Below are 111,516 nucleotides of genomic sequence, written 5' to 3'. Positions count from 1 at the left end.
GCAGCAGCAACAGGGCGCGGCCGCCGTTGGTCGGGTCGTTCGGCAGCGCGATGCGGGCGCCGTCCTTCAGCTCGGCCAGCGACTTGATCTTCTTGCTGTAGATGCCGATCGGGAAGATCACGGTCTTGGCGATGCTGACCAGCTTGTAGCCGCGGTCGGCGTTGGCGTTGTCCAGGTACGGCTGGTGCTGGTAGCTGTTCAGATCCAGGTCGCCCGAGGCCAGCGCGACGTTCGGCTGCACGTAGTCGGTGAACTCGATCACCTGGATGTTCAGGCCCTGCTTGGCGGCTTCCTGCTTGACCACGTCGAAGATCTGGGCGTGCGGGCCGGCCGTGACGCCGACCTTCAGCGGCTTGTCCTGGGCCAGCGCGGGCTGGGCGAATACGGCGGCGCCGAGGGCGAACGCGGCCAGCGACTTCAAAACCTTGATGCTCATGTTGCGAATATCCCGAATGTCGGAAGGAGGAGAAGAATGTTCGGTGTGCTCAACGGTGCGAGATGCGGCGCACGTAGCGGTCGCCCAGGCTCTGGATCAGCTGCACCAGCACGATCAGCACGATGACCACGGCGGCCATCACGTCGGACTGGAAGCGTTGGTAGCCGTAGCGGATCGCCAGGTCGCCCAGGCCGCCGCCGCCGATGGCGCCGGCCATGGCCGAATAACCGATCAGGCTGACCACGGTGACGATGGTGGCGGCGATCAGGCCGGGCAGCGCCTCGGGCAACAGCACCTTCATGATGATCTGCATCGGCGAGGCGCCCATGGCGCGCGCGGCGGTGATCAGGCCCGGATCGACTTCGCGCATGGCGTTTTCGGCGATGCGCGCCATGAACGGGATCGCGGCCACCGACAGCGGCACGATGGCGGCGGTGGTGCCGATCGAGGTCTGCGCCACCAGGCGCGTGAACGGGATGATGGCGACCATCAGGATCACGAACGGCACCGAGCGGGTGGCGTTGATGACGGCGCCCAGCGCGTGGTTGACGGCCTGGTTCTCCAGCATGTTGCCGCGCGCGGTGACGGTCAGGATCACGCCCAGCGGAATGCCGACCAGCACCGCGATGGCGCTGGCCACGCCCACCATCAGCAGGGTGTCAAGCAGCGACGTAATAAGCAGGTCGATCAGTTGCGGACTCATGGGCAATTTCTTCAACGGTGATGTCACGGGCGGTCAACGCGGCGATGGCGTCCCTGACCGCGGCGGGCGTGCCTTGGGCCAGCACGAACATCGTGCCGACGGCCACGCCCTGGATGTCTTCGACGCGCGCCTGCACCAGGCCCACGTCCAGCGAATACTGCGTCGACAGGTCGGACAGGAACGAGCCCGACGCGTCGGTGCCGGTCAGCGACAGGCGCAGCAGGCGCACGGCCTGGCCCGGCTTGGCGGCGGCCAGCGTCTCGATGCGCTGCTTGACGGCGGCCAGCGTGGCGTCGGTCAGGTCCGACGCGGTCGCGGCCGACACCATGGCGCGGGTCACTTCGTGGCGCGGCTGCGCGAACACTTCGCGCGTGCTGCCCATCTCGACCACTTCGCCCTGCGACAGCACGGCCACGCGGTCGCAGACCTCGCGCACCACTTCCATCTGGTGCGTGATCATGACCACGGTGACACCGGTCTTGCGATTGATGTCGCGCAGCAGCGCCAGGATGTTGTGCGTGGTCTCGGGGTCGAGCGCGGAGGTGGCTTCGTCGCTGAGCAGCACGTCCGGATTGTTGGCCAGGGCGCGCGCGATGCCGACACGCTGCTTCTGGCCGCCGCTGATCTGGCTGGGATAACGGTCGCGCAGGTGCTCCAGGCCCACCAGCGCCAAGAGGCGCTCGACGCGGGCCGGGATCTCGCTCTTGGCGACGCCGGCGATTTCCAGCGGCAACGCCACGTTGCCATACACCGTGCGGCGCGACAGCAGGTTGAAGCCCTGGAACACCATGCCGATGCGGCGGCGCTGGGCGCGCAACTGCGCCTCGCTCAGCCCGGTCAGGGCCTGGCCGCCGATGGCGATGGAACCTTCGTTCGGGCGCTCCAGCAGGTTGATGCACTGGACCAGCGTGCTTTTACCGGCCCCGCTGGGGCCGATGATGCCGAAGACCTCGCCCTGCTGGATATGCAGGTTGATGCCACGCAGCGCCTGGAACTGGCCGTGCGGCGTGGCGTAGGTCTTGGATAGGTTCTCGATCTGAATCATGGCAAGCGATTTTGTATCTTTTCTCTTCTAAAGAGAACGACCGTTTTTTCCATTTTTAATAACTGACAGTAATATAAAAGATGTCCGCGCAAAGACGTAAAGGGCAGTCGGGAAGGAAAGCCTTCCTGACTGCCCTTTTTTTATCGGCGGCCGGCGCGCCGGCCTCGCCTGGCTTCAGCGAGCGCGCGAGATGCGGACTTCCGCGCCGCGGCGCTTGACCTCCAGCCCCTCGGACGGCGAAATGCGCAGGCCTTCCAGCCCCTTGATGTAGCTGGAGCCCTGCATCTGCATGACGCGGATCTTGTTGCGCATGACCACCGGGTTGTGCACCGGCATGCCGAACATCCAGACTTCGTCCAGGATGCGGGCCGAATTGAATTCGCCGGTATGCTGCGCAGCCGGGCCGAGACAGAGCATGTGCCCTTCGCGCCCGAACACCGGGTATTGTCCCGGCTCGCAGTCGATGGTCCAGGTGGTGCCGCCTTCGTAGCGATGGCCGGTGTTCAGGTCCCACCACGCTTCGCCCTTGGGCAGATACACCCGCACCTGCTTGCCCGGCGCGGTGATCGGCGCCACCAGCAAGGCCGGCCCCAGCAGGTATTGCAGGTCCCATTCGTGGGCATGCGGATCATTCGGGAACGACAGCGCCATGGAACGCTGCACCGGCAGGCCGGTGCGCGCGGCATCCTCGATGGCGCCCAGCACGTAGGGCACCAGGCGGTAACGCCACTGCATCCAGGTCTTGACGTGGGCCAGGGTCTCGTCACCGAAGTCCCACGGCAGCAGGCCGGCCACGCCCTGGAACGAGAAATTCGCCGAGAACACGCCGGCGGTCAGCCAGCGCAGGTACAACTCGGGCGTCATGTCGGCGGTGCCGCGCCCGCCCGTGCCGATGCCGTGCACCTGGACCGGCAGGCCCGAGGCGCCGATCGACAGCGCGGTACGCAGGGTGTGGCGCAGGCCTTCCCAGGTGTTGTCGACCTGCGGCCCCACCTGCCACGGCAGGCGCTGCGCGGCCGGGAACAGGTCGGTGCTGGGCACCACGCCTTCGGGCGGCACCTTCAGGCCGGCGACGGCGTCGAACAGCGCGCGGCGCACCAGCAGCGGATACATGCTGCGCAGCGCCGGGCCGGTCTCGCCATTGCGGGCGGATACGCCGTCGGGGATGGCGATCTGGGCGTCGCAGGCCGGCGCGTCCAGGCCGTCCTCGACCAGTTGGCGATGGCGCTCGACCCACAGGTTGTAGATGTCGCGATAGGTCAGGTCCAGCAGGCCATAGGGCTGGCCCGAGGTGGCGGCATTGCCGTCGAACACCTGTGCCGAACCGTCTTCGCGCGTCAGCAGCCAGCCACGGTCCTCGAGTTCCTCGAACAGCGGACTGGTCTTGATGACACCCGGGAAACCCGAGGCCGCCACGTGCACGTTGTGCTTGTGGAACAGCGCCAGCATCTGCTTGGCGTCGGGGAAGCGCTGGGCGTCCCATTCGAACACGGTCTTGTCGGCCTGGAAGCCCCAGGCCGCCGGCTGCGCCAGCGTCACGGCGTCGACCGGGATCTGGTTCTCGCGCATGCGGCCCAGCAGCGCCACGGTCTGCGTCGGCATTTCGCCGCTGGCCTGCTGCAGCCAGGCGCCCATGGCCCACAGCACCGGCTGGCCGGCGCGGCCGGTCAGCGCGGTGTACTGGTTCAGGATTTCGGCGGGTTCGCCGGCGAACAGGAACACGTCCAGCACCACGTCGTCGACACTGACGACATAGGCAGAATCGGCCGGCGCCACGCCGACCGAGTGTTCGACCCGGCGCATCGTGTTGACGTACAGGCCCCAGCCGCGCGGACTCCATGCCAGCGGCAGGGCGCGATGCTCGGGGTCGTCGGACACGACGGATTCTTCGCGGCGATTCAGGTCGCCCGGGGTTTCGCCCAGGCCGTAGACGCGTTCGTCCGGCAGCAGGGTGAAACCGGCGGTCCAGGCTGCGGCGTCGGCCTGGTCCAGCGCGTTGTGCCCGAATGCGGGCGTATGCGCGGAAACCTCGGACTCGAACACCCGCTCTTCGTTGCGGTAGAGCGCGAAGCGGACGGGATTGGATTGGATTTCCAGGGCCACGTCGCCCTGGGTGATGCGCCAACCGTCGCCGCCGTCGCGCGGGGCGATGGCGGCCTCGCCCACCGCCTCCTGGCGCGCGAGCAACATCTCGGCCACGGCGCGCGCGCGCGCGCCGGGTTTGTCATCGGTAAGGTGGTTCGCCTCGCCGCAGCGCAGGCGGAACACACCAGGCGCATGCGCCTCGACTACCAGGTGCAACCCATCGCCCGCGTCGAAATCGATGCGACTGGGGCGGGACGTCAGCAGCTCGATGTTGTCGAGCTGGGTAGTATGGGCAAAGTCGAACTTGGGCGGCACAGAGCATCCCCCGGCTTAAGCCAAAAACCATCAAAAGACGCTATTTTGACGGATTTGAGCTTTGAAATAAACTCGGTCCCTCTTTTGGACGGCGATATCATCCAAAAAAGGGGTCACAAAGCCCCGGCGGGCCGGCATCCAGAGCGTTGCCGACGCGCCGCCGAAACGCCTGGTTTGTCCGCAACGCGAACCCATTTGGCGCCAAATCCTGGCATTTGCCACAATTCTACGCTAGCGGACGCAGCGCCCCGCGCCAGCCCGAAGTTTTTTTCAGCGGGGCGCGATCAGGCCAGCCAGATCCGTTTCAAGAGGTGACGGCTCGCCGCAGAGGCGGGCCGCGATCAGGTCGCCCATCAGCGCCGACCACGACAGGCCGCGCGAGGCATAGCCGACGGCCAGCCACAGGCCTGGCGCATGCGGCAATTCGCCCACCGCCGGCAGGCGCCCCGGCAACACCGCGCGCCACCCCGCCCAGCCCGGCAGGCTGCCCGGCGCCAGGGCATGGAAGGCGGCAAAACCTTCGCCGAGCAGGCCGGCCGCCTTATCCAAGGTAACGCGCTGGCCCTCGGCACCGATGCGCACCTCGCTGGCGCCATGCACGTAGGTGCTGCCCGCCACGCAGCCGCGACCGGTGTCCGGCAGCAGATAGCCTTCGCCTCCCACCACGCAACGCGGGCCGCCGCCCAGCGCGGCCGCCGGCACCAGCGTGACTTCACCCGCCAGCGCATGCATCTGCGCCACCCGCGGCAAGGGCGCCAGCAGATTGCTGGCGGCCAGCACCTGTTGCGCGCCAAAAGCGTTGGCGAGGATCACATGATCGGCCCGCGCCAGCGTCGCCCCCGCCGCATCCAGCGCGCGCCAGCCGTCGGCGCCGCGCTCCACCCGGGCCACACTGCCCGGCACCGCCCGCACGCCCGGCGTTGCCAGCAAGGCCGGAATCAATTCGCTGGGCTGCACCAACATGCCCTGCCCAAAAAACACGCCGCCGCGCGCCAACGGCAGGCCCGCCAGCGCGCTGGCTTCGTCGCGGCTCACCGCGCGCGCCCAGTCGGCGGGGAAGGCCAGGGTTGCCAAGGTGTCCGCCAATGCCGCCGCGCGGCCCGCATCACGCTCGAGCTGGACCGTGCCGCAGACCCGCGGCGCCGCGCCACCCGGCAGGCCGGCCCAACGCGCCAGGGCGCGGCCGCTGCCGGCGCGCGACAATCGCGCGCGGGCATTGTCGTCACGCGCCAGCACCGGCGTCAGCGCCGCCGCCACATGGCCGGCATGGGCCGGCACGCCCCGCGCCAGGCCGGCGTCCAGCACGGTCACGCCCCAGCCGCGCAGGGCCAGCGCTTGCGCGATGCCCGCGCCGGCCAATCCGCCGCCCACCACCAGCGCATGCCGGGCGTTTTCGCCGACCGCGGCCGGCGCGGCGTCCGCGCCCGCAGTCGCCGTGCCCGCCGTCATGTGCCATTTGCCGCCGTAGCCCGGCGCGCGCCGCACCGCGAAACCCGCCTCCTGCAAGGCCCGCCGCAGCTCTCCAGTGCAGGCCCAGGTGGCGACCGTGGCGTCCGGCGCAGCCAGCCGCGCCAGGTCTTTGAGCAAGGGCGCTTCCCACATGCGCGGGTTGCGCTCGGGCGCAAAGCCGTCCAGGAAATACGCGTCCACGCGCGCCGACAGGCGCGGTGCCAGCGCCTGCGCGTCGCCGAACCCGAGCGTCAGCGTCACCGCGCCCCCCTCGAACTCGAGCCGGTGCAGCCCGGGCAGCAAGGGCGGCCATTGCGCCGCCAACTGCGCCGCCAGCGGCGCCAGGGCCTCGGGCGCATGCCGCGCCAGCAGCGCCGCCAGGTCTTCACGACCGAAAGGATGCGCCTCCAGCGATACGACGTGCAGGCGACGCGCGCGTTGCGGGTCGTCGCGCCACGCGCGCCACAGCGCCAGGAAGTTCAGGCCCAGGCCAAAGCCGGTTTCGCACACCGTGAACGCATCGCGCCCGCGCCATCGCTCCGGCAGGCCGTTACCGCGCAGGAATACATGCTCGGCCTGCCCCAGGGCGCCGGAAGGCGAATGGTAGACATCGCCATACGCGGGACTGTAGAGCCGGCCCTGCTCGTCGAATCCGGCAACGGCGGGGGTCAGGGGCACATAGGACGAAGACATGGGACGGCGGCTCAAGTAAAAATCGGGAATATCGGCAAGGCGGGATTATCGGACGTGGCCGCGTGCGTTGGATGCGCACCACGCGCGGCGCGGCTTTTGCCCCGCCGCAACGGTCCTGACGCATACCTGGGCTTACACTGGTTTCATGGAAACCTACGACACGCCCCGCTCGCTGACCTCGCCCATCGACCTGTGCGCGGCACTGGACGCCGCGGTCACAGCGGCCCATGCCGGCGCGGCCATCCTGCAATCCTACGCGCATCACCGCGCCGACCTCGTGATCGATCGCAAGGCGCGCAACGATCTCGTCTCGCAAGCCGATCGCGAGGCCGAGGCGGCCATCATCGACGAACTGCGGGCCCGCACGCCCCGGTTCGGCATCGTCGCCGAGGAAACCGGCGGCCAGGCGCAGGGCGCCGCCACCTGGTACATCGACCCGCTCGACGGCACCACCAACTTCCTGCACGACATTCCCCACTACGCGGTCTCGATTGCCCTGATCGCGCACGCCGGCACCGCCATCTCGGCCAATGAACGCCTGGCGCAGGACATGCCGGTGGCCGGCGTGGTCTACGATCCCAGCCGCGAGGAACTCTTCACCGCGGTATATGGCCTGGGCGCCTGGCTCAATGGCCGCCGCATCAGCTGCTCGCGCACCCGCACGATCGAAGACTCGGTGCTCGCCACGGGCTTCCCTTTCCGCGATTTCTCCTTCGCCAGCCAGTACATGCCCATGCTGCACGACGCCATCAACCGCGCCCGCGGCGTGCGGCGCATGGGCGCGGCGGCGCTCGACCTGGCCTGGACCGCCTGCGGCCGCTACGACGGCTATTGGGAAATGGGCCTGGCGCCGTGGGACGTGGCCGCCGGCACCCTGATCGTGCGCGAGGCGGGCGGCGCCTGCAGCGATATGCACCAGCGGGATTCCTGGCCCATTGGCGGCCGCGTCGTGGCCGGCAACCCCGACATCGAACGCGCCCTGCACGCGATGATCGCCCCGCACCTGGACCAGCCGGACTGACGCCCGGCAGCCCACAGGGTCAAGCCGCCTGGCCCTGTCCGGCAGCGGCTTCGGCATCCGGACGCAACTCGCGCCGCAGGATCTTGCCGACATTGCTCTTGGGCAGCTCGTCGCGGAACTCCACGAAGCGCGGCCGCTTGTAGCCGGTCAGCTTGTCCTTGCACCACTGCTGCACCTGGGCCTCGGTCAGCGCGGGATCCTTCTTCACCACGAACACCTTGACCGCCTCGCCCGAGTGCTCGTCCGGCACGCCGATGGCCGCGCATTCGAGCACGCCCGGCATCTGCGACACCGCCGCCTCCACCTCGTTCGGATAGACCTTGAAGCCGGACACGGTGATCATGTCCTTCTTGCGGTCGACGATGCGCGTGTAGCCCTTGTCGTCCATGATGCCGATATCGCCGGTGCGGAAATAGCCGTCCGCCGTCATGACATGACGGGTCTCTTCGGGCTTCTGCCAGTAGCCGGCCATGACCTGCGGCCCGCGGATGCAGACTTCGCCGCGCTCGCCCAGCGGCACCTCGTTGCCCGCATCGTCCAGGATGGCGACATAGGTGGACGGCAGCGGCAGGCCGATGGAACCGGAATACGCCGTGGCATCGCAGGGATTGACCGTGGCCACCGGCGAGGTTTCCGACAGGCCATAGCCTTCGATCAGGGGCCGCCCGGTGATCTTCAGCCAGCGTTCGGCCACCGCCTGCTGCACCGCCATGCCGCCCCCCAGCGCCAGCCGCAATCCCGAAAAATCCAGCCTGGCGAAATCCTCGTTGTGCACCAGCGCGTTGAACAGCGTATTGACGCCGGGGAACACGTTGATGGGCGTCTTGCGCCAGGCGTTGATCAGCGACGGCTGGTCGCGCGGATTGATGATGAGCACGTTGCGCATGCCCGCGTACATGCCATACAGGCCGCAGACCGTCATGGCGAACACGTGGTAAAGCGGCAGCGCGCTCAGCACGGTGATCTGCCGATCCGCCATGTCGCGCAGCGCCGGCGCCGCCACCGCCTCCATCTGCTTCACGTTGGCGGTCAGGTTGCGATGCGTCAGCATGGCGCCCTTGGGCACCCCGGTGGTGCCGCCGGTATATTGCAACACCGCCAGGTCGTCCATCGAGATGGTCGGCGCGGTGAACGGCAGGCCGGCTCCCTTGGCCAGCACCTTCGGCAGCGTCAGCGCGCCATCGATCCGCCAGGGCGGCACCATCTTCTTGATGTAGCGCGCCGCCAGGTTCACCAGCGGCGCCTTCAGCCCGCCCAGCAGATCGCCCGGTCCGGTCACCACGATGTGCCTGAGCTGGCCGCGGTCGGCCACGCTCTGCAGCGTGTGGGCGAAATTCTCGAGAATGACGATGACCGCCGCGCCGCTGTCGAGCAACTGCCGCTGCAATTCGTCGGCCGTGTACAGCGGGTTGACGTTGACCACCGCATGACCGGTGCGCAAGGTGCCCAGCAGGGCCACCAGGTAGGCCGGCACGTTGGGCATCATCAGCGCGACCCGCGACCCCTTCGGCAGCCCCAGGCCCTGCAACCAGCCTGCGAATCCGCGGGCATGCGCATCCAGCTGCGCATAGGTGATGTCGCTGCCCATGGCGGTGCAGGCGACGCGTCCCGCGTACTGCTTGCAGGCCCGGTCCAGCAGGTCGGTCAGCGATGCATAGCCGTCGATGGAGATGTCGGCGGGAACCCCTTGCGGGTAATGGGCAAGCCACGGGCGAGTCATGGTGTTTGTCTCCATTAAATTGGTTTTTGAATGATGATAACCTTGTTGCGTTCCCAAATTCCGCCTGGTTCTTCCCATGAAACTGCTCGATCCCATCGTTGCCTGGCGCGACGATATCTCCCAGATCCGGCGCGACATCCACGCGCATCCCGAATTGGCGTTCGAGGAATTCCGCACCGCCGACGTGGTGGCGGCCAAGCTCGAGGAATGGGGCATTGAAATCCATCGCGGCCTCGGCGGCACCGGCGTGGTCGGCATCATCCGCGGCGACCGTCCCGGCGAGCGCGCCGTCGGCCTGCGCGCCGACATGGACGCCCTGCCCATGCAGGAAGCCAACACCTTCGCCCACGCCAGCAAGCACGCCGGCAAGATGCACGCCTGCGGCCACGACGGCCACACCGCCATGCTGCTGGCCGCCGCCCGCTACCTGTCGCAGCACCGCGACTTCGCCGGCACGGTCTACGTCATCTTCCAACCCGCCGAGGAAGGCGGCGGCGGCGCCAAGCGCATGATCGACGACGGCCTGTTCACGCGTTTCCCCATGGAAGCGGTGTTCGGCATGCACAACTGGCCCGGCATGGCGCCCGGCCAGTTCGGCGTGACCGCCGGTCCCATCATGGCTTCCAGCAACGAGTTCTCCATCGTCATCAAGGGCAAGGGCACCCACGCCGGCATGCCCAACCTGGGCATCGACCCGGTCATGGCGGCGGTGCAGCTGGCGCAATCGCTGCAGACCATCATCACGCGCAATCGCAACCCGCTCGACGCGGCGGTGCTGAGCATCACGCAGATCCACGCCGGCAGCGCCGACAACGTGGTGCCCAACCACGCCGAACTGCGCGGCACGGTGCGCACCTTCACGCTGGAGGTGCTGGACCTGATCGAACGCCGTATGGAAGAGATCGCGCGCCACACCTGCGCGGCGATGGATTGCGAAGTGGAATTCACCTTCCAGCGCAACTACCCGCCCACCATCAACCATCCGGAAGAAGCGGCTTTCTGTGCCGAAGTCATGCGCGACATCGTCGGCGACGACAAGGTCAACGACCACGTGCAGCCGACCATGGGCGCCGAGGACTTCGCCTTCATGCTGCAGGAATTGCCGGGCTGCTACGTCTGGATCGGCAACGGCGTTGGCGATCACCGCGCCGCCGGCCATGGCCTGGGCCCGTGCATGCTGCACAACGGCAGCTATGACTTCAACGACGAACTGCTGCCGCTGGGCGGCACCTACTGGGTACAGCTGGCGCTCAAGCGCCTGGCCAAGGCCTGACGCGGCGCCGGGAAAGGCGCCTGCCTCACGAAGAAGGCAACGGCTTCCCCGCGCTAGATGACTCCCTGCCCCGCCCGCACTGCCTGGCACATCGCCAGGAAGCGCTGGGCGGCGCGCGCGGCCGCGTCGGCATGCGGCACCAGGATGCTCAAGGTGCGCGTCAAGGGTCGCGGCAACAGCCGCAGCGCCGCCAGCGCGCCATCCTCGTGCCGCATCGACATGGCCGACACGAACCCCACGCCGAGGCCGGCGCGCACGGCCTGCTTCACGCCTTCCACCCCGGCCAGCTCCAAGCCGACCGAGGGCGCCAGGCCGGCATCGGTGAAGGCGCGCTCGACCAGCCGCCGCACGCCCGAACCGGGTTCGCGCATCACCAGCGGCGAAGCCGCCAGATCCCGCAGCGTGACCGCGCCCTTGCCCGCCAGGGCATGGTCGGCGCGCACGATGGCCACCACCTCGTCCTGCCGCCAGGCATGCACGGCGGTGTCGGCCGGCAGGCCCGCGGGCACGTCGCCTTCGATGAAGGCCAGGTCCAGCGCCGGCAGGCGTTCGACGATTTCCCGGGTATTGCCATCGGACAGGTGCAGGCTGACGGCCGGAAAGGCATGGCGGAAATCGGCCACCAGGCCTGGCAGCAGGTAGCTGGCCGGCGTGGTACTGGCCCCCAACCGCAGCACGCCCGTTTCCAGGCCGCGCCACGATTCGCGCACGGCCTGCGCCTGGCGGTACACCTGGCGCAGTTGGCGCGCCTGCTCGGCCAGGCGCTCGCCCGCCTCGGTCAAGGCGATGCCGTGGCCGCTGCGGCGATACAGCGGCTCGCCGAACCATTCCTGCAAGGCCCGCAACTGGCCCGAAACCGCCGGCTGCGACAGATGGAGCTGCTGGGCGGCGCGGCTGATATTGCCGGCGTCGGCCACGGTGGCGAAGGTCAGCAATTGATCGGGAGTCATGAGTTCGCCGCGAGCCGGCGGCCATAGCGGCACTGATATCAGAATTCCTGATATTTCATATCAAAAATGAAAATTTTCCAAATAACAGCGCCGAAATTAATATTTCGCCTAGTTATTTAGATATGCAGAAAGGCCCGCCATGAGCACCGCCACCACGACCGCCCCGTCATCCGCCGCCGCGCCTGCCGCAACTGCCGGCGCGCCGGCCGCCACCGCCACGCCCTGGCGCGACAAGCTCAACGGCGTCCTGTTCGTCGGTCTCATGTCGGCCGCGGTCATGCAGCTGGCGGACTTCCCCGCCATCCGCCAACTGGGCTTTTCGCCGCTGGTGGTCGGCATCGTATGCGGCATGCTCTACGGCAACTTCCTGCGCGGCACCATGCCGGCCGACTGGGGCGTGGGCGTCAACTTCACCGCACGCCGCCTGCTGCGCATCGCGGTGGCCTTCTATGGCCTGAACATCAGCATCCAGCAGATTGCCGCCGTCGGCCTGCCCGGCCTGGCGGTGTCGGTGGCGGTGGTGGTGGGCACGCTGCTGCTGGGCACCTGGGTCGGCCAGCGCATGCTGGGGCTGGACCGCGACACCGCCATGCTGACCGCCGCCGGCAGCGCCATCTGCGGCGCGGCGGCCGTGCTGGCCTTCGAGCCGACCCTGCGCGCGCAGCCGCACAAGAGCGCCGTGGCGGTGGCCACCGTGGTGCTGTTCGGCACGCTTTCGATGTTCCTGTATCCGGTGCTGTACCACGCCGGCTGGCTGCCTTTCGACACCCAGGCGCTGGGCATCTACATCGGCGGCACCATCCACGAAGTGGCGCAGGTGGTCGGCGCGGCCAGCAACATCGACCCCGCCACCACGGAAGTGGCCACCATCGTCAAGATGACCCGCGTCGCCCTGCTGGTGCCGGTGCTGCTGATCCTCGGCCTGTACCTGCGCAGCGCCGCCAGCCACGCCGGCGGCAACGCCAAGGGCGCCAAGCTGCCGATCCCCTGGTTCGCGGTCGGCTTCCTGGTCCTGGCCATCGTCAACTCGCTCAACATCATCCCGGCCGACGTCGTCGCCGCCATCCGCCGCCTGGACGTCTTCGCCCTGACCATGGCCATGACGGCGCTGGGCATCGAGACCCGCTTCGCCAACATCCGCAAGGCCGGTCCGCGCGTGATGGCGCTGGGCCTGATCCTGTACGCCTGGCTGCTGGTCGGCGGCTACGGCATCGTCAAGCTTGCGTCCTGATCCGCGCCGGCTTCGATAAAGCGCCTCGGCGGGGCGCCGGCCCGCGCCGGCGCCCCGTTTTTCCTGCATAATCGGCTGGTTGCCTTGCATTGGAGCCGGCCGCATGACCTCCAGCACCAAAACTCCCTTCACGACCTTGCCCGCCAATCGCGACGCCGTATTGCGCGTCATGCCGATGCCGGCGGATGCCAACATCCACGGGGACGTTTTCGGCGGCTGGATCATGTCCCAGGTCGACATCGCCGGGTCCATTCCCGCCGCCCGCCGCGCGGCCGGCCGCGTGGCCACCGTCGCCGTCAACGCCTTCCAGTTCAAGCAACCCGTGTTCGTGGGCGACCTGCTCAGTTTCTACGCGTCCATCGTAAAGACCGGCAAGACCTCCATCACCGTGTCGGTCGAGGTCTACGCGGAACGCCAGCGCCTGGACGCCGAAGTCGTCAAGGTCACCGAGGCCACGCTGACCTACGTCGCCACCGACGAAGCGCGGCGCAGCCGCCCTCTTCCCATTCTTTGAGTCGTAACGCATGACGCAGTCCGCCGCCGCGCAGAAACCACCCGCGACGCCCCGCCGCCTCGACCCGGAAGACGCGCAGCACGCCCTGGCCGAAGTCCAGGAACGCCTGCGCCGCCAGCAACTGGTCGCCGACCTGGTGCATCGCCAGGAAGAAGGCGACGCCAAGGCCAACCTGGTCGAAGACCTGGTGCACCGCCAGCACGAGGCGGAACTCAAGACCCTGCTGGACGGCCTGCATCCCGCGGATATCGCGTTCATCCTGGAATCGCTGCCCAAGGACGAACGCCAGTCCATCTGGAAGCTGGTCAGCCCCGAGCACGACGCCGACGTGCTGCTCGAGGTCGAGGACTGGGTCCGCGAATCGCTGATCGAAGCGATGGACCGCCAGGACCTGGTGGCCGCCACCGGCAACATGGATGCCGACGAGCTGGCCGACCTGGCGCCCGACCTGCCGCCGGACGTGGTGGCCGAGGTGCAGAAGGGCCTGACCGAGGAAGAACGGGCCCAGTTGCTGGAAGCCATGGGCTATCCGGAAGACAGCGTCGGCGCCATCATGGACTTCGAAATGGTCCGGGTGCGCGAGGATGTCACGCTCGAAGTGGTGCTGCGCTACCTGCGCCGCCTGCACGAACTGCCCGACCACACCGACCAGATCTTCGTGGTCGACCGCCAGGACAAGCTGCAGGGCATCCTGCCGCTGTCGCGCCTGCTGGTCAGCGAACCCGAGACCGAAGTGCGCGCGGTCATGAACTCGGACTTCCTGACACTCAATCCGCTCGATTCCGACGCCGACGCCGCCGGCGCATTCGAGCGCTACGATCTGGTTTCGGCCCCCGTGATGGACGACCAGGGCCGCCTGATCGGCCGCGTCACCATCGCCGACGTGGTCGACGTGATGCGCGAAGACTCCCAGGAACAGGCGCTGTCGCGCGCCGGCCTGCAGGAAGAGGACATCTTCGCGCCGGTCAGCACGGCGCTGCGCAACCGCGCGCCCTGGCTGCTGTTCAACCTCTGTACCGCCGCCACGGCCTCGTTCGTGGCCTCGCAATTCGAGGGCACGGTCAGCCAGATCGTGATCCTGGCTTTCCTGATGTCCATCGTCGCCGGCATCGGCGGCAATTCGGGCAACCAGACCATGACGCTGATCATCCGCGCCCTGGCCATGGGCCGCATCACCGGCCGCAACCTGTGGCAGTTGGTCAAGCGCGAACTGTTCGTGACCCTGATGGTGGGCCTGTGCGGCAGCCTGGTGGCGGCCTTGTTCGCCTGGGCGATCTCGCACTCGATCTCGATCGCGCTGGTGATGATGGCCGCCATGGTCTGCAACATGCTGGTGGGCGCCTCGGTCGGCGTGCTGGTGCCGATGGTGCGGGCCCGCTTCGGCAAGGATCCCGCCATGGGTTCGTCGGTGCTGTTGACCTTCGCCACGGACTCGCTGGGCTTTTTCATCTTCCTGGGACTGGCCACCATTTTCCTGCTGTAGCGCGTCCACAACGGACCTGCACGTGATTGTTTCACGGCATGTCCCAGGCCCGCATTTGACAGCTGCGTGACAGTAAAGATGACAGGCGCTCCGTTACAGTAACGGGGTTGTCATCATCTTTCGTGTTTCCGCAATGACCGCCAGACTCCGGGCAGTGCTTTTTTGCCTGCTGCTCTCGACCTTCAGCGCCGCCGCGCATGCCTGCGAAAACCTGCCCTCGTGGGCCCAATCCGCCTGCAACCGCCTGGACCAGATCTGGACGGAAGGCGGCAATGACCTCTATTTCAGCGGCTACGCCTGGCACAACCGCGCCATGTACAGCCGCGACAAGATCAACAGCTTCAACGAACTGGCGTGGGGCGGCGGCTACGGACGCAGCATCTACGACGAAGACGGCGACTGGCAGGGCCTGTACGCCATGGCGTTCCTGGATTCGCACAGCAAGGTCGAACCGATCGCCGGCTACGGCTTCCTGAAGATCGGACGGGTCAGCGAGAATTTCCGGCTCGGCGCCGGCTACACCGTGTTCCTGACGGCACGCCACGACATCATGAGCTACGTGCCGTTCCCCGGCGTGCTGCCACTGGTCTCGGCCGGCTACAAGGACACCATGCTGTACGCCACCTACATCCCCGGCTCGCGTGGCGCCGGCAACGTGCTGTTCATGTTCGGCCGCTGGTCCTTCTGACGGCCAGGCACCGCCGCGCCGGCGGCGGCCCGCGCGTTCAGCAGGGCTGCATGCCCAGGCGGCGCACCAGCTCGCCCAGGCGCCAATCGTCGATGCCGTGGGCGCGCAGCGCCTTCTCGGTCTCCACCACGTAGTCCAGGCACGGACCCGAATGTCCCACCGCATTGCGCACCGACGCCAGCAGGCGGTCATCGGTGAGGTCGGCGGCGTATTCCTGGCAGGCGCGATTGAGCAGGAACACCAGCCCGCGCACTGGCGCCTGGTCGGTATGGCAGGTCAGCCAGCGCGGCGTGTAGGCGCCGGTCACCATCTCGCGGCGCCACAGCGCCGCGAACACCGTGGGGACATCGCAGGCCGCGATCTGGAAGGCCACGCCGCGGCAGCAGCCGCCGCGGTCCAGCCCGAACACCAGGCCGGGATTGTCGGGCGAGCCGCGATGGTCGTGCGACCACAGGCAGAGCGAACGATGGTAGCCACGCACGGTGGCCAGGCGGCGTTCGCGCCACGCGAAGCCGGGATGCCAGATCAGGGAACCATAGGCGAACACCCACAGGTCGTCGGTGCCATTCCATCCAACCAAAAGATCTTCCACCGACGCGGGTAGCGTCTTCGCCAGTCCGGCGCAGCCGGCGGGTACTGCCAACGACATAGGGTCCTCTGATATCCCGGGTTCATTCCCATGGCGGGAACGATGGATATGCTACGCCGCCTGCCGCGCAAAAGAATTGCGAGATGGGGCGCCTGCAACACGCGGAAAGAAATTTGTATTCGCGGCGGCCGCGCGCCGGAGAAAAAAATTGCGTCCGGGCGCTAGGCCGCCGCCACGGGCCCGCGCGGCGCCGCGGCGCGGGGACACGCCGCCCGCGGGCCGGCAGCCGGTCAGAGCGCGTCCAGCGGCAGCTCGGTGGTGCTCTTGATCACTTCCATGGAAAAGCTGGCGCTCACGTCCAGCAGGTCCACGGCGGCGATCAGGCGGCGGTAGAAGCGGTCATAGGCCGCCATGTCCTCGACCACCACCTTGAGCAGGTAATCGATATCCCCGGCCATGCGATGGAATTCGACCACGTTGGGCAGCGCCATGACCGCGTTGATCAGGCTCTGGGTCCACTTCTCGTTGTGCTGGCTGGTCTTGATGGACACGAACACGGTCAGGTTCAGGCCCAGCGCGCGGGGATCCAGCAGGATCGCATTGCGCGCAATGACCCCGTCGTCCTTGAGTTTCTGGATGCGGCGCCAGCACGGCGTGACGGACAGGTTGACCTGCTCGGCGATTTCGGCGACCGAACAGGTGGCATCCTTCTGCAACAACGCCAGGATCTTGATGTCGGTCTGGTCCATGGAGGCTCCTCAAGCGGTATCGGCGCATCTTGCCTTGGCGCCTGCGCGCCGTCCACCCGAGGAACACCCTAGGCGGCCCTTGGCGCGGCGTCAGTACGTGCCCGGGTAGCCGCCGCCATCGAGCAGGATGTTCTGCGCTGTCATGTAGCCGGCCTGCGCCGAACAGACGTAGGCGCACAGCGCGCCCAGCTCCTCGGGCTGGCCATAGCGGCCGGCCGGGCTGGCGCGGCCGCGCTCGTCCCACAGCTGCTCGAAGGTCTTGCCGCCCTCTTCCAGCATGCCGCGGATATGGCGAGCCTGCGCATCGGTGGCGAAGGCGCCGGGCAACAAGTTGTTGATGGTGACGTTGTGCCTGACGGTCTGCCGCGCCAGGCCGCTGACAAAGCCGATCAGCCCCGCCCGCGCGCCATTGGACAGCCCCAGTTCGGCATGCGGCGCCTTGACGCTGCGCGACACGATGTTGACGATGCGGCCGAAGCGCCGCTCGATCATGCCGTCGACCACGCGGCGGATCATGTCGATCGGGCCCAGCATCATCGCGTCCAGCGCCGCGATCCAGTCGTCGTGCGACCAATCGCGGAAATCGCCCGGCATGGGACCGTCGGCGTTGTTCACCAGGATGTCCGGACGCGGGCAGGCGGCCAACGCGGCATCGCGCCCTTCGGGACGGGTCAGGTCGGCCGAGACCCAGCCCACGCCGATGCCCGCCACGCGCGAGATCTCGGCCGCCGCCTGCTCCAGCGTCTGCGGATTGCGGGCGGCGATCGTCACCGCCACGCCCTCGCGCGCCAATTGCAGGGCGCAGGCGCGGCCCATGCCGCGGCTGCCGCCGAATACCAGTGCCGTCTTGCCGCTGATCCCGAGATCCATGCCAACCCCCTCCAGAGTGGTACCAAGAAGCGAACCAGTATAGGAGCCGGGGCGGCGCGCGGGGGTGGAATTTTTTTCTAAACATCGGTTCGACACGGGCCAATTTGGCAAAGGCATTCCAACCCGAATCCCTAAGATGAAGGCTTGTCCTTCAGGCGTGCCACCATGCCCAACCTTCCACTCGCCACCGCCGACCTGCGTACGCTGTGTGAATCGGTGCAGGCCGCCCAGATGAGCGCGGCGCGCGCCTTCCTGCGCGAGCTTGCCGCCAACGTCGCCAATGCGGGCGACATGCTGCGCGCGCTGCCACCAGACCTGCGCGACGGCCGGCCCGAGCACTACACCCGCCACATCGCCTATGCCGATCCGCACGGCGCCTTCACCGTCGCCTACCTGATCTGGCGCCCGGGGCAATTCAGCCCGGTGCACGGCCACAAGACCTGGTGCACCTACCAGGTGCTGCAAGGCGAGCTGGTCGAAACCCATTACCGCTGGGATCCGGCGGCGGGCGCGGCCCGGCCCTGCGGCCAGGTCAGCCGCCGCCCGGGCGACATCGTCACCGCAACCCAGGGCCTGCATCAGATCCACCGCCTCGGCAACGCCGGCCCGGGCGTCGCCGTGTCGCTGCACATCTACGGAGTCGACCAGGCCGACCTCTGCACCGGCGTCAACCATCTGGTGCCCACGCCGGCGCCCCACTGAACGCGCGCCACGGCGCCCGTCCCGCGGCATCGAGCCCATGAAAAAAGCGGGGCCAACCCTGGCCCCGCTTCGCATTCCCTGCCTGGCCTTCAGCCCATCCACTGGCTGACCGGCGCCGCCGCATCCTGCAACGGCTGCGCCACCACGTCGATCAACGCCGGGCCGTCATGCTCCATGGCCGCCTTGATCGCCGCGTCCAGCTTGGCCGGGTCCTCGACCCGCCAGGCCTTCACGCCATAGGCCTCGGCGATGCGGGCGTGGTCGGTGCGGTCGAAGTCCACGCTGTAATAGCGCTTGTCGTAGCCGGCCTTCTGGCTGGCCTTGATCCAGCCATAGACCGAGTTCGAAAACACCACCATCAGCAGCGGCGCCTTGTGGCGCACGATGGTCTCGAGCTCGCCGACCGTGAAGCCGAAGCTGCCGTCGCCCATCACCGACACGCACTTGGCATTCGGCCGCCCGACCCAGGCGCCCAGCGCCGCCGACATCGAGAACCCCAATGCGCCATGGGCGCGGTTGGTGATGAAATGGCGGCCGGGCCGCGACACATCGTAGTAGGCCGAGAAGTACGGGCATGGCGTGCCGGGGTCGGCGCACACCACCGCGTCGTCGGGCAGCAGGCGATTGAGCGATTGCACCACGCGTTCCGGACGGATCGGCGCGTCCAGGCTGCTCGCCAGCGGCTCCAGCTGCGCGCGCCGCGCGGCCTTGGCGCGGCCCGCCAGCACCGCGCCATCGGCCGCGTCGGATGGCCGGTGCGCGAGGCGCTCGCGCACCTCGGCGCCCAGCGCCTGCAAGGCCAGCCTGGCATCGCCCACCATGCCGACCTCGGTCAGGTAGTTGGCGCCGATCACCATCGGGTCGATATCGATGTGCAGGATCGGCACGTCGCGGTTCGGGAAGCGCCAGTGCTCGGTCGAGGTCGAACCCGCGCGGCAACCGACGAACAGCACAACGTCGGCGGCGGCCACCACGTCGCGCGTGGCCATCACGCCTCCGTTCGACCCCACCACGCCCGCGTTCAGCGGATGCGTGTCGGCCAGGCTGCCCTGGCCGCTGACGGTCACGCACACCGCCGCCTTCAGGCTCTCGGCCAGTTCCTGCAGCGCGCCGCTGGCGCCGGCGATCACCACGCCGCCGCCGCAGATGATGACCGGCGAACGCGCGCCCACCAGGCGCTGCGCCGCGCGCGCCACGTCCGCCGGATCCGGCGCGTAGCGCAGCGACGGGAATTGCGCGTGTTCCGGTTGGGCCCAGACGTCGGCGGCATCGACCTGCTGCTTCATCACGTCATAGGGAAAGCACAGGTGCGCCGAGCCGGGCTTGCCGGTGGTCATGGCGCGGAACGCGGCGCGCACCATGCCGGGAATCTGATCGGCGCGATCGATGGTGCGGTTCCATTTGGTCAGCGGTCGGTACAACGCCTCCTGGTCCAGCTCGGTCAGCGGGTACTTGCCGCGCGAGCCCACCGCCACATCGGACGTAATGCCCAGCACCGGAATGGACGACTCGTTGGCCTCCACCAGCCCCGGCAGCAGATAGGTCGCGCCGCCGCCGCTCGGCCCTTCGCACACGCCGACCTTGCCGGTCACGCGAGCGTAGGCGTCGGCCATGTAGCCGGCGCTGCGTTCGTCGCGGGTCAGAATGTGCTGCATGCCGTGATCGAGCCGGTAGAGCGCGTCGTAGAACGGCAGGCTGGTATCGCCGCACAGGCCGAAAATATGTTTGACGCCGTTGTGTTGCAGCATCCGCACCATTGCTTCGGCGCCAGTCAATGTATCCATGTCTTCTCCACGCGATGCGCGGACCGGGCGGCGCGCCATCGCGCCCCGCCCCGGCCGCTCAGTTATCCAGATTGATGTTGCTGCTCTTGATGAACTTGCTCCAGCGGTCGTACTCCGCCTTCACGTAGGCATCCAGCGCCGGGCCGTTCGACGCCACGATCTCGAAGCCCGCCTCTTCCAGCTTCTTCTTGACGTCCGCATCGGCCAACACCGTGTTGAATGCCTGCGTCAGCTTCTTGATGGTCGCCTCGGGCGTGCCCTTGGGCGCGAACATGCCGCTCCACGAATAGGCCACGAACCCTGGGAAGCCAGACTCGGCCACCGTCGGCACGTTGGGCAGGTCCGGCAGGCGCTTTTCGCCGGCCACCGCCAGCGGCTTGATCTTGCCGGCCTGGATCTGGCCGCGCAGCGCGGCAAAGCTCAGCCAGGTCATGTTGGCCTGGCCGCCCACCACGGCCTGGATGGCCGGCCCGCCGCCGCCATACGGCACGTGCAGCAGCTCCACCTTGGACAGGCGCTTGAGTTCTTCGGGCGCCAGGTGGTTCAGCGACCCCACGCCGGTGGAGGCATAGTTGAACTTGTTGGGCGGCTGCTTGGCCGCGGCCGCCAGGAATTCCTTCAGGTTGTCGCCCGGCACGCCCGGATTGGCGCCGAGCACCAGCGGAAAGCGCACGGTCTGGGTGATGGCGACGAAGTCCTTGAAGGTGTCGTACGGCAGCTTGGGTTTCACCGCCGGATTGATGCCGTGATTGTCGAAGCTGACCAGCAGCGTGCTGCCGTCAGGCTCGGCCCGCGCCACGAAGGCGGTGGCGATCTGGCTGGCCGCGCCCGGGCGGTTTTCCACCACCACGGCGCGGCCGCCCAGCTCCTTGGACAGCCGCGGCTGCAGGATGCGCGCCAGGATGTCGGTGCTGCCGCCCGGCGGATACGGCACCACCAGGATCAGCGGCTTTTCTTCCGCCCGGGCAGGCGCGGCGGCCAGGCCGCCCCCCAGCGCGGCGAGCGCGCAGACGGCCGCCAAGGCGCGCCGCATGGTTGTGTAGGTCATGTGTTTTCCCCTGCTGTTGTGGTGTTGGCCGGCGCTGCGATAGCGGGTTCGGCCTGGTCCCGCATGTAAATCGTGGAAAAGCCGGTGCGGATGACATCGGTGATCTGGTCCAGCCGCCGGCCGATGTGGCTGCGCATCATGTCCGGCAAGGCGTCGACGTCGCGCCGCTCCAGCGCCTGGACGATGCGCATGTGTTCGGCCTGGGTATGGCTGCGGCGCCCCTGCTGCATGTCGATCCAGCGCACGAAATGGATGCGGGCATTGACGCTTTCCAGCGCCCGCACGAATTCGTCGTTGCGCGAGTAGCGCGCCAGGGTCAGGTGAAACGCCTCGTCCAGTTCCAGCAGGCGGGTCGCATCGCTGTCTTCGGGCACGTCGCGGGACCGTTCGACAAAGGCGCGCAAGGCTGCCAGTTCCTCGTCGGTGGCGCGCTCGCAGGCAGCGCGCACGATGCCGGCTTCGAGCACCGCGCGGTATTCATAGAGACTGTGAATCTGCTTGGCATCCAGCAGGCGGGCGATGAACCCCCGGTTAACCGAGCGGGTCAGGAACCCCTCCACCATCAACTGGTTGAGCACCTCGCGCAGGGGCGTGCGGCTCACGTTGAGCCGCCGGGCCAGTTCGACCTCGTTGATGCGTTCGCCCGGCTTGAACTCGAAACTCACCGCCATCGCCTTGACGGCGTTGTACAGCTCGGCCTGGCCGGCCATGGTGCGGGCTGCGGGTCGGGATGAGGTCATGAGCGTGCGGGCCGCCAGGGCGCTCCGGGGTGGGGATAAAGTGCATACTAAAGTGCATACACTTCGCCTCACAACCCGGGTTTGCCCGCAACGCGCACGGCCACGATCCGTCCCCCAGGAAGGGTGAGCGGGAAGATTTCAGGAAGGGGAAGGCGCCCGCCCGGCGATCGCGGGCGGGACAGGATCAGACGCCGGTATCGAGCGTGTAATGGGCGCCGTCGCGATTTTCCAGCGTCAGCGTGGACAACACCGGCGTCGCCGCCATGGCGTCTTCCCGCACGTGGATGCGCAGGTTGGCCAGCGGCACGTCCCAGCCGCCCGCGACGGCCTCGGCCGTCACGCCTGCCACCAGGGCCAGCCGCTCGGCCACCTGGCGCGGCTGCGCGGCGCGGGCGTCGATGCGAAGCAGACTACGGGCGCCGTTGGGATGCGCCATCAGTTCGGGCGACCAGACGCACTCGGGCGTCAGGTGGCGGCAGAAATACATGCGGATGCCGGGCAGGGGCTGCTCGGCGAAACGCACGGTATGGAAACGGGCCTCGACTTCCTGGCCGTCCAGCATCGCCGGACGGGACAGTTCCTGCATCGGATTGACGGCGAAACCGGCCGCGAGCAGGCGCTCGCGGGTGGCCTCGGCGTCGTAGGTGCGGAACACCAGCGCTTCGAGCCCGAAGGGCGAATCGGCGATTTCCTTGCGCGCCGGCGGCGCGCCGGGCGGCCAGCCCAGCAGTTCGACGTAGGTGCCTTCGAGCACGATCAGGCGGTTGCACGAACCCAGGTTGTGCACCGCCTTTTCGCTCAGGTGAAAGCCCTGGCGCTCGAAGTGCGGCGCCAGCGCATCCAGCCGGTCGCGCACCATGACCACGGCGTGGTCGAACTCGGTCTGGCCGACGGCATGCAGCATGGCGTTATCCGCTCAGACCAGCTTGCCGTGGCACTGTTTGTACTTCTTGCCGCTGCCGCACGGGCACGGATCGTTGCGGCCCACCTTGGGCAGCGCGTTGCGCACCGGCTGGGCGCCCGTGTCGTCGGCCGACTGGGCCAGCGCCTCGTCGTAGTCGGAGTGGTGGTACTGCACGTTCTGCACGTGCGACTGGGCCGCTTCGGCCTCGGCCTGCTCGACCTGCTCGGACGACTGCACGCGCACCGTCATCAGCACGCGCACCACGTCGTCGCGGATGCGGTCCAGCATGCCCGAAAACAGTTCGAAGGCCTCGCGCTTGTATTCCTGCTTGGGGTTCTTCTGCGCATAGCCGCGCAGATGGATGCCCTGGCGCAGGTAGTCCAGCGCCGACAGGTGCTCGCGCCAGTGCGTGTCGATCGCCTGCAGCATGATCGAACGCTCGAACTGCGACCACGATTCGGTGCCGACCTGGTCGACCTTGGCCTGGTAGACGTCGCGGGCCGCGGCGACCACGCGTTCGCGCAGGTCTTCGTCGGTCAGGGAAGCTTCCTTCTCGAGCATCTCGGTCAACGGCAGATGGATCTGCCAGTCGGCCTCCAGCGCCTTCTGCAGCGCCGGGATGTCCCACTGCTCTTCCACCGATTCCGGCGGCACGTAGGTATTGAACAGGTCGACCACGGCGGCATCGCGCAGGTTCTCGACCATTGCGCCGACGCTGGCCGCTTCCAGCACTTCATTGCGCTGCGAGTACAGCACCTTGCGCTGGTCGTTGGCGACGTCGTCGTATTCCAGCAGCTGCTTGCGGATGTCGAAGTTGCGGCCCTCGACCTTGCGCTGCGCGGTCTCGATGGAGCGCGTCACCATGCCGGCCTCGATCGGCTCGCCCTCGGGCAGCTTGAGGCGTTCCATGATGGCGCGCACGCGGTCGCCCGCGAAGATGCGCATCAGCGAATCTTCCAGCGACAGGTAGAAGCGCGACGAACCCGGGTCGCCCTGGCGGCCGGCGCGGCCGCGCAGCTGGTTGTCGATACGACGCGATTCGTGGCGTTCGGTGCCGATGATGCGCAGGCCGCCGGCGGCCTTGACCTGCTCGTTCTGCGGCTTCCAGTCGGCGCGCACCTTTTCGATGCGGGCGGTCTTTTCGGCTTCGGACAGCGATTCGTCGGCGCGGATCAGGTCGACCTGCTTGTCGACGCTGCCGCCCAGCACGATGTCGGTGCCGCGGCCCGCCATGTTGGTGGCGATGGTGATGTGGCCCGGCTTGCCGGCTTCGGCGACGATCTCGGCTTCACGCGCGTGCTGCTTGGCGTTCAGCACTTCGTGGGGCAGCTTGGCCTTTTTCAGCAGGCCCGACAGCAGCTCGGAGTTCTCGATGCTGGTGGTGCCCACCAGCACCGGCTGGCCGCGCTCGTGGCAGTCGCGGATGTCTTCGAGAATGGCGTTGTACTTTTCCGTGTCCGTCTTGAAGACCTGGTCGTTCTGGTCCTTGCGGATCATGGGCTTGTTGGTCGGGATGATGACCGTCTCGAGCCCGTAGATTTCCTGGAATTCGTACGCTTCCGTGTCGGCCGTGCCGGTCATGCCGGACAGCTTCTCGTACATGCGGAAGTAGTTCTGGAAGGTGATCGAGGCCAGCGTCTGGTTCTCGTGCTGGATCTTCACCCCTTCCTTGGCCTCGACCGCCTGGTGCAGGCCGTCGGACCAGCGGCGGCCCACCATCAGGCGGCCCGTGAATTCGTCGACGATGATGACTTCGCCGTCCTGCACCACGTACTGCTGGTCGCGGAAGAACAGCGTGTTGGCGCGCAGCGCCACCATCAGGTGGTGCATCAGCGCGATGTGGCGCGGGTCGTACAGCGATTCGCCTTCGGGCAGGATGCCCAGGCGCGCCAGGATGCCTTCGGCGTTGACGTGGCCGGCTTCCGACAGGTAGACCTGCTGGCTCTTTTCGTCGACCCAGTAGTCGCCCTCGGGTTCCGGCTCCTGCGGCTTGGGCTCGCTGGCCATGCGGGTCAGCAGCGGCGGCACCGCGTTCATGCGGATGTAGAGTTCGGTGTGGTCTTCGGCCTGGCCGGAGATGATCAGCGGCGTGCGCGCCTCGTCGATCAGGATCGAGTCCACTTCGTCGACGATCGCATAGAACAGCGCGCGCTGGCGCCGGTCCTCAACACGGTATTCCATGTTGTCGCGCAGGTAGTCGAAACCGAATTCGTTATTGGTGCCGTAAGTGATGTCGGCGGCGTAGGCGGCCTTCTTTTCCTCGTTCGGCTGCTGCGGCACCACCACGCCCGTGGTCAGGCCCAGGAACTGGTACAGGCGCCCCATCCACTCGGCGTCGCGGCGGGCCAGGTAGTCGTTCACCGTGACCACGTGCACGCCCTTGCCCGCGATCGCGTTCAGGTAGACCGGCAGCGTCGCCATCAGCGTCTTGCCTTCACCGGTGCGCATTTCGGCGATCTTGCCGCTGTGCAGGGCAATGCCGCCCAGCAGCTGCGCATCGAAGTGGCGCATGCCGAACACCCGCTTGCCCGCCTCGCGCACGACGGCGAAGGCTTCGGGCAGCAGGTCGTCGAGCGACGTGCCCTGGGCATGACGGGAGCGGAACTCCTCGGTCTTGGCCGCCAGCTCCGCATCGGAGAGCGCGGAGATCTTGGGCTCCAGCCCATTGATCTGGGTTACCAGCTTGCGATACTGCTTAAGCAGCCGGTCGTTGCGGCTGCCTATGAGTTTTTTGAGCAGAGAAACCATGCGTATGTCGGCCGCACGAGCCCCGCCGCGCCCGCGATGGGCAGAGGGCGGCGTCGCCCGTGACTTGATGTTATTGGTTGAGCGGGGGTCCGCTGGGAAACGAACCAGTTTAACGCACCTGGCGCGTAATAGCCTGGCACTATGGCCAGGCAGGCACTGTAGCCCGGATCGGGATTCAGCGCGCGGCCGTGCCGGCGCCGGCCTGGGCCACCGTCGGCGGCGCGTTCTGCTGCGGCCCCAGGAACAGGCGCGGATCCAGTGGCTGCCCCGCCAGCCGGACCTCGAAATGCAGGTGCGGCCCGGTGGAACGGCCCGAGGATCCGACGCGCGCCACTTGCTGGCCGCGCTCGACCAACTGGCCCTGCTTGACCATCAGCGACGAGGCGTGGGCGTAACGCGTAATCAGACCATCGCCATGGTCGATTTCGACCATATTGCCGTAGCCGGGATGGAATTTGGCTTCCAGCACCACCCCTCCCGAGGCGGCCAGGATGGGCGTGCCCGGCGGCGCGGCGAAATCCAGCCCTTCATGCATGGCGGAACGTCCGGTCACCGGATTGCGGCGCCAACCGTAGGAAGAACTCAGGTAGGGATAGTCGGTGATCGGCATCGCCGTCGGCATGCGGGCCTGATCGGCCGAGCGCCGGGTCAGCGCCGCATCCAGCAGCTTGAGGTTGTCGGTCTGCAGGGCCAGCCGTTCCTGGATCTCGTCCAGCTGGCGTCCCAGCTCCTCGGCCGAAGCCGCGGAAGGCGGCGTGCCCTCGGTGAAAAGATCATCCATGACCTGGGTGGCTTCGGGCGCATGGGGCGCCTCGGCTGGCGCGGAGGCCAGTTGCTTGGCCACTTCAGGATCGGTGTAGGCCACCCCGGCGACCTGGGCCACCCGCTGGCCCAGCCCGTCGATGCTGGCCAGCTTGGCCTGCAGCGCGCCCACCTTGGCGGCCAGCAGGTTCATGTTGCCGCGCAGGAAATCGGCGTCGCGCCCCGGCTGTTCGGACAAAGGCCATCCCACCGTATGTACGGCGGGCAGGATGGGAGTAATGTAGCGCTGTAGCGCGGCGCCGAAGATGGCGGCCGTCACCAGGGCGCCCCCCAGAAACAACGCCAAGCGCGCGCCTCCCAGGGTGAAATGCCCGTCCTGCCCGTCGCGGGCGTGCATAATCACGATTTTCAAGGTTTGCTTCCTAATTCTCAGAGCCGGGATGAATAGACCCACTTCATACCGTCAACGTTCCAGTTCCAGCCGGCGAGGGGAAAATACCGCCCTGGGATGGCTGGGTCATGACATGCGGGGCGCCGGGGTACTGGCGACCGCCCGCAAGCACTTGCAAATCCAATATGCGGTGGCGGCGATCCTGCCCGCCCCGTTGGGCTCCGTCTGCCAGGTAGGCAAGCTGGAAAACCAGCGCCTTCAACTGGTGGTGCCCAGTGCCGCGCACGCGGCGAAGATGCGTCAATTGGCCCCGCGCATCGCGCAGGCCTTGGCCGACCAAGGCTGGAACCTTAACGAAATTGCCGTGAAGGTACAAGCCGGCCTGCCCAAGCCCGGCGCCCGCAAGCCGCTGCCTCCCAAAGAGGCGCAACCGCTGGGAGACGCGGCGCTGGGCGCCTTTGAAACCCTGCATGACAACCTGCGTCCCGGCCCGCTGGCCGACGCGGTCGCCAGGCTATTGAAGCACCACAAGAGTAGCTGAGATAGCCGGGCTTGTCCGGATGCCAGTCTTTCGGATGGCCGCAATGGCCGGATGGCGCGACAGGATGAGCCCACGGCCTGCACCCGCAGGGTGTGGGCGCGACGGTCGGATGGCAACCATCGGCGCCATCCAAATGAAAATGGCCGGTAGTCCGCCGGGGACGACCCCCGGCGCACCGACCATCAGCGGCAAGCCGGCCTCAGGCCAGCTGCCATTCGTGCCGGAACGCCTGGGGCGCCTCGGCCTGCGATTCGTAGCTCACCAGTTCCCAGGCATCGCGCTGCGCCAGCAGCGCGCGCGCCAGCTGGTTGTTCAGGCCGTGGCCCGACTTGCAGGCCACGTAGCGCGCCACCAGGGGCTTGCCCAGCAGATACAGGTCGCCGATGGCGTCCAGGATCTTGTGCTTGACGAATTCGTCGTCGTAGCGCAGCCCATCGCTGTTCAGCACCCGGTACTCGTCCATCACGATGGCGTTGTCCAGGCTGCCGCCGCGGGCCAGGCCCATGGAGCGCAGCGCCTCGACTTCGTTGACGAAGCCGAAGGTGCGGGCGCGCGCGATCTCGCGCACGTACGAATGGGTGGCGAAGTCGATTTCGGCGAAATTGGCGGTTGAGTCGATGGCGGGGTGGCGGAAGTCGATCGAGAACGCCAGCGCGTACCCTTCATGGGGTTCGAGCCGGGCCCACTTCTCGTTGCGGCCTTCGCCCTCGCGCACTTCCACCGTTTTCAACACACGGATGAACTGCTTCGGCGCGTTCTGCTCGACGATACCCGCCGAGCGCAACAGGTACACGAAGGTTGCCGCACTGCCGTCCATGATGGGGACTTCTTCGGCAGTGAGGTCGATATGCAGGTTGTCGATGCCCAGGCCGGCCAGCGCCGACATGAGATGTTCCACCGTGGACACGCGCACGTTGCCCTGCTGCAGCACCGAGGCCATGCGCGTATCGCCCACGCCAGTGGCCTGCGCGGGCAGGTCGACGACTTCGGGCAGATCGACGCGGTGGAACACGATGCCCGTATTGGGCGCCGCCGGACGCAGAGTGAGCTCGACCCGCCGTCCGGAGTGGACGCCGACGCCTGTCGTGCGGACGAGATTCTGAATGCTGCGCTGTCGGAACATGAGACTAAGGTATTTTGAGCCAGGAAGCCGGCAAGATGACAAGAGATTGCCGGCGTAACTGACGTATTGTAACTCTGTCCGGTTCTCAACGCCATCAAAGCGTCAGGACCGACCGATAAAACCGTCCCCGATTCACATCATACAAACGAAAAACGGACCGCTCCGCCTCCGGCCTGCCCGCGGGGACAGGCAGGCCGGAGATGAGGGAGTGCATAGGAGCCTGAAACCAGGCTCCAGGTTCAATCCGCCTGCTTGCGCAGGAATGCCGGGATGTCGAAATGATCCATGCCCGAGCTTTCCAGCGCGCGCACCTGGGCCGACGCCTGGCTGCGCGGGTTGCGCATGACAGACGGCATGTCCAGATTGCGGTAGTCGCCCTGACCGGCGGCCGGCATCGTGCCCATGGGCAGGTTGTCGGTGCCGGTGCGCAGCGCCTCGGCGGTGTTCTGCACCAGTTGCGGACGCGCCTGCGCACGGCCCAGGCCGGTCGCAACCACGGTCACGCGCAGGTTTTCACCCATCGATTCGTCGTAGGCGGTGCCGAAGATCACGGTGGCGTCGTCCGAAGCGTAGCTGCGGATCGTTTCCATGATTTCGCGCGTTTCGCGCATCTTCAGCGAGCGGCTGGCGGTGATGTTGACCAGCACGCCGCGCGCGCCGTTCAGGTCCACGCCTTCCAGCAGCGGGCAGGCGATGGCGTGCTCGGCGGCGACGCGGGCGCGGTCAGCGCCCGAAGCCGATGCCGTGCCCATCATGGCCTGGCCCTGCTCACCCATGATCGTCTTGACGTCTTCGAAGTCGACGTTGACGTTGCCTTCGACGTTGATGATTTCGGCGATACCCGCGCAGGCGTTGTGCAGGATGTCGTCGGCCGAACGGAAGCAGTCTTCCTGCGTCGCGTCCTCGTCCATCAGTTCATACAGGTTCTCGTTGAGCACCACGATGAGCGAATGCACGTGCTTGGCCAGTTCGGCGATGCCGTCCTCGGCCATCTTCAGGCGCTTGTTGCCTTCGAACGTGAAGGGCTTGGTGACCACGCCCACCGTCAGAATGCCCAGCTCCTTGGCGACTTCGGCCACGACCGGGCCTGCGCCCGTGCCGGTGCCGCCGCCCATGCCCGCGGTGATGAAGACCATGTGCGCGCCGTTCAGGGCGGCACGGATCTCTTCACGCGCGGTTTCGGCCGACGCGCGGCCTTGCTCGGGCTTGGCGCCCGCGCCCAGGCCGGTGCGGCCCAGGCGGATCTGCACCGGGGCGTTGGTCGCCGCCAGTGCCTGCGCATCGGTGTTGGCGCAGATGAAGTCCACGCCGTGCACGCCGCTGCGAATCATGTGCGCGACGGCATTGCCGCCCGCACCGCCCACACCAACGACCTTGATTACGGTCCCTTTGGTGTTGTTCTCAAGCATCTCAAAGTTCATCATGATGACTCCCTCACAAGTCCGATTTTGCAAATCACAAAAATTCCCCAACAACCTATATTTTGTGAATCGCCTCAAAGCCGAAGCCGACTGCTTTGGTCCGCAACGGGTTTGAGACGCCTCCCCTTTCTGGCCCGGCCCGCCCTACCGCCGCGGATCGTGCCAAGGAGCAGGCCCCAACCTGCCCCCCTCTTCAATTCATGAACCATTCCTTCATGCGCGCCAGCAGGCTCTTGAAATTGCCGGTCTGCGCGGCCACCTTGCGGCCGCGCACGCGCTGCATGCGCGCTTCCTGCAGCAAGCCCATCACCGTCGAGAAGCGCGGATTGCGCATCACGTCGGCCAGGCTGCCTTCGTATTCGGGCACCGCCACGCGCACCGGCTTAAGGAACACGTCCTCGGCCAGTTCGATCATGCCGGGCAATTGCGCCGAGCCGCCGGTCAGCACCACGCCGGAAGCCAGCAGGTCCTCGTAGCCGGAGTCGCGCACCACCTGCTGCACCAGCGTGAACAGTTCTTCCACGCGCGGCTCGATCACGGCGCCCAGCGCCTGGCGCTTGACCTGGCGCGGGCCGCGGTCGCCCAGGCCCGGCACTTCCACGGACTCGTCCGGGCTCGCCAGCACCTGCTTGGCCACGCCGTAGCGCAGCTTGATTTCCTCGGCATCGGGCGTCGGCGTGCGCAGCATGGCCGCGATGTCGTTGGTGATCTGGTCGCCGGCGATCGGCAGCACGGCGGTGTGGCGGATCGCGCCGCCGGTGAAGATCGCCACGTCGGTGGTACCGCCGCCGATATCCACCAGGACGACGCCCAGTTCCTTTTCGTCGGCGGTCAGCACGGCCAGGCTGGAGGCCAGCGGCTGCAGGATCAGGTCCTGCACTTCCAGGCCGCAGCGGCGCACGCACTTGACGATGTTCTGCGCGGCGCTGACGGCGCCGGTCACGATGTGCACGCGCACTTCCAGGCGCAGGCCGCTCATGCCGATCGGCTCGCGGATGTCTTCCTGGCCGTCGACGATGAACTCCTGCGTCAGCACGTGCAGCACCTGCTGGTCGGTCGGGATGTTCACCGCCTTGGCGGTCTCGATGACGCGGGCGACGTCGGTGGCGGTGACTTCCTTGTCCTTGACGGCGACCATGCCGCTGGAATTGAAGCTGCGGATATGGCTGCCGGCGATGCCGGTGTAGACGTCTCGGATCTTGCAATCTGCCATCAGCTCGGCTTCTTCAAGCGCGCGCTGAATCGAATTCACAGTGGTCTCGATATTGACGACCACGCCCTTGCGCATGCCGCGCGACTCGTGCTGGCCCAGGCCGAGCACTTCGAATCGCCCTTCGGGCAGGATTTCAGCCACCACAGCCACCACCTTGCTGGTGCCGATATCGAGGGCGACGATGAGGTCCTTGATGTCACGGGTCATGGCGTTAGCGTTTCTTGGGAGGTTTCGGTGTGGATTTGGGTTTGTTTGCCGACGCGGGCAACGGGGCCAGCGCCAGGGCGAAACCATTGGGGTAGCGCAGGTCGGCCTGCGTGATGGTGCGCCCTTCCAGGCGCCCCGACACGGCGGGCCAGGCCTGCACAAAACGTTGAATGCGCGCCGCGAAAGGCAGCGCGCCGGGCAGGCCGTGCGGGTCCGGCGCATCGGCGCCCGGATCGCGGCCCAGGTCCAGCAGCATGCCGTTGGACAGCACCACGCGCCAGGCGTAGCGCGGACTCAGCTCCAGCTGCTTGACGTGCATATCGAGCGGCGCGAACCAGCGCGCCAGCTCGGCGTAGCGTTGCACCACCAGCGACTCGGTGCCCTCGGGCCCGGAGAACTGCGGCAGCACCGTCTCGTCGTCCACTTCGCCCGTGTTGGCCGTGAACGCCTCGCCCCAGGTGTTGATCATCTGGTTCTCGTTCCACAGCGCCAGCGGCTGCTGCTCCTCGATGCGCACGCGCAGCACATTGGGCCAGATCCGCCGCACCGTGGCGTGGCGCACCCATGGCACCGACTCGAAGATCTCGCGCGCGTCGTCCAGGTCCACCGTGAAGAAGTTGCCCTTGAAGCGCCCCGCGATCGCCGCGCGCACCGCGCCCGGCGAGACATAGTGCAGCTCGGTGTCCGGCGTGGACTCCAGCTCGATGGCCGACAGCGTGAAGTACGGACGCTGCGCCACCCACACCACGCCCGCCAGGAGCATGGCGCAGACCGCCAGCACGGCAAGCGTGTTGGCGATCAGGTTGGTCGTGCGAGCGTCGTTCCACACAGAATGTCCGGGTCAAGTATTGCGAGCGGCGCTGTGCAACTTGCACGAGGCGTCGGCCAGGATCGTCACGCACAGCTCGGCATAGCTCATGCCGGTGGCGCGGGCCGCCATCGGCACCAGCGAATGGCTGGTCATGCCGGGCGAGGTATTCATTTCAAGCAGCCAGGGGCGGTTGTCGGCGTCCAGCATGAAGTCGGCGCGACCCCAGCCTTCGCAGCCCAGCGCGCGATAGGCGCGCACCGCGATGTCGGCGACCTCCTCGGCAACGGCAGGCGGCAGCGCCGCCGGGCAGAAGTACTGCGTGTCGTCGGAGAAGTACTTGTGTTCGTAGTCGTAGTTGCCGCCGGGCGCGGCGATCTCGATCACCGGCAGCGCGCGCGCGCTCTTGCCGCCGCCCAGGATCGCCACGGTCAGCTCGCGGCCCTGGATGAACTGCTCGGCCAGCACCTCGGCGTCGAACTTGGCAGCCAGGGCATAGGCTTCCTTCATGTCGGAATAGCCCACCACCTTGGTGATGCCCACGGTCGAACCTTCGTGCGGCGGCTTGATGATCAGCGGCAGGCTCAGGCGGTCCGGCACCAGGCGCAGTTCGGTGTCGGCATCCAGCAACTCGAATTCCGGCGTGGGCAGGCCATGCTGCAGCCACACGCGCTTGGTCATGGTCTTGTCCATGGCCAGGGCCGAGGCCAGCGGGCCGCTGCCGGTATAGGGGATGCCCAGCAGTTCCAGCGCGCCCTGGATCGAGCCGTCCTCGCCGAAGCGGCCATGCAGCGCGATGAACACGCGCTCGAAGCCCTCGGCGGCCAATTCAGCCAGGCTGCGTTCACCGGTGTCGAACAGGTGCGCGTCGACGCCGGCGCTCAGCAGCGCCTGGTGCACGCCGGCCCCGGACATCAGCGACACCTCGCGTTCGGCGGAACGGCCGCCGTACAACACACCTACTTTGCCGAATTTCGCGCTCATGCCAATTCTCCAACTTGGGCCGGGACCTTGCTGATCGAGCCCGCCCCCATGACGATCACCACGTCGCCATCGCGCACGAAATCGACCACCGCCTGCGGCAGGTCGGCCACGTCCTCGACGAACACCGGCTCGACCTTGCCGGCCACGCGCAGGGCGCGCGACAGGGCGCGGCCGTCGGCGGCCACCAGCGGCGGCTCGCCGGCGGCATAGACCTCGGTCAGCAGCACCGCGTCGGCCGTGCCCAGCACGCGCACGAAATCCTCGAAGCAGTCGCGGGTACGCGTGTAGCGGTGCGGCTGGAACGCCAGCACGATGCGGCGGTCGGGCCAGGCGCCGCGGGCCGCGGCCAGCGTGGCGGCCATTTCCACCGGATGGTGGCCGTAGTCGTCGATCACCGTGAAGGTGCCGCCGCCGTGCGCGGCCGGCACCGGGAATTCGCCCGTCTGCGTAAAGCGGCGGCCCACGCCCTTGAACGACGCCAGCGCGTCGCGAATGGCTTCATCGGACACTCCCAGCTCGGTCGCCACGGCGATCGCCGCCAGCGCGTTGCGCACGTTGTGCAGGCCGGGCAGGTTCAGCTCCACCTGCAGCGGCGGCAGCAGCGTGTCGCGGTGGCTGCGCTGCACGTTGAAGCGCATGCGCGTGCCGTCCGCCTGCACTTCGTAGCCGCGCACCATCGCGTCTTCGTTCAGGCCATACGAGGTAATGGGGCGCGACACGAACGGCATGATCTCGCGCACGTTGGCGTCATCGGTGCACAGCACCGCGCTGCCGTAGAACGGCAGGCGCTGGGTGAATTCGATGAACGCGCTCTTGAGGCGGGCCACGTCGTGGCCATAGGTGTCCATGTGATCCGCGTCGATGTTGGTCACGATGGCCATCACCGGCAGCAGGTTCAGGAACGAGGCGTCGGATTCGTCGGCCTCGACCACGATGTAGTCGCCCTGTCCCAGCCGCGCATTGGCGCCGGCGGAATTCAGGCGCCCGCCGATCACGAAGGTCGGGTCCAGGTCGCCGGCGGCCAGGATGCTGGCCACCAGGCTGGTGGTGGTGGTCTTGCCGTGCGTGCCCGCCACCGCGATGCCGCGCTTCAGGCGCATCAGCTCGGCCAGCATGATGGCGCGCGGCACCACCGGAATGCGCGCGGCGCGGGCCGCGATGACCTCGGGGTTGTCGCCCGCCACCGCGGTCGACGTGACGATGGCGTCGGCGCCGGTGACATTGCTGGCGACGTGGCCGATGGCGATGTTCACGCCCAGCGCGGCCAGGCGACGCGTCACGGCCGACTCGTTCAGGTCGGAGCCGCTGACGGTGTAGCCCAGGTTGAGCAATACCTCGGCAATGCCGCTCATGCCGGAGCCGCCGATGCCTACGAAATGGATATGTTGGATTCTGTGTTTCATGATGAACGCCCCGCTGCTTGTTCACAGACGTCGGCGATATGCGCCGCCGCTTGCGGGTGCGCATGCGCGCGGGCCCGTTCTGCGACGGCTTGCAGTTCTTGTCGATTGCGCTGGCCCAGCCAGTCCGCCAGCCACTCGGGGCTCAAGGCGCTCTGCGGCTGCAGCCAGGCGGCCTGCGCGTCGCTCAGGAAGCGCGCGTTGGCGGTCTGGTGATCGTCGATGGCATGGGGGAACGGCACGAACAGCGCCGCCACGCCCGCCGCGGCCACTTCGGACACCGTCATGGCGCCCGCGCGGCAGATCAGCAGGTCGGCGTCGCCCATGGCGCCGGCCATGTCGTCGATGAAGGCGCGGCAGTCGGCCGCCACACCCGCCTGGGCGTAGGCCTGCTGCAGCGCCGGCAGATGTTGTTCGCCGGCCTGGTGCACCACCACTGGACGACGCTCCTGCGGCAGCCGCGCCAGCGCCTGCGGCACGGCGGTGTTCAGCGCCTGGGCGCCCAGGCTGCCGCCCACCACCAACAGCCGCAGCGGGCCGTCGCGGCCGGCGTAGCGCCGCGCCGGATCGGGCAAGGCGCACAGGTCGGCGCGCACCGGGTTACCCATGGCCTCGCCCTTGGGCAGCACGCCGGGAAAACCACTCAAGACGCGACGGGCCATGCGCGCCAGCCACTTGTTGGCGGTGCCGGCCACGGCGTTCTGTTCGTGCACCACCAGCGGCGTGCCGCGTAGCGCCGCGATGACGCCGCCGGGAAAGGCGACATAGCCGCCCATGCCCAGCACTACGTCCGGCCGCACCGCCGACAACCGCGACCAGGCCTGCGCAAAGGCGCGCACCAGCAGGAACGGCAGCTTCAGCAGTGCAGCCGCGCCCTTGCCGCGCACGCCGGCGAAACGCAGCGGCACCAGCTCGATGCCGCGCGGCGGCACCAGCTTGCCTTCCATCTTGTCGGGATTGCCCAGCCACAGCACGCGCCAGCCGCGCTGGCGCAGCACATCGGCCACGGCCAGGCCAGGCATGATGTGGCCGCCGGTGCCGCCGGCCATGATGAGGATGGTGCGCGACGACGCGGTCATACCCGTCCCCCGCGCATCATGATGCGGTTTTCCACATCCACCCGTATCAGCATGGCCAGGGCGCACAGGTTCATCACCACGCCCGAACCGCCATAGCTCATCAGCGGCAGCGTGAGGCCCTTGGTCGGCAGCAGCCCCAGGCACACGCCCATGTTGATGAAGGCCTGCACGCCGAACCACATCGCCACGCCATGCGCCACCAGGCCCGCGAAAGTGCGTTCCATGGCGATGGCCTGGCGGCCGATGTCGAAGCCGCGGTAGACGATGATGGCGAACAGCGAGATCACCAGCATCACGCCGGCGAAGCCGAGTTCCTCGCCCACCACCGCCATCAGGAAGTCGGTATGGGCTTCCGGCAGGTAGTGCAATTTCTCGACGCTGGCGCCCAGGCCCACGCCCAGCCACTCCCCGCGCCCCAGGGCGATGAGCGAATGCGACAGCTGGTAGGCGCTGCCGTAGGCGTTGTCTTCGTTCCAGGGATCCAGATAGGCGAACAGTCGCGCGCGGCGCCACGGCGACAGCCAGATCAGCATCAGGAAAGTGCCCACCAGCACCGCCAGCAGGCTGCTGAAATACTTGCCGTTGATACCACCCAGGAACAGGATGCCGATGGCGATCGCCACGATCACCATGAATGCGCCCAGGTCGGGCTCGAGCAGCAGCAGCATGCCGACGCCGGCCAGCGCGAACGCCATCGGCAGGAAGCCGCGGGCGAAGGCCTGCATGTGTTCCTGCTTGCGCACGGTGTAGTCGGCGGCATAGAGCAGCGCGGCCAGCTTCATCAGTTCCGACGGCTGGAAATTCAGCGGACCCAGCGGGATCCAGCGATGCGCGCCGTTGACCTCGCGGCCGATGCCCGGAATCAGCACGGCCACCAGCAGCACCATCGCCACCACGAACAGCGGCACCGCCAGGCGCTGCCAGACACGGATCGGCACCGCCAGCACAACCGCGGCCGCCACCAGGCCGGCGCTGATGAACAGGCCGTGGCGGATCACGAAGTAGTAGCGGCCATAGGAGGCATAGCGCGGACCGTCGGCCAGCGCGATCGATGCCGAATACACCATCAGCAGGCCGAGCAGCAGCAAGGTCGACGCCGCAATCGCGAGCGGCATGTCGAAATTGCGCATGCGGGTACGGCCGGGCCGTACGGCATTGACGCTGGCGGTGAGATCGGCGATCAGGCTCATGCCACCTCTCCCCGGTCGCGGGCCAGGTCTTCGACCTCTTCCACGAACACTTGCCCGCGGTGCGGGTAATTGCGGAACATGTCCAGGCTGGCGCAGGCGGGCGAGAGCAGCACCACGTCGCCGGCCTGGGCCAGTTCGGCGGCGCGGCGCACGGCGTCGCGCAGCGATTCCACGGCGATGCAGTCGACGCCGGTGGCGGCCAGCACGCGGCCGATCTCGGGGCCATCCTGGCCGATCAGCAGCACGGCGCGCGCATGGCGCGACACGACGGGGATCAGCGGCGAAAAATCCTGGCCCTTGCCCTGGCCGCCGGCGATAAGCACCACCGGCTGGCCCATGCCTTCGAGCGCGGCCACGGTGGCGCCGACGTTGGTGCCCTTGCTGTCGTTGATGTAGTCCACGCCGCCGATACTGCGCACGAAGGCGGCGCGATGCGGCTCGCCCGCGTATTCGCGCAGGGCGCGCAGCATGGGGCCCCAACCGAGGTCGAGGCAGCGCGCCAGCTGCAATGCGGCCAGCGCGTTCAAGGCATTGTGGATGCCGCGGATGCGCAAGGCATCGACCGGCATCAGGCGGCTCATGCGGCCCTTGGCGCGGGTCGGCTCCGGCGCGTCCTTCTTGCGGCGCACCGGCGCCACCGGTTCGTCGAAATCGAGCGGCTCGGCCGCCACCAGCCAGGCCACGCCCTGGCCCAATTCCAGCCCCATGTCGCCGACCAGCTCAGGCACCTCGCGGCCAAAGCTGCGCACCGGCATGGCGTCCAGCGACGGCACCATGTCGACGGTGTACGGATCGTCGCGGTTGACGATGGCGATGCGCGTCATCTTCAGCAGGCGCGCCTTGGTCCGCGCGTAGGCGTCCATGCCGCCGTGCCAGTCCAGGTGATCCTGCGTCACGTTGAGCACGACGGCCGCGTCGGCCATCAGCGTGTGCGTGGTCTCGAGCTGGAAGCTCGACAGTTCCAGCACCCACACCTGCGGCAGGTCGTCGGCATCCAGCGCCTGCATCAAGGCGGTCAGCGCGGCCGGGCTGATGTTGCCGGCGGCCAGCACCGACAGGCCGCTGGCCGCCACCAGGTCGCGCGTCAGCGCGGTGACGGTGGTCTTGCCATTGGTGCCGGTCACGGCCAGCACGCGCGGGCGGTACTCGCGGGTCTCGGCCAGTTCGGCCAGCGCCCGCGCAAACAACTCGATCTCGCCGATGACCTCGATGCCGCGGGCCTTGGCCTCGCGCAGCAGGTCGCCGGCCGGCGCGCCGTCCGGCGCGAGCCCCGGGCTGACGACGACCTGGCTCACGCCGTCCAGCAACGCGACATCGAAAGACGTATCGCAACCCAGGCGGTATTCGACCTCGGCCTGCGCCAGCGCGTCACGCAACGCGGACAGCCCACCCGGCTCCGCGCGCGTGTCGGCCACGCGCAGGCGGGCGCCCTGGCGGGCGCTCCAGCGTGCGGCGGCCACGCCCGACTCGCCCAATCCGAGGATCAGGACGAGCGGCGCATCGGCGCGGGAGGTTTCCATCGTGTTCATCGCAACTTCAGGGTAGAGAGGCCAATCAGCACCAGCATCATGCTGATGATCCAGAAACGCACGACCACCTGGGTTTCCTTCCAGCCGCCAACTTCGAAGTGATGATGCAGCGGAGCCATGCGGAATATGCGTCTACCTGTTCCATAACGTCGCTTGGTGTACTTGAACCACGTCACCTGGATCATCACCGACAGGGTCTCGACCACGAACACGCCGCCCATGATGAACAGCACGATCTCCTGGCGCACGATGACCGCGATGGTGCCCAGCGCGCCACCCAGCGCCAGCGCGCCGACGTCACCCATGAAGACCTGCGCCGGATACGCGTTGAACCACAAAAATGCCAGCCCCGCGCCGCCGATCGCCGCGCACAGCACCATCAATTCCGATGCCCCGGGGATGTACGGGAACAGCAGGTACTTCGAATAGTCGACACGGCCGACCACGTAGGCAAAGATGCCGAGCGCGCTGCCGACCATCACGGTGGGCATGATCGCCAGGCCATCCAGGCCGTCGGTCAGGTTGACGGCGTTGCTGGTGCCGACGATCACGGCCCACGTCAACGCCACGAAACCAAGCACGCCCAGCGGGTAGCTGACGGTCTTGAAGAACGGCACGATCAGGTCGGCGCGCGTCGGCAGCGACATCGTGAAGCCGCTGCCCACCCAGGCCTTGAACAGCGGCCACAGCTCGGTGTTGGCGGGCGCCGACACGGCGAACGCCAGATAGACCGCGGCCACCAGGCCGATGGACGCCTGCCAGAAGAACTTCTGGCGCGCCGGCATGCCTTCGGGATCGCGATAGACCACCTTGCGGTAATCGTCCATCCAGCCGATCCAGCCAAAGCCGAACGTCACCAGCAGCACCACCCACACGAAGCGGTTGGTCCAGTCGGCCCAGAGCAGCGTGCTGATGGCGATGGAAATCAGGATCAGCACGCCGCCCATGGTCGGGGTGCCGGTCTTGACCAGGTGGCTTTCCGGGCCATACGAACGCACGGCCTGGCCGATCTTCATCTCGGTCAGCTTGCGGATCACGCGCGGGCCGGCCACCAGGCCGATCAGCAGCGCGGTGGCGCACGCCAGCACCGCGCGCAGCGTGATGTACTCGAACACGCCCAAGGCGCGCACATCATCGGAAAGCAGGCGGGCGATCTCAAGCAGCATGGTTGTCCCCCTGCCCCTTGGACGCCTGTCCGTCATTCGAAATAAAAGCCGTCACTACCCGCTCCATGCGCATAAAGCGCGATCCCTTTATCAATACGCAGGACGCGCGCAGGCCGCGCAATGCGGCAACGACTTCGTCTACCGATGCGCAGGCGTGCGCGCCCGTGCCGAACGCGGCCGCGGCCGCCCGGCTGGCATCGCCTAGCGTGATGAGCGCGTCGAGGCCAAGCTCGCGCGCGTAATTGCCCACCTCTTCATGCATGGCGGGGCCGTTGTCCCCGACCTCGCCCATGTCGCCCAGTACCAGGACGCGGGTTCCGGCGATACGCGCCAGCACGTCGATGGCCGCGCGAACCGAGTCGGGGTTGGCATTGTAGGTGTCATCGATGAGCAACGTTCCGTCACTCAATTTCTTGTATTGCATGCGGCCCGCCACGGGGCTGAAACCGGCCAGCGCCCGTACCGCCACGTCCAACGGCGCCCCCGCGGCGATGGCACTGGCGATCGCCGCCAGCGCATTGCGCAGGTTATGCACGCCGGGCACCGGCAGCGTCAGGTCGGCGCTGCCCACCGGCGTCACCACGCGGCAGCGCGTCGAATCGACGTCCGCCAGGATCTGCTCGGCGTAGACATCCAGGCCGGGCTGCAGGCCGAAACGCAGCGCGCGGCGCGGCGCGGCCAGCCTGTCCCAGATGGCCGCGTAAGGCTCGTCGCCCGGATAGACCGCCACGCCGTCCGCCGGCAGCGCCGCGATGGCGGCGCCATTTTCCAGCGCCACCGCTTCCACGGTATGCATGAACTCCTGGTGCTCGCGCTGGGCATTGGTCACCAGCGCCACGCTCGGCGCCGCGATGGCCGCCAATTGGGCGATCTCGCCCGGATGATTCATGCCCAGCTCGAAAACGGCGGCGCGATGTTCCGGGCGCAGGCGCAGCACGGTCAACGGCACGCCGATGTCGTTGTTCAGGTTGCCGGCCGTGGCCAGGCGGCCGGCCTCGCCGCGCCAGCCGGCCAACATGGCCGAGATCATTTCCTTGGTGGTGGTCTTGCCGTTGCTGCCCGTCACCGCCACCACCGGCAGCTTGAAACGGGCGCGCCAGGCCGCGCCGATGCGCATCAGCGCCACGCGCGTATCGCCCAGCACCAGCTGCGGCAGGCTCGATTCCGGCACCGCGTGCGCCACCACCGCGGCGCAAGCGCCGCGCTCTGCGGCCTGGTCCAGATAGTTGTGCGCGTCGAAGTTCTCGCCCACCAGCGCCACGAACAACTCGCCGGCGCCAATGCGTCGCGTATCCGTGGAAACGCCCTTGACCAGCGGCAGCAGCAGCGCCAGGCGCGCCCACTCGCGATCGTCGAAGGGCAGCTTCTCGCCGGCGATTTCCTGATAGGTCTCGTGGCCCTTGCCTGCCAGCAGCACCACGTCCTCGGGCGCGCTGGCCCAGATGGCCTGCATGATGGCGCGGGCGCGGTCGACCTGCACTTCGACCGCCACCGACGCCGGAATGCCGGCCAGGATCTGCGCCACGATGGCGTCGGGCGACTCGCTGCGCGGGTTGTCGCTGGACACCACCACGTGATCCGCCAATTCGGCGGCGATGCGGCCCATCTCCGGGCGCTTGCCGGCATCGCGATCACCGCCGCAACCGAACACGCACACCAGGCGGCCCGCCCGCGCCTGGGCCACGGGGCGCAATGCCATCAGCGCGCGCGCCAGCGAATCGGGGGTATGGGAGTAGTCCACCACCACCAGCGCGCCCCGGCCCGCATGGGCCTGCGTGCTGGCGGCAACCGGCTCCACGGTCTGCAGGCGGCCGTCGACCGGATCGGTCGCGGCCAGTTCGCGCGCGATCTGCGCGAACGGCAGGCCCAGCTTGTACAGCACGCCCGCCACCAGCAACAGGTTGGAGACGTTGTGCGCCCCCAGCAGGCGCGTCACGATCTGGGCCTCGCCATGCGGCGACACCAGCGTGAAGATCTGGCCTTGCGCGGTGGCCTGCAAGTCGCGCGCGCGCATCGCCGCGGGAATCGCGGGATCCGCGCTCAGGCTGTAGCCCATCACCGACAGGTCCGCCGGCAGCGAAGCGATCAGGCGGCGCCCGGCTTCGTCATCGGCATTGACCACCGCAGCGCTCAGGCCGGGCCAGCGGAACAGGCTGGCCTTGGCCGCCTCGTAGCGTTCCATGGTGCCGTGATAGTCGAGGTGATCGCGGGTCAGGTTGGTGTAGGCAGCCAGCGCCACCCGCACGCCGTCCATGCGACCCTGCTCGATGCCGATCGACGATGCCTCCATCGCCACCGCCTTGGCGCCGGCATCGCGCATGGCGGCCAGCAGGCGATGCACGGTCAGCACATCCGGGGTCGTAAGATGGCCGCCCAGCGTCTGCCCGTCGGGCAGCACGGCGCCCAGGGTGCCGATGGTGCCGCAGGGCTTGTCGTTGCGGCCCAGTGCGTGGGCGATCCATTGCACCGACGAGGTCTTGCCGTTGGTGCCGGTCACGGCCACCACGGCCAGCGTGGACGACGGCCGGCCGTACCAGGTGTCGCCCAGCTCGCCCAGCAGGGCGCGCAGGCCGGTCACCGGCAGCATCGGCGTATCGCCGGCGGCGGCCGCGGCCTCGATGGCCGCGGTCGCGGGCGCTTCGAACAGCACCGCGCTGGCGCCCAACGCCAGCGCCTTCTCTATATATAGACGGCCGTCGCTGGACAAGCCCGGGCAGGCGACGAACACGTCGCCCGGCTCGATCTCGCGCGAGTCCAGCTTCAGGTGCGCGGTCAACGACACGCGCGAATGCAACCACGCCACGGCTTGTTCGACCGTGGCGGCGGGGGATGAGAGGAAGCCCTTGGCGCTCATCTGCCTGGCTCCTTGATACCAGCAACAATTGTCGATTCGAAGGGCGCGTCCGGCCGCACCCCCATCAACCGCAGACTCCCACCGACGATATGGGAGAACACAGGCGCGGCGATCGCGCCGCCGTAATAACCGCCGACCGTGGGCTCGTCGATCGAGACGGCCACCACGATCTTGGGGTCGGACACCGGCGCAAAGCCGACGTACGAGCTGCGATAGCGCTGCATGCTGTACTTGCCGTCGACGATCTTGCGCGCGGTGCCGCTCTTGCCGGCCACGCGGTAGCCCTGGACCTGGGCGGCCTTGGTGCCTTCCGGACCGGCAGCCGCTTCCAGCATACCGCGCACCAGCGCGGTGGTCTTGGGCGTGTAGATCTTGACGCTGGTCGGATCGCTGTCGCGCTTGACCAGGGTCAGCGACACCATGTCGCCGTTGCGGGCGAACACCGTGTAGGCGCGCGCCACCTGCAGCAGCGACACCGACAGGCCGTAGCCGTAGGCCATGGTGGCCTTCTCGATCAGGCGCCAGCGATCCCACGGACGCAGGCGGCCGGGCGCCGCGCCGGGGAATCCCACCTGGGGCGCCTGGCCCAGGCCCAGTTCTGTGAAGCGATCCCACATTTCACGGGATTCCAGCTTCTCGGAGATCATCGTCATGCCGATGTTGCTGGACTTGCGCAGCACGCCGGCCACGTCCAGCGTGCCATTGCGGCTGACGTCGCTGATGGTGCTGCCCTGGTAGGTGAAGCGGCCATTGCCGGTCTCGAACAGGGTCGAGGTGGTGATGCGGCCCAGGTCCAGCGCCAGCGCGGCGGTGAACGGCTTCATGATCGAGCCGGGCTCGAACGTGTCGGTGATGGCCTGGTTGCGCAGGTTGGCGCCGTGAAAGGTCTCGCGCTTGTTCGGATCGAAGGTCGGCACGTTGGCCAGCGCCAGGATCTCGCCGGTATGCACGTCGACGACCACGGCGGTGGCGCCCTTGGCCTGATGCTTGTCCATGGCGTCCTTCAGTTCCTTGAACACCAGGTACTGAAGACGCGTATCGATCGACAGGCGCAGGTCGCGGCCGTCCACCGGCAGCGTCACGGCCTGCACGTCCTCGATGACGCGGCCCAACCGGTCCTTGATGACGCGGCGGCTGCCCGGCCGGCCCGACAGCTGCTGGTTGAAGGTCAGCTCGACGCCTTCCTGTCCCTGGTCCTCGACGCTGTTGAAACCCACCACGTGGGCCATCACGTCGCCGTCCGGGTAATAGCGGCGGGTCTCGGGCTGCTGGTGCACGCCCGGCAGGCCGAGCTGCTTGATCTTGTCGGCCACGTCCATCGCCACCTGACGCTTCAGGTAGACGAAATTCTTGTCTTCTTCCACTCGGCGGCGCAGGTCGGCCACCGGGGTTTCCAGCAGTTTGGCCAACGTATCCAGCTGGGCGGGCGTGGCCTGCTTGAGGTCCTCTGGGATCGCCCAGATGGCTCGCGCCGGCACGCTGGAAGCCAGCACGGCGCCGTTGCGATCCATGATCTTGCCGCGCGTCGCGGCCAGCGTCAGCGTGCGCTCGTAGCGGCGCTCGCCCTGCTGCTGCAGGAATTCCGTGGACAGCCCTTGCAGGAACAGCGCGCGGCCGGCCAGCACGGTGAATCCGCCGAACAGCAGGATCAGCACCAGGCGCGCGCGCCAGGTCGGCAGCTGCCCGCGCAGCACCGGATTGTCGAAGAACGGAACGCGCTTCATTGGGCACCTCCGCTGGCCGGGACCGGCGCCTGATTCAGATACAGCGTGCGGTCAGGCACGATGGGAATCATCTTCAGGTTGTCGCGGGCGATCACGTCGACCCGGGCATTGCGCGCCAGTTCGGCGCGTTCCAGCTGCAACCGCCGCCAGTTGGTTTCCAGGTCGCGCTCCTGCGCCTGATCGCGGCCCAGCTCCACGAAAAGCTGGCGCGACTGATACCGGCTGGTGACCAGGGAAATGGCCGACAGCATCAGCAAAGCCGCAACGATCAGGTTGACGCGACCCATCAGCGGCGCCCTCCCTTGCCGCCGCGGCGCGGCGGCGGAGCCAGGTCGCTGCCGGGCAGCGAACCGATTTTCACGAAGGCCATGCCGCCCTCGGCGGACAAGGGCGTGGCGGTGCGTTCGGCAACGCGCAGCACCGCCGAGCGGGCGCGCGCATTGGCCGCAACCTCTTCGTCCTCGGCCAGCACGCGTCCCAGGGAACGCAATACGGGTTGGGGCATTTCGCTTTCGCGCAGGGGCAGGCGCGCATGCGCGGCAGCCGGACGAGCCGCCGCCGCGATGCACTGCTTGACCATGCGGTCTTCAAGCGAATGAAAGCTGATCACCGCCAACCTCCCCCCCGGGGCGAGCAGGCCTAGAGCTGACGCGAGGGTGCGCGCGAGCTCTTCGAGTTCCCGATTGATGTAAATCCGTAGAGCTTGAAAGGTGCGTGTGGCCGGATGCTGCCCCTTTTCGCGCGTGCGGACGGCGCTGGCGACGCACTCGGCAAGCTCGAGCGTGGTGCGCAGCGGCCTTGTTGCGCGGCGAGCAGCAATCGCCTTTGCAACCTGAAAAGCAAACCGTTCTTCGCCATAATCCGCTATGACCTCCCGCATCTCATCCACACTGGCTTGCGCCAGCCAATCCGCCACCGTGGGTCCACGAGTGGTGTCCATCCGCATGTCGAGCGGGCCATCCCGCATGAACGAGAAGCCGCGCTCGGCATCATCGATCTGAGGCGACGACACGCCCAGATCCAGCATCACGCCATCGACCTTGTCGATGCCGAGCTGCCGCAACTCTTCGGCCATGGTGGCAAAGCCGCCATGCACCACCGTCACCCGGGAATCCGCCGCCGCCAACGCATTGGCCACCGCGATCGCCTCGGGATCCTTGTCGAACACCACCAGGCGGGCCGTCGGTCCCAGGCGGCCGAGCAGCTCGCGGCTGTGGCCGCCGCGACCGAAGGTGCCGTCGACGAAGACACCCCGTTCCGCTCGCGTAGCCGCAGCCGGCTCGTCGCCGGGCTGCGACCGTGCCGCGCCCTTGCCGCCGAAATCGGCCAGCAACAGCGCGTCCACCGTCGGCTCCAGCAGGACGGGCCGATGTTCGAATTCCATAACTCTTTCAGAACGAAAACTGATTCAACACATCCGGCATACCCTTGGCCAGGTCCTCAGCCTCGCGGCTCGCCAGGGTAGCGGCATCCCACAGCTCGAAATGAGCGCCCAGACCGAGCAGCATCACATCGCGCGTCATACCGGAAGCGTTGCGCAGTTCAGGCGCGATCAGGACGCGGCCGGAGCCGTCCAGTTCCACGTCCTGAGCGTTGCCCAGCAACAGCCGCTGCAACGCGCGCGCCGTCATGGGAAAGGCGGCAATCTGCTCGCGCTTCTTTTCCCACTCGGGCCGCGGGTACACCAGCAGGCAGCCGTCTGGATGGCGGGTCAGGGTCAGGCGGCCTTCGGCCTGCGCCATCAGCGCGTCACGATGCCGGGTCGGAATCGAGATCCGTCCCTTGGCATCCAGCGTGAGCGCGCTGCTTCCCTGAAACACCACTTTTACCCCACTTAATTGCACAATTTCCTACTATTTCCCACTCTACGGTATGGCAATGGGGCGGTCAAGCGCGCGGTTGCAATTTTTTCAATCACAACAAGGACTTAGAGCAACTTGTAAATACGCAAAAAGAAAAACCTCCCAATAAATCAGGAGGTTGCGTCACTATCTAAAAGTGCTTCTTAAGAAGTGGCGGCTAACAATGCCTTTGCATTGTTTTACCCAGCCCGCTTGCCGAAGACTGGCGGGCGTTGCGCGCCAGGTGGCGGATGTCGGGGCGAAAAAAAAGCCCCGTGGCGCCGCGCGCCGCTTGAAATCCAATGCAGGACGGATCTATAGGCCGGATTCTGTACACCAGGTTTCCCTGGCGGACGATCATTCCTCTGCGCGGATCATTGCTGAGCCGCTGTAGCCACCTACCCGCATGCTCGGACGGAGCCGCCCTTCGCGGCCCGAAAGCCGCACGCATGCCTATTTGATGTTGCTCCGGGTAGAGGTTGCCGCGTTTCACCCTGCGATGCCGCCGACCGTTGCCGGCCGGCGCGATACGGAGATGGCCGTATCTGTGCGCGACTGGCGCGCCCGCCCCGCAGACTCGTCTCTGTGGCCCTATTCCTCGGCCGCGCCCGAAAACGCGGCCGGACGGCCGTTAGCCGCTACCCTGCCCTGTGGAGTCCGGACCTTCCTCGATGGACTTGCATCCACCGCGATCGCCCGATCCGCCCTGCGGTGCGTATTCTAGTACAGCTCTCCGCTCCGTCCCCGAACACCATCCCGGGTTCCTGCGACAATACGGCCTGATCCGCTTATCCGCCGCAAGAACGACCTCACTACATGGCCCTCGCAACGCTCATCACCCTGACCGACATCCAGCTGGCCTATGGCCACCATCCGCTGCTGGACCACGCCGACTTCGCCATCCAGGCCGGCGAGCGCATCGGCCTCATCGGCCGCAACGGCGCCGGCAAGTCCTCGCTGCTGCGGCTGCTGGACGGCCGCACCGTTCCCGACGACGGCGACATCGCCCGCAGTTCGGGGCTGCGCGTGGCCACGGTCGAACAGGAGCCGGAGCTGGACGAAAACGCCACTGTCTTCGACGTTGTCTGCAACGTCGAAGGCGACCACGAAGACTGGCAACGCCCGTCGCGCGTACGCGCCATGCTGGAAAAGCTCGGCCTGCCCGCGGACGCCCAGATCGCCGGCCTGTCGGGCGGTACGCGCAAGCGCGTCGCGCTGGCCCGCGCCCTGGTCGAGGAGCCCGACCTGCTGCTGCTCGACGAGCCCACCAACCACCTCGACTTCGACGGCATTGCCTGGCTCGAAGAAATGCTGCGCGCCTGGAAGGGCGCCGCGGTCATCATCACCCACGACCGCCGCTTCCTCGATTCAGTGGCCACTCGCATCGTCGAACTCGACCGCGGCCGGCTGCTCAGCTTCCCCGGCAACTTCTCGCAGTGGCAGGAGCGCAAGGCCCAGTGGCTGGAATCCGAGCGCCTCGAACAGGCGCGCTTCGACAAGCTGCTGGCCCAGGAAGAAGTCTGGATCCGCAAGGGCGTGGAAGCCCGCCGCACCCGCAACGAAGGCCGCGTGCGGCGCCTGGAACGCCTGCGGGTGGAACGCGCCGAGCGCCGCGAACGCGTCGGCGACGTATCGCTGGCCTTGGCTGAAGGCCAGCGCTCCGGCAAGCTGGTGGCCGAACTGGAGCACGTCGGCAAACGCTTCGGCGACAAGATCGTGGTGGACGACTACTCCACCACCATCCTGCGCGGCGACCGCATCGGCATCATCGGCCCCAACGGCGCCGGCAAGACCACGCTGCTCAAGCTGATCCTGGGCGAAATGCAGCCCGACAGCGGCAAGACCCGCACCGGCACCAACGTGTCGGTGGCCTATTTCGACCAGATGCGCGCCCAGCTCGATGAGAACGCAACGCTGGTCGACATCATCAGCCCGGGCAGCGAATGGGTCGAGATCGGCGGCACCCGCAAGCACGTCATGAGCTACCTGGGCGACTTCCTGTTCTCGCCCGCCCGCGCCGGCTCTCCGGTGCGCAGCCTGTCAGGCGGCGAACGCGCCCGCCTGCTGCTGGCCCGCCTGTTCGCGCGTCCCGCCAACGTGCTGGTGCTGGACGAGCCCACCAACGACCTCGATATCGAAACGCTGGAACTGCTCGAGGAACTGCTGCAGGAATATTCGGGCACCGTCCTGCTGGTCAGCCACGATCGCGCATTCCTGAACAACGTCGTCACCCAGACCATCGCCTACGAAGGCAACGGCCACTGGCGCGACTATGTCGGCGGATACGACGAATGGGTTGCCCAGCGCCCCGCCCCGGCGCCCGCCTCCAGCGCGGACGACGATGCCGCCAAGGCGGCGCGCGCGGCGGACGAAGCCGCGGCCCGCGCCAAGGCCGCCAAGCCGAAACCGGCGCGCGCGGCGAAGATGAATTCGTGGGAATTGCGCGAACTCGAAGGCCTGCCCGATGCCATCGCCGCACTTGAGGCGCAGCAGGCCGAACTGGCCGGCAAACTGGCGGACGGCAGCCTGTACCGCGATGCGCCCGCCGAAGTCGAACGCATCAACGCCGAGCTGTCCAAGCTGGAAAGCGAACTCGAGGAAAGATTCGCGCGCTGGGAATTGCTCGAGGCGCGCCGCGAAGGCGCCCTCTGAGATGACTCGGCCGCCCTCTTATATATAGAGGGCGGCGGCCGGCGCGATCAGATGGCCGCGCGCCAGGTCAGCGTCTCGCCCGCCGCCAAAGGCACCAACGCGGTATTGCCGAACGGCAGCTCTTCGGGAATCTGGAAGCTTTCGCGCACCAGCGTCAGGGTTCCGGTATTGCGCGGCAGGCCGTAGAAATCCGGACCATGGAAGCTGGCGAAACCCTCCAGCTTGTCGAGCTTGCCGACGGCGTCGAACGCCGTGGCGTAAAGTTCCATCGCGTGCAGCGCGGTATAGCAGCCCGCACAGCCGCATGCATGCTCCTTCAGGCCGCGCGCATGCGGCGCGCTGTCCGTGCCCAGGAAGAAGCGCGGACTGCCGCTGGTCGCCGCTTCCACCAGCGCCAGCCGATGGGTTTCGCGCTTGAGGATCGGCAGGCAATACCAATGGGGCCGCACGCCGCCCTGGAAAATCGCGTTGCGGTTGTACAGCATGTGCTGCGGCGTGATCGTGGCCGCGATCGGGCCTTCGGCATCGCGCACGTACTCGGCGCCTTCCTTGGTGGTGATGTGTTCGAACACCACCTTCAGGGCCGGGAACGCACGGCGCAGCGGCTTCATCACGCGCTCGACGAAGATCGCTTCGCGGTCGAACACATCGATCGACGGGTCGGTCACCTCGCCATGGACCAGCAGCGGCATGCCGCATTTTTCCAGCGCTTCCAGGGCCTTGGCGCACTTGCCCAGCAGGTCGGTCACGCCGGCGTCGGAGTTGGTGGTGGCGCCGGCCGGATACAGCTTGACCGCATAGACCTGGCCCGATTCGTGCGCACGAAAGATTTCTTCGGCCGAGGTATTGTCCGTCAGGTACAGCGTCATCAGCGGCGTGAAGGCGTCGACCTTGCCACCGGCCTTGGCCAGCGCCGCCAGGATGCGGCCGCGGTAGGCCAGCGCCTGCTCGGTGGTGGTCACCGGCGGCTTCAGGTTGGGCATGATGATGGCGCGCGCGAATTGCCGCGCCGTATCCGCCACCACAGCTTCCAGCGCCGCGCCGTCGCGCAGGTGCAGGTGCCAGTCGTCAGGGCGGGTAATCGTCAGTTGGGTCGTGTTTTGCGTAGACATATGGAAGCTTCTTAATCTGCCAGCGGCATGCCCCGTTCGGCCAGCGCGCAGAACATCGCGCTCCCCAGGGGAATGACGGCATCGTTGAAATCGAAATGCGAGTTGTGCAGTACGCAGCCGGACTCGGCTCCGCCCTGGCCCAGCCGGAAGTAGGCGCCAGGCTTACTTTGCAGCATGAAGGAAAAATCCTCCGATCCCATCGAAGGCACCAGATCGCGCACCACGTTTTCCTTGCCGATCATCTCGGTCGCGATATCCGCGACCAGATTGGCATGCTGCGGCGTATTCAGCGTGGCGGGATAGATGCGTTCGTAGGTGAGTTCGGCGGTGCCGCCGAACGCGCCGGCGATGGCCGTGACCAACTCGCGCATGCGTGTCTCGACCATCTCCTGCACCGACTTGCGGAAAGTGCGTACCGTGCCCACCAGGCGGGCCTCGCGCGGGATCACGCTCATCGCGCCCGGGTGCCCGGCCTGCAGCGATCCGATGGACACCACCGCGGAATCCAGCGGATTGACGTTGCGCGACACGATCGTCTGCAATGCCGTGATGACCTGGCCGGCGATGGTGACCGGGTCAATGGTCTGATAAGGATGCGCGCCGTGTCCGCCGCGACCGGTGATCAGGATCTCGAACCGGTCGGCCGCCGCCATCATGGGGCCTGGATTGATGCCGATGGTGCCGGGCCGCAGGCCCGGCCAATTGTGCAACGCATAGATCGCGTCACAGGGGAAGGTATCGAATAACCCGTCCTCCATCATGGCTTTCGCCCCGCCTCGCCCTTCCTCGGCCGGCTGGAAGATGAGCACGGCTGTCCCATCGAAATTGCGGGTCTGCGCCAGGTACTTGGCCGCGCCGATCAGGACCGCCGTGTGGCCGTCATGACCACAGCCATGCATCAGACCCGGCTTGGTCGACTTGTGGCCGAACTCGTTGTCTTCGGTCATCGGCAAGGCATCCATGTCGGCACGCAGGCCGATCATGCGCCCGCTATCACAGCGTCTGCCGCGGATCACGCCTACCACGCCGGTCTTGCCAATGCCCCGGTGCACCTCGATTCCCAGCGCTTCCAGCGCTCCCGCGACGATCCCGGAGGTCCGGACTTCTTCGAAGCCCAATTCAGGATGGGCATGCAAGTCGCGCCTCAGCGCCGTCAATTCGTCATGAAACAGGCGAATTGATTCCAAAGGAGAACGTGCGTACATAGGAGGTTACAGAATGACGTGGGAAGGGGGACGGTTGGGATATTTTAGTTGCTACAGAGGATAAATGCCTTTGTCTTTACGGGAGAGACACGTTATGCTCCGGCCGCAGGACAATTTTTCCAACAGCCAGAGAAGGAGCGCCGCATTATGGCCACAACCTCCAAACCCGCGACCGCGCGCAAGCCGAACGCTGCATTCATGAAGCCCCTGACTCCCAGCGCCGAACTGGCTGCTGTGATCGGTTCGGAAGCCGTGCCGCGCACCGAGGTCACCAAGAAGATCTGGGAATACATCAAGAAGCACAACCTGCAAGATGCGAGCAACAAGCGCAACATCAACGCCGATGCCAAGCTGCGCCCGATCTTCGGCAAGGATCAGGTCACGATGTTCGAACTGACCAAGCTGGTCAACGCACATCTGAAGTAAGCAGGCAAAGGGCGTACCCCGTACGTCCCTGCCTCGATACTGTCGCGACGCCCTGGCTTGAACGCCGGGCGGAACCGACTTCCTGTGGCACCTCCACGCCACAGCCAGGCAAGCATCCCCGCTTTGCCGCGCCAGTGCCATACACGCAATGGGTACATGGCCAAACTCCCCAACTTTTCCGCCCACCACGCATCATCATGCGTAATTGCAGCGCGCGAGCCGTGTCATCAGTGCGCCATTGCACACCCGCAATGACTTCGCCACGCTCCGCAAGCAATCGCACGAATTGCCGCAAAGCCGCGCCACGCCTGGCTCATGCAACTTTCCCTGGATGTGGCGGCAAACGCGCTTGCTGCGCCTCTTGCAGCAACCAGTTCCGGAATGCCATGGCTTGCGGCCGTTGCAAGGCCGCGCGCGGATAGACCAGCCAGTAGCTGTAGTCATTGGCCAGCACCGTGTCGAACAACTGGACCAGGCGGCCCGCGCGCAGATCGTCGGCAGCCAGCAGCAGGCGTCCCAGCGCCACGCCTGCGCCATCGGCGGCGGCCTGCAACACCAGCGCGGCATCGCTGAATTGCACTCCCTGCTCCAGATCGAGCGACACGCCAGCCAGTTCGCACCATAGACGCCAGGCTGCACGCGGTTCGTCATGCAGCAGCATGACCTTCGCAAGATCGGCCGGTTCGGTCAAAGCAGGCGGTCCTTGCGCCAGGTCCGGATGACATACCGGACTGAGATATTCCCGTGCGATCAAATCGGCTTTCAAACCTGGCCAGCGCCCCAGGCCGGACCGTATCCCCAGATCGAATTCATCGTTGCCCTCCCACAATCGCGTCGCACTGGAAACACGGAATTCAATCTCGGGGTGACGTTCGCGAAACGCCGGCAACCGCGGCAGCAACCAGCGCGACGCAAAAGATGGCAACACCGTGATCCGCAAAGGCCCGTCACGGCGCTCCCGCACCCGCTCGGTCGCCGCCGCCATCCGATCAAACGCGAGCGATAGCTCATCCAGGTAGGTCTCGCCCTTGCGGGTCAGGGCCAATACATGGCCACGCCTTTCGAACAGCGGCCTGCCCAGCCATTGTTCGAGCTGTCGGACCTGGTGGCTGATGGCGGCCTGGGTCACGCAGAGTTCCATTGCCGCGCGCGTGAAACTCAGGTGCCGCGCAGCGGCTTCAAAAGCGCGTAACGCACCCAACGGAGGCAGGCGTCGCATGGTCGATTAGCTGGAGTTATCGAAGGCATGAGAATAGATCGTTTGGCCACGCCGGATAAGCCTCTTCTAATAACGGCTCCGCCGGCAATCGAATCCCCGCGTGCCGGCTCATACACGAAAAAGGAGCGGCAATGGCGGGTTGGGAAACATGGGCGGCATTCCTGGGTTACGCGGTACCCATGATCATCAGCCCGGGACCCGGCAATACCTTGCTGGCCACTGCGGGAGGCCGCCACGGCGTCGGCGGCTCGGTGCCATTCTGGGCTGGTTTCGAGGCAGCCAACCTGGCGTTGTGCCTGATTTACGGCCTGGGCCTGGGTGGCGCCCTGCATGAGCATCCGGAGATACACGCGGCCCTGAAATGGGCCGGCATCGTCTACCTTCTCTACCTGGCGTGGGGGTTCTTCCGCGCCTCCGCCAAACCGTCCAGCCAGGCAGCCGGCGGCAAGCGGCTCGGCTTCATCGACGGCTTCATCTGCGTGATCTTCAACCCGAAGATCCATTCGATGATCGCGGTCATGTTCGCGCAGTTCCTGGCGCCCGACGCCAACCTGTCATCGCAGGTCGGCCAGCTCAGCGCCGCTTTCGTCGTACTGGGCCTGTTCTGCCATTTCCCGTGGATCTACGGCGGCAAGGTGATACTTGGACGCTTTGAATCGCCCCGCGCATTACGGATTCAGGCTGCGGTGTTTGGCACCTCCATGCTGCTGGTGGCGCTGTATGTCGTCTTGAACTGAGCCAGGCGTTCCTGCCGGGACGGCGGGCGACATGCCCTGGCTTGCGCAAACATGATTCCCCGGGCTCGCTGTAAATGAAAAGGCCGACGGTGACGTCGGCCTTTCTAACGGAAATCGCCCGGGATCAGGCGTAGCTGGTCGGCGCGGTACCTTCCAGCAGGGCCAGCCAACCCTTGATCAGGCGATACAGGCCCCAGACCACCGTCGCGACCACGCCGATCCATCCAATATAGATGACCAGGGCCAGGCCGCTGATGGCGAGCCACAACAGCGCCCACCAGAAAGTGCGCAGCAGCCAGTCGAAATGGGCGGCGTAGACGGTGCCGGCGGCATCCGAGCGCTTCAGATACATCAGCACGACGGCCGCCAGCGTGGCAATGCCCAGGAAACCACTGGTCAGAAAGCCCAGGGCAAACAAGCCATAGGCCACATGGGTCAGCGTGCGCAGGTCTAATGCCGTACCGGGCGCGGGGGTCTGGGTATCACTCACGATTACGCTCCAACAATTGACTCGGTCAATCTTACCGCACAAAGCCAGCCGGCCCACGAGCGTTGTTATTTAGGCACATTCAATGCTGGCGCGGCTTGCAGGCTTGCTCGAGGAGATTTTGGCTGTCCATTTTCAGCGCCGGGAAGATCACCGGAACGTCGATTGCGCGAGCTGTCGGGCCGCCTTGAAGGGAGCATCGCCGAGGTGAAACCGGCTCCGCAAGTCATCGACCCAACAAACAAGAACCCCCATGCGGCGCCAGCCGCACGGGGGTTCTTGTTTCACACGCCACAAAAACAAAACCCCACAGGCGCGAGCCTGTGGGGTTTTGAGCAATAAAAGCCTGACGATGACCTACTTTCACAGACGTCCGTCCACTATCATCGGCGCAAAGGCGTTTCACTGTCCTGTTCGGGATGGGAAGGAGTGGTACCACCTTGCTATGGTCGTCAGGCGTAACGGGTTGAGAGATTGCCTTTGGGGACAACCGCTCCAATCTTGGAAGAAGCGCAACGTGTGGGGATCAGAGAGTGTCTCGATGATCCCGCACAGTGGGTGTAATTGGTGTTGGCTGGCTGCTGACGGGGCAGCCAGATTTTGTATTGAACGACACTTGGAACGCTATATCACCAGGTCATAACCATCAGTGTTATAGGATCAAGCCTCACGAGCAATTAGTATCGGTTAGCTTAACGCATTACTGCGCTTCCACACCCGACCTATCAACGTCCTGGTCTCGAACGACTCTTTAGGGGGATCAAGTCCCCGGGATACCTAATCTTCAGACGAGTTTCCCGCTTAGATGCCTTCAGCGGTTATCTCTTCCGTACTTAGCTACCCGGCAATGCCATTGGCATGACAACCGGTACACCAGAGGTACGTCCACTCCGGTCCTCTCGTACTAGGAGCAGGCTCCGTCAAGTATCCAACGCCCACGGCAGATAGGGACCAAACTGTCTCACGACGTTTTAAACCCAGCTCACGTACCTCTTTAAATGGCGAACAGCCATACCCTTGGGACCGGCTACAGCCCCAGGATGAGATGAGCCGACATCGAGGTGCCAAACACCGCCGTCGATATGAACTCTTGGGCGGTATCAGCCTGTTATCCCCAGAGTACCTTTTATCCGTTGAGCGATGGCCCTTCCATTCAGAACCACCGGATCACTATGTCCTGCTTTCGCACCTGTTCGACTTGTCAGTCTCACAGTCAAGCACGCTTATGCCATTGCACTATCAGCACGATTTCCGACCGTACCTAGCGTACCTTCGAACTCCTCCGTTACACTTTGGGAGGAGACCGCCCCAGTCAAACTGCCCACCATGCACTGTCCCCGATCCGGATAACGGACCAAGGTTAGAACCGCAAACAAACCAGGGTGGTATTTCAAGGATGGCTCCACGTGATCTAGCGACCACGCTTCAAAGCCTCCCACCTATCCTACACAGGCCGGTTCACAGTCCAATGCAAAGCTACAGTAAAGGTTCATGGGGTCTTTCCGTCTAGCCGCGGGTAGATTGCATCATCACAAACACTTCAACTTCGCTGAGTCTCAGGAGGAGACAGTGTGGCCATCGTTACGCCATTCGTGCAGGTCGGAACTTACCCGACAAGGAATTTCGCTACCTTAGGACCGTTATAGTTACGGCCGCCGTTTACCGGGGCTTCGATCAAGAGCTTGCACCCCATCACTTAACCTTCCGGCACCGGGCAGGCGTCACACCCTATACGTCGACTTTCGTCTTTGCAGAGTGCTGTGTTTTTAATAAACAGTCGCAGCCACCGATTCTCTGCGACCCCATCATGCTAAGCGCGCAGGCGCTTCACACTACCGGGGTATACCTTCTCCCGAAGTTACGGTATCAATTTGCCGAGTTCCTTCTCCTGAGTTCTCTCAAGCGCCTTGGAATATTCATCCCGTCCACCTGTGTCGGTTTGCGGTACGGTCTCGTACAGCTGAAGCTTAGAGGCTTTTCTTGGAACCACTTCCAATCACTTCGCAAGCAATGCTCGCTCGTGCCGTACCCTTGATTTACGCGCCCGGATTTGCCTAAGCGCCATCTTCGATACGTCAACAGGGACATCCAACACCCTGATGATCTTCCGCGATCCGTCCCCCCATCGCACTGTACGACGGTGCTGGAATATTAACCAGCTTCCCATCAGCTACGCATCTCTGCCTCGCCTTAGGGGCCGACTCACCCTGCGCCGATGAACGTTGCGCAGGAAACCTTGGACTTACGGCGAGGGGGCTTTTCACCCCCTTTATCGCTACTCATGTCAGCATTCGCACTTCTGATACCTCCAGCAGCCTTTACAAGCCACCTTCGCAGGCTTACAGAACGCTCTCCTACCGCGTGTACAAAGTACACACCCGCAGCTTCGGTTTATCGCTTAGCCCCGTTACATCTTCCGCGCAGGACGACTCGATCAGTGAGCTATTACGCTTTCTTTAAAGGATGGCTGCTTCTAAGCCAACCTCCTGACTGTCTATGCCTTCCCACTTCGTTTCCCACTTAGCGATAATTTGGGACCTTAGCTGGCGGTCTGGGTTGTTTCCCTCTTGAGTCCGGACGTTAGCACCCGGTGCTCTGTCTCCCAAGCTGTACTTGCGGGTATTCGGAGTTTGCCATAGTTTGGTAAGTCGCCATGACCCCCTAGCTATAACAGTGCTCTACCCCCCGCAGTAATACTTGAGGCACTACCTAAATAGTTTTCGGAGAGAACCAGCTATTTCCAGATTTGTTTAGCCTTTCACCCCTATCCACAGCTCATCCCCTAATTTTTCAACATTAGTGGGTTCGGTCCTCCAGCACGTGTTACCGTGCCTTCAACCTGGCCATGGATAGATCATCTGGTTTCGGGTCTACACCCAGCGACTGAATCGCCCTATTCGGACTCGCTTTCGCTACGGCTTCCCTATTCGGTTAACCTTGCCACTGAATGTAAGTCGCTGACCCATTATACAAAAGGTACGCAGTCACCCCACAAGGAGGCTCCTACTGTTTGTATGCATACGGTTTCAGGATCTATTTCACTCCCCTTCCGGGGTTCTTTTCGCCTTTCCCTCACGGTACTGGTTCACTATCGGTCGATCACGAGTATTTAGCCTTGGAGGATGGTCCCCCCATCTTCAAACAGGATTTCACGTGTCCCGCCCTACTTTTCTCACGCTTAGTTCCACACACAAAATTTCGTCTACAGGGCTATCACCTGCTACGGCCGGACTTTCCATTCCGTTCGACTATCTTGCATGCTAAAACGTGAAGGCTCTTCCGATTTCGCTCGCCACTACTTTCGGAATCTCGGTTGATTTCTTTTCCTCGAGCTACTGAGATGTTTCAGTTCACCCGGTTCGCTTCCACTGACCTATGTATTCAGTCAGGGATACTCCTTACGGAGTGGGTTTCCCCATTCGGATATCTGCGGATCAAAGCTTGTTTGCCAGCTCCCCGCAGCTTTTCGCAGGCTACTACGTCCTTCATCGCCTGTGATCGCCAAGGCATCCACCATATGCACTTAGTCGCTTGATCCTATAACGCTGTAGGCTATAGGACCTGAGTATTAGCGTTTGTGCCGTTCATAAGTTTCAAAGCAGTCTGAGGTTATTCACCCCAGTCTTGAGAACTTGGAACAAAATTAATGCAATCACAACCCGTACCCATCTTCATCAGCAAGCTGATTACTCGATGAGCACATTTCGTTGTGCTTCTTCCAGATTGTTAAAGAACGAATATAGCTGTTGAGTAAAACCCAACTCATAAGACCGGGCAGATATTATCCGCACGACACTATGAGTTAGCCTCTACATCCCACCAGGCACAGGTCTTGGTGGAGGTGAACGGGATCGAACCGATGACATCCTGCTTGCAAAGCAGGCGCTCTCCCAGCTGAGCTACACCCCCATATCCACGGCATCTCTACCTGCGAATACTTGGTGGGTCTGGTTGGATTCGAACCAACGACCCCCGCCTTATCAAGACGGTGCTCTAACCGACTGAGCTACAGACCCAAAACCTTCTCGGATCAGTAGTCAGAAGTCATGGACACAGGGAGGAGTCCCTCTACCCAAGCCCACAACCGATCCCAGCTATATCAAACAACCGATAAGAGTGGACGCTTAACACGAGCACTAAGCTCTGAAAGGAGGTGATCCAGCCGCACCTTCCGATACGGCTACCTTGTTACGACTTCACCCCAGTCATGAATCCTACCGTGGTAATCGCCCCCCTTGCGGTTAGGCTAACTACTTCTGGTAAAACCCACTCCCATGGTGTGACGGGCGGTGTGTACAAGACCCGGGAACGTATTCACCGCGACATGCTGATCCGCGATTACTAGCGATTCCGACTTCACGCAGTCGAGTTGCAGACTGCGATCCGGACTACGATCGGGTTTCTGGGATTGGCTCCCCCTCGCGGGTTGGCGACCCTCTGTCCCGACCATTGTATGACGTGTGAAGCCCTACCCATAAGGGCCATGAGGACTTGACGTCATCCCCACCTTCCTCCGGTTTGTCACCGGCAGTCTCATTAGAGTGCCCTTTCGTAGCAACTAATGACAAGGGTTGCGCTCGTTGCGGGACTTAACCCAACATCTCACGACACGAGCTGACGACAGCCATGCAGCACCTGTGTTCCGGTTCTCTTGCGAGCACTGCCAAATCTCTTCGGCATTCCAGACATGTCAAGGGTAGGTAAGGTTTTTCGCGTTGCATCGAATTAATCCACATCATCCACCGCTTGTGCGGGTCCCCGTCAATTCCTTTGAGTTTTAATCTTGCGACCGTACTCCCCAGGCGGTCAACTTCACGCGTTAGCTGCGCTACCAAGGCCCGAAGGCCCCAACAGCTAGTTGACATCGTTTAGGGCGTGGACTACCAGGGTATCTAATCCTGTTTGCTCCCCACGCTTTCGTGCATGAGCGTCAGTGTTATCCCAGGAGGCTGCCTTCGCCATCGGTGTTCCTCCGCATATCTACGCATTTCACTGCTACACGCGGAATTCCACCTCCCTCTGACACACTCTAGCCCGGTAGTTAAAAATGCAGTTCCAAAGTTAAGCTCTGGGATTTCACATCTTTCTTTCCGAACCGCCTGCGCACGCTTTACGCCCAGTAATTCCGATTAACGCTTGCACCCTACGTATTACCGCGGCTGCTGGCACGTAGTTAGCCGGTGCTTATTCTGCAGGTACCGTCAGTTTCGCGAGGTATTAACCCGCGACGTTTCTTTCCTGCCAAAAGTGCTTTACAACCCGAAGGCCTTCATCGCACACGCGGGATGGCTGGATCAGGGTTTCCCCCATTGTCCAAAATTCCCCACTGCTGCCTCCCGTAGGAGTCTGGGCCGTGTCTCAGTCCCAGTGTGGCTGGTCGTCCTCTCAAACCAGCTACGGATCGTCGCCTTGGTGAGCCGTTACCCCACCAACTAGCTAATCCGATATCGGCCGCTCCAATAGTGCAAGGTCTTGCGATCCCCTGCTTTCCCCCGTAGGGCGTATGCGGTATTAGCTACGCTTTCGCGTAGTTATCCCCCGCTACTGGGCACGTTCCGATACATTACTCACCCGTTCGCCACTCGCCACCAGACCGAAGTCCGTGCTGCCGTTCGACTTGCATGTGTAAGGCATCCCGCTAGCGTTCAATCTGAGCCAGGATCAAACTCTTCAGTTTAATCTCTGTATTTGTTTCGTATTTCTTAGTTCCGAAGAACCGAGTCATACGTCGCTACTCAAAGGAAGTGAGGTATGTGCTTAGACTTGACATCTAAGGTACTTCACTTCTAGTGAGCACTTGATTTCATTGTGCTTGTGAAAGGATTTAAAACCCAATCACTGTGCACTCGCATCAAGCGCCCACACTTATCGGTTGTTTAATTGTTAAAGAGCGGTACTGCCAAATTCTGTACTACCAAACTACTTACTGCATCTTCCGCTTTCTTCGGCGATTTCGCTTTCGCGTCGATCGCTGTGTCAGCAGCAGAGAAACGAGATTATGAAGAAGTTTTTATCGTTTGTCAAGTCAGCGTCGCTTGCTTCACTTCGCTGCCTTGCCTACGACCTCTTCAGGTCTCACCAGGCTCGCACCCGGCTTTCTCTTTAGCAGCTATCGAAATATCAGGGTTAACCCTAATTTTTCGGTAACTGCCAAGCCTGAAACTATAACACAACTTTTGCAGATTATGCAACCGGCTTTTGCCTAACTTGCATCCTATCTTGCAACCCGCCGTTTCGTGAATCGCTTCACTTCGCAGCAGCCCCGAATCGCTTCGGAGGTTGGTTACCGCTCCAGCCGGCTTGCAACGCTGACCAGACCACCCTACCGGGTAAACCCTGATTCGCTGTCACCAGCCAAGCCCAAGACTATAGCACAATTTTTGCAGATCGTGCAACTGGCTTCTGCCTGATTCGCACCATCCTATGCAAAATTCGCTGACCGCCGGTTCGAGAGAATCATCGCTGATTCACCGCCTTGCTGCCCTGCGGCAGATCCGCTTGCCGTAGCCCTCGGATCCGTTGCACTTGCCTGGCCCCGCCGCTCAACAAAACTGCTTGAACTGCGAAGGAGCGAGACTATAGCACAGAATTTCGGCCTGTCACGCCGGCATGACAACCATTTTGCAGAAAGATGATGTTTTTCGGGGACGCACCCCGCATTTGCCACGGGAAAGTCATCCGTTCTGCGCCATTCGCTCTATATAGAGTACCTATCCATATGGCTGCTCCCTCTGGATTGCCCCTTGGCTGAAGGCTCCCACAGCGCGACGAGATGGACATACGTCCCTATATAGATAGTAGATAGGCGTTCCCGTTTTCGGCCCCACTTATGTTTCAGTGGAAATCCACCGAGCCCCCCCCCTCTTCCTGATGACACCCTATATATACAGAGCATCACGGACGGGAAGCCTCCAGCCGACCGCGGCGCTCTCCGATCTCTATATAGACACCTATATGGAAGACCAGGCAGGGGCTCATCCCGCTCGCTACAGCCGCAGCTCCGTCGTTTCCTTGATCTGCTGGAGCGCGAAGAATGACCGCATGTCGACCACGGCAGGATGGCGCATGAGGGTGTCCATGGCGAACTTGGAGAAATGCGCCAGGTCCGCGACCTGGATACGCAGCAGGTAGTCCATGTCGCCGGACATGGCATAGCACTCGACCACCTCGGGCCAGAGCTGGACGTCGCGGGCGAAGTCGCTCATGGGCGCGTGGCTGGAACCGCTGTGCTTGTTCAGGCGAATGTTGACGTAGGCCAGCAGGCCCAGCCCGACCTTGTCGGCGTCGATCAGCGCCACGTACTTCTTGATGAAACCCTTCTCTTCCAGCCGCCGCACCCGGCGCAGGCAGGGACTGGGCGACAGCGATACGCGGTCCGCCAGCTCCTGGTTGCTGAGGCGGCCGTCCCGTTGCAATTCGGCCAGGATCCTTATATCTGTCCTATCCAGCTCCATGTCAGACATTTTCAGCCCCATATTTTTTATCGTGGGCAATATTATTGCTCAACCTTGCCACTTTCGCGACATGTTTGCAATTGTCTGCCTGCCTTTCCTCCCTACAATCTTCATCCTAGACTTGAACGACAAGTCGCCTCTACAACGACTCAAGGGAGCAGACTCATGAGCAGCGCTTTCCAACCCTGGGACAACCCGATGGGCACCGCCGGGTTCGAATTCATCGAATATGCCGCGCCGGACCCCGCCGCGCTGCGCAAGGTGTTCGAACTGCTGGGCTTCAAGGCAATCGCCAGGCACCGCCACAAGGACGTGACGCTGTACCGCCAGGGCGGCGTGAATTTCCTGATCAACGCCGAACCCGATTCTTTCGCGCAGCGTTTCGCCCGCCTGCACGGCCCGTCGATCTGTGCGATCGGTTTCCGTGTCCAGGATGCGGCCGCTGCGTACAAGCGCGCGCTGGAGCTGGGCGCCTGGGGCTTCGACTCGCACAGCGGCCCGATGGAACTGAACATTCCCGCCATCAAGGGCATCGGCGATTCGCTGATCTACCTGGTGGACCGCTGGAACGGCAAGGAAGGCCACGGCGGCATCGGCGACATCAGCATCTATGACGTCGACTTCGTGCCGGTGGATCCGCAGAACGCGCAGGCCGACCTGAACCACCGCGGCGCCGGGCTGACGCTGGTCGACCACCTGACGCACAACGTGCACAAGGGCCGCATGGCCGAGTGGTCGGAGTTCTACGAGCGCCTGTTCAACTTCCGCGAAGTGCGTTACTTCGACATCGAAGGCAAGGTGACCGGCGTGAAGTCCAAGGCGATGACCTCGCCCTGCGGCAACATCCGCATTCCGATCAACGAGGAAGGCACCGAGGAGAAGGGCCAGATCCAGGAATACCTGGACCTGTACCGTGGCGAAGGCATCCAGCACATCGCCATGGCTACCGAGGACATCTACGGCACCATCGAGGCGCTGCGCGCCAATGGCGTGGTATTCCTGGATACGCCGGAAACCTACTACGAACTGCTGGACCGCCGCCTGCCCAACCATGGCGAAGACGTGCCGCGCCTGCAGAAGAACCGTATCCTGCTGGACGGCGCCCCCGATGGCGGCCTGCTGCTGCAGATCTTCACCGAGAACCAGATCGGCCCGATCTTCTTCGAGATCATCCAGCGCAAGGGCAACGACGGTTTCGGCGAAGGCAATTTCAAGGCGCTGTTCGAATCCATCGAACTGGACCAGATGCGCCGCGGCGTGGTGAAGACCGTCGACTGACCGCTTCCCCCTCCAGCGCCGGTACCCATGTGCCCGGCGCTGGCCTTGAAACCTCGCCTTGCGCGAGGTTTTTTTCGTCCCGCCTATTTCTTCAGGCGATCCTGGAACTGCTTGCGGAACTTGGCGACCTTGGGCGCGATCACGAACTGGCAATAGCCCTGCTCGGGATGCAGCGCGAAATAATCGCGGTGATAGTCTTCGGCCGGCCAGAATCGCGCGGGTGCCAGGAGCTTGGTCACGATGGGCGCGTCATAGACCTTCTGCGCCTCGACCTCGGCGATCACGGCCTCGGCCTGCTCGCGCTGGGTTTCGTTCTGCCAGAAGATGGCCGATTCATACTGCGGGCCGATGTCGTTGCCCTGGCGGCCCGGGGTGGTCGGGTCGTGGGTGGCGAAGAACACGCGCAGCAGGTCGCTGTAGGACAGTTCGACGGGATCGAACTCGACGCGCGCGACCTCGATATGCCCGGTGTCCTTGCCGCAGACCTGCTCGTAGCTGGGATTGTCGACGTGTCCGCCGCTGTAGCCGGGCAGCACGCTCTTGACGCCGCGCAGGTCGGTGAAGACCGCCTCGACGCACCAGAAACAGCCGCCGCCGAGAACGGCGACCTCATTGCCCGGGGAGGGTAGTTCTGCCATGACGATTCCTTTGCTGAAACTATCCAGAAACGATACGACTACTTCTTGGCCGGCGCCAGTGACAGGATCCATTCGGCCAGCAGGCGGGCGTCTTCCGGGCTGACATGGGTTTGCGCCGGCATGGGCACGGCGCCCCAGGCGCCACGGCCACCGCTGCGGATCTTGCCGGCCAGGTAATCCACCATGGCGTCGCCCTGCCCGGCGTAGCGTTCGGCCACGCTGGCCAGCGGCGGCCCGACGCGCTTGACGTCGACCTGGTGACAGGCCATGCAGGCCTTGCTCTTGGCCAGATCCAGGCCGGTGGTTTGCCCTTGGGCCGCGCCGGCGACCAGCAGGCCGGCGGCGACCGCCAACAGACTACGTATCAAATGCATCGGTTACTGCCCCACGGCTCGCGGTGCTGGCGAGCTTGCCGAACTTGGCAAGCACACCGCGTGTATAACGCGGCTTGGGCTGGACCCAGGCCTGGCGACGAGCCGCCATCTCTTCGTCGCTGATATTGAGCTGCAACAGCAGCTTGTGGGCATCGATGGTAACCGAATCGCCCTCGCGGATCAGCGCGATCGGGCCGCCGACGAAGGCCTCGGGCGCCACGTGGCCCACCACCATGCCCCACGTGCCTCCCGAAAAGCGGCCGTCGGTGATGAGGCCGACGGTTTCTCCCAGGCCCTGCCCCACCAGCGCGGAAGTCGGCGCCAGCATTTCACGCATGCCGGGTCCGCCCTTCGGCCCTTCGTAGCGGATCACCACCACGTCGCCATCGCGGATCTGGCGCGCCATGATGGCGGCCATGGCGTCGTCTTCGGAGTCGAAGACCCGCGCCGGGCCCGTGATCACCGGATTCTTCAGGCCGGTGATCTTGGCCACGCAGCCTTCCGGCGACAAATTGCCCTTGAGAATGGCCAGATGGCCCTGGGGGTAGAGGGCGCGGTCCAGCGGCATGATCACGTCCTGGTCGGCGCGCGGCGTATCAGGCACGTCGGCCAAAGATTGCGCCACGGTCTGGCCGGTGATGGTGATGCAATCGCCATGCAGCAGGCCCGCGTTGAGCAACAGCTTCATGACCTGCGGAATGCCGCCGGCCCGGTGCAGGTCGGTCGCCACGTACTTGCCGGAAGGCTTGAGGTCGCACAGCACCGGCACGCGCTGGCGGATGCGTTCGAAATCGTCGATGGTCCAGGACACTTCGGCGGCGTGGGCGATGGCCAGGAAATGCAGCACGGCGTTGGTCGAACCGCCCGTCGCCATGATGACCGACACCGCGTTCTCGATGGATTCGCGCGTGATGATGTCGCGCGGCCGCAGGCCGCGCCTGACCGCATCCACGAGCACCCGGGCCGATTCCGCGGCCGAGGCGACTTTCTCGTCGTCTTCGTTGGCCATCGTGCTGGAATACGGCAGGCTCATGCCCATGGCCTCGAAGGCCGAACTCATGGTGTTGGCGGTATACATGCCGCCACAGGAACCCGAGCCGGGAATGGCGCATTTTTCGATCTGCTTGAAATCGGCCTCGTCCATGCGGCCCATGGTGTATTCGCCGACGGCCTCGAACACCGACACGATGGTCAGGTCCTTGCCCTGGTAATGGCCCGGCTTGATGGTGCCGCCATAGACGTAGATGCCCGGCACATTGGTGCGCGCCAGCGCGATCATGCCGCCCGGCATGTTCTTGTCGCAGCCGCCGATGACCACCACACCGTCCATCCACTGGCCCTGGGCCGCGGTCTCGATACAGTCGGCGATGACCTCGCGCGACACCAGGGAGTACTTCATGCCCTCGGTGCCCATGGACATGCCGTCGGAAATGGTGGGCGTGCCGAACACCTGCGGATTGGCCTTGGCGCCCCGGATGGCCTCGATGGCGGCATCGGCCAGGCGCTGCAGGCCGCTGTTGCACGGCGTGATGGTCGAATGGCCGTTGGCCACGCCGATCATGGGGTTCTCGAAGTCGGCTTCCTGGTAGCCGAGCGCGTAATACATGGCGCGATTGGGCGCGCGGGCGACGCCGTGGGTGATGTGGCGGGAACGTTCGTTGTGCGACATGGTCTGTTGTCTCCTGTCGGCCGTCAGGACGCGGGTCTACCGCAGGGCTCGCCGGTTATTATCATTCAACTTCATTGTGTCGGGCGGAACATGCTGCAATATCCAAAATTCGACCCCGTTGCCCTGCAGATCGGGCCGCTGTCCATCCATTGGTACGGGCTGATGTACCTGGTGGGCTTTGCGCTGGTCTATCTGCTGGGCCGGCGCCGCATCACCAGCGGCCACACCACGTCCCTGAACGTGCGCGACCTGGAAGACCTGATCTTCTATAGCGTGCTGGGGGTGGTGCTGGGCGGGCGGCTGGGCTACGTGCTGTTCTACAAGCCGAACTACTACCTGGCCCATCCGCTGGAAGTGGCCTACCTGTGGGAAGGCGGCATGTCGTTCCACGGCGGGCTGATCGGCGTGATCGTGGTGATGCTGCTGTTCGCGCGCAAGAAAGGCCTGCCCTTCTTCGCCGTCAGCGACTTCATCGCGCCGCTGATTCCCCTGGGGCTGGGCTTCGGCCGCCTGGGCAATTTCATCAACGGCGAACTGTGGGGCCGCCCGACCGACGTGCCGTGGGCGATGGTGTTCCCGAGCAGCGGCGACGGCATCGCGCGCCACCCGTCCCAGTTGTATGAACTGGGGCTGGAAGGCATCGTGCTGTTCGCGCTGATGTGGTGGTTCTCTAGCAAGCCGCGCCCGCTGGGGCAGGTGAGCGCGGTCTTCCTGATGGGCTACGGAACGTTCCGTTTCCTGGTGGAGTTCACCCGCGAGCCGGACAACTTCCTGGGCCTGCTCGCGGGCGGACTGAGCATGGGACAGTGGCTGTCCCTGCCGATGGTCGCCCTGGGCGCCATCATGTTCGCGCTTACTGCAAAACGATCGTCCCGTTGACGGCGACGCTGACCGTGACGTCTCCCGCTTCCAGGGGGACGTCCGCGCTGAAGCCCGCGCCACCCGAGGCGTCCTTGGCCATGGCGCCCATCATGCGCGGCATCGGCGTGACGCCGCCGGAGCCGCCCAGTTCGAGCTTGCTCAGGCGGTAGCCCGAAAAGCCGAAGGCGTTGGCGGCAGCCAGCGCGCGATCCTTGAAGGCCTGCGCGGCTTCCTTGAGCAGCTTGCGTTCCTCGGCCTCGCGCACGGCGCGCGACAGCGAGAAGCTGATGTTGGAAATGGCGGTCTTGTCGGACAGCTTGGACGCGAGCGCGGCGGCGGCCGCGAAATCCTTGGATTCGAGGATGATCTCGCCCTGGCCGCGCCAGGTGGTGCTGGTCTTGCCTTTGCTGCTGCTGGTGGAATTGGGCCAGACGTTGAAGCTGCCCGTGCGCACCTCGACACCCTTGGTGTCACGCGCGCGCTTGGCCACGTCGTCCAGCATCTCCGTCAGCTTCTTGCCGGCGGTGGGCTGGTCGGCGGCCTCGGTCTCGGCCGACAGCGAGATGCGCACCGTGTCCTGCTTGACCTCGGACGACGCGGTGGCTTGCAGGGTCAGCTCCGGCGACCGGTTGGCCGTGGCTTCCGCCGTGGAGGGAGCCGGCGCCTGGGCCTGCGCGAAGACGGGCTGCGCCATGGACAAAGCGGCCACGGCTGCGCACGCCGCGCCAAGTTTGGTCAGCGAAAAAACGGGGGATTTCGACATGGACTGGTCCTATGAGGGAGGACGATGGGGAGGCGCCCGACGCGGACCTGCGCTCGTGGCAGGCCCGCTGGGATAGATGCCCCGCCTGTGCCGTCAAGGCCGGCATCTCGAACCCTGAGGTTCAAGGTGGTCGCGTTCCGAAGAGCGTCGGGTTCGTCTACGAGAGACAATCGCTCCAGCTCTGCACTCCCGCAACCAATATGCCATAAGACATAGGTTCAGAGAATGTATGGCCAGGTCACGGACACGGCAGGGACAAACTGAAAATACTGAAAAACCTTGGTGAAAACCGCGTATGAACGTCAGAGCAGCTTTTCTTGCCCTGACAGGGCGTCGTCCAGGACTGCGTTCATGTCCTCGATTCTACGCTTGAAGTCGCCGACCGCCAAACCACCCAGCGGACCATCCGGCGCTTTCATGGCGAGCAGCTCGCCAGCCACCTGCAGCGCGGCCATCACGGCGATGCGCTCGTTGCTGGAGACCTTGCCGGTGCCCTGGATGCGCAGCATGAGCTGGTCGACGTGGCGCACCGCGGCCAGCAGCGTGGGCTTTTCCTCGGCCGAGCACGCCAGCGAGTAGTCGCGCCCGAGTATCGTTACATCTACGCGTTCCATCAGTGTTGCTCTCCGGACGGCGCACCCGGCAGACGGGCCAGGACGGCGTCGATGCGCTCGCGGGCGGCGGCGGCCGCCACGCGCAGGCGCTGTAGTTCGGTGTCGCTGCGTTGCAGGTTGCCCTGCAGTTCGGTTTCCCGGGCGGAGAAACGCGCCTCGAGCGACTGGCGCTCGGCGGTTTCGCGTGCGAGCTGTTCGCGCAAGGCGGCTTCGGCCTGTTGCGCCTGCTCAAGCATCGCGGTGACGGCGCCGTCGTTGTCCTGCAATTTGGCCTGCAGCGCGGCGATGTCGGCATCACGCTCAGCGGCGCGTTGCTTGAGCACACGCTGCTCGGTTTCGGAGTCGTTCAGGCGCGCGCGCAGCGCGTCACGCTCGGCGTGGAGTTGCCGGGTGCGTTGCACCAGTTGCCCGATACGGGCGGCGAGTTGGTCTAGGTCTTGCAGCATGGGCGCTATCGTAAACCATCCGGTGGGGAATCGGGCCTCTTCACGCAAGGTGAGAAACACGGCAATATTCAGTAGGAAATGCGGCGGTCATGCCGGCGGCGGGCAACATAACCGATCGAGCCCGACTAGAAAAGTCCCCCGCGCGGCAGGAACGCGACGATCACACCACAACCGCTTTCGCATTTCTTTCTATCAACTTTCACTTAGCTTTCAAAAAACCCTCAATTGGCCCGTCCCGTTACAACTGGGGATCGGGAGTTCCCCAATTTTAGGGAAAACCCCAGGCTTTCACCTAGCTTACAGGGTTTGCATCGCCGCGGGCGTCCATTACCATTCGCCCTTTCAAGAAGCCTCGCCGACGCTTTCAGAAGAACCCAAGGGCACCCCAGACGTGCCTTTTTTGTGCCTGTCACTCGCCTTTCGGGCGGCGTGGCGGACCACAAGCCCTTTTTATCTACATGCTGTAAACAGGAGCCAACCAATCATGCAGCTACGCAATCGACAGGACTTCTGGTCGGGGGTGATGTTCATCGCCCTTGGACTGGGATTCGCCTGGCAAGCCAGCAGCTACCAAATGGGTACTGCCGCCCGGATGGGCCCCGGGTATTTTCCTTTCTGGCTGGGCATTGTTCTCGCATTGCTGGGTGCCATCGTGCTGCTGGGCTCGCTGTCCAAGAAGGCCCATGAAACCCACGTCGACAAGTTCGACTGGCGCATCGTGTTCCTGGTGGTCGGCTCCGTGGTCTTCTATGGCCTGGTCCTGAAACTGCTGGGTATCTATATCTCGGTGTTCCTGCTGGTCGTCATCAGCAGCCTGGCCAGCCACGAGTTCAACCTGAAGGTCGCCGTCGCCAATGGCATCTTCCTGGTGGTGTTCTCGTATCTGGCGTTCGTCAAGGGGCTGGGGCTGATTTTCCCGCTGTGGCCGTCGTTTCTGGGCATGAATTAAGGAGCAAGCGGCCATGGAATTGATTGATCACCTGATGATGGGTTTCTCGGTGGCGTTCACGCCCGAGAACCTGCTGTACGCCCTGCTGGGCTGCATTCTGGGCACGCTGATCGGCGTGCTGCCGGGTATCGGCCCGGTCCCGACCATCGCGATGCTGCTGCCGATCACGTACGTGCTGCCCCCGGTGGCCGGCCTGATCATGCTGGCGGGTATCTATTACGGCGCCCAGTATGGCGGCTCGACCACGGCCATTCTGGTGGCGCTGCCTGGTGAGACGTCCGCGGTGGTGACCGTGCTCGACGGTCACCAGATGGCGCGCAATGGCCGTGCCGGCGCCGCCCTGGCGATCGCCGCGCTGGGCTCGTTCTTCGCGGGCTGCGTGGCTACGCTGCTGCTGGCCGCCTTCGCGCCCCCGCTGGCTGAAGTCGCGTTCAAGTTCGGCCCCGCCGAGTACTTCTCGCTGATGTGCCTGGGCCTGGTCGGCGCCGTGGTGCTGGCCTCGGGCTCGCTGCCCAAGGCGATCGCGATGATCATCCTGGGCCTGCTGCTGGGCATGGTCGGCACCGACGTCAACTCGGGCGTGGCCCGCTTCGACTTCGGCATCCCCGAACTGCAGGACGGCATCGACTTCGCCATCGTGGCCATGGGCGTGTTCGGCTTCGCCGAAATCATGACCAACCTGGAGCAGAAGGAAAACCGCGTCGACATCACCGACAAGATCGGTTCGCTGTACCCGAACAAGCAGGAGTTCAAGGAAGCCGCGCCTGCCGTAATACGTGGCACGGCCCTGGGTTCGGCCCTGGGCATCCTGCCGGGTGGCGGCGCGGTGCTGTCGTCGTTCGCGTCGTACACGCTGGAAAAGAAGATCTCGAAGAATCCGGAACGCTTCGGCAAGGGCCACCCGGCCGGCCTGGCGGGCCCGGAATCGGCCAACAACGCGGCCGCGCAGACCTCGTTCATCCCGCTGCTGACCCTGGGCATCCCGGGCAACGCCGTGATGGCGCTGATGGTCGGCGCGATGACGATCCACAACATCCAGCCCGGCCCGCAAGTGATGACGAGCCACCCCGAGCTGTTCTGGGGCCTGATCGCCTCGATGTGGATCGGCAACCTGATGCTGGTGGTGCTGAACCTGCCGCTGATCGGCCTGTGGGTCAAGCTGCTCAAGGTGCCCTACCGCATCCTGTTCCCGGCGATCCTGGTGTTCTGCACGATCGGGGTGTATTCGTTGAACTACAACACGTTCGACATCTTCACCACCGCCATCTTCGGCATCATCGGCTACGTCTGGTCGAAGCTGAAGTGCGAAGGCGCCCCGCTGCTGCTGGGCCTGGTGCTCGGCCCCATGATGGAAGAGAACTTCCGCCGTGCCCTGCTGCTGTCGCGCGGCGACTTCAGCACCTTCGTGACGCGCCCGCTGTCGGCCTCGCTGCTGGCCGTGGCGCTGTTCCTGGTGGTGCTGGTGGCCCTGCCGGCGATCCGCAAGAAGCGCGAAGAGACCTTCGTCGAAGAAGATTGAGGACAATGCCGCCGCGCGCGGCGGCATCGCGTCCCCTACCGACCCCCGGCTTGCCGGGGGTTTTTCTTTGCGCGCGCGGCTTGGCGGGCCGGCGCCGGCGCGAGCCGGCATACGAAACAAAGCACTACAACCCAATACAAGGTGTGCGCGCAAACACCGGCATCTACGTTAAGCTACGGGTTTACCCCACGCGACGATTCGACATGAATTTCGACTGGAACAACCCCTATCCCACGACGCGCACACCGGTCTTCGCCCGCAATATCGTCGCCACCTCGCAGCCATTGGCGGCGCAGGCGGGGCTATGCGTATTGGCCAACGGCGGCAACGCGGTGGATGCGGCCATCGCCGCGGCGGCGACGCTGACGCTGACCGAGCCGGTCAGCAACGGCCTGGGATCGGATTGCTTCGCCATCGTCTGGGACGGCTCGAAACTGCACGGCCTGAACGCATCGGGTCCCGCGCCCATGGCCTGGAACCCGGATTATTTCCGCCGCAGGCATCAGGGCGCGATACCGCCCCGCGGCTGGGACAGCGTCACGGTGCCGGGCTGCGTCGCGGGCTGGGCGGCGCTGCATGAAAAACTGGGCCGGCTGTCGTTCGCCGACGTCCTCGCGCCCGCCATCGATTACGCCGAGCGCGGCTTCGCCGTCAGTCCGATGGTGCATCGGAAATGGGCGGCGCAGGCCGACGTGCTGCAACCGCAGCCAGGCTTCTCGGAACACTTCCTGCCGCGTGGACGGGCTCCGCTGATCGGCGAGCACTTCATCCTGAAAGGCGCCGCCGCAACGCTCAAGCGCATCGCCGCAAGCGGCGGCCGTGATTTCTACGAGGGCGAAACCGCCCACAAGCTGGTGGCCCACGCACAGGCCCATGAGGCCGCCATGACGCTGGCCGACCTGCGCGATTTCGCGCCGGAATGGGTGACGCCGATCAGCCAGTCGTACCGCGGCCACACCCTGCACCAGATTCCGCCGAACGGCCAGGGCATCGCCGCCCTGATCGCGCTGGGCATCCTGCAGAACTTCGACCTGGCCGCACGGCCCATCGACCATCCCGACACGCAGCACCTGCTGCTCGAGGCCATGAAGCTGGCCTTTGCCGACGTCTATGCCCACGTCGCCGACGCCCGCCACATGCGCCTGGCGCCCGAGCAGATGCTGCGCGCCGACTACCTTGCCGAGCGCGCGCGGCTGATCGATCCCAACGTCGCCCAGGCGTTCGCCTGCGGCCACGCCCCGCAGGGCGGCACGGTCTACCTGACCGCGGCCGACCGAAGCGGCATGATGGTCAGCTTCATCCAGTCGAACTACATGGGCTTCGGTTCGGGCGTGGTGGTGCCGGGCACCGGCGTCAGCCTGCAGAACCGCGGCCACTGCTTCAGCACCCAGGCCGATCATCCCAATGCGGTGGCCGGCGGCAAGCGCCCATTCCACACCATCATTCCCGGTTTCCTGATGCGCGACGGCGCGCCGGTGATGAGCTTTGGCGTGATGGGCGGCAACATGCAACCGCAGGGCCAGGTGCAGACGCTGGTGCGCATGCTCGACTACGGCCAGCAGCCCCAGGCGGCCTGCGACGCCCCGCGCTGGAAGTGGAACCAGGGGCTGGCGGTCGACGTGGAGACCTCGATGCCCGCCGCCGTGACGCAGGGCCTGCGCGCGCGCGGCCACGTGCTTGAAGGCATCGACGACCCGTACATGGATTTCGGCTCCGGCCAGTTCATCTGGCGCCTGGGCGATCCCGCCGTCGACGGCTACGTCAGCGCCAGCGACAGCCGTCGCGATGGACTCGCCGCCGGCTATTGATTGCGTTAAGGTTACTGCCTCAGGTTTTCCTTTCCACAGCGGAGTCCCCTGCATGGCATCGATCGGTACCAAGAGCTACGACGCGGTCGTGGCCCAGAAAGTCGCATTCCTCGGCCTGGGCGTGATGGGCCTGCCCATGGCCGGCCACCTGGCCCGCGCCGGGCACGACGTCACCGTCTACAACCGCACGTCTTCCAAGGCCCAGGCCTGGGCCGCTGAATTCGGCGGCCGCAGCGCCATGACGCCGCGCGAGGCGGTCGCGGGCGCGCAGATCGTGTTCGCCTGCGTCGGCAACGACGATGACCTGCGCAGCGTCACCCTGGGACCCGACGGCGCCTTCGCCGGCATGGCCCCGGGCGCGGTGTTCGTCGACCACACCACCGCCTCGGCGGACGTGGCGCGCGAACTTTACGCGCAAGCCAAGGATCTTGGCCTGAACTTCATCGACGCCCCGGTGTCGGGCGGCCAGGCCGGCGCGGTCAACGGCGTTCTCACCATCATGTGCGGCGGAGAACAGGCCGTGTTCGACGCCATCAAGCCGGTGGCTCAGGCCTTTGGCCGCGCCGTGACGCGCGTGGGTCCGCCCGGAGCCGGCCAACTGGCCAAGATGGTCAACCAGATCTGTATCGCCGGCATCGTGCAGGGCCTGTCCGAGGCCGTGGCGTTCGGCCAGGCCGCCGACCTGGACATGAAGCTGGTGCTGGACGTGATCAGCAAAGGCGCGGCGCAGAGCTGGCAAATGGAAAACCGCGGCGGCACCATGGTCGACGACAAGTTCGACTTCGGCTTCGCGGTGGACTGGATGCGCAAGGATCTCGGCCTGGTGCTGGCCGAGGCCCGCCACAATGGCGCGCGCCTGCCGTTGACGGCGCTGGTGGACCAGTTCTACGGCGACGTGCAGAAAATGGGCGGCGGCCGCTGGGATACTTCCAGCCTGATCAAGCGCCTGCGGGATTGAACGCCCGCCGACATGAAAAAAGCGGACCTGCCGGGTCCGCTTTTTCGTGGCGTCAGGCGGCCTGCCGCGAGACTTGCGACGGCGCCAGGTCGAGCGCGTCGATGCGCTGGCGCGCCAGTGCCACGCCTTCGAGCGCCGCGACTTCGCCCATCGCCATGCCTTCGGCGGCGATGAACGTGACTTCATCCATGCCCAGGAAGCCCAGCATCTGCCGCAGGTACGGCGTCATGGTATCGGCGGGCGTGCCTTCCGCCTTGCCGCCGCGCGCGGTCAGCACGAACACCTGCTTACCCTTCACCAGGCCCTCGGCCACGCCTTCCGGCGTATAACGGAACGTGACGCCGGCACGGGCCACGTGGTCCAGGTAGCTCTTGAATTGGGCGGGCAGGTTGAAGTTGTAGACCGGCACCGCGAACACGATGCGATCGGCCTGCAGCAGTTCCGCAACCAGCGCGTCGCTGCGTTCGACGATGCGTTGCTGCTCCAGCGTACGCGCATCGGCGGGCGTGAACAGGGCGCCGGCGGTCGCGCCGTCGAAGTACGGCAAGGGCTCGGCGCCGATGTCGCGGGTGGTGATGACGGCAGCGGGATTGGCCTGCTTGATGCGGGCCACCATGTGATCGGCCAGTTCCTTGCTGTGCGAGCGGTTGCCGAGAATCGAGGAAAGGATGACGAGGGTCTTCATGACGTGATCTCCAGTGCGGACCGCGAAGGGCGCGGGTCCTGAATGCATGGCGTCACTGTAGACCGCTTAATTGATCACATAAACCCGGGTATGATGAACTATTCGTTCCAGGTATAGAACAATCATGCAAGATCTAAACGACCTCTACTATTTTTCCCAAGTCGTCGAACAAGGCGGTTTCAGCGCGGCGGCGCGAGCCCTGGACATTCCCAAATCACGCCTGTCGCGCCGCATCTCGCACCTGGAGGAAAGCCTGGGCGTGCGGCTCCTGCAACGCACCACCCGCCGCCTGCGCCTGACGGCCGCCGGCGAACGCTATCTGCATTACTGCCGTGAAATGGCCGCCTCGGCGCGCGCGGCCGACGACGCCATGCGCCAGTTGCAGTCAGAACCCACCGGCCCGGTGGTGGTCAGCTGCCCGGTCTCTATCGCGCAGGACGTGCTGGCGCCGCTATTGCCGGAATTCCTGGACGCCTGGCCGGCCATTTCGGTGCAGTTGCTGGTGACCAATCGCCGCGTGGACCTGATCCGCGAAGGGGTGGACCTGGCGCTGCGGGTGCGCACCAAGCTCGATACCGACGCGGAACTGGTGGTGCGGCACCTGGGCACGGCGCGCGGCACGCTGGTGGCCAGCCCGGGCTACCTGCAGCGCCACGGCGCGCCCGACACGCCCCAGGACCTGGCCTCGCACACCACCCTGAGCTTCAGCGATCCGCAGAACGAGGTGCGCTGGCCGCTGCGCAACGACAAGGGCGAAGAGGTGCACATCGAACTCAAGCCGCAGCTCTCGTGCAACGACTTCATCGTGCTGGTGGAAGCCGCCGTGCGCGGCCGCGGCATCGCGTTGCTGCCCTCGATCGCGACCCAGGAAGAACTGCGCCGCGGCCAACTGGTGCCGGTGCTGCCGCAGTGGCAATCGCCGGAAGGCATCGTCCACTGCATCTATCCGTCGCGGCGCGGCATGATGCCGGCGGTGCGCACGCTGCTGGATTTCCTGTCGCAGCGCCTGCCCCCCACCTATCAGCGGCTGGAGAAGCAAGGCGCCACGGCGCCCGCCGCTCAGTAGCCGCGCTCGCGCTCGACCACGCCGGTGATGGGTTCGCCGCGCATCAGCCGGGCGACCTTGCCGGCGATCTGCTCGATGCTTTCGTCGCGCAGCGTGCGGGCGGCGATGTGCGGCGTGACATGCACGCGCGGATCGCGCCAGAACGGATGATCCTTGGGCAACGGTTCGGTGTGGAACACGTCGAGCGTGGCGCCGGCGATTTCGCCCTCTTCCAGCATCTGCACCAGGTCTTCCTCGACCAGGTGTTCACCACGGCCGACGTTGACCAGGTGCGCCTCGGGCAGCAGTTGGCCGAGCGTGTCGCGGTTGAGGATGCCACGGGTGTCGGGCGTGAGCGGCAGCACGTTCACCAGGAAGCGGGTGCGCGCCAGGAAGGCCGGCAAGGCGTCCTGCCCGGAGAAGGACTCCACGCCGGGAATCTCGCGCGGCGTGCGCGACCAGCCCGCCACCGGATAACCGAACTCGGCCAGCGTCTGCGCCACGCGCGCGCCGACCTGGCCCAGGCCCAGAACGCCCACCGGCCAATCGGCCTGGCGCGTGCCTTCGCGGGTATCCCAGTGCTGGCGCGCCTGCGATTCGTCGAAGGCCTGGAAATCGCGCGACACGCGCAGCAGCGCGTAAAGCGCGTACTCGGCCATCTGCACCGACATGCCGGCGTCCTCCAGCCGCACGATGCGCACGTGCGGCGGAATCTCCTTCATCTTGAGCAAGGCGTCCACGCCCGCTCCCAGGTTGAACAGCGTCTCGATGCCGGTCTCGTGCTGGAACAGCTCGACCGGCGGCTTCCATACCAGGGCGACCTCGGCGCCGGATGGCGGGCCGTCGGGATTCCAGACGGAAATGCGACAGCCGGGCATGGCGGCTTGCAGGCGCGGGACCCAGACGTCGGGGTCGTGCAGGGGGCAGGCGAAGAGGATATGCATGGCGTAGATCCGGACGGGCTCGGGAAATCGCAAGCATGGGGGAAGACGGCGCACAAATCAAACGGCCCGGCGTGAAGGCCGGGCCGTTTGCGCTGCGGACAATGCCGGGTGTCAGGCCGCTTGCGGCACCTGCGGCTTGTTCTTGCCGCGGCTGCGGCGCGCGAAGGCCCACAACTGCAGCAGGATCAGCAAGGCGCTGGCGGCAATGAACCAGGCGCTGATCGGGCGCTGCACGAACACCGCCAGGTCACCGCGCGACAACAGCAAGGCGCGGCGGAAGTTCTCTTCGACCATGGGGCCCAGCACAAAGCCGAGCAGGATGGGCGCGACCGAGAATTCCAGCGTCATGAGGATGGCGCCGATCACACCGAAGGCCAGCACTTCCCAGATCTGGAAGAGGCTGTTCTGGGTACTGAACACGCCCACCGCGATGAAGAACAGCGCCGACGGGAACAGGTAGCGGTACGGCACCTGCAGCAGCTTGACCCAGACGCCGATCAGCGGCACGTTGAGCACCATCAGCAGCACGTTGCCGACCCAGAAGCTGGCGATCAGACCCCAGAAGATGTCCGGATGCTCGGTGATCAGCTGCGGGCCGGGCTGGATGCCCTGGATCAGCAGCGCGCCCAGGATCAGCGCCATCACCGCGTCGCCGGGGATGCCCAGGCTCATCGTGGGGATGAAGTCGACCTGCGTCTTGGAGTGCGACGAGGCTTCGGGCGAGGCCACGCCCGCGATCATGCCGGTGCCGAACTGCTCGGGCGTCTTGGAGATCTTGCGTTCCAGCGCGTAGGCCACGAAGGTGGTGATGGTGGGACCGGTGCCGGGCATGGCGCCAAACAGCGTGCCCACCGCGGTGCCGCGCACCATCGGCCAGAAGGCCGTCTTCATTTCCTGCTTGCTGGGGCGCATGTCGCGCAGGCGCAGCTTGGCGCCGCTGCCGATGATGGTCATGCGGTTGACGCTCATCAGGAAGTCGGCAACGCCGAACAGGCCCATCGAGATCGCCACCAGTTCCAGGCCATCGGACAGGTCCAGCAGGCCGAACGAGAAGCGGATGGTGCCGGTGTTCACGTCGGTGCCGACCACGCCGCACATCAGGCCGAACAGCGTCATGGCCACGCCCTTGAGCGGCGAGCCGCGCGACATCGTGGCGCCGGCCAGCAGGCCCAGCAGCATGATCGAGAAGATCTCGGTCGGGCCGAACTTGAAGGCCACCTCGACCAGCAGCGGCGAGGCGAAGATCATGACGATGATGCCGACCGATGCCGCGAAGAACGAGCAGATCATCGTGATGCCGAGCGCCGTCCCTCCCTTGCCCTGTTTGGTCAGTGGATACCCGTCAAGACACGTCACCGCGTGCGGCGGATGCGAAGGCAGGTTGAGCAGGATCGCGCCGATGGCGCCGCCGTACTGCGAGCCGTAGAAGATGCCGGCCAGCATCAGGATGGCGGGCACCGGCTGCATCACGTAGGTCAGCGGCAGCAGGATCGAGATGGCCGACAGCGCGCCCATGCCGGGCAGCACGCCGATGAGGTTGCCCACCAGCACGCCGAAGAACGACCACATCAGGTTATGGAGCTGGAACGCGACGCCGAAGCCGTACCAGAGATCGGTCAAAGCTTGAGAAATCATGGCGTATCAACCCCAGCGAAACAGCGGCAGCTGCAGTTGCAGCGCCCACCAGAAAACCACCACCGCGATCACGGACATGCCGATCGACAGCACGAATGCCTGCTTGACCGTGTTCTTGCGGTCGCCCAGGGCGGAGATGAACACGATGGCGAACGTGGCGGGCAGCAGGCCGCCGTAGTGGCCCAACAGCAGGAACGCCAGCGTCCCGAGCAGGATGCAGACGCTGCCGCGCAGGTCCGGCAGGCCGTGCGCGTGGCCATCGCCCGGCGCGGGCGGCGTGGATTCGCCGGAGCGCGCCGAGATCGCGATCAGGATCCCCGTCAGCGCCAGCAGGCCGCCCAGTGCCGCGGGGAAGAACCCCGGCCCCATATGACTGAGCGTTCCGATGTGATAGTCCGTACCACCGTAGATCGCCCCCAACCCGACAAGGACCATCAGCGCGCCGCCGTAGTAGTCCTTTCTATTAATTGTTTTTTGCACTTCCATCCTCCTGGAGCAGGGCCGTGCGGGCCCTCGGGATGGCGCCAAGAGCGTGCGCCATCCGGCTCTTTACAACAAGCCGGCTGGCAGATTACGGAAGGAAGCTGCTAATTCGCTTTCTATGCGCTGTCGCGATCCTGAATCCGGGGGTTATCCCTGATGGAGAAAGATGCGTCGCGCCACGCGGCTCGGGGCGATGGAATGAAAGCTTGGCGGAATTATTGTTCGCCGGTGAACTCGACGTCGGCGGGACGCGGATACTGCGAGACGGTCGTCGCCAACGGCAGCCACAGCACGGAGGCCAGGCCGACCCCGCCCTGCGCGTTGGGCTCGCCGTCGCGCAATTCGATGTCGCCATCGTTGCGGCGGGCATAGGCCCGGGCGATGGCCAGTCCCAGGCCCGAGCCGGAGGATGCCACCGGTTTGTCGGTCCCGACACGCTCGAAGCGGGCGAAGGCGCGGGCCCGCAGGAGCGGCTGCAGGCCGGGGCCGTTATCGGACACGGCCACCTCGGCGCGGTTTTCGACCCGGCTGACCGATACCGTGATGCGCGCCCCGACGGGCGCGTAATGGATGGCGTTGTGGACCAGGTTGGACAAGGCCTCATGCAATTCGGCTTCGCTGCCGGACACGGGCGCGCCGATTTCCTGGCCCTGCGCGTTGACAGCCTGCACCCAGCCCAGATCCTGTTGCTTTTCGTGCGCCAGCGGCAGGTACTGCAACACCACCTCGCGCGAGACGGCGTTCATGTCGAGCAGTTGGCGCGGCAACTGGTCCGCCTGGTTGGCGTGCGCCAGCGACAGCAATTGCTCGGTCAGGCGGCGGGTGCGGCCCAGTTGGTCGACGATGGCGCGCAAGCCTTCCTGGGCCCGCGCCGGATCGCGTTCGCGCAAGGCGTATTGCGCCTGCGTCAGCATGATGGCCAACGGCGTGCGCAACTGGTGCGAGGCGTCGGCCAGGAAATGCGACTGCTCTTCCAGCACGCGGCGGTAACGGGCGATGTGGTGATTGACGGCGTCGACCAGCGGCGCAACTTCGCTGGGCACGCGAGAGGCATCGAGCGGGGTCAGGTCGTCGGGCCTGCGGTTGCGGATGTCGGCGCGCAGGCGGCGCAGCGGTTTCAAGGCCCAGGACACCCCCCACCAGACCAGCAGCACCACGAGCGCCAGCATGCGCGCGTCGCGCAGGATTTCCTGGCGCCGGGCGCTGTTCTCGGCCTCGATGCGCTTGCCCGTGCTTTCGGCCACCAGCACCAACACCTGGCGATGCACGCCCTGGTAATACAGGTCGCGCACCAGCGATACCACCCGCACCGGGTCGTTGCGGTAGACCCCGTCGTAGAACACCGGCGGCCCGTTGGAGCGCGGCCAGCTTGGCGGGCGCGGCAGTTCGGGCATGCCCAGCAGCGTCTTGCCCTGTTCCAGGGGCACCGGCGCGCCGTCCGGCAAGGGCGGATCGATCTGTTCGATGCGGAAATACTTGCGCAGCCCGGCGCGCGATTCCAGCATGACCTGGGCGTACAGTGGCGTCGCCACCTGGAGCGAGCCGTCGGGCGTGAATTCCAGGCTGCTTTCGAGGACCCGGGCAGGCTCGACCAGCGCGCTGTCGTAGGCCTCGTTGGTGATCTCGGACAGGGTGCGGTAGTCGTTCAGGCTGTCGATGACCAGCAGCGCCACCACGCCGGGCAGCAACAGGATGATCAGCAGCGCGCGGATGCCGACCCGCGGCAACCCAGGGATCCGGAGGCTCACGAGGGCGTCAGGAGTCGGCGGCTTCGCTGGCGACGCTTTCCAGCATGTAGCCGAGCCCGCGCACCGTGACGATGCGCACGTCGCTGCCGGCCAGCTTCTTGCGCAGGCGGTGCAGCACCACCTCGATGGCGTCCGGATTGGCCTCGCTGTCGTGGGTGAAGACCTTGCCGAACAGTTGCGACTTGTCCACCGGGTAGCCGCTGCGCGTCAGCAGCGCCGCCAGGGCGGCATGCTCGCGCGGGGTCAGGAACAGCAGGGAGCCGTCGAGCGTGAAGGCGCGGCTTTCACTGTCGTACGACAGCGATCCGCACTGCAGGCGCGGATGCTGGCGGCCGCGGCTGCGGCGCACCAGTGCGGTCAGGCGGGCTTCCAGTTCTTCCAGGGCGAACGGCTTGGTCAGGAAATCGTCAGCGCCCAGGTTCAGGCCGCGGACCCGGTCCTGCAGGGCGCCCTGGGCGGTCAGCAGCAGCACCGGGGTGCGGTCATCGCGGTTGCGCATCTCACGCAGCACCACCAGGCCGTGCTTGTCGGGCAGGCGCAGGTCCATGACGATGGCGTCGTACTCGGTGCCCGCCATGAAGGCCTCGGCCGTGCGGGCGTCGGCCGCGTGGTCCGGCACGAAGCCGCTTTGCGCGAGCGCGCGCATCAGCCAGGACGCCATGTCCCGTTCATCTTCAACCAACAATATGCGCATGACCGTCCGTTCCTTCGGGCAAGTTCTCCGCCGCCCGCTGCCCATGCACGCGCTGACGCAGGTAGCGGGTTTCGTGATGACGCCGAAAGAGGATTGCCGACAACTCGTTCAACGCCTGGGTATAGACGTCCCGCTTGAACTCGATCACGGCATCCAGCGGCACCCAGTACTGGCTCCAGCGCCAGGCGTCGAATTCCGGATGCTGCGTCGCGCGCAGGCATACGTCGCTGTCACGTCCCACCAGGCGCAACAAGAACCAAATCTGCTTTTGTCCTTTATAGTGGCCACGCCACTCACGCCGGACGAAGTGATCGGGCACGTTATAACGTAACCAATCGCGTGTACGCCCCAAAATACGGACATGCTCGGGCTTCAGGCCCACCTCTTCATGGAGCTCGCGATACATGGCCTGCACCGGGCTTTCGCCGTACTTGATGCCGCCCTGCGGGAACTGCCAGGCATGTTCCCTGATACGCTTGCCCCAAAAGACCTCGTTTCTGCTATTGACGAGAATGATGCCGACATTGGGGCGGTAGCCTTCGCGGTCAAGCATGGGCCACCCCCACCGAATTCAATACAATTACAGTCGATTATACGTATCTGCTGCCACCTTTAAACATGCGCGCATCCAACTACCATATCAACACCCTGAAAGAAGCCCCTTCCGAAGCCGAAGTCGCCAGCCACCAGCTGATGACCCGGGCCGGCATGATCCGCAAGCTCGCGGGCGGGATCTACACCTACATGCCGCTGGGCCTGAAGATCATCCGCAAGGTCGAGGCCATCGTCCGCGAGGAAATGAACGCCTCGGGCGCGATCGAACTGCTGATGCCGGTAGTCCAGCCGGCCGAACTCTGGATGGAATCGGGCCGCTGGGAGCAGTACGGCGCCGAGCTGCTGCGCATCAAGGACCGGCACCAGCGCGATTTCGTGCTGCAGCCGACCTCGGAAGAGGTGATCACCGACATCGCCCGCAACGAGATCCACAGCTATCGCCAGCTGCCGCTGAATTTCTATCACATCCAGACCAAGTTCCGGGACGAGCGCCGCCCCCGCTTCGGCCTGATGCGCGGCCGTGAATTCACCATGAAGGACGCCTACTCCTTCGACCGCGACGAAGCCGGCGCCCAGAAGAGCTACGACAACATGTACGCCGCGTACATGCGCATCTTTGGCCGCCTGGGCCTGGAGTTCCGCGCCGTCGCGGCCGACACCGGCTCCATCGGCGGCACCCGCAGCCATGAATTCCAGGTGATCGCCGACACCGGCGAAGACCTGCTGGTCTACAACGCCGATTCCGACTACGCCGCCAACATCGAGCTGGCCGAGGCGCCCGGCCTGTACGCCGAGCGCGGCGCGCCCACCCAGCCCATGGCCGACGTGGCCACCCCGGGCGCCGCCAAGTGCGAAGACGTGGCCCGCCTGCTGGACCTGCCGCTGGAGCGCACGGTGAAGTCCATCGTCCTGGCCACCGATGGCGACAAGGGCAAGGTCGAGATCTGGCTGCTGCTGCTGCGCGGCGACCACGAACTGAACGAGATCAAGGCCAGCAAGCTGCCCGGCCTGGCCGGCTTCCGTTTCGCCACCGAAAGCGAAATCGTCGAGCATTTCGGCTGCAAGCCCGGCTACCTGGGCCCGGTGCGCACCGCGCGCCCGGTGCACGTCATCGCCGACCGCACCGTGGCCAACATGGCCGATTTCGTCTGCGGCGCCAACCGCGAAGACTTCCACATCCAGGGAGTGAACTGGGGCCGTGACCTGCCCGAACCCGAACAGGTGGCCGACTTGCGCAACGTGGTCGCCGGCGACCCCTCGCCGGACGGCAAGGGCACGCTGTCGATCCAGCGCGGCATCGAGGTCGGACACGTTTTCTACCTGGGTAAAAAGTACTCCGAAGCCCTCAAGGCCACCTTCCTGGACGAAACCGGCAAGCCGGCCGTGCTGGAAATGGGCTGCTACGGCATCGGCATCACCCGCATCGTCGGCGCCGCCATCGAGCAGAACCACGACGACCGCGGCATCATCTGGCCGCGCGCCATCGCGCCGTTCGAAGTCGTCATCTGCCCGGTGGGCTGGGGCAAAAGCGAAACCGTGCGTAACACCTCCCTGAAGCTGTACGAATCGCTGCTGGCGCGCGGCGTGGACGTCATCCTGGACGACCGCGACGCCCGCCCCGGCGTCATGTTTGCCGAATGGGAATTGATCGGCGCGCCGCTCCGTGTAACAGTTGGAGAACGCGGATTGAACGACGGTGTGGTGGAATTGCAGGCCCGTCGGGAAACCGAAGCGGCCAAGATTCCGGTAGAGTCCGCGCTTGAAACCGTGCTGACGAAACTCGACACGCTTTAAACCTTAAAGTAACTACGGACTTTTCGCGTCCCGACCCGCATCATCGAATCTCCCATCGTGACCGATCCGAAGTCCACCGAATCCCTCCTGCAGGTCCGTGTCTACTACGAAGACACGGACGCGGGCGGGGTGGTTTTCTACGCCAACTATTTGAAATTCCTGGAGCGCGCCCGCACCGAATGGCTGCGCGACCTGGGAGTCAATCAATCCGACCTGGCCGTCGGCGAGCAGCGCCTGTTCGTTGTCCGCGCCCTGGACATGTCTTATCGCAAACCGGCCAAGCTGGACGATTTGCTTACGATACGCAGCCGGGTCACACGACTGGGCCGCGCTTCGATACACTTCGCGCAGCGCGCAGAACGGGACGGGGAACTGCTTGCCGAAGGCAATATCCAAGTCTGCTGCGTCGATGCCGTCAACATGCGGCCGGTGGAACTACCGGCCGACGTCCGCGCCAAACTGGAATCAATTCAGGAATAACCATGCAAGCCACCAACGACATGTCGTTGCTTTCGTTGATTTCGCACGCCAGCGTGCCGGTCCAGCTGATCATGCTGATGCTCCTGGGCATCTCGATCATGTCCTGGACGTACATCTTCGCCAAGCGGCTGGCCATCAAGCGCGCCCACGCCCAGACCCGCCGTTTCGAAGACGATTTCTGGTCGGGCGGCGACCTGTCGATGCTGCAGCAGGCGGTGGCCTCGCGCCGCGACGAGCAAGGCGCGCTGGCCCGCATCTTCGATGCCGGCATGACCGAATTCCTGAAGGCCCGCCGCGGCAACGCCAGCAATGACGCCACCGCCGTGCTCGACGGCCCGCGCCGCGCCATGCGCGCCGCCTACCAGCGCGAAATGGACGCGCTGGAATCCCACTTGAACTTCCTGGCCTCGGCCGGCTCGGTTTCGCCCTACATCGGCCTGCTCGGCACGGTCTGGGGCATCATGCACGCCTTCATCGGTCTGTCGAACATGCAGCAGGCCACGCTGGCCTCGGTGGCCCCGGGTATCGCCGAAGCGCTGATCGCCACCGCCATCGGCCTGTTCGCCGCCATCCCCGCGGTGGTCGCGTACAACCGCTTCACCAACGACATCGATCGCATCTCGATCCGTTTCGACAGCTTCGTCGATGAATTCCTGAACATTCTGCAACGGCAGGTGCGCTAATGCCCTCGGTAAGCTCGCGCGGCAGGTCCGGCCGCCGCATGAAGGCCGACATCAACGTGGTGCCCTACATCGACGTGATGCTGGTGCTGCTGGTCATCTTCATGGTGACCGCACCGCTGATCACGCCGGGCCTGATCCAGCTGCCGTCGGTGGGCGCCGCGTCCGACGTTCCCGTCAAGCCGCTGGAAGTCCAGATTTCGGAAGACGGCAAGATCGCGCTGCGCATGCGCGAACCCGGCGCCACCATGCAGGACATTGCCCGTCCCGAACTGGTGGCGCAGGTGCGTTCGCGCATCACGGCGGAAACGCCGGTGGTGATCGCGGCCGACGGCAAGGTGCCCTACGAGACGGTCGTGAAGGTCATGGACGAACTGCGTACCAATGGCATCACCCGCCTGGGCCTGCTGGTGGACCAGTCCGCCGGCGGCAACCAGCCCGCCCCCGCGAAAAAACGCTAACGCGACGTCCTCCGCCGGCGCCGCCGGCCTGCAACGCTCATGACGCCACCCATCATTCGACACCACAGCGGCCCCCCGGCCACGCCGCCCAACAACGACAACCGGATCGCCCTGGTCCTGGCGTTGCTGGTGCACGCGCTGCTGCTGGCCGTGTTGATCTTCAACCTGAACTGGCGCACTGAAAACCCGGGACCGGTGGAAGTGCAGCTGTGGGCCGACGGCAATTCGCCGGTCTCGCCTCCGCCGCAACCGCAACCCGAACCGCCCAAGCCCCAGCCCAAGCCGCAACCCGAGCCCGAGCCGGAAAAGCAGCCCGAGCCGCCGCCGCCGCCCCCGCCCAAGCCGGAGCCGCAGGCCCAGCCCAAGGCCGACGAGGTCGATCCCGAGATCGCGCTGCAGGAAGCCAAGAAGAAGAAAGAGAAGGAAGAACAGGCCCGCCAGGCCGCCGAGGCCGCCAAGGAAAAGGCGCGCCTGGAGGAAGAGCGCAAGCAGGCCGAGCTGAAGGAAAAGAAGCGCCTCGAACAGGAACGCCAGGCGGCCGAGAAGGCCGCCGCCGACAAGGCTGCGGCGGAGAAGGCGGCTGCGGACAAGGCCGCTGCCGAAAAGAAGGCCAAGGAAGACGCCGCCAAGAAGGCAGCGGCTGAAAAGGCGGCTGCCGAGAAGGCCGCCGCTGAAAAGGCCGCGGCCGACAAAGCCGCCGCTGAAAAAGCCGCCGCCGAAAAGAAGGCCAAGGAAGAAGCCGCCAAGAAGGCCGCGGCCGACAAGGCCCTGAAGGATGCGTTCCGCAACGACGCCCTGGGCGCGGCCGGCATTCCCGGCGGCACCGCCGACCGCAACCAGGCCGGTGGCGGGCGCGACAGCGGCTATGGCGCCAAGGTGCGCGCCTGCGTGCAACCCGGCGTGGCCTACCCGCCGCCGCCGCGCAGCGGCTCGGACAATCCGACGGCCCAATACCGGGTACAGTTAGGTTCTGACGGGAAGGTTAACGGGGTCACGTTGACCAGTTCCTCCGGCAACGCGGGCTTCGACCGCGCGGTCGAGACCGGCATCCGCCGCTGCAACCCCTTCCCCAAGCCTTCGACCGGCCGCTACGAGCCCATCATTGACGTTGTGTACAGAATGTATGATTGACAGGAGATTGCTGATTATGACTCCCGCCCATAGCCGACGAGCTTCCCCCCTCGTTCTCTGGCGATCGTATGGATTCGGCCTGTTGCTGCTGGCGCTGGCCTGCCTGATGGCCCTCAAGCCCGCCCAGGCCCAGCTGCGTGTCGACATTTCCGGCACCGGCGCCACCCAATACCCCGTTGCCATCGCCGATTTCGCGGTGGACGACGCCCATGGCCGCGCCCTGGCCGAAGTGATTCGCGCCGACCTGACCCGCACCGGCCAGTTCCGCCTGATCAGCGCCGCCGGTTCGGGCCTGAACGTCGATTCGCCCATCGCCCATGACGACTGGCGCGCCAAGGGCGCCGACTTCATCGCCTACGGCAGCATCGTGCGCGGCAACGACGGCCGCTACGACGTGCGCTACCGCCTGGCCGACACGGTCAAGAAGGGCCAGCTGGATGGCGTTGCGTTCTCCGGCACCGAGCAGGAACTGCGCCGCGTCGCCCACCAGATCGCCGACCGCATCTATGAAAAGATCACCGGCGTGCGCGGCGTGTTCTCGACCCGCATCGCCTACGTGCTCAAGCAAGGCGCCACCTACGAACTGCAGGTGGCTGACGCCGACGGCCAGAATCCGCAGGTCGCCCTGCGTTCGCGCGAGCCGATCATCTCGCCGTCCTGGTCGCCCGATGGTTCCAAGCTGGCATACGTGAGCTTCGAATCCGGCAAGCCGGTGGTGTACGTGCACACCCTGGCCACCAGCGCCCGCGTGCCGGTCGCCAACTTCAAGGGCAACAACAGCGCCCCCGGCTGGTCGCCCGATGGCACCCAGCTTGCCGTGGCCCTGACGCGTGATGGTCTGTCGCAAATTTACATCGTTAGCGCGGCCGGCGGCTCGAATATGAAGCGAGTTACGCGTTCTCCCGGGATTGACACCGAGCCGAGCTTTACGCCGGACGGCCGTTCCATTATCTTTACCAGTGACCGCAGCGGCGGGCCGCAAATTTACCAAACCGGCCTGGACGGTGGCGATGCTCGCCGCCTCACGTTTAATGGTGGTTACAACATCTCACCCCGAATTTCCCCCGATGGATCGACGCTGCTGTACGTTGCCAGACGCGACGGCGCGTTTCGAATCGCATCGTTGAACCTGTCCTCCGGCTCGGAGAACTTGTTGACCGATGGTCGTGACGATCAGTCGCCAAGCTTCGCGCCGAACGGCATGCAAGTCCTCTACGCCGCGATCCAAAACGGACGTAGCGTGCTTGCAGGTGTTTCGAGCGATGGTCGCGTACGGCAGACGCTTTCGGTACTGAACGGGGAAATACGTGAACCGACTTGGGGCCCATTTACCCGATAACACGTGTGACTCTCTTTGCAAAGGAACTATCATGAAGTCGCGCATTGCCAAAAGCCTAACCATCGCCGCTCTGGCCGCCACCCTGGCAGCTTGCAGCTCCGTCCCTCTCGACGATAAAGCGGGTCAGGGCGGAGGCGCTGGCCAAGGATCCTCGGCCTCCGGCCAGATCCTTGATCCCTTCAACCCCCAAAGCATCCTGGCGCAACAGCGCTCGGTATACTTTGACTTCGACAGCTACACGGTGTCCGACCAGTACCGCGGCTTGGTGGAAACCCACGCCCGTTACCTGGCTTCGCACCAGCAGCAGAAAATCAAGATCGAAGGCAACACCGACGAACGCGGCGGCGCCGAATACAACCTGGCCCTGGGCCAGCGCCGTGCCGACGCCGTGCGTCGCATGATGACCCTGCTGGGCGTCAGCGACAACCAGATCGAAACCATCAGCTTCGGTAAAGAAAAGCCGAAGGCGACTGGCTCGTCGGAAGCCGACTTTGCGGAAAACCGCCGCGCCGATATCGTTTATCAGCGTTAAGCTTTTCGTATAGTTAAGTGCCCCACCACGCGTCGGGACGGTCAGCCGGCCGTCCCGACGTTTGTTTTTATCCCCGGGAATTTTCATGCGCGATTACGTTCTGTCCCTGCGTCCCTTGATGGCGGCCACTGGCCTGGTGCTGGCGGCCCTGGCGGCCCCCGCCCACGCTTTCTCCGATGACGAGGCCCGCAAGGCCATCCTGGATTTGCGCCAGCAGGTGCAGCAGCAGAACGAGCAGAGCCAACGGGCCAAGCTGCAATTGGCCGATCAGATCCAGGCCCTGCAGCAGGAAGTCGCCCAGTTGCGCGACCAGCTCGAGCTGGTGTCGCGCCAACAGCCCAGCGCCAACAAGCCGGGCGGCGCCGCCGGCGGCGCCAACCCGCCGGGCGCGACGGCCGGCGATCCGCAGGAGCAGGCCGCCTACGACGGCGCCATCGACCTGTTCCGCAAGGGCCAGTACAAGGAAGCGTCCGAATCGCTGGCCGCCTTCACCGCGCTCTACCCCGCCAGCCAGCTCGCGCCCAGCGCCCAGTTCTACCTGGGCAGCAGCCGCTACGCGCTGAAGGACTTCAAGGGCGCCATCGAACAACTGAACGCCATGGTGCAGAAGGCGCCCGACAACGCCCGCGCCCCTGACGCCCTGCTGGTCATCGCCGGCAGCCAGATCGAGATGAACAACCGCGCCGGCGCCAAGACCACGTTGCAGCGCATCGTGCGCGACTACCCGACCACGCCGGCCGCCAACACGGCCAAGAGCCGCCTGCAACTGCTGCAGTAATGGCGGAAGCCGCAACCGCGGTCGCCGCCTACCGGCACATCCTGCGCCGCCGGGCAGGGCTCATCGCCCTGCTGCTGGCGGCGATTTGCATTGGGCTGCTGCTCGATTTCACGCTCGGTCCCTCGGGCCTGGGCTGGGGCGAGTTGTGGCGCACGCTGAGCGCGCCGGCGTCGGCCGATCCGACGCTGCGCGTCATCGTCTGGGATATCCGGCTGCCCTACGCGCTGATGGCCGCGCTGGTCGGCATGGCGCTGGGCCTGGCGGGCGCGGAAATGCAGACCATCCTGAACAATCCCCTGGCCAGCCCATTCACGTTGGGCGTGTCGTCGGCGGCCGCCTTCGGCGCGTCGCTGGCCATCGTGCTGCACCTGGGCGTGCCCGGCATCCCCGACGGCTGGCTGATCGCCGGCAATGCCTTCCTGTTCGCCCTGCTTGCCGCCCTGATGCTGGACGGCGTGGCGCGGCGCGGCGGCATGAACACGTCGGGCGTGGTGCTGTTCGGCATCGCCATGGTGTTCACTTTCAACGCGCTGGTGTCGCTGGTGCAGTTCACCGCCAGCGCCGAGGCGCTGCAAAACCTGGTGTTCTGGACCATGGGCAGCCTGGCGCGCTCGAGCTGGACCACCGTGGCCACGCTTGGACTGGCCTTCGCCGTGGCATTGCCGTTGGCGTTGCGCCAGTCCTGGAAGCTGACCGCCCTGCGGCTGGGCGAGGAACGCGCCGCCAGCTTCGGCGTGGACGTGCGCCGCGTGCGCGTGACGGCGCTGGCGCGCGTCAGCCTGCTGTCGGCGCTGGCGGTGGCGTTCGTCGGCACCATCGGCTTCATCGGCCTGATCGCGCCGCACATCGCCCGCCGCCTGGTGGGCGAGGATCATCGCTTCTTCCTGCCGGGCAGCGCGCTGGTCGGCGGCGTGATCCTGTCGCTGGCCTCGGTCGCCTCCAAGAACCTGGCGCCAGGCGTGATCGTGCCGGTGGGCATCGTCACTTCGCTGATCGGCATTCCGTTCTTCGTGGCGGTAGTGCTGCGCCGGAGGCTGCCATGACGGCCGCCCCGCAGCCGGCGCTGGCGATCGAAGGCATCACCGCCGGCTATGGCGGCACGGACGTGCTGCACGATCTGTCGCTGCCCCGGCTGGACGCGGGTGAAGTCACGGCCCTGCTGGGTCCCAACGGTAGCGGCAAATCGACGCTGCTCAAGGCGCTGGCGGGCCTGGTGAAGGCGCGCGCCGGCCAGGCGCGGCTGGACCATCTCGATCTGACGCGGATGGATTTCGCGACCCGCGCGCGCCATCTTGTCTACCTGCCGCAAAGCCTGCCTGCCGCCGTGCACCTGCGGGTGTTCGAATCGGTGCTGGTGGCCGCCCGCGCCAGCCAGGCCGAAGGACCGCCGGCGGATCTGCACGAGATCGACCGGCTGCTGGAGCGGCTGGGCATCGCTCACCTGGCGCTGTGCTACCTGGACGCCCTGTCGGGCGGACAGAAGCAGCTGGTGGGGCTGGCGCAGGCGCTGGTGCGCCGTCCGCGCGTGCTGCTGTTGGACGAGCCGCTGTCGGCGCTGGACCTGAACTACCAGTTCCATGTGATGCGGCTGCTGCGGCAGGAAACCGCGCAGCACGGGCTGATCACGGTGATCGTGCTGCACGACCTGAACGTGGCCCTGCAGCATGCCGACCGAGCGGTGATGATCCATGGCGGCAGGCTGGCCGCCGCCGGCGCGCCTGCCGAGGTAATCACGCCAGCGTCGCTGGCGGCTGTATATGGAGTGCAGGGCCGGGTCGAAGCCTGCTCGCGCGGACGGCTCCAGGTGCTGATCGACGACCTGGAAGCGCGTCCGCACTGACCGCTACGTCCCGCGCGGGACCCTGAGGCCGGCGGTCCGGCGGACAGGCAACGCTAGGCGCGCTGCGCGACGTCCGCAACCGGCGCGCCGGTCATGGCGGCCAACTGCTGCGGCGTCAGGTTGAACACGGCGTGCGGGTGCCCCGCCGCCGCCCACAGGCTGTCGTACTGGAATAGGTCCTGGTCGAGCAGCATGACTGGCTTGACCGCGTGGCCGATGGGGCAGACGCCGCCGATGGCGTAGCCGGTCATGTCGCGCACGAACTTGGCGTCGGCCTTGGCCAGGGCGCCGACCTGCTGCGCGACCTTGGCCTCATCGACGCGATTGACGCCGCTGGCGATGACCAGCACCGGCGCATCGTCCGCGGCCCGGCGGAAGATGATCGACTTGGCGATCTGGGCCACTTCGCAGCCCAGCCCCGCGGCCGCTTCCGCCGAGGTTTTGCCGGTCTGCGGTAGCACCACCACCGGCTTGTCATGACCCATTTCGGCGAGCAGTCGGGCGACGCGTTGGGCGGACTCGGGAAGATCGGCGGGGGTGGCGGGGGACATCTGGCGAACTCCGTTCAAGGGAAAAAAGATCGGGAAACGAGTTTATCAGCCCCCGCCGCGGGCGCGGGCGTGCCGTGGACGGGGGAGCGAACCGGCTAGAATGCCCGCCTGGCTTTCCCAACCCCGATCCGATGCGTTCAGAACCCGTCCTGCCCCTGCAAACCGCCGACATCGGCGGCTATGCCATGTCCTACACCGAATACGGCGAGGGCGAGCCCCTGGTGCTGGTGCATGGCTCGCTGGCGGACTGTCGCTACTGGAAGTCGCAGATGGCGCCGCTGGGCCGCTCGTTCCGGGTGCTGGCGGTGTGCCTGCGGCGCTACTGGCCCGAAACCTGGGATGGCGAAGGCGAGGGGTTTTCGGTGGCGCAGCATGGCGCCGACGTGCTGGCCTTCATCGACCAGGTCGCGGGCCAGCCGGCCCACCTGGTGGGCCATTCGCGCGGCGGCCGCGTGGCGCTGGAGGCGGCGCTGGCGCGCCCCGACGCGCTGCGCAGCCTGACGCTGGCCGACCCGGGCCTGCCGCTGCCCGGAGACAACGATCTGCGCGGCGGCTTCCGTCAGCGCGCGCTGGAATTGATCCGCGACGGCGCGCTCGAAGAGGGCCTGGCGCTGTTCGTCGACACCGTGACAGGGCCGGACACCTGGCAGCGCATGGTGCCCTGGTTCAAGGAGATGGTGCGCGACAACGCCGGCACGCTGTTCGGCCAGGCCCGCGAAACGCCCGCCACCCTGAGCCCGGAACAGATCGGTTCGCTGGCCCTGCCGACGCTGCTGATCGGCGGCGCGCTCAGCCCCGCGCCCTACCCGGCGGTACTCGACGCGCTGGCGCAGTGGCTGCCCCAGGCGCGGCGCGTCGACATCGCCGGCTCGTCGCACGGCATGAACCTGGGCAACCCGCGCGCCTTCAATGGCGCCATCGAATCGTTCCTGCGCGGCTGACCCCGCGCGCCGTCAGGGTTCGACCGACGGCGTGTGCTTGAGGCGCTTGAGCACGAAGGTCGAGCGGCTGTGGCGCACGCCGGGCAGCTTGTAGAGCCGCTTGCGCAGGAATTCCTCATAGCCTTCGGTGCCCGCCACCGCGACCTTGATCAGGTAGTCGTATTCGCCCGTCACCAGGAACGCCTCCACTACCTGCGGCAGGCGCGTGATCGCCTCGCCGAAGCGCGCCAGCGTGTCGTCGTCGTGGTGTTCGAGCGTGACCTCGATCATCACCGTGTCGGGCAGGCCCAGCGCCTTCTGGTTCAACAGCGCCGCGTAGCCCTCGATCACGCCCGCGTCCTCCAAGGCCTTGACCCGGTTCCAGCAGGGCGTGGGCGACAGGCCCACCTGCTCGGCCAGTTTCAGGTTGGTGAGGCGGCCATCGGTGCGCAGCGCGCGCAGGATCTTGCGGTCGGTTTCGTCGATTTTGGGCGGGGTGGACACGGCTGAGAATCCGCAGAAGAGAATATCCCTGTAAAACTTAATTTTATAGGATATATATTCCTCTATCTCTACGGAAATGGCGGGAATCAGGAAACCTATTTTCCCGACCCGGTCGTAGACTTTCCAGCAAGACGGGCATTACCCCGCCCGTCGGATCCAGCGCCTGCGCCGCGGCACAACCCGGCCTTGGCGCCGGTGTAGTCCACCGCAGTTGCCGCGCGCCGATCCGCGCGGCGGGAAATCATGTCTCACGCAGCAGCAGTACCCGCAAGAACCGGCCTGGGCCTGTCCGGCACCGCCATGCTCCTGGCCGCGCCGGCGCTATTCGCCTCCAACATGGTGGCCGCCCGCTGGGCCCACGACGCCGCCCTCCCCCCCGTTTTCCTGGCCTTCGGCCGCTGGCTGATCGCCTTCCTGATCCTGTTGCCGCTGGCCGCGCCGGCCTTGCTGCGGCATCGCCAGGCGCTGTGGCGCGGCCTGCCCACGCTGCTGCCGCTGGCGGTGTTGGGCATGGGCGTGGCGGTGGCGCCGCAGTACATCGGCGCCCAGAGCACCAGCGCCACCAACATCGCCCTGATCTTCTCGTGCAGCCCGATCCTGGTGGCGCTGCTGGAAGCGATCATCTGGCGCAAGCCTCTCTCGCCGCTGCGCGCCGCCGGGCTGGCGCTGGCGCTGGGCGGCGTGCTGGTGGTGCTGACGCGCGGCGACGCCTGGGCGCTGGCGCGGCTGGCGTTCGGCCAGGGCGACCTGTGGGTGCTGCTGGCCGCCACCGGCTGGGCGTTCTATACGGTGCTGCAGAAGCGCCTGACGCTGCCGGCCGTGCCGGACGGCGCGCGGCTGGCGGCGATGATGCTGGGCGGCGCGATCGCGCTGGCGCCCTTCGCCGGGATCGAGGCCGCCGCCGGCGCCACTCCCCCCTGGAGCGATCCGCGCCTGGCGGCGGTGCTGCTGTTCCTGGCGGTCGTGCCGAGCCTGGGCGCGTACTACGTCTACGGCCGGCTGATCAGCCGCGCCGGCCCCGCCACCGCGGGCCTGTCGATGTTCCTGGTGCCGGTGTATGCGGCGTTGCTGGCCTGGCCGCTGCTGGGCGAGGCGCCGCAGCTATTCCATGCCTATGGCTTCGTGATGATCCTGTCGGGCGTGAAACTGGCGTCCTTGCGCATGCGGACGACGACGGCCGGCGCCGCCGCGCCGGCCTGAGGCGCGAGAAAGAAAAAAGGGCCACCCGCGCGGGTGGCCCTCGTTACGGGCAGCTCCGGATTCAGCGGCCCGTGCCCTGGGCCGCGATCACTTCCTGCGCCACCTGGCGCGGCGCTTCGGCGTAGTGCTTGAACTCCATCGTGTAGGTGGCGCGGCCCTGCGTCAGCGAGCGCAGCGAGGTGGAGTAGCCGAACATCTCGGCCAGCGGCACCTCGGCGCGCACCACCTTGCCGCCGCCCCCGGCGATGTCTTCCATGCCCTGCACCATGCCGCGGCGTGACGACAGATCGCCCATGACGTTGCCGGTGAAGTCCTCGGGCGTTTCCACCTCGACCTGCATCATCGGCTCCAGCAGCACCGGATCGGCGCGCCGCATGCCTTCCTTGAAGGCCATCGAACCGGCCATCTTGAAGGCGTTCTCGTTCGAATCCACGTCGTGGTACGAGCCGAAGAACAGTGTCGCCTTGACGTCGACCACCGGGTAGCCCGCCAGCACACCGGCGTTGAGCGCCTCGCGGATGCCCTTGTCGACCGCCGGGATGAACTCGCGCGGCACCACGCCGCCCTTGATGGCGTCGACGAATTCGTAGCCCTTGCCCGGCTCCTGCGGCTCGAGCTTGAGCACCACGTGGCCGTACTGGCCGCGGCCGCCCGACTGCTTGACGAACTTGCCTTCGACCTCGTCACAGGTCTTGCGGATGGTCTCGCGATAGGCCACCTGCGGCTTGCCCACCGTGGCCTCGACGCCGAACTCGCGCTTCATGCGGTCGACCAGGATTTCCAGGTGCAGCTCGCCCATGCCGGAAATGATGGTCTGGCCGGACTCCTCGTCGGTGCGCACGCGGAACGAGGGATCTTCCTGCGCCAGCCGGCCCAGGGCGATGCCCATCTTTTCCTGGTCGGCCTTGGTCTTGGGCTCGACCGCCTGCGAGATAACCGGCTCGGGGAACACCATGCGCTCCAGCACGATGACGTGCGCCGGGTCGGTCAGCGTGTCGCCCGTGGTGACGTCCTTGACGCCCACCGCGGCGGCGATGTCGCCGGCGTAGACCTCGGTGATTTCGCGCCGCTCGTTGGCATGCATCTGCAGGATGCGGCCCAGGCGCTCCTTCTTTTCCTTGACCGGGTTGTAGACCGAGTCGCCGGACTTGACCACCCCGGAGTAGACGCGGAAGAACACCAGCTGACCCACGAACGGGTCGGTCATGATCTTGAAGGCCAGCGCCGAGAACGGTTCCTTGTCGGTGGGATGGCGCTCGATCTCGTGGTCGCGCTCGTCGTGGCCCTTGATGGCGGGCACGTCGACCGGCGACGGCAGGTAGTCGATGACCGCGTCCAGCATGGCCTGCACGCCCTTGTTCTTGAAGGCGCTGCCGCACAGCATCGGCACGATCTCGTTGGCGACCGTGCGCTGGCGCAGGCCCTGCTTGATCTCGGCTTCGGTCAGCGCCTCGCCGCCCAGGTATTTCTCCAGCAGCGCCTCGTTGGCCTCGGCGGCCTTCTCGACCATCTTGTCGTGCCACTCCTGCGCCTGCGCCTGCAGCGCCGCCGGAATGTCGCGATACTCGAAGCGCACGCCCTGGCTGGCGTCGTCCCAGATGATGGCCTTCATCTTGACCAGGTCGATCACGCCCTCGAAGCCGTCTTCGGCGCCCACCGGCAACTGCACCGGCACGGCGTCGCCCTTGAGGCGTTCGCTGATCTGGCGCTGCACGCGCAGGAAGTCCGCGCCGACGCGGTCCATCTTGTTGACGAAGGCCAGCCGCGGCACGCGGTACTTGTTGGCCTGGCGCCAGACGGTCTCGGATTGCGGCTGCACGCCGCCGACCGCGTCATAGACCATGACCGCGCCATCCAGCACGCGCATGGAGCGCTCGACCTCGATGGTGAAGTCGACGTGGCCCGGCGTGTCGATGATGTTGATGCGGTGTTCGGGATAGTTGCCGGCCATGCCTTTCCAGAAGGCGGTGGTGGCGGCGGACGTGATCGTAATGCCACGTTCCTGTTCCTGTTCCATCCAGTCCATCACGGCGGCGCCATTGTGCACTTCGCCGATCTTGTGGGTGATACCGGTATAGAAGAGGATGCGCTCGGTGGTCGTCGTCTTGCCCGCGTCGATGTGGGCGCTGATGCCGATGTTCCGGTATAGCTCGATAGGCGTCTTGCGAGTCATGGCCTCGTTCCTTGCAGTAATCACCAGGAATGGGCGGCAGGTCCGACCGGATACTGCCGCGGCGGGCGCCATGCCGCGTTGAGAGGTGTGCTCGGGGATTGCGAAACCGCGCCCGCACTATCCGTGAATATTACGCGCCGCGAGCCGGTTTACAAGCTTTAGCCATAAGCGCCATAGGGAATGGCGCGGACAAGAAAAAGCCCCTCGGCGGGAGGGGCCTGGCATGCGTCGGCGCCGGCGGGCCTGACGGCGGCCTGACACCGGCGGCGGGCAGCGGTGTTACTTCTTTTCTTCCTTGACGCGGTACACCAGCACGGCGGTGCTGGCCAGCGACAGCACCTTGGCGGTGACGCTGCCCAGCAGCAGGCGCGACAGGCCGCTGCGGCCGTGGCTGCCGATGAAGATCAGGTCGCAACCGGCGTCGGCGGCGGCCTGGACGATGCCGTCGGCCACGTTGAAGTTGGACACGGCGCGCGCCTCGGACTTCACCCCGGCGGTGTCGGCGCGATCGGTGATCTGCTTGAGGTACTTGTCGGCCTGTTCGGCCGAGGCTTTCTCGTAGTCTTCGTCGGTGATGGCGTAGGCCGCGGCCATGCCGTCGAAACCGATGGTGGCGGCGAACGGCTGCGTCACGTAGAGGGCGACGACATCAGCGCCCACCGAGCGCGCGAAGGAAATGCCGGCGTTGGCGGCTTGGGCCGACAGCGGCGAGCCGTCGGTGGGAATCAGGATCTTCTTGAACATCTTGCCTGCTCCTGTTTGAGAGGAAGTTCCATGCTACCGGAAACCCGCCAGGTTCACATCAAGCGAACCCGGGGTCCTTGATGCGCGTCAACCCAGTTGCTGGGCGGCAGCGAACAGGTTGGTGCAACGCGTCCCGGTGCGGCAGTACGCCAGCACCGGGCCCGGCAGCGTGCGCAGCAGTTCGGCGAAGCGGACCACGTCGGCGGCGGTCATGGCGCTGCCGACGACCGGCTGGTATTCGATTTTCAGACCGGCGGCGGCGGCGGCCTTGGACACATCGGCGGCGGTCGGCTGATCGGGGCCGCCCTCGAAATCGGGACGGTTGATGATGACGCTCTTGTAGCCGGCGGCCGCCACGTCGGCCATGTCGTCGGGCCCCAGTTGCGGGGCGACGGCGAAATTGTCGGTCAGGGGCTTGATCGGTGCGGACATGGCGATTCCTTGATGGCGAGGTAGAGAGGGCTGGATCCTATTATTGCAGGTGCCGTTTCAGCCGAACAGTTTTTCCAATACGCTCCAGGCCCCGCGTTCGTCCGCCATCGACACCGAAAAACGCAACATGGTGGATGGCGCCTGCGATGGCGAGAACAGCGTGCCCGGCGCCAGCAGCATGCCGCGGTCGGCGGCGGCGCGGGCCAGCACCTCGCTGTCGCGGCCGCAGTCGGCCCAGACGAACATGCCTGCCTGCGGCTCGTGAGGGACCGTCAGGCCCAGCTTCAACAGGCCTTTCAGGCAGCGCTGGCGGGCTTCGTCCACCCGCTGGCGCACACGCTCGATATGACGCCGGTACTGGCCTTCCATCAGTACCCGGTGCACCACCCGTTCGCCCAGTTCGGGCGAGGTCAGGCCCGCCAGCATTTTCAGGTCGGCCAGTTTCTGCAGGATGTCGGGATTGGCGGCCAGGTAGCCGACCCGCAGGCTGGCGGCCAGCATCTTTGAATAGCCGCTGACCAGGATCACGCGGTTCAGGCGATCGAGCACCGCCAGCTTCATGGCGCCGCCGGGGTGCAGATCGCCATACGTGTCGTCTTCCACCACCATGAAATCGTGGCGCTCGGCGATGCGCAGGATGTCGTAGGCGGCGCCGGCCGACAGGGTATGGCCGGTGGGGTTGTGCACCGCGCTGTTGACGATGAAGAGCCTGGGCTTGTGCTGCGCCGCCAGTTGCTCCAGCTGCGCGATGTCGGGACCATCGGGACCGCGCGGTACGCCGATCAGCCGCGCGCCGAACGCGGCCAGCCGGCCGAAGATGACGAACCACGCCGGATCCTCGACCAGCACGGTGTCGCCGGGCTGCACCAGCAGGCGGGCAATCAGGTCCAGGCCGTGCGTGACGCCGTTGGTGGTGAGCAGGTTGCGATCGGGATGGGCCGGCACGCCTTCGCTCTGCAGCGACGCCGCGATCTGCTGGCGCAGCGGCGAAAATCCCTGCGGATGCCCGTAGGACACCAGATGGCCGCGCACCGACCGCCCGACGGCGCGCACCGCGCTCGCCACCATGTCCGGATCCAGCCAGTCGGCCGGCAACAGGCCGGCGCCGCCCGGCATGCCCGGGCCGCCACCTTCACGGAACATGCTGCGCAAGAGCCAGGCGATATCCACCCGCGCGGGCGGCGTGAAACCCTGGCTTTCGGGAACCGCGGCGGCTGCGGCCAGCGGGCCGTTGCGGGCCCGCACGAAGAAGCCGGCGCCGCGGCGCGACTGCACCAGGCCACGCGCCACCAGCCGGTCGTAAGCCTCCACCACCGTAAACCGGCTGACGCCGGATTGCTCGGCCATCTTGCGGATGGAGGGCAGGCGGGTGCCGGGACGCAGGCCCTGCTCGTCGATACGGCGGGCCAGGCCGTCGGCCAGTTGCGCCACCAAGGTGGCGTCGGCCTGGCGCACCGGCTGCCAGGGCATGGAGGGGGAGACAACTGTCATGGGGATTTCACCAGGCCAGTGGTTAAAGTGACATGCAAAAGTGTACCGGTACTGTACCGATGACTATGCGTAGAGTGACAGCAATGGCGCCAACCCGCAAGCCCTGTGGACCGCCCCTTCTTCCGGATGTCCACCGATGAGCCGTTCCGTGCTGTATCCCTCGCCCCAGGTCGCTCCCGCCGCGTCCGCGGCCTCCTCCTGGGAAGGCTATGGCTACGGCCTGCTGGGGGTGGTGGTGTTCTCGCTGACTCTGCCGATGACCCGCGTCGCCGTCGCCGAGCTGCCGCCGTTGCTGGTGGGCCTGGGCCGGGCCCTGCTGGCGGCCGTGCCGGCCCTGGCGCTGTTGTGGCTGACACGCAGCCGGCGGCCCGATCGCCGCGAATGGCCCGGCGTCATCCTGGCCGCGATCGGCATCGTGGTGGGCTGGCCGCTGGCGTCGTCGCTGGCGATGCAGACCGTGGCGTCTTCGCACGGCGCGGTGTTCAACGGCCTGCTGCCCCTGTCCACGGCGGTTTTCGCGGCCTGGCGCAGCGGCGAACGGCCATCGCCGGCGTTCTGGGGCTGGGCCATGGTGGGCGCCGCGCTGGTCTGCGCATTTGCGCTGCGCGAGGGCCAGGGCAGCCTGGTGATGGGCGATTTCTGGCTGTTGCTGGCCGTGCTGCTGGGCGGCATGGGTTATGCCGAAGGCGCGCGCGCCTCGCGCACCCTGGGCGGCTGGCGCACCATCTGCTGGGCGCTGGTGATCAGCGCCCCGGTGCTGGTCGCACCGGTGGGCTGGATGGCTGCGCAACAGGCGGCCTGGCCAGCGGCCGACGTCATCTGGGCCAGCGCCTACCTGGCATTTGGCTCGATGTTCCTGGGGTTTTTCGCCTGGTATCGCGGCCTGGCCGCGGGTGGCATTGCCCGTGTCGGGCAGATTCAGCTGTTGCAACCGTTCCTGACGGTACTGGCCGCCACCCTGTTCTTTGGCGAATCGGTGGACATGGTCACCTTCCTGTTCGCCGCCGCCGTTATCGTTGTGATCGCCGGCGGACGCCGCGCGATCGTTGGAGTCAAGAAATGACGCTGTTCCCTTCCAGCCTGGCCGATGTGCCGCTCGCTTCCCTGTCCCTGCTGGGGCCCCTGGCGCTGTTCGCGCTGGTCAGCTCGATCACGCCCGGGCCGAACAACGTCATGCTGGCCGCCTCCGGGCTGAACTTCGGCTTCCGCCGCAGCATGCCGCACCTGCTTGGCGTGAACCTGGGATTCACGCTGATGATCTTCCTGGTGGGCATCGGGCTCGGCTCGGTTTTCCAGCAGGCGCCGGTGCTGTACACCGTGCTGAAGTACGTGGGCGCCGCCTACCTGCTGTACCTGGCCTGGAAGATCGCCAACTCCGGCGGCGTGGAGGAGGGTGAAGCGCGCGGCAAGCCGATGACCTTCCTGCAGGCAGCGGCCTTCCAGTGGGTCAACCCCAAGGCCTGGGTGATGGCGGTGGGCATCATCGCCACCTACACGCCGCAGGCCGGCTTCTTCGCCAACCTGGTGATCGCCACACTGGTCTGCGGCCTCGTCAACCTGCCCAGCATCGGCATCTGGGTCACCTTCGGCACGGCGCTGCGCCGGGTGCTGCACAAACCCTGGGCGATCCGGGCCTTCAACATCACCATGGCCCTGCTGCTGGTGGCCTCGCTGTATCCGGTGGCGCTGGAAGCGCTGCACTGACATGGCCGGGGGCCGGCGCGCCGCGATGCTCGTGACGCACTGACCCTGGCCTCAGGCCAGCAGGGCGACCACCACGACGGGCGTGACGAGCACGTTGAACAGGCCCGCCATCACCATCACCAGGCCCGCCACCGCGCCCTCTTCGGCCGCCAGCTCGCGCGCCTTGGCGGTGCCGGCGCCATGCGCGCCCATGCCGAACAGCGCGCCGCGCGCCAGGGCCGAGCGTAGCGGCAGCCAGCGTCGCATGAACTGGCCGATGGCCGCGCCGAACACCCCCGTGACAATGACGAACACCGCCGTCAGGTCGGGCACGCCGCCGACGTGCGACGACACCGCCACCGCGAACGGCGTGGCCACCGAACGCGGCAACAGGCTCAACCGCAGGCCCGGCGGCAGGTCCAGCAGACTGCCCAGCAGCCAGGCGCTGGCGCCCGCGATGGCGCTGCCCACCGCCACGCCGGCCAACAGCACCGGCCAATAGCGCCGGATCAGCGCGCGCTGCTCGTACAGCGGCAACGCGAACGCAACGATGACCGGCCCCAGCATCGTCATCAGCCAGTGGGAGCCGGACATGTAGTCGCGATAGCCGGTGTGCAGCAGCAACGCCAGCATCAGCAGCAAGGCTGGCGCCACCACCAGCGTGGACGTCCACCAATAGGCATAGCGGCGATAGAACAGGCGCGCGCAGACATAGGCCAGCACCGTGGCCAGCGGCCAGAACAGCAGATTGAATTCAGCCCGCATGGCGGTTCATCCAGCGGTAGCAAAGGTCGATCGTCAGCGCGGTGCCGACCATGACCAGGGCCGTGCCCAGCAGGATCACGGCCAGCAGTTTCGCGCCCAGCACGCCGAGGAATTCGCGATGGTCCAGCAGCGACATCACCGCGGGCACGAAGAACAGCAGCATCTCGCCCAGCAGCCAGCTGGCGCCTCGGTGCACATTGCGCACCCGCAACAGGCCGGCGGCCAGCAGGGCCAGCACCAGCACCATGCCGATGACGCCGCCCGGTATGGGCAGGCCGGCGGCGTTGGCCAGTACCTGGCCGAGCAGGGAAAACAGGATCAGCAGGACGATCTGCAGCACGCGGCTGCGGCGCAGCAGGCTGCGCAGGACGATGGGATAGCGAGGGCGAGACATGGAATTTCCAGCGGACAGGAAACGTTTTACGCTCGGCGCGGCCATAGATAAAATGAATTTGTCGAATTCATCCCATTCCAAACAGGCATACCCCTATGGATCTGCGCCCCTTGCGCGCGCTGGTGGAAGTGGTCCGCCAGGGCGGATTCTCCCAGGCCGCGAAAGCGGTTTTCGCCACCCAGCCCACGGTCAGCAAGGCCGTGCGCCAGCTGGAAGACGAGATCGGCATGCCGTTGCTCGACCGCCAGGCGCAGCCGCCCCGGCTGACCGAGGCCGGTGAAATCGTCTACCGGCGCGCCGTGAAGATGTTGGCCGAGCGCGACGATCTGTACGCCGAACTGGACGAGCTGCGCGGTCTCAAGCGCGGCGTGCTGCGGCTGGGCCTGCCGCCGCTGGGCAGCAGCACGCTGTTCGCGCCGATGTTCGCGCGCTTTCGCAGCCGCTATCCGCACATCGAGATCAGCCTGCTGGAACACGGCGGCCACCGGCTCGAAGAAATGGTGATGGCCGGCGGGATCGAGCTGGCGGCGTCGCTGCGGCCGGACTCCGACAATTTCGACTGGCAACCGGTGGCGCGCGAGCCGCTGGTGGCGTTGCTGCCGGCCGATCACCCGCACGCCCGGGCCGCCACCGTCGGCCTCGACCAATTGCGCGACTCCCCCTTCATCCTGTTCGAGACCGGCTTCGCCCTGAACCGCATCATCCAGGAGGCTTGCCGGCGCGCCGGCTTTGCGCCGGCCATCGCCGCGAGGAGCGGCCAGATCGACTTCATCGTGGCGCTGGTCAGCGCCGGGCTGGGCGTGGCCTTCCTGCCGCGCGTCAAGGCGGAGGAAGAACGGCACGCGGGCGTGGCGCTGGTGCCGTTGCGCGATGCCCATACGGATTGGGAGATGGGACTGGTGTGGCGGCGTGGCGGTTACCTGTCGCCCGCGGCGCAGGCCTGGCTGGCGCTGGCGCGCGAGATGCATCCGGACACGGCTTGAAGCGATGCGCCAACAATCCGCGTTGTATGCTGGCGGCGCGACCGCGCCCGTCGGCGCGGGTTTCATTGATCATGCCCGCCCTGCCCCGCTTCACCGTCCGCCGCCTGTTCGGCGCCGCCGTGCTCGCCGCCGCCAGCGTGGTCGGCTGTTCGCAGCTTGACTCCTGGCAGCGCCAGACCATTTTTTCGCCGCAATCCGAACCTCAGACCTGGTGGCGCGAGCCAGCCAAGGGCACGCAGGTCTACGACCTGGCGCTGGCCAATGGCGACAAGGTGCGGGCCTGGTACTGGCAAAGCCCGCAAGCCAACGCGCCTACAGTCCTGTACCTGCATGGCGCGCGCTGGAACCTGAACGGCAGCGCCTTCCGCATCGACGGCTGGACGCGCAAGGGCTATTCGGTGCTGGCCATCGACTATCGCGGGTTCGGCGCGTCGACGCCGCGCCTGCCGTCCGAGGCCAGCGCGCTGGAGGACGCCATGGCGGGCTTGAAGGAATTGGCCCGCCTGCAACCGGACCCGGCGCGCCGCTTCATCTACGGACACAGCCTGGGCGGCGCCATCGCCATCAACCTGGCGGCGCGCCCGGAGCAACCGGACTTCGCCGGGCTGATCGTCGAATCCAGTTTCACCAGCATCAGCGCGATGCTGGCCACCATGAAGTGGGGCCGCGTGCCCGGCGCCAGCCTGTTGGTCACGCAACCGTTCGACTCGGTGCAGACGCTGGCGCAACTGCACACGCCGATGCTGTTCATGCATGGCACCGCGGATCGCGTGGTGCCGCACACGATGAGCGACGAACTCTACGCCGCCGCCCGGGGGGTGGCGCCCGAACTGAAGCGGCTGGTCAAGATCGAGGGCGCGACGCATTCGGGCGCGTTCCGCAGCGGCGAACAGTACGACGACGCCGTGAAGACCTTCATGCGCGACGCCAGTCGCGCCTATCAACGCAAGGCCGGCTGACCCTCGCGCCCCGCGACCAGGGGCGGGGCCATCCGTCGAATCCTTCCCGGATCGGGCAAGCGCGCCCGGCGTTCGCCGGTTCCCTTCCCGGCCCACTCCCCCTGCGCCTGATAAGGCGCCCGCACCGTTCTCCCCGGGGAAACCCGCTCTCGGGAAACTCCCATATCAAAATATCTTCTAAATATATTTAACGGATATTAGACTTTCTCCCACCCGCCGCCCTTCCTTCGCGGCGCCGGCCATCCGAGGAGAATCCAGTTGAGTAACGTGCGTTGGCAGGGCGTCTTTCCTGCCGTAACCAGTAAGTTCCATGCCGACGAAACCCTCGACTTCGAAGCGATGCGCAAGCACTTCGGCTTCCTGATCGACAACGGCGTGCATGGCCTTGTCACCTGCGGTTCGCTGGGCGAAGCCAGCACCCTGACGCTGGAGGAAAAGCTGGCGGTGACGCGTTGCGCCGTGGAAGTCAGCGGCGGCCGCATCCCGGTGCTGGCCAACGTGTCGGAGACCAGCACCCGCGAGGCGCTGCGCTTCATCAAGGCCGCGGTCGAGCTGGGCGTGGACGGCTTCATGCTGATGCCGTCGCTCATCTACGTGGCCGATGCGCGCGAGGCGATGCAGAGCATCCGCACCATGGCCGAGGCCGCCGCCAAGCCCTGCATGATCTACAACAACCCAGTCGCCTACCGCGTCGACCTCAAGCCCGAGCACATGGCCGAGCTGGCCGATTGCCCCTGGCTGGTGGCGATCAAGGAAAGCAGCGACGACATCCGCCGCGTGACCGACCTGCGCAACAAGCTGGGCGACCGCTACCAGCTGTTCATCGGCGTCGACGACCTGTCGTTCGAAGCCCTGGCGCTGGGCGCCGACGGCCTGCTGGCCGGCCTGGTGACCGCCTTCCCGCGCGAGACCGTGGCGCTGTACGACCTGATGAAAGCCGGCAAATGGCAGGAAGCGCTGGCGCTGTACCAGTGGTTCACGCCGCTGCTGCACCTGGACGTGTCGACCAAGCTGGTGCAGAACATCAAGCTGGCCGAGACCCTCGCCGGCGTCGGCAACGAGCACGTGCGCCGTCCGCGCCTGCCGCTGGTGGGCGCCGAGCGCGAGCGCTGCGCCGGCATCATCGAAGCGGCGCTGGCCAAGCGGCCGCGGCAATACCAGTCGAAGTAAACGACCCAGCCCGAAGCAGGACAGGCGCGCCCGCCAGGCGCGCCGTCCACCCGCCAGCCTCTCGGACACCATGCACAGCGACATCATCCTTCAGACCCGGGGCCTCACCAAGGAATTCCGCGGCTTCGTGGCGGTCAACGACGTCAACCTGAGCGTCAGGCGCGGCGCGATCCATGCGCTGATCGGTCCCAACGGGGCCGGCAAGACCACGGTCTTCAACCTGCTCACCAAGTTCCACATCCCCACGCGCGGCGAGATCGTCTACGACGGCGTCGACATCACCGGCGAACGGCCGGCGCAGACGGCGCGGCGCGGCATCGTGCGCTCGTTCCAGATTTCGGCGGTGTTCCCGCAGCTGTCGGTGCGCGAGAACGTGCGCGTGGCCTTGCAGCGCAAGCTGGGCGTGGACTATTGCTTCTGGCGTTCGGAGCGCTCGCTGGAGCGCCTGCATGCGCGGGTCGAGGAACTGCTCGACCAGGTCGGCCTGCGCGCGCAGCTGGACGTGGCCGCCGGCGACCTGCCCTACGGCCGCAAGCGCACGCTGGAGATCGCCACCACGCTGGCGCTGGAGCCCGAACTGCTGTTGCTGGATGAGCCGACGCAAGGCATGGGCCACGAGGACGTGGACCGCGTCAAGCACCTGATCAAGCAGGTCTCGGCCGGTCGCAGCATCCTGATGGTGGAACACAACATGAAGGTGGTGGCCGACATCTGCGACACCATCACCGTCCTGCAACGCGGCGAGATCCTGGCCGAGGGTCCGTACGCCGAGGTGTCCGCGAACCCCGCGGTGCGCGAAGCGTACATGGGAGCGGAAGATGAATGACGAGACCCCGGCGCGGTCCATGCTGGAGATCCGCGACCTGCACGCCTGGTATGGCGAATCGCACATCCTGCACGGCATCGACCTGGACGTGAAGGCGGGCGAGTGCATCACGCTGCTGGGCCGCAATGGCGCCGGCCGCAGTTCGACCCTGAAGTCGGTGCTGGGCCTGGTGGGCCGGCGCAGCGGCTCCATCAAGGTGCAAGGCCAGGAAACCATCGGCCTGCCGCCGCACAAGATCGCGCGCCAGGGCATCGGCTACTGCCCCGAAGAGCGCGGCATCTATGCCTCGCTGACCGCCGAGGAAAACCTCATGCTGCTGCCCACGGTGGGGCCGGACGGCATGTCGGTGGACGAGATCTACACGATGTTCCCCAACCTGAAGGAACGCGCCCACAGCCCCGGCACCCGGCTGTCGGGCGGCGAGCAGCAGATGCTGGCGATGGCGCGCATCCTGCGCACCGGCGCCCGCCTGCTGCTGCTCGATGAAATCACCGAAGGCCTGGCGCCCGTCATCGTGCAGACGCTGGGCCGGGTGATCCGGCAATTGCAGGAGCGCGGCTACACCACCGTGCTGGTCGAGCAGAACTTCCGCTTCGCCCGGCACCTGGCCGACCGCCATTACGTCATCGAGCATGGCCAGGTGGCCGCCGTGATCGAGCGGGCCGAGGTCGAGCGGTCGCAGGACCGGCTCAACGCCCTGCTCGGCATCTGAAGGCCGTCGCGCGCAGTTCCCCGTCGTTGCAGTTCCCGTGGTGCTTCCGACCGCAGTCCCCCCATTCCCATACGGAGCGTAGTCAGATGAAATTGAATCGAATCGCAGCGGCGCTGTGCGCCATCGGCCTGGCGGGCGTCGCCCACGCCGAGGCCGGCATCAGCGACGGCATCGTCAAGGTCGGCGTGCTGACCGACCTATCGGGCGTCTATTCCGACCTGGCCGGCAACGGCTCGGTGGTCGCGGCGCGCATGGCGGCCGAGGAAATGGGCAACAAGGTGCTGGGCAAGCCGGTCGAGGTGGTGGCCGCCGACCACCAGAACAAGCCCGACGTCGCCGCCAACCTGGCGCGCGAATGGTTCGACCAGGGCAAGGTCGACATGATCACCGACTTCCCCACCGCGTCGACCGCGCTGGCCGTGATGGAGATCGCGCGCCAGAAGAACCGCGTGACCATGCCGTCCGCCGGCCTGTCGACCGCGATCCTGGGCGAGAAGTGCTCGCCGCTGAACGCGCAGTGGACCACCAACACCTACGCGCTGGCGGCCGGCACGGCGCGCGCGCTGGTCAAGGAGGGCAAGAAGACCTGGTACTTCATCACCGCCGACTACACCTTCGGCCATTCGCTGGAGAAGGACGCCACCGAAGTGATCCAGGAAAACGGCGGCAGCGTGGCCGGTGTCTCGCGCCACCCCTTCCCCGGCAACGACTTCTCGTCGTTCCTGCTGAAGGCGCAGGCCTCCAAGGCCGACGTGATCGCCCTGGCCAACGCCGGCAACGACACCGTCAACGCGGTCAAGCAGGCCAATGAGTTCGGCATCACCAAGAAGCAGATCGTGGCGCCGCTGCTGACCTACATCTCGGACGTGCACAGCATGGGCCTGGCCAAGGCGCAGGGCATGTACCTGACCGAAGCGTTCTACTGGGACTACGACGACGCCTCGCGCGCCTGGGCCAGGAAGTTCTTCGAGAAGACCAAAAAGATGCCGACGGCATCGCAGGCCGGCGTCTACTCGGCCACGCTGTCGTACCTGAAGGCGATCGAGGCGGCCGGCACCGACGAGGCGCCGGCGGTCATGGCCAAGCTGCGCGAGATGACCATCAACGACGCCGTGATCCGCAACGGCAAGCTACGCGCGGACGGCGCGCTGGTGCACGACATGCTGCTGTTGCAGGTGAAGGCGCCGGCCGAGTCCAAGGCGCCGTGGGACTACTACCACGTGAAGTCGGTGCTCAAGGGCGACGAGGTCTTCCCCAAGCCGCAGGCCGCCTGCGCGCTGAACAAGTCCTGACGCCCGCTGGCGCCGGGCGGCTTGCGCCCGGCGCCGGTTCGAGCCGCCCGCGGCGCGCGGCAACGCGCGCCTCCCGCAAACCGACGCGTCCCGTGTCCGATCGCCGCCCACTATGTTCGACATCTCGCTTCCCGCCCTGCTCGCCCAACTGCTGGTGGGGCTGATCAACGGCTGCTTCTACGCCATCCTCAGCATGGGGCTGGCCATCATCTTCGGCCTGCTCAACATCGTCAATTTCACTCACGGCGCCCAGTTCATGATGGCGGCGTTCCTGGCGTGGATCGGCTTCACCCAGCTGCCGCAACTGCTGGGCCCGGGCGCGCAGATCAACTTCTGGGCGGCCCTGGTGCTGGCGCCGTTGATTGTCGGCGCGGTCGGAGTGGTCATCGAGAAGACACTGCTCAAGCGGCTCTACCACCTGGACCACCTGTACGGCCTGCTGCTGACCTTTGGCATCGCGCTGATGATGGAAGGCGGATTCCGCTACTTCTACGGCATTTCCGGCGTGGGCTACGAGCCGCCCGAGATCCTGCAGGGCGGCTTCGACCTGGGCTTCATGTTCCTGCCGGCGTACCGCGCCTTCGTGGTGGTGGCGTCGCTGCTGCTGTGCCTGCTGACCTGGTACCTGTTCGAGCGCACCCGCCTGGGCGCGCTGCTGCGCGCCGGCACCGAGAACGCCCGGCTGCTGCAGGCCTTCGGCGTCAACGTGCCGGTGATGATCACGCTGACCTACGGCTTCGGCGTGGCGCTGGCCGGCGTGGCCGGCGTGCTGGCCGCGCCCGTCATGCAGATCAACCCGCTGATGGGCTCCAACCTGCTCAATATCGTGTTCGCGGTGGTGGTGATCGGCGGCCTCGGCTCGATCATGGGCGCCATCGTCACCGGCCTGGCGCTGGGCCTGCTGGAGGGCCTGGCCAAGGTGTTCTACCCCGAAGCGTCCACCGTGGTCGTGTTCATCGTGATGGCGGTGGTGCTGCTGACGCGCCCCGCGGGCCTGTTCGGCAAGGAGAAATAAGGTGTCGCGCTTTCCTCTTTCCATCCGCATCCTGGCGCTGCTGCTGGTGCCGGCGCTGCTGGTTCCGTGGTTCCCGCAGATTGTCTATCCGGTCTTCGTCATGAAGGTGCTGTGCTTCGCGCTGTTCGCGCTGGCCTTCAACCTGCTGACCGGCTTCACCGGCCTGGTGTCGTTCGGCCACGCCGCCTTCTTCGGCTGGGCCGGCTATGCCGCTGGCGAGATGATGATCCTGTACGGCGCGGCCGGCCTGCCGCCGGAACTGGCCATGCTGTGCGGCGTGGCCATGGCCGCCGCCATCGGTTACGCGATTGGCTGGCTGGCGATCCGCCGCACCGGCATCTATTTCGCGATGATCACGCTGGCCTTGTCGCAGGTGGCGTATTTCATGGCGGTGCAGGTTGGCTGGACGCGCGGCGAGGACGGCATGCAGGGCATTCCGCGCGGCAAGTTCCTGGGCCTGGTCGACCTGAGCGCCGACACCAACATGTATTACTTCGCGCTGGGCGTGTTCGTGCTGGGGTTCCTGTTCGTCTACCGGGTCATCCATTCGCCCTTCGGGCAGGTGCTCAAGACCATCCGCGACAACGCGCCGCGGGCGATTTCGCTGGGGTACGATACGGATCGGTGCAAGCTGCTGGCGTTCGTGCTGTCGGCCTCGGTGGCCGGCCTGGCCGGTTCGCTCAAGGCGCTGGTGCTGCAGCTGGTGGCGCTGAACGACGTGTCGCTGGCCACCTCCACCGAAGTCCTGCTGATGACGCTGCTGGGCGGGATCGGCACCGTGTGGGGCCCCGTGGTGGGCGCCACGCTGGTCGTCAGCCTGCAGAATTACCTGGCCACCCTGGGCGATGTCGTCACCATCGTCATCGGGTTGATTTTCGTGTTGTGCGTGTCGTTCTTCCGGCGCGGGTTCGTCGGCGAATGGCTGGCCTACACGCAGTGGCGCAAAACGAAGGAAAACAACCGTTGATGGCAGGAGCAGAACCCAAAAGGCGCGCGGCAGACGTCGCCTATGACCAGATCGAAAGCATGATCGCCACCCTGCAATTGCAGCCGGGCAGCGCGGTGGTGGAAGCCGATCTGGTCGAAAAGACCGGCCTGGGCCGCACCCCGCTGCGCGAAGCCCTGCTGCGCATGGTGGCGGCCGGGCTGATCCGCCAGGAGCCGCGGCGCGGCCTGCGGGTGTCGATGATCCAGCTGGCCGACCACATGGACCTGATCCAGACCCGCCGGGCGCTGGAGCAACTGATCGCCGCCAGCGCCGCGCGCCGCGCCACGCCGGCGCAACGCGCCCAGATCGTCGAATGCGCGACACAGATGGTGCGCGCGGCCGAGGGCGGCAATCTGGACGACTACATGCAGGCCGACCAGTTGCTCGACCACGTCTGCCACAGCGCCTGCCGCAACGTGTCGGCGGTGAACGCGGTGGAACCGCTGATCATCCAGTGCCGGCGCTTCTGGTACGCCTACCAGCACGAGGGCGACATCGCCGAGGGCGCGCGCCGCCACATGGCCATGGCCGCCGGCATCGCCACGGGCGACGAAGCGGCGGCCATCCGGGGCGCGGATTCGCTGATGGACTACCTTGAGATGTTTACGCGCAAGGTGATTGACGCGTAGCGGGAGCCGGCGCGGCGTCCTTGGCGCCGCGCGCCAGCCACGCCATGACGCGCGGACGGGCGCGGTCGTACGCCAGGTTGTAGAAGAAGGCGTACGGCAGGTAGAACAGCACCAGCGCGATGTCCAGCACGAAGGCCTGCCACAGGCTGATGTTCAGCCACCAGGCGGCCAGCGGGATCACGATGAGGATCAGCCCCAGTTCGAAGCCGAACGCGTGGATCACGCGCACGCGCAGGTTGCGGGTGATGCCCAGGCGGTTCTCCAGGCGGTCGAAGCCGGCGTTGTAGATCATGTTCCAGACCAGCGCGATCCAGGCGATCACGGCGGTCAGCACGCCCATTTCGAACAGCGACTTGCCCATGGCCCAGGCGGCCACCGGCGCGCACAGGCCGATGGCGAGGATTTCGAACAGGAAAGCGTGGATGAAGCGCTCTTTGATGGTTTTCTTGGCTTGCGTCATGACCCACCTCTGAGGTCGTTTGTTTCAGTGACCGAGAGATTTTCGACGATATTTCCGGTACGATAAAGATGATATCCATCGGAAAAACCGATAATGAAAACGCCCGCCGCCATGCGCCACTCCCTGGAGTCCCTGGCCACCTTCGCCCAGGTGGCCGCCGAGGGCACGTTTTCGGCGGCGGCCCGCAAGCTGGGCAAGAGCCAGTCCACCGTCAGCGAGACCATCGCCAATTTGGAGGTCGACCTGAACGTGACGCTGTTCGACCGCAGCCAGCGCCAGCCGGCCTTGACCGAGGCCGGCCAGGTGCTGCTGGGCCAGGCCCTGCAGGTGCTGGCGGCCAACGACCGCCTGAACCGCAGCGCCAGCCAGCTGTCGGCGGGGCTGGAACCGCGCCTGACCGTGGTGCTGTCGGATACGTTTCAGTCCGAAACCTTTGAGAACATGCTCAGCCAGATCGACCAGCGCTATCCGGCGTTGCGCTTCGAATGCCTGATCGCGGAATACGAGGACGTGGTGGCGCTGGTGCAGCAGGGCCGCGCCCACCTGGGGCTGATGGCGGCGCAGGAAAACTACCCGCCCGACATGGCTCACGCGACGCTGCGCGAGGCCTCGGAAATCGTGCTGTGCGTGGGCCGCGGCCATCCACTGGCGACCTTGTCCGGGGTGACCAAGGACCACCTGAAGACCGAACGTGAATTGCGCCTGAGCACCTACGAACTGGACGACAAGGCCCCCGCGCCATCGCAGTCCACCTGGTCGGCGCCGGGCTATCTGATGTTGCTGGAAATGGCCACGCTGGGATTCGGCTGGGCGGAGTTGCCGCGCTGGATGCTGCACCGTTTCGGGCGCGGACAGCTGGTGGAACTGGCGGTGCCGGGCTGGCCGCGCCAGATCCGGGTCGACGCGGTGTGGTCGACGCGCCGTCCGCTGGGGCCGGCCGGCGCGTGGCTGCTGCAAAGCCTGACGCGGGCCTAGGGCCTGTTTACGCTGAAAGGCGCCTCGCAGGCGCAGCCAACTACCAGGGCGCTAGCGCGCCCCCGAGGGCAGGCGCGAGATGCGCACGCCGTTGGCGAGCATCCAGTCGCCCAGCTTGGGGCAGGCCAGCACGTCGTATTCGGCACGGCGCTGGCGCGCCATGGCGCCGCCGTCCCGGGCATCCTTGGCCGGGTGGCACATCAACAGGTCGCCATCGCGCGCGTTGAACAGCCAGTTCTGCAGCAGGTCGGCGTAGCGCCGGCGGCCTCCGTCGAAGCCATACACTCCCAGCAACCGGCGGTTGGTGCGCAGACCCTCGCGGTCAGCCCGGCGGCCCAGTTCCGCCGCGCCCAGCGCGCCGATGATGCGGGCCTTGATCGATTCCTTGAGGGGAATGCCGCAAAGCATGCCCGGCGCGGTCTGGCGCAGCCAGGGCCGGTGCGCGCCATAGCGCTGCTTGAGCGCCAGCAGCAGGCGATCACGCACCACCGGCAACTGGTGCACGTGCTGATGCCCGTCCACGTAATCCGGCGCGCGTCCGAATGCGGCCTCGAAGGCGTCGAACTGGCGCGCCAGGTGCAGGTCGACCCAGGCGGCGTCCAGCCGGCCGGTGTAGGCCCGCAGGATCAGCCGGGACAAAGACGGCAGGTCCGCATCGCCATCGCCCAGGCGTTCGGTCAGATT

Annotated in this window: 101 protein-coding genes, 2 tRNA genes, 3 rRNA genes and 2 other RNA genes (2 of these 108 only partly in view); 42 read left to right on the top strand and 66 right to left on the bottom strand. The window is 66.0% G+C overall.

All coding sequences use genetic code 11. The annotated features are described in order from the left end of the window. The 5 genes from ACVN9Z_RS11475 to mnmD form a co-directional block, all read right to left on the bottom strand. A protein-coding gene (locus tag ACVN9Z_RS11475) for a MetQ/NlpA family ABC transporter substrate-binding protein (protein ID WP_054473202.1) crosses the window boundary here: on the bottom strand, positions 1–436 show its 5' portion. The gene continues 362 nt to the left of window position 1, outside the view; the window shows 436 of its 798 coding nt (coding positions 1–436); it begins with the start codon at positions 434–436; its stop codon lies beyond the left edge, outside the window. A gap of 49 nt (positions 437–485) precedes the next feature. Next, the gene (locus tag ACVN9Z_RS11470; protein ID WP_006388812.1) at positions 486–1,139 is read right to left on the bottom strand and encodes a methionine ABC transporter permease; all 654 of its coding nucleotides are present in this window, start codon (positions 1,137–1,139) and stop codon (positions 486–488) included. Continuing rightward, positions 1,096–2,184, bottom strand: coding sequence for a methionine ABC transporter ATP-binding protein (locus ACVN9Z_RS11465; protein ID WP_006388811.1), 1,089 nt, complete (start codon positions 2,182–2,184; stop codon positions 1,096–1,098). The genes ACVN9Z_RS11470 and ACVN9Z_RS11465 overlap by 44 nt, the downstream gene beginning before the upstream one ends. Positions 2,185–2,358: 174 nt before the next feature. Then, complete coding sequence (locus tag ACVN9Z_RS11460; RefSeq protein WP_024067760.1) at positions 2,359–4,584, bottom strand: glycoside hydrolase family 31 protein; 2,226 nt, start codon at positions 4,582–4,584, stop codon at positions 2,359–2,361. A 270-nt stretch (positions 4,585–4,854) separates the two neighbouring features. Then, positions 4,855–6,726, bottom strand: a complete 1,872-nt coding sequence (mnmD, locus tag ACVN9Z_RS11455; protein WP_458213393.1) for a tRNA (5-methylaminomethyl-2-thiouridine)(34)-methyltransferase MnmD — start codon at positions 6,724–6,726, stop codon at positions 4,855–4,857. A 145-nt stretch (positions 6,727–6,871) separates the two neighbouring features. Here mnmD and ACVN9Z_RS11450 point away from each other — a divergent pair, with 145 nt between their 5' ends. Then, positions 6,872–7,747: an inositol monophosphatase family protein gene (locus ACVN9Z_RS11450; protein WP_006388807.1), complete on the top strand. Its 876-nt coding sequence runs from the start codon at positions 6,872–6,874 to the stop codon at positions 7,745–7,747. A 19-nt stretch (positions 7,748–7,766) separates the two neighbouring features. On the opposite strand, the gene ACVN9Z_RS11445 is transcribed toward ACVN9Z_RS11450, so the two are convergent. Further along, a complete protein-coding gene (locus ACVN9Z_RS11445) occupies positions 7,767–9,467 on the bottom strand; it encodes an AMP-binding protein (RefSeq protein WP_006388806.1) in 1,701 nt (566 codons plus the stop codon). Positions 9,468–9,543: 76 nt separating this feature from the next. Here ACVN9Z_RS11445 and ACVN9Z_RS11440 point away from each other — a divergent pair, with 76 nt between their 5' ends. Beyond that, positions 9,544–10,740 (top strand): M20 aminoacylase family protein, encoded by a 1,197-nt coding sequence (locus tag ACVN9Z_RS11440; RefSeq protein WP_047992640.1) that lies wholly within the window; start codon positions 9,544–9,546, stop codon positions 10,738–10,740. A 53-nt stretch (positions 10,741–10,793) separates the two neighbouring features. On the opposite strand, the gene ACVN9Z_RS11435 is transcribed toward ACVN9Z_RS11440, so the two are convergent. Continuing rightward, positions 10,794–11,690 carry a LysR family transcriptional regulator gene (locus tag ACVN9Z_RS11435; protein WP_006388804.1) on the bottom strand — a complete coding sequence of 299 codons (897 nt, stop codon included), beginning with the start codon at positions 11,688–11,690 and terminating at the stop codon, positions 10,794–10,796. Positions 11,691–11,829: 139 nt separating this feature from the next. Here ACVN9Z_RS11435 and ACVN9Z_RS11430 point away from each other — a divergent pair, with 139 nt between their 5' ends. From ACVN9Z_RS11430 to pagP, 4 genes are all read left to right on the top strand, one after another. Next, positions 11,830–12,921 carry a YeiH family protein gene (locus ACVN9Z_RS11430; RefSeq protein ID WP_070780800.1) on the top strand — a complete coding sequence of 364 codons (1,092 nt, stop codon included), beginning with the start codon at positions 11,830–11,832 and terminating at the stop codon, positions 12,919–12,921. A gap of 103 nt (positions 12,922–13,024) precedes the next feature. Further along, positions 13,025–13,435: an acyl-CoA thioesterase gene (locus ACVN9Z_RS11425; RefSeq protein ID WP_006388802.1), complete on the top strand. Its 411-nt coding sequence runs from the start codon at positions 13,025–13,027 to the stop codon at positions 13,433–13,435. Between the two features lie 10 nt (positions 13,436–13,445). Then, the gene (gene mgtE, locus ACVN9Z_RS11420) at positions 13,446–14,918 is read left to right on the top strand and encodes a magnesium transporter (protein ID WP_006388801.1); all 1,473 of its coding nucleotides are present in this window, start codon (positions 13,446–13,448) and stop codon (positions 14,916–14,918) included. A 133-nt stretch (positions 14,919–15,051) separates the two neighbouring features. Continuing rightward, positions 15,052–15,606 carry a lipid IV(A) palmitoyltransferase PagP gene (gene pagP, locus ACVN9Z_RS11415; RefSeq protein WP_006388800.1) on the top strand — a complete coding sequence of 185 codons (555 nt, stop codon included), beginning with the start codon at positions 15,052–15,054 and terminating at the stop codon, positions 15,604–15,606. Between the two features lie 37 nt (positions 15,607–15,643). On the opposite strand, the gene ACVN9Z_RS11410 is transcribed toward pagP, so the two are convergent. From ACVN9Z_RS11410 to ACVN9Z_RS11400, 3 genes are all read right to left on the bottom strand, one after another. After that, positions 15,644–16,255 (bottom strand): gamma-glutamylcyclotransferase, encoded by a 612-nt coding sequence (locus tag ACVN9Z_RS11410; protein ID WP_006388799.1) that lies wholly within the window; start codon positions 16,253–16,255, stop codon positions 15,644–15,646. 230 nt (positions 16,256–16,485) lie between these two features. Next, positions 16,486–16,944 (bottom strand): Lrp/AsnC family transcriptional regulator, encoded by a 459-nt coding sequence (locus tag ACVN9Z_RS11405; protein WP_006388798.1) that lies wholly within the window; start codon positions 16,942–16,944, stop codon positions 16,486–16,488. Between the two features lie 90 nt (positions 16,945–17,034). After that, positions 17,035–17,814, bottom strand: coding sequence for an SDR family oxidoreductase (locus tag ACVN9Z_RS11400; RefSeq protein ID WP_006388797.1), 780 nt, complete (start codon positions 17,812–17,814; stop codon positions 17,035–17,037). Between the two features lie 165 nt (positions 17,815–17,979). On the opposite strand from ACVN9Z_RS11400, the gene ACVN9Z_RS11395 reads away from it, so the two are divergent. Beyond that, on the top strand, positions 17,980–18,516 hold the full coding sequence (locus tag ACVN9Z_RS11395; RefSeq protein WP_458213392.1) for a cysteine dioxygenase: 537 nt from the start codon (positions 17,980–17,982) through the stop codon (positions 18,514–18,516). Between the two features lie 89 nt (positions 18,517–18,605). Here ACVN9Z_RS11395 and ACVN9Z_RS11390 read toward each other — a convergent pair whose 3' ends face one another. The 6 genes from ACVN9Z_RS11390 to ACVN9Z_RS11365 all read right to left on the bottom strand — a co-directional run bounded on the left by ACVN9Z_RS11390 (position 18,606) and on the right by ACVN9Z_RS11365 (position 26,899). Then, positions 18,606–20,300 (bottom strand): thiamine pyrophosphate-binding protein, encoded by a 1,695-nt coding sequence (locus ACVN9Z_RS11390; protein WP_020925128.1) that lies wholly within the window; start codon positions 20,298–20,300, stop codon positions 18,606–18,608. Positions 20,301–20,358: 58 nt separating this feature from the next. Then, positions 20,359–21,348 (bottom strand): tripartite tricarboxylate transporter substrate binding protein, encoded by a 990-nt coding sequence (locus ACVN9Z_RS11385; protein ID WP_006388793.1) that lies wholly within the window; start codon positions 21,346–21,348, stop codon positions 20,359–20,361. Continuing rightward, a complete protein-coding gene (locus ACVN9Z_RS11380; RefSeq protein WP_035183781.1) occupies positions 21,345–22,088 on the bottom strand; it encodes a GntR family transcriptional regulator in 744 nt (247 codons plus the stop codon). The genes ACVN9Z_RS11385 and ACVN9Z_RS11380 overlap by 4 nt, the downstream gene beginning before the upstream one ends. 184 nt (positions 22,089–22,272) lie before the next feature. Then, the gene (locus tag ACVN9Z_RS11375) at positions 22,273–22,992 is read right to left on the bottom strand and encodes a VOC family protein (protein ID WP_006388791.1); all 720 of its coding nucleotides are present in this window, start codon (positions 22,990–22,992) and stop codon (positions 22,273–22,275) included. A gap of 12 nt (positions 22,993–23,004) precedes the next feature. Then, positions 23,005–25,740 carry a preprotein translocase subunit SecA gene (secA, locus tag ACVN9Z_RS11370; RefSeq protein ID WP_024067752.1) on the bottom strand — a complete coding sequence of 912 codons (2,736 nt, stop codon included), beginning with the start codon at positions 25,738–25,740 and terminating at the stop codon, positions 23,005–23,007. A 175-nt stretch (positions 25,741–25,915) separates the two neighbouring features. After that, entirely contained in the window at positions 25,916–26,899 is a 984-nt protein-coding gene (locus tag ACVN9Z_RS11365; RefSeq protein ID WP_006388789.1) for a M23 family metallopeptidase, read from the bottom strand. Positions 26,900–27,026: 127 nt separating this feature from the next. Here ACVN9Z_RS11365 and ACVN9Z_RS11360 point away from each other — a divergent pair, with 127 nt between their 5' ends. After that, the gene (locus ACVN9Z_RS11360; protein ID WP_006388788.1) at positions 27,027–27,434 is read left to right on the top strand and encodes a flagellar hook-length control protein FliK; all 408 of its coding nucleotides are present in this window, start codon (positions 27,027–27,029) and stop codon (positions 27,432–27,434) included. Between the two features lie 199 nt (positions 27,435–27,633). Here ACVN9Z_RS11360 and lpxC read toward each other — a convergent pair whose 3' ends face one another. The 16 genes from lpxC to rnpB all read right to left on the bottom strand — a co-directional run bounded on the left by lpxC (position 27,634) and on the right by rnpB (position 46,681). Then, positions 27,634–28,557: a UDP-3-O-acyl-N-acetylglucosamine deacetylase gene (gene lpxC / locus ACVN9Z_RS11355; RefSeq protein WP_006388787.1), complete on the bottom strand. Its 924-nt coding sequence runs from the start codon at positions 28,555–28,557 to the stop codon at positions 27,634–27,636. A 239-nt stretch (positions 28,558–28,796) separates the two neighbouring features. Continuing rightward, the gene (gene ftsZ / locus ACVN9Z_RS11350) at positions 28,797–29,981 is read right to left on the bottom strand and encodes a cell division protein FtsZ (RefSeq protein WP_006388786.1); all 1,185 of its coding nucleotides are present in this window, start codon (positions 29,979–29,981) and stop codon (positions 28,797–28,799) included. A 190-nt stretch (positions 29,982–30,171) separates the two neighbouring features. Beyond that, positions 30,172–31,398 (bottom strand): cell division protein FtsA, encoded by a 1,227-nt coding sequence (gene ftsA / locus ACVN9Z_RS11345; protein ID WP_006217473.1) that lies wholly within the window; start codon positions 31,396–31,398, stop codon positions 30,172–30,174. 4 nt (positions 31,399–31,402) lie between these two features. After that, entirely contained in the window at positions 31,403–32,227 is an 825-nt protein-coding gene (locus tag ACVN9Z_RS11340) for a cell division protein FtsQ/DivIB (protein ID WP_047992646.1), read from the bottom strand. Positions 32,228–32,239: 12 nt separating this feature from the next. Next, positions 32,240–33,190 carry a D-alanine--D-alanine ligase gene (locus tag ACVN9Z_RS11335; RefSeq protein WP_024067750.1) on the bottom strand — a complete coding sequence of 317 codons (951 nt, stop codon included), beginning with the start codon at positions 33,188–33,190 and terminating at the stop codon, positions 32,240–32,242. Then, a complete protein-coding gene (gene murC / locus ACVN9Z_RS11330) occupies positions 33,187–34,593 on the bottom strand; it encodes a UDP-N-acetylmuramate--L-alanine ligase (RefSeq protein ID WP_024067749.1) in 1,407 nt (468 codons plus the stop codon). The genes ACVN9Z_RS11335 and murC overlap by 4 nt, the downstream gene beginning before the upstream one ends. Continuing rightward, positions 34,590–35,669 carry an undecaprenyldiphospho-muramoylpentapeptide beta-N-acetylglucosaminyltransferase gene (gene murG, locus ACVN9Z_RS11325; protein WP_024067748.1) on the bottom strand — a complete coding sequence of 360 codons (1,080 nt, stop codon included), beginning with the start codon at positions 35,667–35,669 and terminating at the stop codon, positions 34,590–34,592. The genes murC and murG overlap by 4 nt, the downstream gene beginning before the upstream one ends. Further along, positions 35,666–36,859, bottom strand: a complete 1,194-nt coding sequence (gene ftsW / locus ACVN9Z_RS11320) for a putative lipid II flippase FtsW (RefSeq protein WP_006388781.1) — start codon at positions 36,857–36,859, stop codon at positions 35,666–35,668. Before ftsW ends, murG begins: the two co-directional genes overlap by 4 nt. Next, positions 36,856–38,388: a UDP-N-acetylmuramoyl-L-alanine--D-glutamate ligase gene (gene murD / locus ACVN9Z_RS11315; RefSeq protein WP_047992647.1), complete on the bottom strand. Its 1,533-nt coding sequence runs from the start codon at positions 38,386–38,388 to the stop codon at positions 36,856–36,858. The genes ftsW and murD overlap by 4 nt, the downstream gene beginning before the upstream one ends. Beyond that, positions 38,385–39,554, bottom strand: a complete 1,170-nt coding sequence (gene mraY, locus ACVN9Z_RS11310) for a phospho-N-acetylmuramoyl-pentapeptide-transferase (RefSeq protein WP_006388779.1) — start codon at positions 39,552–39,554, stop codon at positions 38,385–38,387. The genes murD and mraY overlap by 4 nt, the downstream gene beginning before the upstream one ends. Then, complete coding sequence (gene murF / locus ACVN9Z_RS11305; RefSeq protein ID WP_006388778.1) at positions 39,544–42,408, bottom strand: bifunctional UDP-N-acetylmuramoyl-L-alanyl-D-glutamate--2,6-diaminopimelate ligase MurE/UDP-N-acetylmuramoyl-tripeptide--D-alanyl-D-alanine ligase MurF; 2,865 nt, start codon at positions 42,406–42,408, stop codon at positions 39,544–39,546. Before murF ends, mraY begins: the two co-directional genes overlap by 11 nt. Further along, on the bottom strand, positions 42,405–44,132 hold the full coding sequence (locus tag ACVN9Z_RS11300) for a peptidoglycan D,D-transpeptidase FtsI family protein (RefSeq protein ID WP_006388777.1): 1,728 nt from the start codon (positions 44,130–44,132) through the stop codon (positions 42,405–42,407). The genes murF and ACVN9Z_RS11300 overlap by 4 nt, the downstream gene beginning before the upstream one ends. After that, positions 44,129–44,419, bottom strand: a complete 291-nt coding sequence (gene ftsL / locus ACVN9Z_RS11295; protein ID WP_006388776.1) for a cell division protein FtsL — start codon at positions 44,417–44,419, stop codon at positions 44,129–44,131. The genes ACVN9Z_RS11300 and ftsL overlap by 4 nt, the downstream gene beginning before the upstream one ends. After that, positions 44,419–45,516 carry a 16S rRNA (cytosine(1402)-N(4))-methyltransferase RsmH gene (gene rsmH, locus ACVN9Z_RS11290; protein WP_054480574.1) on the bottom strand — a complete coding sequence of 366 codons (1,098 nt, stop codon included), beginning with the start codon at positions 45,514–45,516 and terminating at the stop codon, positions 44,419–44,421. Before rsmH ends, ftsL begins: the two co-directional genes overlap by 1 nt. Positions 45,517–45,523: 7 nt before the next feature. Continuing rightward, positions 45,524–45,952, bottom strand: coding sequence for a division/cell wall cluster transcriptional repressor MraZ (gene mraZ / locus ACVN9Z_RS11285; protein ID WP_006392946.1), 429 nt, complete (start codon positions 45,950–45,952; stop codon positions 45,524–45,526). A 323-nt stretch (positions 45,953–46,275) separates the two neighbouring features. Beyond that, positions 46,276–46,681, bottom strand: an RNA gene (gene rnpB / locus ACVN9Z_RS11280) — RNase P RNA component class A. A gap of 108 nt (positions 46,682–46,789) precedes the next feature. Here rnpB and ACVN9Z_RS11275 point away from each other — a divergent pair. Continuing rightward, on the top strand, positions 46,790–48,625 hold the full coding sequence (locus ACVN9Z_RS11275; protein WP_006388772.1) for an ATP-binding cassette domain-containing protein: 1,836 nt from the start codon (positions 46,790–46,792) through the stop codon (positions 48,623–48,625). 47 nt (positions 48,626–48,672) lie between these two features. Here the strand turns inward: ACVN9Z_RS11275 and pyrC are convergent, their stop codons facing one another. Together pyrC and ACVN9Z_RS11265 are read right to left on the bottom strand one after the other, a co-directional pair. Further along, positions 48,673–49,737, bottom strand: coding sequence for a dihydroorotase (gene pyrC, locus ACVN9Z_RS11270; RefSeq protein WP_006388771.1), 1,065 nt, complete (start codon positions 49,735–49,737; stop codon positions 48,673–48,675). 11 nt (positions 49,738–49,748) lie between these two features. Continuing rightward, positions 49,749–50,942, bottom strand: coding sequence for a M20 aminoacylase family protein (locus ACVN9Z_RS11265; protein WP_006388770.1), 1,194 nt, complete (start codon positions 50,940–50,942; stop codon positions 49,749–49,751). A gap of 147 nt (positions 50,943–51,089) precedes the next feature. Between ACVN9Z_RS11265 and ACVN9Z_RS11260 the strand changes: the two genes are divergently transcribed. Beyond that, a complete protein-coding gene (locus tag ACVN9Z_RS11260; RefSeq protein WP_006217453.1) occupies positions 51,090–51,368 on the top strand; it encodes an SWIB/MDM2 domain-containing protein in 279 nt (92 codons plus the stop codon). A gap of 313 nt (positions 51,369–51,681) precedes the next feature. Here ACVN9Z_RS11260 and gcvA read toward each other — a convergent pair whose 3' ends face one another. Next, positions 51,682–52,587, bottom strand: a complete 906-nt coding sequence (gene gcvA, locus ACVN9Z_RS11255; protein WP_054518232.1) for a transcriptional regulator GcvA — start codon at positions 52,585–52,587, stop codon at positions 51,682–51,684. Positions 52,588–52,766: 179 nt separating this feature from the next. On the opposite strand from gcvA, the gene ACVN9Z_RS11250 reads away from it, so the two are divergent. After that, positions 52,767–53,324, top strand: coding sequence for a LysE family translocator (locus ACVN9Z_RS11250; protein ID WP_232254242.1), 558 nt, complete (start codon positions 52,767–52,769; stop codon positions 53,322–53,324). Between the two features lie 124 nt (positions 53,325–53,448). On the opposite strand, the gene ACVN9Z_RS11245 is transcribed toward ACVN9Z_RS11250, so the two are convergent. The 7 genes from ACVN9Z_RS11245 to ACVN9Z_RS11215 all read right to left on the bottom strand — a co-directional run bounded on the left by ACVN9Z_RS11245 (position 53,449) and on the right by ACVN9Z_RS11215 (position 61,274). After that, the gene (locus ACVN9Z_RS11245) at positions 53,449–53,814 is read right to left on the bottom strand and encodes a DUF4870 family protein (RefSeq protein ID WP_006388767.1); all 366 of its coding nucleotides are present in this window, start codon (positions 53,812–53,814) and stop codon (positions 53,449–53,451) included. 341 nt (positions 53,815–54,155) lie between these two features. After that, positions 54,156–54,268, bottom strand: a 5S ribosomal RNA gene (gene rrf, locus ACVN9Z_RS11240). A 199-nt stretch (positions 54,269–54,467) separates the two neighbouring features. Beyond that, positions 54,468–57,348 (bottom strand): 23S ribosomal RNA (locus tag ACVN9Z_RS11235). 296 nt (positions 57,349–57,644) lie between these two features. Beyond that, positions 57,645–57,720, bottom strand: a tRNA-Ala gene (locus ACVN9Z_RS11230). A 30-nt stretch (positions 57,721–57,750) separates the two neighbouring features. Next, a tRNA-Ile gene (locus tag ACVN9Z_RS11225) sits at positions 57,751–57,827 on the bottom strand. Positions 57,828–57,957: 130 nt separating this feature from the next. After that, a 16S ribosomal RNA gene (locus ACVN9Z_RS11220) occupies positions 57,958–59,488 on the bottom strand. The 16S, 23S and 5S rRNA genes sit together here with 2 tRNA genes alongside, the layout of an rRNA operon. Positions 59,489–60,797: 1,309 nt before the next feature. Then, complete coding sequence (locus tag ACVN9Z_RS11215) at positions 60,798–61,274, bottom strand: Lrp/AsnC family transcriptional regulator (RefSeq protein ID WP_026382449.1); 477 nt, start codon at positions 61,272–61,274, stop codon at positions 60,798–60,800. A gap of 156 nt (positions 61,275–61,430) precedes the next feature. On the opposite strand from ACVN9Z_RS11215, the gene hppD reads away from it, so the two are divergent. Next, the gene (gene hppD / locus ACVN9Z_RS11210) at positions 61,431–62,543 is read left to right on the top strand and encodes a 4-hydroxyphenylpyruvate dioxygenase (protein WP_240295169.1); all 1,113 of its coding nucleotides are present in this window, start codon (positions 61,431–61,433) and stop codon (positions 62,541–62,543) included. An 83-nt stretch (positions 62,544–62,626) separates the two neighbouring features. On the opposite strand, the gene msrA is transcribed toward hppD, so the two are convergent. From msrA to ilvD, 3 genes are read right to left on the bottom strand one after another with little or no spacing between them, the layout of a single operon-like run. Further along, positions 62,627–63,181, bottom strand: coding sequence for a peptide-methionine (S)-S-oxide reductase MsrA (gene msrA, locus ACVN9Z_RS11205; RefSeq protein ID WP_006388762.1), 555 nt, complete (start codon positions 63,179–63,181; stop codon positions 62,627–62,629). Between the two features lie 38 nt (positions 63,182–63,219). Next, positions 63,220–63,555 (bottom strand): c-type cytochrome, encoded by a 336-nt coding sequence (locus ACVN9Z_RS11200; protein ID WP_006388761.1) that lies wholly within the window; start codon positions 63,553–63,555, stop codon positions 63,220–63,222. Further along, positions 63,539–65,224 carry a dihydroxy-acid dehydratase gene (gene ilvD, locus ACVN9Z_RS11195; protein WP_026382450.1) on the bottom strand — a complete coding sequence of 562 codons (1,686 nt, stop codon included), beginning with the start codon at positions 65,222–65,224 and terminating at the stop codon, positions 63,539–63,541. Before ilvD ends, ACVN9Z_RS11200 begins: the two co-directional genes overlap by 17 nt. A gap of 90 nt (positions 65,225–65,314) precedes the next feature. Between ilvD and lgt the strand changes: the two genes are divergently transcribed. Continuing rightward, positions 65,315–66,103, top strand: coding sequence for a prolipoprotein diacylglyceryl transferase (gene lgt / locus ACVN9Z_RS11190; RefSeq protein WP_006388759.1), 789 nt, complete (start codon positions 65,315–65,317; stop codon positions 66,101–66,103). Here the strand turns inward: lgt and ACVN9Z_RS11185 are convergent. From ACVN9Z_RS11185 to ACVN9Z_RS11170, 4 genes are all read right to left on the bottom strand, one after another. Next, a complete protein-coding gene (locus ACVN9Z_RS11185) occupies positions 66,078–66,848 on the bottom strand; it encodes an SIMPL domain-containing protein (protein WP_006388758.1) in 771 nt (256 codons plus the stop codon). The two genes, lgt and ACVN9Z_RS11185, sit on opposite strands and share 26 nt — an antisense overlap. A 74-nt stretch (positions 66,849–66,922) precedes the next feature. Next, positions 66,923–67,107: non-coding RNA, 6S RNA (gene ssrS, locus ACVN9Z_RS11180), on the bottom strand. 43 nt (positions 67,108–67,150) lie between these two features. Further along, positions 67,151–67,462, bottom strand: coding sequence for a cell division protein ZapA (locus tag ACVN9Z_RS11175; protein WP_006388757.1), 312 nt, complete (start codon positions 67,460–67,462; stop codon positions 67,151–67,153). Then, entirely contained in the window at positions 67,462–67,908 is a 447-nt protein-coding gene (locus ACVN9Z_RS11170) for a hypothetical protein (RefSeq protein ID WP_020925151.1), read from the bottom strand. Before ACVN9Z_RS11170 ends, ACVN9Z_RS11175 begins: the two co-directional genes overlap by 1 nt. 484 nt (positions 67,909–68,392) lie before the next feature. On the opposite strand from ACVN9Z_RS11170, the gene ACVN9Z_RS11165 reads away from it, so the two are divergent. From ACVN9Z_RS11165 to ACVN9Z_RS11150, 4 genes are all read left to right on the top strand, one after another. After that, on the top strand, positions 68,393–68,857 hold the full coding sequence (locus ACVN9Z_RS11165) for a tripartite tricarboxylate transporter TctB family protein (RefSeq protein WP_047993449.1): 465 nt from the start codon (positions 68,393–68,395) through the stop codon (positions 68,855–68,857). A gap of 13 nt (positions 68,858–68,870) precedes the next feature. Further along, the gene (locus ACVN9Z_RS11160) at positions 68,871–70,376 is read left to right on the top strand and encodes a tripartite tricarboxylate transporter permease (RefSeq protein WP_047993450.1); all 1,506 of its coding nucleotides are present in this window, start codon (positions 68,871–68,873) and stop codon (positions 70,374–70,376) included. A gap of 203 nt (positions 70,377–70,579) precedes the next feature. Then, on the top strand, positions 70,580–72,184 hold the full coding sequence (locus ACVN9Z_RS11155; protein WP_458213391.1) for a gamma-glutamyltransferase family protein: 1,605 nt from the start codon (positions 70,580–70,582) through the stop codon (positions 72,182–72,184). Between the two features lie 52 nt (positions 72,185–72,236). Further along, on the top strand, positions 72,237–73,142 hold the full coding sequence (locus ACVN9Z_RS11150) for an NAD(P)-dependent oxidoreductase (RefSeq protein ID WP_006388752.1): 906 nt from the start codon (positions 72,237–72,239) through the stop codon (positions 73,140–73,142). Between the two features lie 52 nt (positions 73,143–73,194). Here ACVN9Z_RS11150 and ACVN9Z_RS11145 read toward each other — a convergent pair whose 3' ends face one another. Then, positions 73,195–73,827, bottom strand: coding sequence for an FMN-dependent NADH-azoreductase (locus ACVN9Z_RS11145; protein WP_006388751.1), 633 nt, complete (start codon positions 73,825–73,827; stop codon positions 73,195–73,197). Between the two features lie 124 nt (positions 73,828–73,951). Between ACVN9Z_RS11145 and ACVN9Z_RS11140 the strand changes: the two genes are divergently transcribed. Continuing rightward, positions 73,952–74,893: a LysR family transcriptional regulator gene (locus ACVN9Z_RS11140; RefSeq protein ID WP_006388750.1), complete on the top strand. Its 942-nt coding sequence runs from the start codon at positions 73,952–73,954 to the stop codon at positions 74,891–74,893. Here ACVN9Z_RS11140 and ACVN9Z_RS11135 read toward each other — a convergent pair. The 6 genes from ACVN9Z_RS11135 to ACVN9Z_RS11110 all read right to left on the bottom strand — a co-directional run bounded on the left by ACVN9Z_RS11135 (position 74,887) and on the right by ACVN9Z_RS11110 (position 80,929). Further along, complete coding sequence (locus ACVN9Z_RS11135) at positions 74,887–75,816, bottom strand: 2-hydroxyacid dehydrogenase (RefSeq protein WP_006388749.1); 930 nt, start codon at positions 75,814–75,816, stop codon at positions 74,887–74,889. The two genes, ACVN9Z_RS11140 and ACVN9Z_RS11135, sit on opposite strands and share 7 nt — an antisense overlap. 111 nt (positions 75,817–75,927) lie before the next feature. Then, the gene (locus ACVN9Z_RS11130; RefSeq protein ID WP_024067742.1) at positions 75,928–77,451 is read right to left on the bottom strand and encodes a tripartite tricarboxylate transporter permease; all 1,524 of its coding nucleotides are present in this window, start codon (positions 77,449–77,451) and stop codon (positions 75,928–75,930) included. 6 nt (positions 77,452–77,457) lie between these two features. Then, complete coding sequence (locus ACVN9Z_RS11125) at positions 77,458–77,937, bottom strand: tripartite tricarboxylate transporter TctB family protein (RefSeq protein WP_006388747.1); 480 nt, start codon at positions 77,935–77,937, stop codon at positions 77,458–77,460. Positions 77,938–78,149: 212 nt separating this feature from the next. Next, positions 78,150–79,682: a sensor histidine kinase gene (locus ACVN9Z_RS11120; protein ID WP_026382455.1), complete on the bottom strand. Its 1,533-nt coding sequence runs from the start codon at positions 79,680–79,682 to the stop codon at positions 78,150–78,152. A gap of 7 nt (positions 79,683–79,689) precedes the next feature. Next, on the bottom strand, positions 79,690–80,376 hold the full coding sequence (locus ACVN9Z_RS11115) for a response regulator (protein WP_020925157.1): 687 nt from the start codon (positions 80,374–80,376) through the stop codon (positions 79,690–79,692). Then, on the bottom strand, positions 80,357–80,929 hold the full coding sequence (locus tag ACVN9Z_RS11110) for an RNA pyrophosphohydrolase (RefSeq protein WP_006217428.1): 573 nt from the start codon (positions 80,927–80,929) through the stop codon (positions 80,357–80,359). Before ACVN9Z_RS11110 ends, ACVN9Z_RS11115 begins: the two co-directional genes overlap by 20 nt. Before the next feature lie 65 nt (positions 80,930–80,994). Here ACVN9Z_RS11110 and ACVN9Z_RS11105 point away from each other — a divergent pair, with 65 nt between their 5' ends. The 10 genes from ACVN9Z_RS11105 to ACVN9Z_RS11060 all read left to right on the top strand — a co-directional run bounded on the left by ACVN9Z_RS11105 (position 80,995) and on the right by ACVN9Z_RS11060 (position 89,966). Continuing rightward, positions 80,995–82,725 carry a proline--tRNA ligase gene (locus tag ACVN9Z_RS11105; protein ID WP_006388744.1) on the top strand — a complete coding sequence of 577 codons (1,731 nt, stop codon included), beginning with the start codon at positions 80,995–80,997 and terminating at the stop codon, positions 82,723–82,725. A 57-nt stretch (positions 82,726–82,782) separates the two neighbouring features. Continuing rightward, positions 82,783–83,205, top strand: coding sequence for a tol-pal system-associated acyl-CoA thioesterase (gene ybgC / locus ACVN9Z_RS11100; protein WP_006388743.1), 423 nt, complete (start codon positions 82,783–82,785; stop codon positions 83,203–83,205). A gap of 2 nt (positions 83,206–83,207) precedes the next feature. Beyond that, positions 83,208–83,888, top strand: coding sequence for a protein TolQ (gene tolQ / locus ACVN9Z_RS11095; RefSeq protein WP_006388742.1), 681 nt, complete (start codon positions 83,208–83,210; stop codon positions 83,886–83,888). After that, complete coding sequence (locus ACVN9Z_RS11090) at positions 83,888–84,346, top strand: ExbD/TolR family protein (protein ID WP_006388741.1); 459 nt, start codon at positions 83,888–83,890, stop codon at positions 84,344–84,346. Before tolQ ends, ACVN9Z_RS11090 begins: the two co-directional genes overlap by 1 nt. Before the next feature lie 39 nt (positions 84,347–84,385). Next, positions 84,386–85,477, top strand: coding sequence for a cell envelope integrity protein TolA (gene tolA, locus ACVN9Z_RS11085; RefSeq protein WP_024067741.1), 1,092 nt, complete (start codon positions 84,386–84,388; stop codon positions 85,475–85,477). A 16-nt stretch (positions 85,478–85,493) separates the two neighbouring features. After that, a complete protein-coding gene (tolB, locus tag ACVN9Z_RS11080) occupies positions 85,494–86,816 on the top strand; it encodes a Tol-Pal system beta propeller repeat protein TolB (protein WP_006388739.1) in 1,323 nt (440 codons plus the stop codon). Positions 86,817–86,847: 31 nt separating this feature from the next. After that, the gene (pal, locus tag ACVN9Z_RS11075) at positions 86,848–87,348 is read left to right on the top strand and encodes a peptidoglycan-associated lipoprotein Pal (RefSeq protein WP_006388738.1); all 501 of its coding nucleotides are present in this window, start codon (positions 86,848–86,850) and stop codon (positions 87,346–87,348) included. An 85-nt stretch (positions 87,349–87,433) separates the two neighbouring features. Next, complete coding sequence (ybgF, locus tag ACVN9Z_RS11070; protein ID WP_006388737.1) at positions 87,434–88,126, top strand: tol-pal system protein YbgF; 693 nt, start codon at positions 87,434–87,436, stop codon at positions 88,124–88,126. Continuing rightward, entirely contained in the window at positions 88,126–89,169 is a 1,044-nt protein-coding gene (locus ACVN9Z_RS11065) for a FecCD family ABC transporter permease (RefSeq protein ID WP_006388736.1), read from the top strand. The genes ybgF and ACVN9Z_RS11065 overlap by 1 nt, the downstream gene beginning before the upstream one ends. Continuing rightward, positions 89,166–89,966, top strand: coding sequence for an ABC transporter ATP-binding protein (locus tag ACVN9Z_RS11060; RefSeq protein WP_026382457.1), 801 nt, complete (start codon positions 89,166–89,168; stop codon positions 89,964–89,966). Before ACVN9Z_RS11065 ends, ACVN9Z_RS11060 begins: the two co-directional genes overlap by 4 nt. A gap of 53 nt (positions 89,967–90,019) precedes the next feature. Here the strand turns inward: ACVN9Z_RS11060 and ACVN9Z_RS11055 are convergent, their stop codons facing one another. Beyond that, entirely contained in the window at positions 90,020–90,517 is a 498-nt protein-coding gene (locus tag ACVN9Z_RS11055) for a YbaK/EbsC family protein (RefSeq protein WP_006388734.1), read from the bottom strand. Positions 90,518–90,648: 131 nt separating this feature from the next. Between ACVN9Z_RS11055 and ACVN9Z_RS11050 the strand changes: the two genes are divergently transcribed. After that, positions 90,649–91,458, top strand: a complete 810-nt coding sequence (locus ACVN9Z_RS11050; protein WP_458213390.1) for an alpha/beta fold hydrolase — start codon at positions 90,649–90,651, stop codon at positions 91,456–91,458. Between the two features lie 12 nt (positions 91,459–91,470). On the opposite strand, the gene ACVN9Z_RS11045 is transcribed toward ACVN9Z_RS11050, so the two are convergent. After that, on the bottom strand, positions 91,471–91,941 hold the full coding sequence (locus ACVN9Z_RS11045; protein WP_006388732.1) for an Lrp/AsnC family transcriptional regulator: 471 nt from the start codon (positions 91,939–91,941) through the stop codon (positions 91,471–91,473). 243 nt (positions 91,942–92,184) lie between these two features. Here ACVN9Z_RS11045 and ACVN9Z_RS11040 point away from each other — a divergent pair, with 243 nt between their 5' ends. Continuing rightward, a complete protein-coding gene (locus ACVN9Z_RS11040; RefSeq protein ID WP_026382460.1) occupies positions 92,185–93,141 on the top strand; it encodes a DMT family transporter in 957 nt (318 codons plus the stop codon). A 61-nt stretch (positions 93,142–93,202) separates the two neighbouring features. Here ACVN9Z_RS11040 and fusA read toward each other — a convergent pair whose 3' ends face one another. The 4 genes from fusA to ACVN9Z_RS11020 form a co-directional block, all read right to left on the bottom strand. Continuing rightward, complete coding sequence (gene fusA, locus ACVN9Z_RS11035) at positions 93,203–95,314, bottom strand: elongation factor G (RefSeq protein ID WP_006388729.1); 2,112 nt, start codon at positions 95,312–95,314, stop codon at positions 93,203–93,205. A 279-nt stretch (positions 95,315–95,593) separates the two neighbouring features. Continuing rightward, positions 95,594–96,058 carry a universal stress protein gene (locus tag ACVN9Z_RS11030; protein WP_006388728.1) on the bottom strand — a complete coding sequence of 155 codons (465 nt, stop codon included), beginning with the start codon at positions 96,056–96,058 and terminating at the stop codon, positions 95,594–95,596. An 87-nt stretch (positions 96,059–96,145) separates the two neighbouring features. Beyond that, positions 96,146–96,490, bottom strand: coding sequence for a protein tyrosine phosphatase family protein (locus ACVN9Z_RS11025; RefSeq protein WP_006388727.1), 345 nt, complete (start codon positions 96,488–96,490; stop codon positions 96,146–96,148). Between the two features lie 57 nt (positions 96,491–96,547). Beyond that, positions 96,548–97,945 (bottom strand): aminotransferase-like domain-containing protein, encoded by a 1,398-nt coding sequence (locus ACVN9Z_RS11020; RefSeq protein ID WP_085941815.1) that lies wholly within the window; start codon positions 97,943–97,945, stop codon positions 96,548–96,550. Positions 97,946–98,117: 172 nt separating this feature from the next. On the opposite strand from ACVN9Z_RS11020, the gene ACVN9Z_RS11015 reads away from it, so the two are divergent. Together ACVN9Z_RS11015 and ACVN9Z_RS11010 are read left to right on the top strand one after the other, a co-directional pair. After that, complete coding sequence (locus ACVN9Z_RS11015) at positions 98,118–99,044, top strand: DMT family transporter (protein WP_047993459.1); 927 nt, start codon at positions 98,118–98,120, stop codon at positions 99,042–99,044. Next, positions 99,041–99,685 (top strand): LysE family translocator, encoded by a 645-nt coding sequence (locus ACVN9Z_RS11010; RefSeq protein WP_020925166.1) that lies wholly within the window; start codon positions 99,041–99,043, stop codon positions 99,683–99,685. Before ACVN9Z_RS11015 ends, ACVN9Z_RS11010 begins: the two co-directional genes overlap by 4 nt. A gap of 51 nt (positions 99,686–99,736) precedes the next feature. Here ACVN9Z_RS11010 and ACVN9Z_RS11005 read toward each other — a convergent pair whose 3' ends face one another. Then, entirely contained in the window at positions 99,737–100,429 is a 693-nt protein-coding gene (locus ACVN9Z_RS11005; protein ID WP_053496841.1) for an LrgB family protein, read from the bottom strand. After that, positions 100,419–100,823: a CidA/LrgA family protein gene (locus ACVN9Z_RS11000; RefSeq protein WP_024067732.1), complete on the bottom strand. Its 405-nt coding sequence runs from the start codon at positions 100,821–100,823 to the stop codon at positions 100,419–100,421. The genes ACVN9Z_RS11005 and ACVN9Z_RS11000 overlap by 11 nt, the downstream gene beginning before the upstream one ends. Before the next feature lie 95 nt (positions 100,824–100,918). On the opposite strand from ACVN9Z_RS11000, the gene ACVN9Z_RS10995 reads away from it, so the two are divergent. From ACVN9Z_RS10995 to ACVN9Z_RS10955, 9 genes are all read left to right on the top strand, one after another. Continuing rightward, on the top strand, positions 100,919–101,806 hold the full coding sequence (locus ACVN9Z_RS10995; RefSeq protein WP_020925169.1) for a LysR family transcriptional regulator: 888 nt from the start codon (positions 100,919–100,921) through the stop codon (positions 101,804–101,806). A gap of 71 nt (positions 101,807–101,877) precedes the next feature. Next, a complete protein-coding gene (locus ACVN9Z_RS10990) occupies positions 101,878–102,765 on the top strand; it encodes an alpha/beta hydrolase (protein WP_006388720.1) in 888 nt (295 codons plus the stop codon). Between the two features lie 258 nt (positions 102,766–103,023). Beyond that, the gene (locus ACVN9Z_RS10985) at positions 103,024–103,935 is read left to right on the top strand and encodes a dihydrodipicolinate synthase family protein (protein WP_020925171.1); all 912 of its coding nucleotides are present in this window, start codon (positions 103,024–103,026) and stop codon (positions 103,933–103,935) included. Positions 103,936–104,005: 70 nt separating this feature from the next. Further along, a complete protein-coding gene (locus tag ACVN9Z_RS10980; protein WP_006388718.1) occupies positions 104,006–104,761 on the top strand; it encodes an ABC transporter ATP-binding protein in 756 nt (251 codons plus the stop codon). Next, the gene (locus ACVN9Z_RS10975; protein WP_458213389.1) at positions 104,754–105,473 is read left to right on the top strand and encodes an ABC transporter ATP-binding protein; all 720 of its coding nucleotides are present in this window, start codon (positions 104,754–104,756) and stop codon (positions 105,471–105,473) included. The genes ACVN9Z_RS10980 and ACVN9Z_RS10975 overlap by 8 nt, the downstream gene beginning before the upstream one ends. Positions 105,474–105,559: 86 nt before the next feature. Continuing rightward, complete coding sequence (locus ACVN9Z_RS10970) at positions 105,560–106,765, top strand: ABC transporter substrate-binding protein (protein WP_006388715.1); 1,206 nt, start codon at positions 105,560–105,562, stop codon at positions 106,763–106,765. Between the two features lie 112 nt (positions 106,766–106,877). Then, positions 106,878–107,780, top strand: coding sequence for a branched-chain amino acid ABC transporter permease (locus ACVN9Z_RS10965; protein ID WP_006388713.1), 903 nt, complete (start codon positions 106,878–106,880; stop codon positions 107,778–107,780). 1 nt (position 107,781) lies between these two features. Next, positions 107,782–108,747: a branched-chain amino acid ABC transporter permease gene (locus tag ACVN9Z_RS10960; RefSeq protein WP_006388710.1), complete on the top strand. Its 966-nt coding sequence runs from the start codon at positions 107,782–107,784 to the stop codon at positions 108,745–108,747. Then, positions 108,747–109,397: a GntR family transcriptional regulator gene (locus ACVN9Z_RS10955; protein ID WP_020925174.1), complete on the top strand. Its 651-nt coding sequence runs from the start codon at positions 108,747–108,749 to the stop codon at positions 109,395–109,397. The genes ACVN9Z_RS10960 and ACVN9Z_RS10955 overlap by 1 nt, the downstream gene beginning before the upstream one ends. Here ACVN9Z_RS10955 and ACVN9Z_RS10950 read toward each other — a convergent pair. Beyond that, positions 109,372–109,857, bottom strand: a complete 486-nt coding sequence (locus ACVN9Z_RS10950) for a multidrug/biocide efflux PACE transporter (protein ID WP_006388706.1) — start codon at positions 109,855–109,857, stop codon at positions 109,372–109,374. The genes ACVN9Z_RS10955 and ACVN9Z_RS10950 overlap by 26 nt on opposite strands. Positions 109,858–109,968: 111 nt before the next feature. Here ACVN9Z_RS10950 and ACVN9Z_RS10945 point away from each other — a divergent pair, with 111 nt between their 5' ends. Then, the gene (locus ACVN9Z_RS10945) at positions 109,969–110,832 is read left to right on the top strand and encodes a LysR family transcriptional regulator (RefSeq protein ID WP_035183741.1); all 864 of its coding nucleotides are present in this window, start codon (positions 109,969–109,971) and stop codon (positions 110,830–110,832) included. A gap of 51 nt (positions 110,833–110,883) precedes the next feature. Here ACVN9Z_RS10945 and ACVN9Z_RS10940 read toward each other — a convergent pair whose 3' ends face one another. Beyond that, positions 110,884–111,516, bottom strand: the 3' portion of a protein-coding gene (locus tag ACVN9Z_RS10940) for a ChbG/HpnK family deacetylase (RefSeq protein ID WP_049054741.1). It continues 183 nt past the right edge of the window; the window shows 633 of its 816 coding nt (coding positions 184–816); the start codon falls outside the window, past its right edge; its stop codon occupies positions 110,884–110,886.

The organism is Achromobacter sp. KK8, assembly GCF_054188005.1.
This window is presented reverse-complemented; position numbering and strand designations above follow the sequence as displayed.

What these genes read in the sequence shown, in the direction of transcription:
- ACVN9Z_RS11000 (WP_024067732.1), bottom strand. Translation starts at nt 100,823, where the DNA reads ATGTCTCGCCCTCGCTATCCCATCGTCCTGCGCAGCCTGCTGCGCCGC.
- murC (WP_024067749.1), bottom strand. Translation starts at nt 34,593, where the DNA reads ATGAAACACAGAATCCAACATATCCATTTCGTAGGCATCGGCGGCTCC.
- ACVN9Z_RS10950 (WP_006388706.1), bottom strand. Translation starts at nt 109,857, where the DNA reads ATGACGCAAGCCAAGAAAACCATCAAAGAGCGCTTCATCCACGCTTTC.
- ACVN9Z_RS10975 (WP_458213389.1), top strand. Translation starts at nt 104,754, where the DNA reads ATGAATGACGAGACCCCGGCGCGGTCCATGCTGGAGATCCGCGACCTG.
- ACVN9Z_RS11450 (WP_006388807.1), top strand. Translation starts at nt 6,872, where the DNA reads ATGGAAACCTACGACACGCCCCGCTCGCTGACCTCGCCCATCGACCTG.
- mraY (WP_006388779.1), bottom strand. Translation starts at nt 39,554, where the DNA reads ATGCTGCTTGAGATCGCCCGCCTGCTTTCCGATGATGTGCGCGCCTTG.
- ACVN9Z_RS11425 (WP_006388802.1), top strand. Translation starts at nt 13,025, where the DNA reads ATGACCTCCAGCACCAAAACTCCCTTCACGACCTTGCCCGCCAATCGC.
- pyrC (WP_006388771.1), bottom strand. Translation starts at nt 49,737, where the DNA reads ATGTCTACGCAAAACACGACCCAACTGACGATTACCCGCCCTGACGAC.
- ACVN9Z_RS11065 (WP_006388736.1), top strand. Translation starts at nt 88,126, where the DNA reads ATGGCGGAAGCCGCAACCGCGGTCGCCGCCTACCGGCACATCCTGCGC.
- ACVN9Z_RS11050 (WP_458213390.1), top strand. Translation starts at nt 90,649, where the DNA reads ATGCGTTCAGAACCCGTCCTGCCCCTGCAAACCGCCGACATCGGCGGC.
- ACVN9Z_RS11385 (WP_006388793.1), bottom strand. Translation starts at nt 21,348, where the DNA reads ATGACCTACACAACCATGCGGCGCGCCTTGGCGGCCGTCTGCGCGCTC.
- ACVN9Z_RS11375 (WP_006388791.1), bottom strand. Translation starts at nt 22,992, where the DNA reads ATGCTGCATGCCGTCGGCCAGACCGAGTTCGACCACGCCGTGGTCATG.
- ACVN9Z_RS11055 (WP_006388734.1), bottom strand. Translation starts at nt 90,517, where the DNA reads ATGTCCCCCGCCACCCCCGCCGATCTTCCCGAGTCCGCCCAACGCGTC.
- ACVN9Z_RS10995 (WP_020925169.1), top strand. Translation starts at nt 100,919, where the DNA reads ATGGATCTGCGCCCCTTGCGCGCGCTGGTGGAAGTGGTCCGCCAGGGC.
- murG (WP_024067748.1), bottom strand. Translation starts at nt 35,669, where the DNA reads ATGACCGCGTCGTCGCGCACCATCCTCATCATGGCCGGCGGCACCGGC.
- rsmH (WP_054480574.1), bottom strand. Translation starts at nt 45,516, where the DNA reads ATGGAATTCGAACATCGGCCCGTCCTGCTGGAGCCGACGGTGGACGCG.
- ftsL (WP_006388776.1), bottom strand. Translation starts at nt 44,419, where the DNA reads ATGGGTCGCGTCAACCTGATCGTTGCGGCTTTGCTGATGCTGTCGGCC.
- ACVN9Z_RS11215 (WP_026382449.1), bottom strand. Translation starts at nt 61,274, where the DNA reads ATGTCTGACATGGAGCTGGATAGGACAGATATAAGGATCCTGGCCGAA.
- ACVN9Z_RS11115 (WP_020925157.1), bottom strand. Translation starts at nt 80,376, where the DNA reads ATGCGCATATTGTTGGTTGAAGATGAACGGGACATGGCGTCCTGGCTG.
- ACVN9Z_RS11435 (WP_006388804.1), bottom strand. Translation starts at nt 11,690, where the DNA reads ATGACTCCCGATCAATTGCTGACCTTCGCCACCGTGGCCGACGCCGGC.
- ACVN9Z_RS11010 (WP_020925166.1), top strand. Translation starts at nt 99,041, where the DNA reads ATGACGCTGTTCCCTTCCAGCCTGGCCGATGTGCCGCTCGCTTCCCTG.
- ftsW (WP_006388781.1), bottom strand. Translation starts at nt 36,859, where the DNA reads ATGAGCCTGATCGCCGATCTCACCGCCAGCGTCAATGCCGTACGGCCC.
- ACVN9Z_RS11170 (WP_020925151.1), bottom strand. Translation starts at nt 67,908, where the DNA reads ATGCTGCAAGACCTAGACCAACTCGCCGCCCGTATCGGGCAACTGGTG.
- ACVN9Z_RS11400 (WP_006388797.1), bottom strand. Translation starts at nt 17,814, where the DNA reads ATGGATCTCGGGATCAGCGGCAAGACGGCACTGGTATTCGGCGGCAGC.
- ACVN9Z_RS11025 (WP_006388727.1), bottom strand. Translation starts at nt 96,490, where the DNA reads ATGTCCGCACCGATCAAGCCCCTGACCGACAATTTCGCCGTCGCCCCG.
- ACVN9Z_RS10970 (WP_006388715.1), top strand. Translation starts at nt 105,560, where the DNA reads ATGAAATTGAATCGAATCGCAGCGGCGCTGTGCGCCATCGGCCTGGCG.
- ftsA (WP_006217473.1), bottom strand. Translation starts at nt 31,398, where the DNA reads ATGACCCGTGACATCAAGGACCTCATCGTCGCCCTCGATATCGGCACC.
- gcvA (WP_054518232.1), bottom strand. Translation starts at nt 52,587, where the DNA reads ATGCGACGCCTGCCTCCGTTGGGTGCGTTACGCGCTTTTGAAGCCGCT.
- ACVN9Z_RS11395 (WP_458213392.1), top strand. Translation starts at nt 17,980, where the DNA reads ATGCCCAACCTTCCACTCGCCACCGCCGACCTGCGTACGCTGTGTGAA.
- ilvD (WP_026382450.1), bottom strand. Translation starts at nt 65,224, where the DNA reads ATGTCGCACAACGAACGTTCCCGCCACATCACCCACGGCGTCGCCCGC.
- ACVN9Z_RS11160 (WP_047993450.1), top strand. Translation starts at nt 68,871, where the DNA reads ATGGAATTGATTGATCACCTGATGATGGGTTTCTCGGTGGCGTTCACG.
- ACVN9Z_RS10945 (WP_035183741.1), top strand. Translation starts at nt 109,969, where the DNA reads ATGCGCCACTCCCTGGAGTCCCTGGCCACCTTCGCCCAGGTGGCCGCC.
- ACVN9Z_RS11365 (WP_006388789.1), bottom strand. Translation starts at nt 26,899, where the DNA reads ATGCACGCCCGCGACGGGCAGGACGGGCATTTCACCCTGGGAGGCGCG.
- ACVN9Z_RS11335 (WP_024067750.1), bottom strand. Translation starts at nt 33,190, where the DNA reads ATGAGCGCGAAATTCGGCAAAGTAGGTGTGTTGTACGGCGGCCGTTCC.
- ACVN9Z_RS11465 (WP_006388811.1), bottom strand. Translation starts at nt 2,184, where the DNA reads ATGATTCAGATCGAGAACCTATCCAAGACCTACGCCACGCCGCACGGC.
- ACVN9Z_RS10955 (WP_020925174.1), top strand. Translation starts at nt 108,747, where the DNA reads ATGGCAGGAGCAGAACCCAAAAGGCGCGCGGCAGACGTCGCCTATGAC.
- hppD (WP_240295169.1), top strand. Translation starts at nt 61,431, where the DNA reads ATGAGCAGCGCTTTCCAACCCTGGGACAACCCGATGGGCACCGCCGGG.
- tolB (WP_006388739.1), top strand. Translation starts at nt 85,494, where the DNA reads ATGACTCCCGCCCATAGCCGACGAGCTTCCCCCCTCGTTCTCTGGCGA.
- ACVN9Z_RS11430 (WP_070780800.1), top strand. Translation starts at nt 11,830, where the DNA reads ATGAGCACCGCCACCACGACCGCCCCGTCATCCGCCGCCGCGCCTGCC.
- ACVN9Z_RS11275 (WP_006388772.1), top strand. Translation starts at nt 46,790, where the DNA reads ATGGCCCTCGCAACGCTCATCACCCTGACCGACATCCAGCTGGCCTAT.
- ACVN9Z_RS11405 (WP_006388798.1), bottom strand. Translation starts at nt 16,944, where the DNA reads ATGGACCAGACCGACATCAAGATCCTGGCGTTGTTGCAGAAGGATGCC.
- ACVN9Z_RS11150 (WP_006388752.1), top strand. Translation starts at nt 72,237, where the DNA reads ATGGCATCGATCGGTACCAAGAGCTACGACGCGGTCGTGGCCCAGAAA.
- ACVN9Z_RS11390 (WP_020925128.1), bottom strand. Translation starts at nt 20,300, where the DNA reads ATGGATACATTGACTGGCGCCGAAGCAATGGTGCGGATGCTGCAACAC.
- ACVN9Z_RS10980 (WP_006388718.1), top strand. Translation starts at nt 104,006, where the DNA reads ATGCACAGCGACATCATCCTTCAGACCCGGGGCCTCACCAAGGAATTC.
- lgt (WP_006388759.1), top strand. Translation starts at nt 65,315, where the DNA reads ATGCTGCAATATCCAAAATTCGACCCCGTTGCCCTGCAGATCGGGCCG.
- ACVN9Z_RS11300 (WP_006388777.1), bottom strand. Translation starts at nt 44,132, where the DNA reads ATGAAGCGCGTTCCGTTCTTCGACAATCCGGTGCTGCGCGGGCAGCTG.
- ACVN9Z_RS11165 (WP_047993449.1), top strand. Translation starts at nt 68,393, where the DNA reads ATGCAGCTACGCAATCGACAGGACTTCTGGTCGGGGGTGATGTTCATC.
- ACVN9Z_RS11470 (WP_006388812.1), bottom strand. Translation starts at nt 1,139, where the DNA reads ATGAGTCCGCAACTGATCGACCTGCTTATTACGTCGCTGCTTGACACC.
- ACVN9Z_RS11380 (WP_035183781.1), bottom strand. Translation starts at nt 22,088, where the DNA reads ATGACCTCATCCCGACCCGCAGCCCGCACCATGGCCGGCCAGGCCGAG.
- ACVN9Z_RS11265 (WP_006388770.1), bottom strand. Translation starts at nt 50,942, where the DNA reads ATGTACGCACGTTCTCCTTTGGAATCAATTCGCCTGTTTCATGACGAA.
- msrA (WP_006388762.1), bottom strand. Translation starts at nt 63,181, where the DNA reads ATGGCAGAACTACCCTCCCCGGGCAATGAGGTCGCCGTTCTCGGCGGC.
- fusA (WP_006388729.1), bottom strand. Translation starts at nt 95,314, where the DNA reads ATGACTCGCAAGACGCCTATCGAGCTATACCGGAACATCGGCATCAGC.
- pagP (WP_006388800.1), top strand. Translation starts at nt 15,052, where the DNA reads ATGACCGCCAGACTCCGGGCAGTGCTTTTTTGCCTGCTGCTCTCGACC.
- ACVN9Z_RS11440 (WP_047992640.1), top strand. Translation starts at nt 9,544, where the DNA reads ATGAAACTGCTCGATCCCATCGTTGCCTGGCGCGACGATATCTCCCAG.
- ACVN9Z_RS11005 (WP_053496841.1), bottom strand. Translation starts at nt 100,429, where the DNA reads ATGCGGGCTGAATTCAATCTGCTGTTCTGGCCGCTGGCCACGGTGCTG.
- ACVN9Z_RS11130 (WP_024067742.1), bottom strand. Translation starts at nt 77,451, where the DNA reads ATGATTTCTCAAGCTTTGACCGATCTCTGGTACGGCTTCGGCGTCGCG.
- ACVN9Z_RS11110 (WP_006217428.1), bottom strand. Translation starts at nt 80,929, where the DNA reads ATGCTTGACCGCGAAGGCTACCGCCCCAATGTCGGCATCATTCTCGTC.
- tolQ (WP_006388742.1), top strand. Translation starts at nt 83,208, where the DNA reads ATGCAAGCCACCAACGACATGTCGTTGCTTTCGTTGATTTCGCACGCC.
- ACVN9Z_RS11060 (WP_026382457.1), top strand. Translation starts at nt 89,166, where the DNA reads ATGACGGCCGCCCCGCAGCCGGCGCTGGCGATCGAAGGCATCACCGCC.
- ACVN9Z_RS11360 (WP_006388788.1), top strand. Translation starts at nt 27,027, where the DNA reads ATGCGGGGCGCCGGGGTACTGGCGACCGCCCGCAAGCACTTGCAAATC.
- ACVN9Z_RS11175 (WP_006388757.1), bottom strand. Translation starts at nt 67,462, where the DNA reads ATGGAACGCGTAGATGTAACGATACTCGGGCGCGACTACTCGCTGGCG.
- murD (WP_047992647.1), bottom strand. Translation starts at nt 38,388, where the DNA reads ATGAACACGATGGAAACCTCCCGCGCCGATGCGCCGCTCGTCCTGATC.
- ACVN9Z_RS11135 (WP_006388749.1), bottom strand. Translation starts at nt 75,816, where the DNA reads ATGCATATCCTCTTCGCCTGCCCCCTGCACGACCCCGACGTCTGGGTC.
- lpxC (WP_006388787.1), bottom strand. Translation starts at nt 28,557, where the DNA reads ATGTTCCGACAGCGCAGCATTCAGAATCTCGTCCGCACGACAGGCGTC.
- ACVN9Z_RS11105 (WP_006388744.1), top strand. Translation starts at nt 80,995, where the DNA reads ATGCGCGCATCCAACTACCATATCAACACCCTGAAAGAAGCCCCTTCC.
- ACVN9Z_RS11185 (WP_006388758.1), bottom strand. Translation starts at nt 66,848, where the DNA reads ATGTCGAAATCCCCCGTTTTTTCGCTGACCAAACTTGGCGCGGCGTGC.
- ACVN9Z_RS11155 (WP_458213391.1), top strand. Translation starts at nt 70,580, where the DNA reads ATGAATTTCGACTGGAACAACCCCTATCCCACGACGCGCACACCGGTC.
- ACVN9Z_RS11260 (WP_006217453.1), top strand. Translation starts at nt 51,090, where the DNA reads ATGGCCACAACCTCCAAACCCGCGACCGCGCGCAAGCCGAACGCTGCA.
- ACVN9Z_RS11125 (WP_006388747.1), bottom strand. Translation starts at nt 77,937, where the DNA reads ATGGAAGTGCAAAAAACAATTAATAGAAAGGACTACTACGGCGGCGCG.
- ACVN9Z_RS11090 (WP_006388741.1), top strand. Translation starts at nt 83,888, where the DNA reads ATGCCCTCGGTAAGCTCGCGCGGCAGGTCCGGCCGCCGCATGAAGGCC.
- ybgF (WP_006388737.1), top strand. Translation starts at nt 87,434, where the DNA reads ATGCGCGATTACGTTCTGTCCCTGCGTCCCTTGATGGCGGCCACTGGC.
- ACVN9Z_RS11145 (WP_006388751.1), bottom strand. Translation starts at nt 73,827, where the DNA reads ATGAAGACCCTCGTCATCCTTTCCTCGATTCTCGGCAACCGCTCGCAC.
- ACVN9Z_RS11040 (WP_026382460.1), top strand. Translation starts at nt 92,185, where the DNA reads ATGTCTCACGCAGCAGCAGTACCCGCAAGAACCGGCCTGGGCCTGTCC.
- pal (WP_006388738.1), top strand. Translation starts at nt 86,848, where the DNA reads ATGAAGTCGCGCATTGCCAAAAGCCTAACCATCGCCGCTCTGGCCGCC.
- secA (WP_024067752.1), bottom strand. Translation starts at nt 25,740, where the DNA reads ATGGTTTCTCTGCTCAAAAAACTCATAGGCAGCCGCAACGACCGGCTG.
- ACVN9Z_RS11015 (WP_047993459.1), top strand. Translation starts at nt 98,118, where the DNA reads ATGAGCCGTTCCGTGCTGTATCCCTCGCCCCAGGTCGCTCCCGCCGCG.
- mnmD (WP_458213393.1), bottom strand. Translation starts at nt 6,726, where the DNA reads ATGTCTTCGTCCTATGTGCCCCTGACCCCCGCCGTTGCCGGATTCGAC.
- murF (WP_006388778.1), bottom strand. Translation starts at nt 42,408, where the DNA reads ATGAGCGCCAAGGGCTTCCTCTCATCCCCCGCCGCCACGGTCGAACAA.
- tolA (WP_024067741.1), top strand. Translation starts at nt 84,386, where the DNA reads ATGACGCCACCCATCATTCGACACCACAGCGGCCCCCCGGCCACGCCG.
- ACVN9Z_RS11250 (WP_232254242.1), top strand. Translation starts at nt 52,767, where the DNA reads ATGATCATCAGCCCGGGACCCGGCAATACCTTGCTGGCCACTGCGGGA.
- ACVN9Z_RS10990 (WP_006388720.1), top strand. Translation starts at nt 101,878, where the DNA reads ATGCCCGCCCTGCCCCGCTTCACCGTCCGCCGCCTGTTCGGCGCCGCC.
- ACVN9Z_RS10965 (WP_006388713.1), top strand. Translation starts at nt 106,878, where the DNA reads ATGTTCGACATCTCGCTTCCCGCCCTGCTCGCCCAACTGCTGGTGGGG.
- ACVN9Z_RS11445 (WP_006388806.1), bottom strand. Translation starts at nt 9,467, where the DNA reads ATGACTCGCCCGTGGCTTGCCCATTACCCGCAAGGGGTTCCCGCCGAC.
- mgtE (WP_006388801.1), top strand. Translation starts at nt 13,446, where the DNA reads ATGACGCAGTCCGCCGCCGCGCAGAAACCACCCGCGACGCCCCGCCGC.
- ACVN9Z_RS11410 (WP_006388799.1), bottom strand. Translation starts at nt 16,255, where the DNA reads ATGTCGTTGGCAGTACCCGCCGGCTGCGCCGGACTGGCGAAGACGCTA.
- ACVN9Z_RS11030 (WP_006388728.1), bottom strand. Translation starts at nt 96,058, where the DNA reads ATGTTCAAGAAGATCCTGATTCCCACCGACGGCTCGCCGCTGTCGGCC.
- ftsZ (WP_006388786.1), bottom strand. Translation starts at nt 29,981, where the DNA reads ATGATGAACTTTGAGATGCTTGAGAACAACACCAAAGGGACCGTAATC.
- ACVN9Z_RS11140 (WP_006388750.1), top strand. Translation starts at nt 73,952, where the DNA reads ATGCAAGATCTAAACGACCTCTACTATTTTTCCCAAGTCGTCGAACAA.
- ACVN9Z_RS11200 (WP_006388761.1), bottom strand. Translation starts at nt 63,555, where the DNA reads ATGCATTTGATACGTAGTCTGTTGGCGGTCGCCGCCGGCCTGCTGGTC.